This window comes from Pseudarthrobacter sulfonivorans, from assembly GCF_031454915.1.
In the GTDB taxonomy this organism is placed as follows: Bacteria; Actinomycetota; Actinomycetes; order Actinomycetales; family Micrococcaceae; genus Arthrobacter; species Arthrobacter sulfonivorans_C.
The window spans coordinates 1-114,190 of the sequence record NZ_JAVDRS010000005.1 but is presented as its reverse complement, the minus strand read 5'-3'; the positions used below and the strand labels follow the sequence as shown (position 1 = coordinate 114,190).

General features: G+C 64.7%; 110 protein-coding genes and 1 riboswitch (1 of these 111 cut by a window edge). Of the genes, 38 read left to right on the top strand and 72 right to left on the bottom strand.

Features of this window, described 5'->3' with window-relative positions; all coding sequences use genetic code 11:
- From rpoZ to pyrR, 10 genes are all read right to left on the bottom strand, one after another.
- Positions 1-222 carry the 5' portion of a DNA-directed RNA polymerase subunit omega gene (rpoZ, locus tag J2808_RS12940; RefSeq protein ID WP_111907679.1) on the bottom strand. Its footprint begins 39 nt before the window's first position, so the window shows 222 of its 261 coding nt (coding positions 1-222); its start codon is at positions 220-222; its stop codon lies beyond the left edge, outside the window.
- 36 nt (positions 223-258) lie between these two features.
- Positions 259-834 (bottom strand): guanylate kinase, encoded by a 576-nt coding sequence (gene gmk / locus J2808_RS12935; protein ID WP_309817049.1) that lies wholly within the window; start codon positions 832-834, stop codon positions 259-261.
- Between the two features lie 45 nt (positions 835-879).
- Positions 880-1,197, bottom strand: coding sequence for an integration host factor, actinobacterial type (mihF, locus tag J2808_RS12930; RefSeq protein WP_309817045.1), 318 nt, complete (start codon positions 1,195-1,197; stop codon positions 880-882).
- 136 nt (positions 1,198-1,333) lie between these two features.
- Entirely contained in the window at positions 1,334-2,206 is an 873-nt protein-coding gene (gene pyrF / locus J2808_RS12925) for an orotidine-5'-phosphate decarboxylase (protein ID WP_309817042.1), read from the bottom strand.
- Positions 2,199-5,537: a carbamoyl-phosphate synthase large subunit gene (gene carB, locus J2808_RS12920; protein WP_309817041.1), complete on the bottom strand. Its 3,339-nt coding sequence runs from the start codon at positions 5,535-5,537 to the stop codon at positions 2,199-2,201. Before carB ends, pyrF begins: the two co-directional genes overlap by 8 nt.
- The gene (carA, locus tag J2808_RS12915) at positions 5,537-6,781 is read right to left on the bottom strand and encodes a glutamine-hydrolyzing carbamoyl-phosphate synthase small subunit (protein WP_397428057.1); all 1,245 of its coding nucleotides are present in this window, start codon (positions 6,779-6,781) and stop codon (positions 5,537-5,539) included. Before carA ends, carB begins: the two co-directional genes overlap by 1 nt.
- A 37-nt stretch (positions 6,782-6,818) precedes the next feature.
- The gene (locus J2808_RS12910; protein ID WP_309817037.1) at positions 6,819-7,349 is read right to left on the bottom strand and encodes a PH-like domain-containing protein; all 531 of its coding nucleotides are present in this window, start codon (positions 7,347-7,349) and stop codon (positions 6,819-6,821) included.
- Positions 7,349-8,701: a dihydroorotase gene (locus J2808_RS12905; protein ID WP_309817035.1), complete on the bottom strand. Its 1,353-nt coding sequence runs from the start codon at positions 8,699-8,701 to the stop codon at positions 7,349-7,351. The genes J2808_RS12910 and J2808_RS12905 overlap by 1 nt, the downstream gene beginning before the upstream one ends.
- The gene (locus tag J2808_RS12900) at positions 8,701-9,756 is read right to left on the bottom strand and encodes an aspartate carbamoyltransferase catalytic subunit (protein ID WP_309817032.1); all 1,056 of its coding nucleotides are present in this window, start codon (positions 9,754-9,756) and stop codon (positions 8,701-8,703) included. The genes J2808_RS12905 and J2808_RS12900 overlap by 1 nt, the downstream gene beginning before the upstream one ends.
- Entirely contained in the window at positions 9,753-10,340 is a 588-nt protein-coding gene (pyrR, locus tag J2808_RS12895) for a bifunctional pyr operon transcriptional regulator/uracil phosphoribosyltransferase PyrR (RefSeq protein WP_191078983.1), read from the bottom strand. The genes J2808_RS12900 and pyrR overlap by 4 nt, the downstream gene beginning before the upstream one ends.
- Positions 10,341-10,439: 99 nt before the next feature.
- Between pyrR and J2808_RS12890 the strand changes: the two genes are divergently transcribed.
- Entirely contained in the window at positions 10,440-11,708 is a 1,269-nt protein-coding gene (locus J2808_RS12890) for a PrsW family intramembrane metalloprotease (protein ID WP_309817027.1), read from the top strand.
- Positions 11,709-11,804: 96 nt separating this feature from the next.
- Here J2808_RS12890 and nusB read toward each other — a convergent pair whose 3' ends face one another.
- The 14 genes from nusB to J2808_RS12820 form a co-directional block, all read right to left on the bottom strand.
- Entirely contained in the window at positions 11,805-12,215 is a 411-nt protein-coding gene (gene nusB / locus J2808_RS12885; RefSeq protein WP_309817025.1) for a transcription antitermination factor NusB, read from the bottom strand.
- Positions 12,215-12,778, bottom strand: a complete 564-nt coding sequence (gene efp / locus J2808_RS12880; RefSeq protein ID WP_056079419.1) for an elongation factor P — start codon at positions 12,776-12,778, stop codon at positions 12,215-12,217. Before efp ends, nusB begins: the two co-directional genes overlap by 1 nt.
- A gap of 153 nt (positions 12,779-12,931) precedes the next feature.
- A complete protein-coding gene (locus J2808_RS12875; RefSeq protein ID WP_309817015.1) occupies positions 12,932-13,450 on the bottom strand; it encodes a tetratricopeptide repeat protein in 519 nt (172 codons plus the stop codon).
- Positions 13,450-14,541, bottom strand: a complete 1,092-nt coding sequence (gene aroB / locus J2808_RS12870; protein ID WP_309817012.1) for a 3-dehydroquinate synthase — start codon at positions 14,539-14,541, stop codon at positions 13,450-13,452. Before aroB ends, J2808_RS12875 begins: the two co-directional genes overlap by 1 nt.
- A complete protein-coding gene (locus tag J2808_RS12865; protein WP_309817009.1) occupies positions 14,538-15,107 on the bottom strand; it encodes a shikimate kinase in 570 nt (189 codons plus the stop codon). Before J2808_RS12865 ends, aroB begins: the two co-directional genes overlap by 4 nt.
- Positions 15,107-16,306, bottom strand: a complete 1,200-nt coding sequence (gene aroC / locus J2808_RS12860; RefSeq protein WP_309817007.1) for a chorismate synthase — start codon at positions 16,304-16,306, stop codon at positions 15,107-15,109. Before aroC ends, J2808_RS12865 begins: the two co-directional genes overlap by 1 nt.
- A 26-nt stretch (positions 16,307-16,332) precedes the next feature.
- On the bottom strand, positions 16,333-17,193 hold the full coding sequence (locus J2808_RS12855) for a shikimate dehydrogenase (RefSeq protein ID WP_309817005.1): 861 nt from the start codon (positions 17,191-17,193) through the stop codon (positions 16,333-16,335).
- Entirely contained in the window at positions 17,190-18,911 is a 1,722-nt protein-coding gene (gene mltG / locus J2808_RS12850; RefSeq protein WP_309817002.1) for an endolytic transglycosylase MltG, read from the bottom strand. Before mltG ends, J2808_RS12855 begins: the two co-directional genes overlap by 4 nt.
- Entirely contained in the window at positions 18,895-19,506 is a 612-nt protein-coding gene (gene ruvX, locus J2808_RS12845) for a Holliday junction resolvase RuvX (protein WP_309816999.1), read from the bottom strand. The genes mltG and ruvX overlap by 17 nt, the downstream gene beginning before the upstream one ends.
- Positions 19,507-19,512: 6 nt before the next feature.
- Complete coding sequence (alaS, locus tag J2808_RS12840; protein WP_309816998.1) at positions 19,513-22,191, bottom strand: alanine--tRNA ligase; 2,679 nt, start codon at positions 22,189-22,191, stop codon at positions 19,513-19,515.
- Between the two features lie 115 nt (positions 22,192-22,306).
- Complete coding sequence (locus J2808_RS12835; RefSeq protein WP_309816995.1) at positions 22,307-22,552, bottom strand: DUF6167 family protein; 246 nt, start codon at positions 22,550-22,552, stop codon at positions 22,307-22,309.
- An 18-nt stretch (positions 22,553-22,570) separates the two neighbouring features.
- Complete coding sequence (locus J2808_RS12830) at positions 22,571-22,945, bottom strand: DUF948 domain-containing protein (protein WP_309816993.1); 375 nt, start codon at positions 22,943-22,945, stop codon at positions 22,571-22,573.
- A gap of 145 nt (positions 22,946-23,090) precedes the next feature.
- Positions 23,091-23,717, bottom strand: a complete 627-nt coding sequence (rpsD, locus tag J2808_RS12825) for a 30S ribosomal protein S4 (RefSeq protein WP_190988295.1) — start codon at positions 23,715-23,717, stop codon at positions 23,091-23,093.
- A 222-nt stretch (positions 23,718-23,939) separates the two neighbouring features.
- Positions 23,940-25,355: a replication-associated recombination protein A gene (locus J2808_RS12820; RefSeq protein ID WP_309816986.1), complete on the bottom strand. Its 1,416-nt coding sequence runs from the start codon at positions 25,353-25,355 to the stop codon at positions 23,940-23,942.
- A 58-nt stretch (positions 25,356-25,413) separates the two neighbouring features.
- Here J2808_RS12820 and J2808_RS12815 point away from each other — a divergent pair, with 58 nt between their 5' ends.
- Positions 25,414-26,115, top strand: a complete 702-nt coding sequence (locus J2808_RS12815; RefSeq protein WP_309816981.1) for an acVLRF1 family peptidyl-tRNA hydrolase — start codon at positions 25,414-25,416, stop codon at positions 26,113-26,115.
- A 53-nt stretch (positions 26,116-26,168) separates the two neighbouring features.
- On the opposite strand, the gene J2808_RS12810 is transcribed toward J2808_RS12815, so the two are convergent.
- From J2808_RS12810 to aspS, 3 genes are all read right to left on the bottom strand, one after another.
- Positions 26,169-26,966 (bottom strand): dioxygenase family protein, encoded by a 798-nt coding sequence (locus J2808_RS12810; RefSeq protein ID WP_309816979.1) that lies wholly within the window; start codon positions 26,964-26,966, stop codon positions 26,169-26,171.
- Positions 26,967-27,113: 147 nt separating this feature from the next.
- Positions 27,114-27,989, bottom strand: coding sequence for a GNAT family N-acetyltransferase (locus J2808_RS12805; RefSeq protein WP_309816976.1), 876 nt, complete (start codon positions 27,987-27,989; stop codon positions 27,114-27,116).
- Between the two features lie 79 nt (positions 27,990-28,068).
- Complete coding sequence (aspS, locus tag J2808_RS12800; protein WP_309816973.1) at positions 28,069-29,856, bottom strand: aspartate--tRNA ligase; 1,788 nt, start codon at positions 29,854-29,856, stop codon at positions 28,069-28,071.
- Between the two features lie 111 nt (positions 29,857-29,967).
- On the opposite strand from aspS, the gene J2808_RS12795 reads away from it, so the two are divergent.
- Complete coding sequence (locus J2808_RS12795) at positions 29,968-31,248, top strand: APC family permease (protein ID WP_309816971.1); 1,281 nt, start codon at positions 29,968-29,970, stop codon at positions 31,246-31,248.
- Positions 31,249-31,390: 142 nt separating this feature from the next.
- Here J2808_RS12795 and hisS read toward each other — a convergent pair whose 3' ends face one another.
- Complete coding sequence (hisS, locus tag J2808_RS12790; protein ID WP_309816969.1) at positions 31,391-32,761, bottom strand: histidine--tRNA ligase; 1,371 nt, start codon at positions 32,759-32,761, stop codon at positions 31,391-31,393.
- A gap of 233 nt (positions 32,762-32,994) precedes the next feature.
- Between hisS and J2808_RS12785 the strand changes: the two genes are divergently transcribed.
- The 3 genes from J2808_RS12785 to J2808_RS12775 all read left to right on the top strand — a co-directional run bounded on the left by J2808_RS12785 (position 32,995) and on the right by J2808_RS12775 (position 36,345).
- On the top strand, positions 32,995-33,801 hold the full coding sequence (locus J2808_RS12785) for a peptidylprolyl isomerase (protein WP_309816965.1): 807 nt from the start codon (positions 32,995-32,997) through the stop codon (positions 33,799-33,801).
- Between the two features lie 66 nt (positions 33,802-33,867).
- Positions 33,868-35,562: a DUF349 domain-containing protein gene (locus J2808_RS12780; protein ID WP_309816961.1), complete on the top strand. Its 1,695-nt coding sequence runs from the start codon at positions 33,868-33,870 to the stop codon at positions 35,560-35,562.
- A 96-nt stretch (positions 35,563-35,658) separates the two neighbouring features.
- The gene (locus J2808_RS12775) at positions 35,659-36,345 is read left to right on the top strand and encodes a type IV toxin-antitoxin system AbiEi family antitoxin (RefSeq protein WP_309816958.1); all 687 of its coding nucleotides are present in this window, start codon (positions 35,659-35,661) and stop codon (positions 36,343-36,345) included.
- Here the strand turns inward: J2808_RS12775 and J2808_RS12770 are convergent.
- The 9 genes from J2808_RS12770 to pdxT all read right to left on the bottom strand — a co-directional run bounded on the left by J2808_RS12770 (position 36,226) and on the right by pdxT (position 46,126).
- Positions 36,226-38,619, bottom strand: coding sequence for a RelA/SpoT family protein (locus tag J2808_RS12770; RefSeq protein ID WP_309816955.1), 2,394 nt, complete (start codon positions 38,617-38,619; stop codon positions 36,226-36,228). The two genes, J2808_RS12775 and J2808_RS12770, sit on opposite strands and share 120 nt — an antisense overlap.
- 135 nt (positions 38,620-38,754) lie before the next feature.
- Entirely contained in the window at positions 38,755-39,774 is a 1,020-nt protein-coding gene (gene secF, locus J2808_RS12765) for a protein translocase subunit SecF (protein ID WP_309816952.1), read from the bottom strand.
- Entirely contained in the window at positions 39,774-41,531 is a 1,758-nt protein-coding gene (gene secD, locus J2808_RS12760; RefSeq protein ID WP_309816949.1) for a protein translocase subunit SecD, read from the bottom strand. Before secD ends, secF begins: the two co-directional genes overlap by 1 nt.
- Before the next feature lie 114 nt (positions 41,532-41,645).
- Entirely contained in the window at positions 41,646-42,044 is a 399-nt protein-coding gene (yajC, locus tag J2808_RS12755) for a preprotein translocase subunit YajC (RefSeq protein ID WP_309816947.1), read from the bottom strand.
- A gap of 182 nt (positions 42,045-42,226) precedes the next feature.
- The gene (gene ruvB, locus J2808_RS12750) at positions 42,227-43,315 is read right to left on the bottom strand and encodes a Holliday junction branch migration DNA helicase RuvB (protein ID WP_309816944.1); all 1,089 of its coding nucleotides are present in this window, start codon (positions 43,313-43,315) and stop codon (positions 42,227-42,229) included.
- On the bottom strand, positions 43,308-43,952 hold the full coding sequence (gene ruvA / locus J2808_RS12745; protein WP_309816941.1) for a Holliday junction branch migration protein RuvA: 645 nt from the start codon (positions 43,950-43,952) through the stop codon (positions 43,308-43,310). Before ruvA ends, ruvB begins: the two co-directional genes overlap by 8 nt.
- Positions 43,953-44,042: 90 nt before the next feature.
- A complete protein-coding gene (gene ruvC / locus J2808_RS12740; protein ID WP_309816939.1) occupies positions 44,043-44,621 on the bottom strand; it encodes a crossover junction endodeoxyribonuclease RuvC in 579 nt (192 codons plus the stop codon).
- A 35-nt stretch (positions 44,622-44,656) separates the two neighbouring features.
- Positions 44,657-45,412, bottom strand: a complete 756-nt coding sequence (locus J2808_RS12735) for a YebC/PmpR family DNA-binding transcriptional regulator (RefSeq protein ID WP_275214209.1) — start codon at positions 45,410-45,412, stop codon at positions 44,657-44,659.
- Between the two features lie 3 nt (positions 45,413-45,415).
- Positions 45,416-46,126 (bottom strand): pyridoxal 5'-phosphate synthase glutaminase subunit PdxT, encoded by a 711-nt coding sequence (gene pdxT, locus J2808_RS12730; RefSeq protein WP_309816934.1) that lies wholly within the window; start codon positions 46,124-46,126, stop codon positions 45,416-45,418.
- Positions 46,127-46,218: 92 nt separating this feature from the next.
- Between pdxT and J2808_RS12725 the strand changes: the two genes are divergently transcribed.
- Positions 46,219-47,511 carry a MurT ligase domain-containing protein gene (locus tag J2808_RS12725; protein WP_309816931.1) on the top strand — a complete coding sequence of 431 codons (1,293 nt, stop codon included), beginning with the start codon at positions 46,219-46,221 and terminating at the stop codon, positions 47,509-47,511.
- The gene (locus J2808_RS12720) at positions 47,508-48,263 is read left to right on the top strand and encodes a type 1 glutamine amidotransferase (protein ID WP_309816929.1); all 756 of its coding nucleotides are present in this window, start codon (positions 47,508-47,510) and stop codon (positions 48,261-48,263) included. Before J2808_RS12725 ends, J2808_RS12720 begins: the two co-directional genes overlap by 4 nt.
- Before the next feature lie 43 nt (positions 48,264-48,306).
- On the opposite strand, the gene J2808_RS12715 is transcribed toward J2808_RS12720, so the two are convergent.
- Entirely contained in the window at positions 48,307-49,569 is a 1,263-nt protein-coding gene (locus J2808_RS12715; RefSeq protein WP_309816927.1) for a CapA family protein, read from the bottom strand.
- 83 nt (positions 49,570-49,652) lie between these two features.
- On the opposite strand from J2808_RS12715, the gene J2808_RS12710 reads away from it, so the two are divergent.
- Entirely contained in the window at positions 49,653-51,665 is a 2,013-nt protein-coding gene (locus J2808_RS12710) for a M3 family metallopeptidase (RefSeq protein WP_309816925.1), read from the top strand.
- A gap of 134 nt (positions 51,666-51,799) precedes the next feature.
- Here the strand turns inward: J2808_RS12710 and pdxS are convergent, their stop codons facing one another.
- From pdxS to J2808_RS12680, 6 genes are all read right to left on the bottom strand, one after another.
- The gene (pdxS, locus tag J2808_RS12705) at positions 51,800-52,726 is read right to left on the bottom strand and encodes a pyridoxal 5'-phosphate synthase lyase subunit PdxS (protein WP_309816919.1); all 927 of its coding nucleotides are present in this window, start codon (positions 52,724-52,726) and stop codon (positions 51,800-51,802) included.
- Positions 52,727-52,858: 132 nt separating this feature from the next.
- Positions 52,859-53,482, bottom strand: a complete 624-nt coding sequence (gene pgsA, locus J2808_RS12700; RefSeq protein ID WP_309816917.1) for a phosphatidylinositol phosphate synthase — start codon at positions 53,480-53,482, stop codon at positions 52,859-52,861.
- Entirely contained in the window at positions 53,472-54,059 is a 588-nt protein-coding gene (locus J2808_RS12695) for an HIT family protein (protein WP_309816915.1), read from the bottom strand. Before J2808_RS12695 ends, pgsA begins: the two co-directional genes overlap by 11 nt.
- A gap of 20 nt (positions 54,060-54,079) precedes the next feature.
- Positions 54,080-56,089 carry a threonine--tRNA ligase gene (gene thrS / locus J2808_RS12690; RefSeq protein WP_309816914.1) on the bottom strand — a complete coding sequence of 670 codons (2,010 nt, stop codon included), beginning with the start codon at positions 56,087-56,089 and terminating at the stop codon, positions 54,080-54,082.
- A gap of 145 nt (positions 56,090-56,234) precedes the next feature.
- On the bottom strand, positions 56,235-59,723 hold the full coding sequence (locus J2808_RS12685; protein WP_309816911.1) for a DNA polymerase III subunit alpha: 3,489 nt from the start codon (positions 59,721-59,723) through the stop codon (positions 56,235-56,237).
- Positions 59,720-60,040 (bottom strand): DUF6504 family protein, encoded by a 321-nt coding sequence (locus J2808_RS12680; RefSeq protein WP_309816910.1) that lies wholly within the window; start codon positions 60,038-60,040, stop codon positions 59,720-59,722. The genes J2808_RS12685 and J2808_RS12680 overlap by 4 nt, the downstream gene beginning before the upstream one ends.
- Positions 60,041-60,204: 164 nt before the next feature.
- Between J2808_RS12680 and J2808_RS12675 the strand changes: the two genes are divergently transcribed.
- Positions 60,205-60,594: a hypothetical protein gene (locus J2808_RS12675; RefSeq protein ID WP_309816907.1), complete on the top strand. Its 390-nt coding sequence runs from the start codon at positions 60,205-60,207 to the stop codon at positions 60,592-60,594.
- A gap of 2 nt (positions 60,595-60,596) precedes the next feature.
- Here J2808_RS12675 and J2808_RS12670 read toward each other — a convergent pair whose 3' ends face one another.
- Positions 60,597-60,917 (bottom strand): chorismate mutase, encoded by a 321-nt coding sequence (locus tag J2808_RS12670; protein WP_309816905.1) that lies wholly within the window; start codon positions 60,915-60,917, stop codon positions 60,597-60,599.
- Between the two features lie 19 nt (positions 60,918-60,936).
- Here J2808_RS12670 and J2808_RS12665 point away from each other — a divergent pair, with 19 nt between their 5' ends.
- Complete coding sequence (locus J2808_RS12665) at positions 60,937-61,359, top strand: VOC family protein (RefSeq protein ID WP_309816902.1); 423 nt, start codon at positions 60,937-60,939, stop codon at positions 61,357-61,359.
- 36 nt (positions 61,360-61,395) lie between these two features.
- On the opposite strand, the gene J2808_RS12660 is transcribed toward J2808_RS12665, so the two are convergent.
- Positions 61,396-62,145 (bottom strand): SOS response-associated peptidase, encoded by a 750-nt coding sequence (locus J2808_RS12660; RefSeq protein ID WP_309816900.1) that lies wholly within the window; start codon positions 62,143-62,145, stop codon positions 61,396-61,398.
- Positions 62,146-62,263: 118 nt separating this feature from the next.
- On the opposite strand from J2808_RS12660, the gene J2808_RS12655 reads away from it, so the two are divergent.
- From J2808_RS12655 to J2808_RS12645, 3 genes are all read left to right on the top strand, one after another.
- Entirely contained in the window at positions 62,264-62,521 is a 258-nt protein-coding gene (locus J2808_RS12655) for a mycoredoxin (protein ID WP_309816899.1), read from the top strand.
- A gap of 84 nt (positions 62,522-62,605) precedes the next feature.
- Positions 62,606-63,691: an S-(hydroxymethyl)mycothiol dehydrogenase gene (locus tag J2808_RS12650; RefSeq protein WP_309816897.1), complete on the top strand. Its 1,086-nt coding sequence runs from the start codon at positions 62,606-62,608 to the stop codon at positions 63,689-63,691.
- Positions 63,688-64,350 carry an MBL fold metallo-hydrolase gene (locus J2808_RS12645; RefSeq protein WP_309816895.1) on the top strand — a complete coding sequence of 221 codons (663 nt, stop codon included), beginning with the start codon at positions 63,688-63,690 and terminating at the stop codon, positions 64,348-64,350. The genes J2808_RS12650 and J2808_RS12645 overlap by 4 nt, the downstream gene beginning before the upstream one ends.
- 19 nt (positions 64,351-64,369) lie before the next feature.
- Here the strand turns inward: J2808_RS12645 and J2808_RS12640 are convergent, their stop codons facing one another.
- Complete coding sequence (locus J2808_RS12640; protein ID WP_309817631.1) at positions 64,370-65,128, bottom strand: lipoate--protein ligase family protein; 759 nt, start codon at positions 65,126-65,128, stop codon at positions 64,370-64,372.
- 16 nt (positions 65,129-65,144) lie between these two features.
- On the opposite strand from J2808_RS12640, the gene J2808_RS12635 reads away from it, so the two are divergent.
- The 3 genes from J2808_RS12635 (at position 65,145) to J2808_RS12625 (ending at position 68,073) form a co-directional block, all read left to right on the top strand.
- Positions 65,145-65,534 carry a DUF2177 family protein gene (locus J2808_RS12635; RefSeq protein WP_309816892.1) on the top strand — a complete coding sequence of 130 codons (390 nt, stop codon included), beginning with the start codon at positions 65,145-65,147 and terminating at the stop codon, positions 65,532-65,534.
- Positions 65,535-65,651: 117 nt separating this feature from the next.
- Positions 65,652-66,356 carry an endonuclease/exonuclease/phosphatase family protein gene (locus J2808_RS12630; protein WP_309817628.1) on the top strand — a complete coding sequence of 235 codons (705 nt, stop codon included), beginning with the start codon at positions 65,652-65,654 and terminating at the stop codon, positions 66,354-66,356.
- Between the two features lie 10 nt (positions 66,357-66,366).
- Positions 66,367-68,073, top strand: a complete 1,707-nt coding sequence (locus J2808_RS12625) for a SulP family inorganic anion transporter (protein WP_309816889.1) — start codon at positions 66,367-66,369, stop codon at positions 68,071-68,073.
- Between the two features lie 51 nt (positions 68,074-68,124).
- Here J2808_RS12625 and J2808_RS12620 read toward each other — a convergent pair whose 3' ends face one another.
- Complete coding sequence (locus tag J2808_RS12620) at positions 68,125-68,928, bottom strand: thioesterase family protein (RefSeq protein ID WP_309816885.1); 804 nt, start codon at positions 68,926-68,928, stop codon at positions 68,125-68,127.
- Positions 68,929-69,090: 162 nt separating this feature from the next.
- Here J2808_RS12620 and J2808_RS12615 point away from each other — a divergent pair, with 162 nt between their 5' ends.
- Positions 69,091-69,768, top strand: a complete 678-nt coding sequence (locus tag J2808_RS12615; protein WP_309816882.1) for an endonuclease/exonuclease/phosphatase family protein — start codon at positions 69,091-69,093, stop codon at positions 69,766-69,768.
- A 3-nt stretch (positions 69,769-69,771) separates the two neighbouring features.
- Here J2808_RS12615 and J2808_RS12610 read toward each other — a convergent pair whose 3' ends face one another.
- The 5 genes from J2808_RS12610 to J2808_RS12590 all read right to left on the bottom strand — a co-directional run bounded on the left by J2808_RS12610 (position 69,772) and on the right by J2808_RS12590 (position 72,200).
- Positions 69,772-70,347 carry an NUDIX hydrolase gene (locus J2808_RS12610; protein ID WP_309816879.1) on the bottom strand — a complete coding sequence of 192 codons (576 nt, stop codon included), beginning with the start codon at positions 70,345-70,347 and terminating at the stop codon, positions 69,772-69,774.
- Between the two features lie 54 nt (positions 70,348-70,401).
- A complete protein-coding gene (locus tag J2808_RS12605) occupies positions 70,402-70,602 on the bottom strand; it encodes a DUF1918 domain-containing protein (protein WP_309816875.1) in 201 nt (66 codons plus the stop codon).
- 53 nt (positions 70,603-70,655) lie between these two features.
- Positions 70,656-71,096: a DUF1810 domain-containing protein gene (locus J2808_RS12600; RefSeq protein ID WP_309816873.1), complete on the bottom strand. Its 441-nt coding sequence runs from the start codon at positions 71,094-71,096 to the stop codon at positions 70,656-70,658.
- Between the two features lie 204 nt (positions 71,097-71,300).
- Complete coding sequence (locus J2808_RS12595; protein ID WP_397428049.1) at positions 71,301-71,828, bottom strand: DNA alkylation repair protein; 528 nt, start codon at positions 71,826-71,828, stop codon at positions 71,301-71,303.
- 9 nt (positions 71,829-71,837) lie between these two features.
- Complete coding sequence (locus J2808_RS12590; protein ID WP_309816866.1) at positions 71,838-72,200, bottom strand: TraR/DksA family transcriptional regulator; 363 nt, start codon at positions 72,198-72,200, stop codon at positions 71,838-71,840.
- A gap of 191 nt (positions 72,201-72,391) precedes the next feature.
- Here J2808_RS12590 and J2808_RS12585 point away from each other — a divergent pair, with 191 nt between their 5' ends.
- Positions 72,392-72,778, top strand: a complete 387-nt coding sequence (locus J2808_RS12585) for a cupin domain-containing protein (RefSeq protein WP_309816864.1) — start codon at positions 72,392-72,394, stop codon at positions 72,776-72,778.
- A 530-nt stretch (positions 72,779-73,308) separates the two neighbouring features.
- Positions 73,309-73,478, top strand: a riboswitch (cyclic di-AMP (ydaO/yuaA leader).
- Between the two features lie 3 nt (positions 73,479-73,481).
- Positions 73,482-74,315: a LysM domain-containing protein gene (locus J2808_RS12580; RefSeq protein ID WP_309816858.1), complete on the top strand. Its 834-nt coding sequence runs from the start codon at positions 73,482-73,484 to the stop codon at positions 74,313-74,315.
- 66 nt (positions 74,316-74,381) lie between these two features.
- Here the strand turns inward: J2808_RS12580 and J2808_RS12575 are convergent, their stop codons facing one another.
- Positions 74,382-75,353 (bottom strand): dienelactone hydrolase family protein, encoded by a 972-nt coding sequence (locus J2808_RS12575; protein ID WP_309816855.1) that lies wholly within the window; start codon positions 75,351-75,353, stop codon positions 74,382-74,384.
- 79 nt (positions 75,354-75,432) lie between these two features.
- Positions 75,433-76,326 (bottom strand): ribonuclease Z, encoded by an 894-nt coding sequence (locus J2808_RS12570; protein ID WP_309816852.1) that lies wholly within the window; start codon positions 76,324-76,326, stop codon positions 75,433-75,435.
- A 130-nt stretch (positions 76,327-76,456) separates the two neighbouring features.
- On the opposite strand from J2808_RS12570, the gene J2808_RS12565 reads away from it, so the two are divergent.
- Positions 76,457-77,662, top strand: a complete 1,206-nt coding sequence (locus J2808_RS12565; protein WP_309816849.1) for a globin domain-containing protein — start codon at positions 76,457-76,459, stop codon at positions 77,660-77,662.
- Between the two features lie 17 nt (positions 77,663-77,679).
- On the opposite strand, the gene ribA is transcribed toward J2808_RS12565, so the two are convergent.
- The gene (ribA, locus tag J2808_RS12560; RefSeq protein WP_309816847.1) at positions 77,680-79,554 is read right to left on the bottom strand and encodes a GTP cyclohydrolase II RibA; all 1,875 of its coding nucleotides are present in this window, start codon (positions 79,552-79,554) and stop codon (positions 77,680-77,682) included.
- Positions 79,555-79,683: 129 nt separating this feature from the next.
- On the opposite strand from ribA, the gene J2808_RS12555 reads away from it, so the two are divergent.
- Positions 79,684-80,181, top strand: a complete 498-nt coding sequence (locus tag J2808_RS12555; RefSeq protein WP_309816844.1) for a MarR family winged helix-turn-helix transcriptional regulator — start codon at positions 79,684-79,686, stop codon at positions 80,179-80,181.
- A gap of 87 nt (positions 80,182-80,268) precedes the next feature.
- Positions 80,269-81,027 (top strand): SDR family NAD(P)-dependent oxidoreductase, encoded by a 759-nt coding sequence (locus tag J2808_RS12550; protein WP_309816840.1) that lies wholly within the window; start codon positions 80,269-80,271, stop codon positions 81,025-81,027.
- Positions 81,028-81,042: 15 nt separating this feature from the next.
- Here the strand turns inward: J2808_RS12550 and ppk2 are convergent, their stop codons facing one another.
- Positions 81,043-81,978, bottom strand: coding sequence for a polyphosphate kinase 2 (gene ppk2, locus J2808_RS12545; protein WP_309816838.1), 936 nt, complete (start codon positions 81,976-81,978; stop codon positions 81,043-81,045).
- A 291-nt stretch (positions 81,979-82,269) separates the two neighbouring features.
- Between ppk2 and J2808_RS12540 the strand changes: the two genes are divergently transcribed.
- The gene (locus J2808_RS12540) at positions 82,270-83,166 is read left to right on the top strand and encodes an SDR family NAD(P)-dependent oxidoreductase (RefSeq protein ID WP_309816835.1); all 897 of its coding nucleotides are present in this window, start codon (positions 82,270-82,272) and stop codon (positions 83,164-83,166) included.
- A gap of 14 nt (positions 83,167-83,180) precedes the next feature.
- Here J2808_RS12540 and J2808_RS12535 read toward each other — a convergent pair whose 3' ends face one another.
- A complete protein-coding gene (locus J2808_RS12535; RefSeq protein ID WP_309816832.1) occupies positions 83,181-83,915 on the bottom strand; it encodes an NUDIX hydrolase in 735 nt (244 codons plus the stop codon).
- Between the two features lie 103 nt (positions 83,916-84,018).
- On the opposite strand from J2808_RS12535, the gene J2808_RS12530 reads away from it, so the two are divergent.
- The gene (locus J2808_RS12530; RefSeq protein WP_309816829.1) at positions 84,019-85,068 is read left to right on the top strand and encodes an SPFH domain-containing protein; all 1,050 of its coding nucleotides are present in this window, start codon (positions 84,019-84,021) and stop codon (positions 85,066-85,068) included.
- Positions 85,069-85,077: 9 nt separating this feature from the next.
- Positions 85,078-85,977, top strand: a complete 900-nt coding sequence (locus tag J2808_RS12525; RefSeq protein ID WP_309816825.1) for a diacylglycerol kinase catalytic domain-containing protein — start codon at positions 85,078-85,080, stop codon at positions 85,975-85,977.
- Between the two features lie 13 nt (positions 85,978-85,990).
- Here J2808_RS12525 and J2808_RS12520 read toward each other — a convergent pair whose 3' ends face one another.
- Together J2808_RS12520 and J2808_RS12515 are read right to left on the bottom strand one after the other, a co-directional pair.
- On the bottom strand, positions 85,991-87,211 hold the full coding sequence (locus J2808_RS12520) for a wax ester/triacylglycerol synthase domain-containing protein (RefSeq protein ID WP_309816822.1): 1,221 nt from the start codon (positions 87,209-87,211) through the stop codon (positions 85,991-85,993).
- Positions 87,212-87,380: 169 nt separating this feature from the next.
- The gene (locus J2808_RS12515; RefSeq protein ID WP_309816819.1) at positions 87,381-87,923 is read right to left on the bottom strand and encodes a flavodoxin domain-containing protein; all 543 of its coding nucleotides are present in this window, start codon (positions 87,921-87,923) and stop codon (positions 87,381-87,383) included.
- A 374-nt stretch (positions 87,924-88,297) separates the two neighbouring features.
- On the opposite strand from J2808_RS12515, the gene J2808_RS12510 reads away from it, so the two are divergent.
- The gene (locus J2808_RS12510) at positions 88,298-89,512 is read left to right on the top strand and encodes an aminotransferase class I/II-fold pyridoxal phosphate-dependent enzyme (protein WP_309816816.1); all 1,215 of its coding nucleotides are present in this window, start codon (positions 88,298-88,300) and stop codon (positions 89,510-89,512) included.
- A gap of 105 nt (positions 89,513-89,617) precedes the next feature.
- Entirely contained in the window at positions 89,618-89,869 is a 252-nt protein-coding gene (locus J2808_RS12505; protein ID WP_309816813.1) for a hypothetical protein, read from the top strand.
- Between the two features lie 51 nt (positions 89,870-89,920).
- On the opposite strand, the gene J2808_RS12500 is transcribed toward J2808_RS12505, so the two are convergent.
- Positions 89,921-90,331: a hypothetical protein gene (locus J2808_RS12500; RefSeq protein ID WP_309816810.1), complete on the bottom strand. Its 411-nt coding sequence runs from the start codon at positions 90,329-90,331 to the stop codon at positions 89,921-89,923.
- A 341-nt stretch (positions 90,332-90,672) separates the two neighbouring features.
- Here J2808_RS12500 and J2808_RS12495 point away from each other — a divergent pair, with 341 nt between their 5' ends.
- Together J2808_RS12495 and J2808_RS12490 are read left to right on the top strand one after the other, a co-directional pair.
- A complete protein-coding gene (locus J2808_RS12495) occupies positions 90,673-91,746 on the top strand; it encodes a DNA polymerase IV (RefSeq protein WP_463675846.1) in 1,074 nt (357 codons plus the stop codon).
- 68 nt (positions 91,747-91,814) lie between these two features.
- The gene (locus J2808_RS12490; protein ID WP_309816807.1) at positions 91,815-93,617 is read left to right on the top strand and encodes a glycoside hydrolase family 15 protein; all 1,803 of its coding nucleotides are present in this window, start codon (positions 91,815-91,817) and stop codon (positions 93,615-93,617) included.
- Between the two features lie 119 nt (positions 93,618-93,736).
- On the opposite strand, the gene J2808_RS12485 is transcribed toward J2808_RS12490, so the two are convergent.
- A complete protein-coding gene (locus tag J2808_RS12485) occupies positions 93,737-94,276 on the bottom strand; it encodes a hypothetical protein (RefSeq protein WP_309816804.1) in 540 nt (179 codons plus the stop codon).
- Positions 94,277-94,722: 446 nt separating this feature from the next.
- Between J2808_RS12485 and J2808_RS12480 the strand changes: the two genes are divergently transcribed.
- Together J2808_RS12480 and J2808_RS12475 are read left to right on the top strand one after the other, a co-directional pair.
- Positions 94,723-95,286 (top strand): hypothetical protein, encoded by a 564-nt coding sequence (locus tag J2808_RS12480; RefSeq protein ID WP_309816801.1) that lies wholly within the window; start codon positions 94,723-94,725, stop codon positions 95,284-95,286.
- A gap of 100 nt (positions 95,287-95,386) precedes the next feature.
- Positions 95,387-95,800 carry a hypothetical protein gene (locus tag J2808_RS12475; protein ID WP_309816798.1) on the top strand — a complete coding sequence of 138 codons (414 nt, stop codon included), beginning with the start codon at positions 95,387-95,389 and terminating at the stop codon, positions 95,798-95,800.
- A gap of 37 nt (positions 95,801-95,837) precedes the next feature.
- Here J2808_RS12475 and J2808_RS12470 read toward each other — a convergent pair whose 3' ends face one another.
- Both J2808_RS12470 and J2808_RS12465 read right to left on the bottom strand, forming a co-directional pair.
- Positions 95,838-96,515, bottom strand: coding sequence for a response regulator transcription factor (locus J2808_RS12470; protein WP_309816794.1), 678 nt, complete (start codon positions 96,513-96,515; stop codon positions 95,838-95,840).
- Positions 96,512-97,807, bottom strand: a complete 1,296-nt coding sequence (locus tag J2808_RS12465) for a sensor histidine kinase (RefSeq protein WP_309816792.1) — start codon at positions 97,805-97,807, stop codon at positions 96,512-96,514. Before J2808_RS12465 ends, J2808_RS12470 begins: the two co-directional genes overlap by 4 nt.
- 870 nt (positions 97,808-98,677) lie before the next feature.
- On the opposite strand from J2808_RS12465, the gene J2808_RS12460 reads away from it, so the two are divergent.
- Positions 98,678-99,103, top strand: coding sequence for a VOC family protein (locus J2808_RS12460; protein ID WP_309816790.1), 426 nt, complete (start codon positions 98,678-98,680; stop codon positions 99,101-99,103).
- A gap of 162 nt (positions 99,104-99,265) precedes the next feature.
- Here J2808_RS12460 and J2808_RS12455 read toward each other — a convergent pair whose 3' ends face one another.
- Positions 99,266-100,903, bottom strand: coding sequence for a helix-turn-helix transcriptional regulator (locus tag J2808_RS12455; protein WP_309816788.1), 1,638 nt, complete (start codon positions 100,901-100,903; stop codon positions 99,266-99,268).
- A 187-nt stretch (positions 100,904-101,090) separates the two neighbouring features.
- Here J2808_RS12455 and J2808_RS12450 point away from each other — a divergent pair, with 187 nt between their 5' ends.
- Positions 101,091-101,885, top strand: a complete 795-nt coding sequence (locus tag J2808_RS12450) for a class I SAM-dependent methyltransferase (RefSeq protein ID WP_309816786.1) — start codon at positions 101,091-101,093, stop codon at positions 101,883-101,885.
- A 339-nt stretch (positions 101,886-102,224) separates the two neighbouring features.
- On the opposite strand, the gene nrdF is transcribed toward J2808_RS12450, so the two are convergent.
- The 4 genes from nrdF to nrdH form a co-directional block, all read right to left on the bottom strand.
- Positions 102,225-103,199, bottom strand: a complete 975-nt coding sequence (gene nrdF, locus J2808_RS12445; RefSeq protein WP_264354130.1) for a class 1b ribonucleoside-diphosphate reductase subunit beta — start codon at positions 103,197-103,199, stop codon at positions 102,225-102,227.
- 93 nt (positions 103,200-103,292) lie between these two features.
- Positions 103,293-105,413, bottom strand: a complete 2,121-nt coding sequence (gene nrdE / locus J2808_RS12440) for a class 1b ribonucleoside-diphosphate reductase subunit alpha (protein ID WP_309817625.1) — start codon at positions 105,411-105,413, stop codon at positions 103,293-103,295.
- A 62-nt stretch (positions 105,414-105,475) separates the two neighbouring features.
- Positions 105,476-105,949 (bottom strand): class Ib ribonucleoside-diphosphate reductase assembly flavoprotein NrdI, encoded by a 474-nt coding sequence (gene nrdI, locus J2808_RS12435; RefSeq protein ID WP_309816779.1) that lies wholly within the window; start codon positions 105,947-105,949, stop codon positions 105,476-105,478.
- A gap of 55 nt (positions 105,950-106,004) precedes the next feature.
- Positions 106,005-106,250: a glutaredoxin-like protein NrdH gene (gene nrdH, locus J2808_RS12430; protein ID WP_309816776.1), complete on the bottom strand. Its 246-nt coding sequence runs from the start codon at positions 106,248-106,250 to the stop codon at positions 106,005-106,007.
- Positions 106,251-106,820: 570 nt separating this feature from the next.
- On the opposite strand from nrdH, the gene J2808_RS12425 reads away from it, so the two are divergent.
- Positions 106,821-108,290 carry an HNH endonuclease signature motif containing protein gene (locus J2808_RS12425; protein WP_309816773.1) on the top strand — a complete coding sequence of 490 codons (1,470 nt, stop codon included), beginning with the start codon at positions 106,821-106,823 and terminating at the stop codon, positions 108,288-108,290.
- Positions 108,291-108,315: 25 nt separating this feature from the next.
- Here the strand turns inward: J2808_RS12425 and J2808_RS12420 are convergent, their stop codons facing one another.
- The 3 genes from J2808_RS12420 to J2808_RS12410 are packed head-to-tail and all read right to left on the bottom strand — an operon-like array spanning position 108,316 to position 111,790.
- Entirely contained in the window at positions 108,316-109,686 is a 1,371-nt protein-coding gene (locus J2808_RS12420; RefSeq protein ID WP_309816770.1) for a class I SAM-dependent methyltransferase, read from the bottom strand.
- Positions 109,683-110,414 carry a DUF1365 domain-containing protein gene (locus J2808_RS12415; protein WP_309816767.1) on the bottom strand — a complete coding sequence of 244 codons (732 nt, stop codon included), beginning with the start codon at positions 110,412-110,414 and terminating at the stop codon, positions 109,683-109,685. Before J2808_RS12415 ends, J2808_RS12420 begins: the two co-directional genes overlap by 4 nt.
- Positions 110,411-111,790, bottom strand: a complete 1,380-nt coding sequence (locus J2808_RS12410) for an NAD(P)/FAD-dependent oxidoreductase (protein WP_309816763.1) — start codon at positions 111,788-111,790, stop codon at positions 110,411-110,413. Before J2808_RS12410 ends, J2808_RS12415 begins: the two co-directional genes overlap by 4 nt.
- 179 nt (positions 111,791-111,969) lie before the next feature.
- On the opposite strand from J2808_RS12410, the gene J2808_RS12405 reads away from it, so the two are divergent.
- The 3 genes from J2808_RS12405 to J2808_RS12395 form a co-directional block, all read left to right on the top strand.
- Complete coding sequence (locus J2808_RS12405) at positions 111,970-112,887, top strand: LysR family transcriptional regulator (RefSeq protein ID WP_309816759.1); 918 nt, start codon at positions 111,970-111,972, stop codon at positions 112,885-112,887.
- A gap of 45 nt (positions 112,888-112,932) precedes the next feature.
- Positions 112,933-113,439 (top strand): DUF2004 domain-containing protein, encoded by a 507-nt coding sequence (locus J2808_RS12400; protein WP_309816756.1) that lies wholly within the window; start codon positions 112,933-112,935, stop codon positions 113,437-113,439.
- Between the two features lie 59 nt (positions 113,440-113,498).
- Positions 113,499-114,190 (top strand): DUF4386 family protein (locus J2808_RS12395; protein WP_309816753.1); only part of this gene is annotated, 692 nt, incomplete at its 3' end.

Sequence of the window (114,190 nt, the reverse complement as noted above, 5' to 3'; positions counted from 1 at the left end):
TTCGTTGATCTCGCGCAGGGCGATGGACAGCGACTTCTCGTTCAGCTTGGTGTCGACCAGGGGGCCAACGTATTCGAACAGGCCCTCGTGCAGCTGGGCGTAGTAAGCGTTGATCTGACGTGCACGCTTGGCACCGAAGATCACCAGACCGTACTTGGAATCAGCTGCCTCAAGCAGTGAGTCGATCGGCGGGTTGATGATGCCTTCAAGGTTCGTGGACACGAATTCTCCAAATTCTAACGGGCTGACTGTTACCAGCTACTGGTGCGGGTGCGGGGTCAGCCCCATGAGTGAAACAAGCTCGTCCGCTGCCCGGCGAATGTCATCGTTAATGACGGTGTAGTCAAACTCCGGTTCAGCGGCAAGTTCCAGTTTAGCGGTTTCCAGGCGTCGCTGCTGCTCGTCGGCACTTTCCGTGCCGCGGCCCACAAGCCGGCGCACCATTTCGTCCCAGGAAGGCGGTGCCAGGAAGACGAACTGGGCGTCCGGAACGGCCGCCTTGACCTGCCGGGCACCCTGCAGGTCAATTTCCAGCAGCACGGACTTTCCATCCGCGATGGCCTGGTTGACGGTGCTCTTAAGCGTGCCGTAGGTGTTCTGGCCGTGGACGACCGCCCACTCCAGGAGCTCGCCGTCCGCCACCAGGGATTCGAACTCTTCCTTGGACTTGAAGAAGTAGTGGACCCCATCCTGCTCACCGGGGCGCGGCGCACGCGTGGTTGCCGATACGGAAAGCCAGACTTCGGGGTAGTTATCCCGAATGTAAGTGGACACGGTGCCTTTGCCAACAGCCGTCGGACCTGCGAGGACTGTCAGTCCCGGTTTCTTGCTCACGTATTCCTTTGCGGCGGTGTATGGATCGGCGAAGCGTTGTTCGCCCTACTTCTCGTCTATAAAATCTACCAGCGCCTGGCGCTGGTGGATGCCCAGGCCGCGGACCCGCCGGGACGCCGCGATTCCCAGCTGTTCCATAATCGCCGCTGCCCTGACTTTGCCTATGCCGGGCAGGGCCTCCAACAGCTCGGCCACGCGCATCCGCGCCAGGGCGTCGTCCTCGGCGGCCGAGCTGATGATGTCCGCGGCGGAGGTCTCACCGTTCTTGAGCCGTTCCTTCGCCGCTGCCCTGGCTGCCCGGGCGGCAGCAGCCTTGTGCAGGGCATCAGCGCGTTCTGACGCGGATAAGGGTCGCAGGCTCATGGAGGACACCCCCGGGAATTTTCAGCTGCGTCCATGGCGGCCGCCATTGGACTTGTCCTGAAACTACCCTTTGGTGCCCCGCGAATCAATGGACCACGGCAATAAGCGCGAAGGCCTGAAACCGCCCAACCGCAGGTCAGCCCTCGCGAAGTCCGTCCAGCGTCCGCTGGGCCGCCGCCTGGATGCCCTGGATACCGGGACCGGCAGCCAGGATGTCCCGGCTCGATGTTCCCAGCACCTGCGGGTACGCCGAGCCGAACGTCCGCCGAAGATCGGCAGGTGTTGCCCCCTGCGCACCCAGCCCGGGGGCCAGGATGGGGCCGCGGACGGCCTCCAGGTCCAGCTGCAGGTCAGTCAGCGCCGAGCCCACGGTGGCTCCGACCACGAGTCCCACCGAGCCCATGGGGCCTTGGTACCGGCCGTTCTCTGCCGCGGCTGCTTCGGTGATCCGACGCGCCACTGAATCGGTGCCGCCAACGTGCTGGACAGACGCCCCCTCCGGGTTTGAGGTCAGGGCGAGGACAAAAACGCCCCGTCCGTACTCCGCCGCAAGATCCAGGGCCGGGCGGAGCGACTCAAAGCCGAGGTAAGGGCTGAGTGTCACCGAGTCGGCGGCCAGCGGTGAACTGTCCCGCAGCCAGGCGTCCGCGTAGGCGGCCATGGTGGAGCCGATATCGCCGCGCTTGGCGTCAGCGATGGTGAGCACCGACTCGTCCCGGGCCTCGGCAAGGAGCTCCTCAAGGACGGCCATCCCCGCCGAGCCGTGGCGCTCGTAAAGCGCCACCTGGGGCTTCACCGCGGCAGCGAGCGAACCCACGGCCTCCAGGACTGTCAGCGAAAAGCGCCTCAGCCCGGCAGCGTCGTCGTCCAGTCCCCAGCTCTTCAGCAGCGCGGGGTGCGGGTCAATGCCTACACAGAGCGGGCCGCGGGCAGCCATGGCCGCCCCCAGCCGGGAGCCGAAGGACTCCCGGCCGGCGGGGCTTGACAGTGTGGAGCCGGACTCAGGCATGCTGCGGTGCTGCGTTGTGGGCTGCTGCGGCATCCGCGGCCTGGGACGCCATCAGTGCGGCCGCGTGCTCCTGCAGGCTGGTCACTGACCACTCGTAGGTGCGCATCGCTTCGATGGCCTGCACGGCGGCGTTGAACTCCGCCACCGTGGTGATGCAGGGGATGCCGATGGACGTTGCGGCGGCCCGCAGGGCGTAGCCGTCGCTGCGGGCCTCGCCGCCGGAGGGCGTGTTGAAGACCATGTCGATCTCGCCGGCAATAACCAGGTCCGCGATGGTGCCTTCGCCCTCGGCGCTGCTGCCTTCGGCTACCTTTCGGACCGTGCTGGCCTGGATGCCGTTGCGGCGCAGGACATCGGCGGTGCCACCGGTGGAGACAATTTCGAAGCCGAGGTCCGAGAGGCGCTTGACGGCCATGATGATGGCGCGCTTGTCGCGGTTGGCCACGGAGACGAAAATCTTGCCTTCGGTGGGCAGGGCGTTGTTGGCCGCTGCCTGGCTCTTGGCGAAGGCGGTGTCGAAGTGCTTGTCGATGCCCATGACTTCACCGGTGGAACGCATTTCCGGACCGAGCAGCGAGTCCACCACCTTGCCCTCCGGCGTGCGGAAGCGGCTGAACGGCAGCACGGCTTCCTTGACAGAGACCGGCGCGTCGAGCGGCAGCGTGGAGCCGTCGCCGGTCTCCGGCAGCATCTTGTACGCGGTGCGCAGCTGGTTGATGGTGACGCCGGTGCCGATCAGGGCCGCGGCCTTGGCCATCTGCACGCCGGTGGCCTTGGAGACGAACGGCACGGTGCGGGAGGCCCTCGGGTTCGCTTCCAGGACGTAGAGCACGTCCGAGGCCAGCGCGAACTGGATGTTGATCAGGCCACGGACGCCCACACCCTCGGCGATGGCGCGGGTTGCGGTGCGGACACGTTCAATCACGTTGTTGCCCAGCGTGATCGGGGGCAGCACGCAGGCTGAGTCACCGGAGTGGATGCCGGCCTCCTCGATGTGCTCCATGATGCCGCCGAGGTACATGTCCGTGCCGTCGAAGAGTGCGTCGACGTCGATTTCGACGGCGTCCTCGAGGAACCGGTCGATCAGCACCGGGTGGTCCGGGGTGATTTCGGTGGCGTTGGCGATGTAGCGGGAGAGGTTGGGCTCGTCGTAGACGATTTCCATGCCGCGGCCGCCGAGGACGTAGGACGGGCGGACCAGGACCGGGTAGCCGATTTCGTCGGCGATCTTCTTGGCGTCGTCGAAGGACACGGCGGTGCCGTTCTTCGGGGCGATCAGCCCGGCGTTGTCCAGCACGCGGGAGAATTCGCCGCGGTGCTCGGCGAGGTCGATCGCTTCCGGGGAGGTGCCCAGGATGGGCACGCCGGCGTCGGCCAGCTGCTGCGCAAGCTTGAGCGGCGTCTGGCCGCCCAGCTGCACAAACACGCCCATGACGCCGCCGGTGCGCTCTTCGGCGGCGATGACCTCCAGGACGTCTTCGAGCGTCAGCGGCTCGAAATACAGGCGGGTGGAGACGTCGTAGTCCGTTGAGACGGTTTCCGGGTTGCAGTTGACCATCACGGTCTCGTAGCCGGCCTTGCGCAGCGCCATGGAGGCGTGCACGCAGGAGTAGTCGAACTCGATGCCCTGGCCGATGCGGTTGGGCCCGGAGCCCAGGATCAGGATGGACGGCTTGGAGTGCAGCGCAATCTCGTCCTCCTCGTCGTAGGACGAGTAGTGGTACGGGGTGTAGGCGGCGAACTCGGCGGCGCAGGTGTCCACGGTCTTGTAGACCGGGCGGATGCCGAGGGCCTGGCGGACACCGCGGACCACGGCTTCGGAGTTGTGCGTCAGGGCACCGATCTGTTCGTCCGAGAAGCCATGGCGCTTGGCGCGCTGGAGCATCTCGACGTTCAGGGAGCCGGCCTTGCGGATTTCATGCGAGATTTCGTTGAGCAACTGGAGCTGGTCCAGGTACCAGGGGTCGATCTTGGTGGCTTCGAAGAGCTGTTCCACGGTGGCGCCGCCGAGCAGGGCACGCTGGACCTGGTGCAGGCGTTCCGTGGTGGGCCGCTTGGCCTTTTCGATCAGCTCCGGGACTTCCCATTCGGGGACGGAGCTGAAGTCCAGCTGCGAGCCCTTCTGCTCCAGGGAGCGGAGGGCCTTCTGCAGGGCTTCGGTGAAGTTGCGGCCCATGGCCATCGCTTCGCCGACGGACTTCATGGTGGTGGTCAGGGTGTCGTCTGCCGCCGGGAACTTCTCGAAGGCGAACCGCGGGACCTTGACCACCACGTAGTCGAGGGTGGGCTCGAAGGACGCGGGGGTCTTCTGCGTGATGTCGTTCGGGATCTCATCCAGGGTGTAGCCGAGGGAGAGCTTGGTGGCGATCTTGGCTATCGCAAACCCGGTGGCCTTCGAGGCCAGTGCGGAGGAGCGGGAGACGCGGGGGTTCATCTCGATGACCACAACACGGCCGGTATCGGGCTCCACGGCGAACTGGATATTGCAGCCACCGGTGTCCACGCCCACTTCACGGATGACGGCGATGGAGATGTCACGCAGCCGCTGGTACTCGCGGTCGGTGAGGGTCAGCGCGGGGGCCACGGTGATGGAGTCGCCGGTGTGGACGCCTACGGGGTCGAAGTTCTCGATGGAGCAGACAACCACCACGTTGTCGTTCTTGTCCCGCATCATCTCAAGCTCGTACTCCTTCCAGCCGAGGATGCTCTCTTCGAGCAGCACCTCGGACGTGGGGCTGTACTGCAGGCCCTGGCCGACGATCCGGCGGAGGTCACTTTCGTCGTAGGCCAGGCCGGAGCCCAGCCCGCCCATGGTGAAGGAGGGGCGGACCACCATCGGGTAGCCCAGGTCCTCGGCCGCCTTGAGTGCTTCGTCAATGGTGTGGATGATGTGGCTGCGGGCCGATTCGGCGCCGCAGCGTTCCACCACGCCCTTGAACTTTTCGCGGTCCTCGCCGAGCTCGATCGCGGCAATGTTGGCGCCGATGAGCTCCACGTTGTACTTTTCCAGCACACCGTTCTTGTCCAGGGCGATGGCGGTGTTCAGCGCGGTCTGGCCACCGAGGGTGGGCAGGACGGCGTCCGGCCGTTCCTTGGCGATGATCTTTTCCACTACCTCGGGGGTGATGGGTTCGATGTAGGTGGCATCGGCGAACTCGGGGTCCGTCATGATGGTGGCCGGGTTGGAGTTCACCAGGATGACCCGGAGGCCTTCCTCCTTGAGGACACGCAGTGCCTGGGTGCCGGAGTAGTCGAACTCAGCGGCCTGGCCGATGACGATCGGGCCGGAACCAATGACGAGGACGCTCTTGAGATCTGTACGTTTCGGCATTACTTCTTGTCCTCAGTCTTGGAATCGGTGGTGTTCTCTGCGCCATTCTTGGTGTCCGCCATCAAGCCGATGAAGCGGTCAAACAGGTAGGCGGCGTCGTGCGGGCCGGCGGCAGCTTCCGGGTGGTACTGGACCGAGAAAGCCGGGATGTCCAGGCACGCGAGGCCCTCGACGACGTCGTCGTTCAGGCTGATGTGGCTGACCTCAACACGGCCGTAGCGCTCTTCGGGTGCCTGGGTGGCGCCGTCGAGCGGGGCGTCAACGGCGAAGCCGTGGTTCTGCGAGGTGATCTCCACTTTGCCGGTGCGGCGGTCCAGCACGGGCTGGTTGATGCCGCGGTGGCCGTAGCGGAGCTTGTAGGTGCCGAAACCGAGCGCACGGCCCAGGATTTGGTTGCCGAAGCAGATGCCGAAGTAGGGCAGTTTCTGGTCCAGGACGGAGCGCAGCAGTTTGACTTGGGTGTCGGCGGTGGCGGGGTCGCCCGGGCCGTTTGACATAAAGAAGCCGTCCGGGTTGACGGCGTTGACGTCCTCGAGTGTGGCAGTGGCGGGGAGGACATGGACCCGGACGCCGCGCTCGGCGAAGCGGACGGGGGTCATGGCCTTGATGCCGAGGTCGATCGCGGCAATGCTGAAGGCGGGCTCGCCGTCCCAGCCGTGGTCCTTGGGCTCAACCACGTAGGCCTTGTCCACGCTGACTTCCTCGGCCAGGCGGGCGCCCTCCATCGGAGCGCTGGCCAGGACCGCGTCCACGAGCTCCTTATCCGAGGCCCGGGCGGCGTCACCGGAGAAGATGCCGGCGCGCATGGTCTTGTGTTCGCGCAAGTGGCGGGTGATGGCACGGGTGTCCACGCCCTGGATGCCTACGATCCCCTGTGCGATGAGTTCTTCGTCCAGGGACCGTTCGGAGCGCCAGTTGGACGGCCGCCGGGCGGCGTCACGGACGATGTAGCCGGCCACCCAGATGCGGCGGGACTCGGCGTCGTCACTGTTGACGCCGGTGTTCCCGATGTGCGGCGCGGTCTGCACCACCAGCTGGCGGGCGTAGGAGGGGTCGGTGATGGTTTCCTGGTAGCCGGTCATGCCGGTGGCGAACACTGCCTCGCCCAGGGCGGTGCCCTGAGCGCCGTAGCTGGTGCCGCGGAACATGCGGCCGTCTTCCAGGACGAACACCGCCGGCGTGGGAACCGTGGTGGAAATGGCTGCTGGTGCCGCAGTCTCTGCTTGGGCTTCGGTTTTTGTCACTTCTGCTTCTGACACTTCGTTGGAGTCTGTCACTGTCTTACTTTCCACTCTGGGGATCCTGGGAATGTTCTTGGGGGGCTGCGGCGATCAATTGCTGAAGGGAGTTATAGAGGGCTTCTTTGTCGGCGGCCCTGCGGGTCCGGAAGCCGGTGTCCAGGATGTGGGTTCCGAGGTCCCAGGTCATCACAAGGAGGCCTTCCTTTTCCACGAACTTGCCGGCCATTCCGCTCTCCTGCCGGACGGCGGTCAGGCTTGCGGCCGGGATGTAGACGGCCGGTGCGCCGGAGCGGTCCAGGAGGACGCCATGGGAATAGACGCTGAGCACGGCGTTGGTCCGGATGCCAAGGCTGTGCACGGCGATCCGGTCCAGCCAGTCACCGGCGGTGGTGGAGGCAACGTACTGGCCGTCAGCTTCGGCGCTCGGCATGCCGGGTTCTGCCGGCACGGCGGGCAAGGGATCGACGTCGGCCTGCCGCCTGAGGCGGTTCCGCCATCCGATCCCGATCATGACGAGCACGACGGCGATGATCGCCAGGGTGCTGACCAGGGTGAGCATTTGGGTGTCCATCAGGAGGCGCCTGCCGCGGCAGCCGCCGATTCCCGGTACGGCGTGTTGAGCTTGCCGTCCAGGACCGTGGGGTGGCCCTTGTAGAAGGTGGCCACCACCTTGCCCGGCAGCTCCAGGCCGGCAAACGGCGAGTTGCGGCCCATGGTTGCCATCTTGGCGGGATCAACGGTCCAGCGGGCGGCCGGATCAACCAGGATGACGTTGGCGGGCTCGCCGGCCTCCAGCGGACGCCCCTGGTCCCCCAGCCGGCCGATCTGTGCGGCCGCGGTGGAGGTCACCCGGGCGAAGTCGGCCCAGGTCATCAGGCCGGTCTCGATCATGGTGTGCTGAACCACGGACAGGGCGGTTTCCAGTCCGGTCATGCCCATCGCTGCCTGCGCCCACTCGCATTCCTTGTGCTCGCTGGGGTGCGGGGCGTGGTCCGTGCCCACCACATCGATGGTGCCATCGGCCAGGCCGGCGCGCAGGGCCTGCACATCGGCGTCCGTGCGCAGGGGCGGGTTGACCTTGTAGACCGGGTTGTAGCTGCGGACCAGGTCATCGGTCAGCAGGAGGTGGTGCGGAGTGACCTCGGCCGTGACGTTGATGCCGCGTTCCTTGGCCCAGCGGATGATCTCCACCGAACCGGCCGTGGAGACGTGGCAGACGTGCAGGCGGGAGTCGACGTGCTGCGCGAGCAGCACGTCCCGCGCGATGATGCTTTCCTCGGCCACCGCGGGCCAGCCGGTGAGTCCCAGGACCGCGGAGACGGCGCCCTCGTTCATCTGTGCCCCGGCGGTGAGGCGGGGTTCCTGCGCGTGCTGGGCCACCACGCCGTCGAACGCCTTGACGTACTCCAGCGCGCGGCGCATCAGGACGGGATCGTGGACGCAGATTCCGTCGTCGGAGAACATCCGCACCCGGGCGCGGGAATCGGCCATGGCGCCGAGTTCGGCGAGCTGCTCCCCCGCGAGACCCACGGTGACGGCACCGACGGGGCGGACGTCCACCCAGCCGGCCGCGCGGCCCAGGCTGTGGACCTGTTCCACCACACCGGCCGTGTCTGCCACCGGGTTGCTGTTGGCCATGGCGTGGACGGCAGTGAAACCGCCCAGGGCCGCGGCGCGCGTTCCGGTCTCGACAGTTTCGGCGTCTTCGCGGCCGGGTTCGCGCAGATGGGTGTGCACGTCCACCATTCCGGGCAGGGCCACCAGGCCGGCGGCTTCGATGACGGTGGCCCCCTCAGCGTCAGCATGAGTGGCCGCGCCGGCGCCCCGGGCGGCGATGACGCCGTCGCGGATAAGCAGGTCCTCGGCGTCGCCGCCCAGGATGGCCGCACCGCGGATCAGGTACGTTCCGTTGTTGTCTGCCATTAGTTGCTCTCCTCTGTGGAACGGGCTGCGGTGGTGGCGGCTCCATTGGTGCGGGCTGAGTTGGTGGCTGCGCCCGCGGTGGCGGCTGGTTCGCGGGTGTCCCCGGAGAGCAGCAGATACAGGGCGGCCATGCGTACCGAGACGCCGTTGCGCACCTGCGCGAGCACGGTGGAACGGGGCGAATCGGCGGCGGCCGCGGAAATTTCCAGGCCCCGGTTCATGGGGCCGGGGTGCATGATGATGGTGTCCTTCAGCCCGAGGCTGTCCAGTGCCCGGAGCCGGTTGTCGTCGAAGCCCCAGCGGCGGGAGTATTCACGGGTGGAGGGGAAGAACGAGGCATTCATCCGCTCGCCCTGCACACGCAGCATCATCACCGCGTCCACCCCCTGCTCGAGGGTTTCGTCCATGTTGTAGCTGACCTTGCACGGCCAGTGCTCGACGCCGATGGGCAGCAGAGTGGGCGGCGCCACGAGGGTCACCTCTGCGCCGAGCGTGCGGAGCAGCCACACATTCGAGCGCGCAACGCGGGAATGCAGGACGTCTCCGGCGATGGCTACGCGCATGCCCTTGAGGTCCGCACCGATGGACCCGTTGCCGGACAGCTTCGCCCAGTGGCGGCGCATGGTGAAGGCGTCAAGGAGCGCCTGCGTAGGGTGTTCGTGGGTGCCGTCGCCGGCGTTGATCACGGCGGCGTCGATCCAGTCGGTCGCGGCGAGCCGGTGGGGTGCGCCGGAGGCCCAGTGACGGATCACGACGGCGTCAGCGCCCATCGCGGCGAGTGTTTGGGCAGTGTCCTTGAGGGATTCGCCCTTGGAGACGGAGGAGCCCTTAGCGGCGAAGTTGATGACGTCCGCGGACAGGCGTTTGGCGGCCGCTTCGAACGAGATCCGCGTGCGGGTGGAATCCTCGAAGAAGAGGTTTACCACGGTGCGCCCGCGCAGGGCAGGGAGTTTCTTGACCTCGCGGTCCCCCACGGCCGCCATCTCTTCGGCGGTGTCGAGGATGCGGATGGCGTTGGTCAGGCTGAGGTCTTCAGTGGAGAGGAGGTGTTTCACGCGCCGCCCTCGATGACCACTTCGTTGACCTTCGCGCCGTCGGCGGCGGTGTCAGTTTCCTCGAGCCGGACCCGCACCTTCTCGGCGGATGAGGTGGGAAGGTTCTTCCCCACATGGTCGGCCCGGATGGGAAGTTCGCGGTGGCCGCGGTCGATCAGCACGGCAAGCCTGACGATCCGGGGACGGCCCAGGTCGATGATGGCGTCAAGGGCGGCCCGGATGGTGCGCCCGGAGTACAGGACGTCATCAATGAGCACCACAACCTTGTTATCGATTCCCGTGCGCGGGAGTTGGGTGGGGTACGGCGGCCTGGTGGGCTGATGCGAGAGGTCGTCGCGGAACATGGTGACGTCCAGTTGACCGACGATTGCGGTGGCATCCACGGTGGGGTCCGCTGCTGCAATCTTGTGTGCCAGGCGAAGTGCCAGCGGATAGCCGCGGCGCGGGATGCCCAGCAGGACCAGGTCCTTGGAGCCTTTGTTGGCCTCGAGGATCTCATGGGCGATACGAGTGAGGGCCCGGTCAATATCGGCCTGGTTGAGGACAACCCTAGCTGGAACCGGTGCGCTTGTGACAGAAGTCAACGCTCGTCTCCCCTTTCCCCGCCTCACAGGACGGAATTAAAAAAGGATCATGTGCGGTTCAAAATTACCACATCGGCGCCGGGCACTAGGCTTTCGTGTATGTCCACCAACCCTTATCAGCGGGGTCCCGGCCAGCCTGGCGGGCCCGCCGGACCCCAGGACCCCTTTCCCGGTCAGGCCAACCCCACCTGGATGGGCAGGGTCGAGCCGGAGTACTACCGGCCCGCGCCGGGAACCTACGCCGCCCCGCTGCCCGCATTGGGGCCTTCGCAGCCCGGCCCGGACCGTGCAGGCATGCGGTCCGCCGGCCTGCTGGCCCTGACGATAGGCGGCGCCGCCCTGGCTTTTTTGAGCCTGTTGCTGGTGGTGCCATTTCTGGTGGCAAGCACCGGCGTAGGTGGATTCATCGTGGGCTTTGTGGTCTCGCTGATTCCGCTGTCAGCCGTGCTGCTGACCGTCCATGCGATCGACCGCTGGGAACCGGAGCCCAAACGGCTCCTCTTTTTCGCGTTTACCTGGGGCGCCGCAGTGTCGGTGGCCGTCACACTCCTGATCCAGCCGTTCTTCGCCCTGACGTTCCAATTCAGTGACGCCGCTGACCTGCAGACTTACATGGCCACCGTCCAGGCACCCATTGTGGAGGAGTTCGCCAAGTCATTGGGCCTGCTGCTGCTCCTGCTGCTGGCGCGGAAACACTTCGACGGCCCGGTGGACGGTGTGGTGTTCGCGTTCACCATTGCCGGCGGCTTCGCGTTTACCGAAAATATTCTCTACTTCGGCCGCGCCATTGCCGGGTCCGCCAGCCCGGCGTCCGACCTTGCCCAGGTATTTCTGCTCCGCGGCGTGATGTCCCCGTTTGCGCATGCCATTTTTACGGGCACCACCGGCCTCATCATGGGTTTCGCCGCCCGGCGGTGGCACTCGGGGGCTTCCGTTGTCGCCTTCTTCATCGGGCTGGTCCCTGCGATGGTGCTTCACAACCGGTGGAACAGCATGGGTGCGGGTTTCCTGGCCGAGTACGTCCTCATCCAGGTGCCGATCTTTGTGCTGGCCGTGCTGGGGATCATCCTGCTCCGGGTCGCGGAAAACCGGCTCACGCGCCAACGGCTCATGGAGTATTCGGCTGCCGGCTGGTTCAGTCCCGCCGAGGTGGAACTGCTGGCAACGCCGCGTGGCAGGCGCACGGCCTTGCACTGGGCTGCCGGCTACCACCGCCGGCCGCAGATGAAGGCCTTCCTGCACACCGCCACCCAGCTCGCCTTTATCCGGCAGCGGATCCTCAGCGGCCGTGACGTCCGGCTTCATCAGGCCGAGGAACAGCAGCAGCTGCAGCGGATCCTGGCGCTGCGTGCCGCCGTCGCGGGCTGACCCAGGCTCACTCCACACGCAGAAAGGACCAGCGCCCACCGTGTGGTGGTCACTGGTCCCTTCTCTGGCGTGTCATTGGACCTGCTGATGCGCGAGTCAGGCGAGCAGCGAGGGCTTCAGCTGCTGCAGTCGTCCCAGGAGTCCGTTGATGAACGACGGCGACTCATCAGTTGAGAGCGTTTTGGCCAGTGCCACCGCCTCACTGACGGCGACGCCATCGGGGACGTCATCGTTGTAGAGCAGCTCCCAGGTGCCGATCCGCAGGATGATGCGGTCCACTGAAGGCATGCGCTCCAGGGTCCAACCCTGGGAATAGGTCTCCAGGAATTCATCGATGGCGGTCTGCTGCGAAACAACACCTTCGACGATTTCGAGGGTGTACGGGTTCACGATCTGGTCGGTTATTTCCCGCCTGGCCCGAAGCACGTCAAAAGCCGAAACTGAGCGTTGCTCTGCTTCGAAAAGTACATCAAGCGCCCGGTTCCGGGCCTTACCGCGTGCGCTCACTACTCGCTGACCCGGCCGAGGTAGCTGCCGTCGCGGGTGTCAACCTTGACCTTGGTGTTGTTCTCAACGAACAGCGGTACCTGGATTTCGTAGCCGGTTTCCAGGGTTGCAGGCTTGGTGCCGGCCGAGGAGCGGTCGCCCTGCAGGCCGGGTTCTGTGTAGGTGATCTCCAGGACCACGCTGGGCGGGAGTTCGATGTACAGCGGGTTGCCTTCGTGGATGGCGATGTTGACCATCTGGTTTTCCAGCATGAAGTTGGTGGCGTCGCCCACAGTTGCACCGGAGACGGTGATCTGGTCGTAGTCGGAGGTGTCCATAAACACGAAGTCGGCACCGTCCTGGTACAGGTACTGGTAGTCGCGGCGGTCAACCGTGGCGGTCTCGATCTTGAGGCCGGCGTTGAACGTCTTGTCAACAACCTTGCCGGACATAACGTTCCGCATCTTGGTCCGGACAAATGCGCCACCCTTGCCGGGCTTGACGTGTTGGAATTCGATGATGTTCCAGAGCTGGCCCTCGAGCTTCAGGACCGTGCCGTTCTTGATGTCGTTAGTGGTTGCCACTGGTTTCCTTTGGTGTCGTCAGTCTGGTGAGTTCTCAGACGTTCTATGCCGGCCAGCCAGGCCGAATGGCCCGCCAGCGCGTGTTTGTCAAAAATCCAAGAACTATTCTACCGGTAAAACAGGAACGGCTTGCGTCCCGTGGCGGATCGCTGCTCAGCAGGCAAGGTCCAGGACGTCCCGGGCCCGCTGGAGAGCCACTGTGGACGAGTAGATCTGGGCGGCGTCGGCAGACTGGGCCACGCGGAGATCCAGGGCCCGGGCAAAGGCCTCCACCGCTGCGGCAATGTGGCCGGCCGTGTACTGGACCTTTCCCATGTACTGCAGGACGAGGGCTTCACGGTCGGTTCCGTGGACTTCCGCGAGCAACTGCCTGAACAGCTCCAGTGCGCGGTCGGGACGGTGTGATACCCGCAGCACCTCGGCCTCGAAAGCCCTCAGCCGGAAGGATTCGGGGTCCCTGAACCGCGCTTCCGCCAGCTGTTCGGCGGCCTCGGCGGCATGTCCTTCCACGATCAGGACAAAGATGCTGTCTGCGGGGTCGGTGGACTGTGCAAGGGCAGCCCGGCAGGCGTCGTCGTTGACAATCTCGGGCAGCAGGGACACCGGATTGATCCGGACACCCGGGAAGCCGGCCTCGGGCCAGTCGCTGGTGCCTGCCACGTCGCCCTGCATCAGGAGGCGATTTCCTGGTAGGCGGCAAAGAGCAGCGACGTGTCCGGAACATCGAGGATGCCCGGCTTGGCAATGCCGTCGAGGACCACAAAGCGGAGCAGGTCTCCGCGTGACTTCTTGTCCCTGCGCATGCCGTCCAGCAGGCCCTGCCAGCGGTCCTTCCGGTACGTGACCGGGAGCCCCAGGGTCTCGAGGATGCTGCGGTGGCGGTCGGCGTCGGCGTCGCTGAGGCGGCCTACACTGCGGGCGAGTTCAGCTGCAAACATCATGCCGACAGATACGGCCGCACCGTGCCGCCAGGAGTAGCGCTCCACCAGCTCAATGGCGTGGCCCAGTGTGTGGCCGTAGTTCAGGATCTCGCGCAGCCCGGATTCCTTGAGGTCTTCCGAGACCACTTTCGCTTTGACAGCGATGGCGCGCTCGATGAGCTCCCGCAGGACGTCCGACCCGGGATCTGTGGCGGCTGCGGTGTCCTTTTCCACGAGCTCCAGGATGGCCGGGTCCGCGATGAAGCCGCACTTGATGACTTCGGCCATGCCGGAAATGATCTCGTTACGGGGCAAGGTGTTCAGGGTGTCCAGGTCCACCAGCACTCCGGCCGGCGGGTGGAAGGAGCCCACTAGGTTCTTGCCTTCTGCCGTGTTGATGCCGGTCTTTCCGCCCACCGAAGCGTCCACCATGCCCAGCAGGCTGGTGGGCATGTGGATGACCTTCACGCCACGGAGCCATGTGGCTGCCACAAAGCCGGCGAGGTCGGTGACGGCGCCACCGCCTACTGCCACAATGGCGTCAGAGCGGGTGAAGTCGTTCTGGCCCAGTACCTGCCAGCAGAAGGCGGCGACCTGGACGTGCTTGCCCTCTTCGGCATCCGGGATTTCCGCAGTCAGCGAGGTAAACCCGGCGGCCGCCAGTTCGTCACGGACGGTATCGCCGGTGAGGCGCAATGCCCGGGGGTGGATGACCAGCACCCGGCGGACCCGTTCGCCCAGCAGGGCGGGAAGGTCACCCAGCAGGCCACGGCCCACGACGACGTCGTAATTCTGTCCCGCGGATTCACCGGTGACCTTGATGACTGTTGAATCGACGCTCAATTTTCAACTTCCTGTTTGGCGGCTGCGTACTCACGCAGCGCAAGTTCAAGCCGGTGTCCGAGCTCGGTGATCGAGCCGTGGCGGACGTCCATGACCAGGTCGGCCAGCCTTTCGTAAACGGGTTTTCTGGTGGCGAAGAGGGCGGACCAGCGGGCCATGGCATCGCCGGCCAGCAGCGGCCGGCCAGAGTTCCGGGCGATCCGCGATGCAACGGTTTCCGCATCGCATTCCAGGTACACCACGGTGCAACGGCTCAGGATCTGCTGCGTTCCGGAGTCCAGCACGGCGCCGCCGCCCAGGGAAATGATGCTGGGAGTGACTTCCGCATGCTCTACCGCGCCGGCAACGGTCCGGGCTTCGATCTCCCGGAAGGCATGCTCACCGCGCCCGGCAAAGATGGACGGGATGCTCCCATGCGCCTCCACGATCAGGCCGTCCGTATCGACATACGGGACGTCCAGGCGCTTGGCCAGCTCGTGCGCAATGGCGGACTTGCCCACTGCCATTGGCCCGATCAGGACGATGGGCCGGTTACCCGGCACACCGGTTTTGCTGCCCCGGGGCACTACTGGCCGATCGAGTCCAGGGATGCCGGAATGTTGTCCAGGTAACCCTTGATATTGCGTGCGGTCTCCGCCACGGAGTCGCCGCCAAACTTTTCAGTGACGGCTTCAGCGAGGACCAGCGCCACCATCGCCTCGGCAACAACGCCTGCGGCCGGCACGGCACAGACGTCGGAACGCTGGTGGTGGGCCTTGGCAGGCTCCCCCGTGCTGACGTCGACAGTGCGCAGGGCACGGGGCACCGTAGCGATCGGCTTCATGGCGGCACGGACGCGCAGGACATCTCCGATGCTCATGCCGCCTTCGATGCCACCTGCACGGTTGGACGTCCGGATGATCTTGCCGTCGGAGTCCTTGACGATCTCGTCGTGGGCCGCCGAGCCACGGCGGGCAGCCGTCAGGAACCCGTCGCCAACTTCCACGCCCTTGATTGCCTGGATGCCCATCAGGGCGGCCGCGAGACGTGAATCAAGCCGGCGGTCCCAGTGGACGTAGCTTCCCAGTCCCGGCGGCAGGCCGTAGGCGAGGACTTCCACCACGCCACCCAGGGTTTCGCCTTCCTTGTGTGCGGCGTCAACCTCGGCCACCATGGCGTCGGAGGTCTCCCGGTCAAAGCAGCGCAACGGATCTGCGTCGAGGGCGATCACGTTTGCCGGAACAGGCAGCGGACGGCCTTCGGGAACGGTCACGCTGGCGATGGAAACTGTATGGCTGACCAGCTCGATCCCCAGTTGCTTGAGGAACTGGGACGCCACGGTACCCATGGCCACGCGGGTTGCGGTTTCCCGGGCGCTGGCGCGTTCCAGGACCGGACGCGCTTCGTCGAAACCATACTTCTGCATACCGGTGAAGTCTGCGTGGCCCGGGCGGGGCCGGGTCAGCGGTGCGTTGCGGGCCTGATCGGCGAGGACCTCGGGATCCACGGGGTCAGCAGCCATGATCTGCTCCCACTTGGGCCATTCGGTGTTTGCCACCTGGACGGCCACCGGGCCGCCCTGGGTGAGCCCGTGGCGGACACCGCCGAGAATGGTGACCACGTCCTGCTCAAACTTCATCCGCGCGCCCCGGCCATAGCCCAGGCGGCGGCGCGCCAGCGAATCGGCGATCTGCCCGCTGGTGATTTCAACACCGGCAGGGACGCCTTCAATAATTCCCATCAGAGCCGGACCATGGGATTCACCGGCTGTCAACCAACGCAACATAATTTCCATCCTGCCATGTCTGGCCGTTAGATCGCCCGTCGGGGAAGGCCTACTGCGTCACACATCACATCTATGACAGCCGCATTAACCTCTTCACCGCGGCCGGTGAACAGACGCACTTGTTCCACTGCCTGGTACAGCAGCATTTCCAGTCCGGGCACCACGGCACCGCCGCCGGACTGCCACACCGTGGCTATCTGGCTGGGCCAGGGATCGTAGGCCACGTCGAGCAGGACGCCAGGGGTTCCGGTTCCCAGTCCGGCGATTTCGGCAGCCAGGCTGTCCGCTGCGCGCGGCGGGAGCGTGGAAATCACGACGTCGGCACTTGCCGTAGGAGTGGCGGCTTCGGTCATGGGCCGGACGTCGATGGCAAGGCCCAGGCCTGCGGCGGCAGCCCGTGCTTCGGCGGCCCGGGACGTGTCCCGGACGAACACCTGCGCATGGGTGGTGCCCAGATCCTTGAGCGCGGCAACGGCGGCCGCTGCCGTTCCGCCGCCGCCCAGGACGACGGCTGACGGGCTGGCCACTACCCCGGCGTTGAGGACCGCGTTGACGATCCCCGCGACATCGGTGTTGTAGCCGATCCGCCGGACGGAGCCACCGCCTTCTTCAAAGGCGACAGTGTTGACAACGCCAAGGGTGCTGGCCACACCGCGGACTTCGTCCACTTCGTCGACCATGCCGGTTTTCAGCGGCATGGTCACTGAGAGTCCACGCCACCCCTCCTGGTTCCGTACCCGCTGCATAAAGGCCGGCAATGCCTGCTCTGTCAGGTCCACAGCCGTGTATTCGATGTCCACGCCCAGCTTGCCGTAAGCCGCGAGGTGCAGTGCAGGTGACTTGGAGTGGCTGATCGGATGGCCCAGGACAGCAGCCCGCGGGCTCATGCGCAGCGGCCCACGTTTGCCTCGCACCACGTGTTGTACTGCTCCACGTACGTGTTGTGCTCTGCGAGGGTCTTGGAGAACTTGGTCTCCTTGGTGTCCAGGTTGATGGTGACCCAGTACAGGTAATCATTCGACTTCGGCTTGGCGGCGGCATCGATAGCAGTCTTGCCGGGCGAGCCGATGGGGCCGGGCGGCAGGCCCGGGTTGGCGTACGTGTTGTAGACGTTGGACTTATCCTGGCGCTCCTCCTCGGTGAAGTTGAAGCTCCTGGTCCCCAGGCCGTAGGTCACGGCCGAATCAACCTGCAGGAAGCCGGAGGTCTGGTCATTGGGCTTGAGCCGGTTGTAGATTGCTCCGGCAACGTCGCCGTACTCGGCCTGGCCGCCTTCAGCCTGCACAATGCTGGCCACAATGACGGCCTGGTACTGCTTCGTGGGATCGGTGATCCCCTGCGCTACAAGTTCGTCCTTGGTGGTCTTGACAAGGCTCTGGAGGATTTCTTTCGCCGGGGTACCGAGGGGGAACCGGTACTCCCCCGGGTGCAGGAAGCCCTCAAGGTTCTTGGCCTTGGCGGGCAGCCCGAACTGCTGCGGGGAGTCGCTGAATTCCTTCAGTTGCTGAACTGTTATTCCCGATCCTTCGGAAATCGCCTGCAGTGATTCATCGATCCGCAGGCCTGCGCTCAGGGCGAAGTAAATGACCTTGGCCTTGTCCTGGCCGAGCAGCACGTCGACAGCGTCGGAGTTCTTCATTTCCAGCTTGAAGGTATAGTCCCCCGGCGAGAGAGTTCCGCCTGAAGCGGTGAATGCCTGGAGGAACGTGTCCGCATTAGCAACCACTTTCCCCGTCTCCAGCTTGACGGCCAAGGAGCGTGTGCCTTCACCCGGCTGGACGGAAACCTGGACTTCGCCGGTGCCCGGACCGGGATAGTCACTCGCCTTGTCGCTTCCCAACAGGGGCTTCAGGAACTGCGCGCCCACGGCCACGGCGGCCACGAACACCACCAAGGTCAGGAAGAGTGCCAGGAGACGGCGCCGGCGCCGTACCTTCTTCGAGGGCTTGGTCACTACCGTACTCCCGGCTGCTCCGGCGAACAGGCCGGCGTCGGGGTGGGCGTCATGGCTGTCGCCGGGGTGCTGCCCGAGGTGCCCTGGCTCTTCGTAGTGGTGAGCATCGTAGTGCTGGTCTTCGTAGTGAGGGTCCTGATACTCGTGACCGTCGGCAGCATGGGCGTAGCCGGTGGGGTGCCCCTCGAAGGGCTCGGCATCCTGGCCGTCAACGGCCTGGCCGGCGTGGAACTCCTGAACAGGGTCAGCGTGGCCGTCCGGAACGGGGTCCGCGTAAAAGTGCTGCCCGGTGGGCGCCGTTTCCTGGATGGACGGCGGGGTGTCCGGCAGCGTGGGCATTGCCGGCTGGAGTGCCTGGACAGACTCTGGCACAGATTCGGCAGCCGTACCGGGGTGGTGCTCCGGCGTCACCGGGATGACTGGCTCGCGCTCCGGCGCCAATGGCGCAACGTGCTCCGGTGAGGGAGCGGTGAAAGTTTCAGGCTCCTGCGCTGGTGCCGGCAGGTCCTGACCGGTTTCGTAGGCCTGCTCCGGAACCGCATTGGAGTCTTCGGTGTGCTTCTCCAACGCGCGGAGCTCTTTTCGGGTAAGCGGCCTGGTGCCACCATTGCTGGTGGCGCCTGAGGCGTCGTCGTTATTGGACGGGCTCACTGTAGCCTTCCGTGTTCTGGGATCGGGACGTGCCTCCGGAGGCGGAACTGCCAGCCTGGGCTGACTCGCCTGATCCGGTAGGCTGCGGACGGGGCGGCGCGCTCACGCGGCTCCCAACGTCCGTTCCCCTGGCTTTTTGCATGTCGATGGCGTGCTGGAGAATACCTGCCGCTGCAACCTGATCCACCACTTTACGGTGATTCCGGCTGCTCATGCCAGCTTCGTGCAGGTTACGGTGGGCCGTGACGCTGCTGAGGCGCTCGTCAACGAGGTTAACGGGAACATCGAGGCCACGGCCGGCCAGCTCCGCCACCAGCAGCTCCGCGTAGTCCGTCGCCATCCGGGCAGAGGCGTGTTCCTCACCCTTCATGGTGCGTGGCAGTCCTACGAAGACCTGCACTGCGCCGAGCTCCTGCGCGAGTGAGGCGATCACCCGCACGTCGGAATTCTTCTTCACGTTCCGGTCGAGGGTCTTGTACGGCGTGGCCAGGATCGCATCCCGGTCGCAGATGGCCAATCCCACTCGGACGGTGCCCACATCTACCCCCAGTTTGATGCCCTGGGGGTAGTGCACGGCTGCATCGGGTTCTGTCATGTGGGACTAGCGCCGGGAAATGGCGTCCACGACGGCGGCAAGCGCCGGGGCGACCTTGGCAGCATCCGTGCCGCCACCCTGTGCGACGTCATCCTTGCCGCCACCGCCGCCGCCGAGGATTCCGGCCGCGAGCCGCACCAGGGCACCGGCTTTCACGCCGGCTTCCCTGGCGGCCTCATTGGTGGCCACCAGGATCATTGGACGGTCGTTGCTGACTCCGGCCACTGCCACGGTGGAGGCTTCCGACCCGAGCCGGTTGCGCAGGTCAAGGGCAAGGTTGCGGACGTCGTCCGCCCCACCGATCTGGCCGGCGTCGTGCGCGATGACGCGGATGCCGGCGGCGTCCTGGGCGGTGCCCACGAGGTTGGCTGCCGCAGCTGTGAGCTGTTCCTTGCGGAGGCGGTCCAGTTCCTTCTCCGTGGCCTTGAGCTTGTTCAGCGTGCTGGCGATCCTGTCGGCGAGCTGGCCGGACGGTACTTTGAGCATTTCAGTCAGTTCGGTCACCAGGGCGCGCTCGGCCGCGAGATGCCGGAAGGCGTCCATACCCACGAAGGCTTCGACGCGGCGGTTGCCTGAGCCCACCGACTGCTCGCCCAGCAGCGACAGGCTGCCGATCAGGGAGGTGTTGGCAACGTGCGTGCCGCCGCACAGTTCACGCGACCACGCACCGTCGATCTCCACAACACGGACTTCGCTGCCGTAGTTTTCGCCAAACAGCGCCATGGCGCCCAGGGCCTTGGCCTCGGCCAGCCCCATGACCTTGGTGTCTACCCGGAAGTTGTTGCGGATGGCGAGGTTGGACACTTCTTCGATTTCCGAGCGTGTGGCGGTACTCAGCCCCTCGCCCCAGGCGAAGTCGAAGCGCAGGTAGCCGGCCTTGTTGTAGGAACCGCGCTGGGTGGCCTGCGGGCCGAGGATCTGGTGCAGCGCGGCGTGCACGATGTGCGTGCCGGTGTGCGCCTGCTCCGCGGCATGGCGGCGTTCACGGTCGACGGCGGCGCGCACCAGGGCGTCGGAGGAGATCTCGCCTTCGCGGACGATCGCCTTGTGCACGCTCAGGCCCTTGACAGGGCGCTGGACGTCCAGGACCTCGACGACGAAGCCGTCACCGGTGATGAGGCCGGTGTCAGCGGACTGGCCACCGGCCTCGGCGTAGAACGGGGTCTCATTGAGGACGAGCTCAATTTCGTCTCCGGTAGCGGCGTGGGCGACCCGCTGGCCGCTGCTGAGGATACCGCGGACGCGGGCATCGCCGTCGAGCTCTTCATAGCCGGTGAAGACGGTCTCGCCTTCACCCAGCATTTCCTGGTAGGCGCTGAGGTCGGCGTGGCCGCCTTTCTTGCCCTTGGCATCTGCCTGGGCGCGCTGGCGCTGTTCAAGCATGAGCGCGCGGAATCCGGCCTCGTCCACCTTAAGCCCGGCTTCCTCAGCCATTTCGAGGGTGAGGTCGATCGGGAAGCCGTAGGTGTCGTGCAGGGCGAACGCGTCGGCACCGGACAGCGGTGCGCCGGCGGCCTTGGACACCGTCACGGCGTCCTCAAGGCGGGCGGTGCCCGAGGCGATGGTGCGCAGGAAGGCGCGCTCTTCGGCGTAGGCGATCCGGCTGATGCGGTCGAAGTCCGTCTCCACAACCGGGTAGACGCCCTTCATGGCATCGCGTGAGGCCGGCAGCAGGTCCGGCAGGCAGGCTTTTTCGACGCCGAGCAGGCGCATCGAGCGCACGGCGCGGCGGATGAGGCGGCGCAGGACGTAGCCGCGGCCCTCATTCGACGGCGTGACGCCGTCGGCGATCAGCATCAGTGCGGAGCGGATGTGGTCGCCCACAACGCGCATCCGGACGTCATCGGTGTGGTGGGGATCGTCCGCGGTTTCAGCGGAGGTGTACTCCCGGCCTGACAGCTCGGCTGCCTTGTCGATCACGGGACGGACCTGGTCGGTCTCGTACATGTTCTCGACGCCCTGCAGGATCATGGCGAGGCGTTCCATGCCCAGGCCGGTGTCGATGTTCTTCTTGGGCAGTTCGCCCACGATATCGAAGTCGTCCTTGGAGCGGACATTGTCGATCTGGTACTGCATAAAGACGAGGTTCCAGATTTCGACATAGCGGTTCTCGTCCGCGAGCGGGCCGCCTTCAACGCCGTAGGCGGGGCCGCGGTCGTAGTAAATTTCCGAGCAGGGCCCTGCGGGTCCAGGCTGGCCGGTGTGCCAGTAGTTGTCCGCCTTGCCCATGCGCTGGATCCGCTCGGACGGGACACCGGTATTCTTCAGCCACAGGTCACGGGCTTCGTCGTCGTCCTGGTAAACGGTGACCCACAGCAGCTCCGGCGGCAGGCCGTAGCCGCCGTCGTCCACGCTCTTGGTGAGCAGTTCCCAGGCGTACTTGATCGCGTCTTCCTTGAAGTAATCGCCGAAGGAGAAGTTGCCGCACATCTGGAAGAACGTGCCGTGGCGGGCGGTCTTGCCCACTTCCTCGATGTCGCCGGTGCGGATGCATTTCTGGATGCTCGTGGCGCGGGAGTACGGGGCTTCTTCGCGGGCAGTCAGGTACGGAATGAACGGAACCATTCCGGCAACGGTGAACAGCAAGGAGGGGTCGCTGGAGACCAGCGAGGCGGAGGGAACCGCGGTGTGGCCTTTGCTGACAAAAAAGTCCACCCAGCGCTTTGTGATCTCCTGCGACTTCATGAGCTGTTTACATACCCTTCTTGGATCACGCGTTTCAGGTGCGTGACGGTTTGATTCAGACGGCAGTTCCGGCAAGCGGATCTGCTGGTTTAATTCTCGCGCGTTTCCCGTGCACTTAGCGCCGGGCTGCGACCTGCGATGGCGCGGCCGGGGATTCGACGCCGAGGGCGGTGCGGAGGTCCGCCTCCCGCTCGTGCATTCCGGACCGGACAGCGTCCGCGAAGTCGTAGAGGCCGTCGGCCAGCCGGCCCACTGCCCTGTTCAGGCCCTCGGGCCCCAGGTTCGATTGGGCTTCGGTGACCTTTCGGAACGCGATGACTCCGATCGCGACGCCGATTCCCATCCAGACAAGTCGTTTCATGTTCTGTTCTTCCGTCGCTTAGCGGCTGCGGCGGCCGGCCGCGGGCTTTTTGCGGTTGGCGAGGGCGGTTCGCACGCCGTAGCTGAAGGCTGCCACCTTGATCAGCGGTGAGCCCACCGTCGCCGCAACGAGGGAGGACAACGCAGAGAGGTTCGCCGAAGCATCAGAAACGTTGGAGGCGATGCCGTCCACTTTCTTCAGCTGCTGGTTGGTGGTGGAGACCGTGGCGGTGACCTCGTCCATCAGGGGCGTGGCGCCGTCGCTGATGGATCGGATGGACGTCCGTATTTCTTCCAGGACGCTGCCCAGCTTCAGGATCGGTACGGCCAGCAGCAGCACCAGGACCGCAAACACCCCGGCCGCGATCAGGCCGGCAATATCGCCACCAGACATAGACGTTCATCTCCTTGAAACTGACGTGGATCTTTTCCCACCGCGCACGCTGCCTAAATGCGTTCCGCAGATGTCCCCCAAGTACCTTACATACAAAGAAGCCCGTGGCGCTTGCCACGGGCTTCTTTGTATACGCTGCTGGGATTTAGCGTGCGTAGAATTCGACGACGAGCTGCTCTTCGCAGGTTACGGGAACCTCGGATCGCTTCGGGCGACGGACCAGGCGTGCCTGCAGGGCGTCAAGCTTGACGTCCAGGTAGGCCGGAACCTGGGGCAGGACGTCGCGGTGCGCGCCGGCTGCTGCAACCTGGAGCGGAACCATGGTTTCGCTGCGGCTGTGGACGTGGACCAGCTGGCCCTCGCCGACGCGGAAGGACGGGCGGTCAACGCGGATGCCGTCAACCATGATGTGGCGGTGCACAACCAGCTGGCGGGCCTGGGCGATGGTGCGGGCGAAGCCGGCACGCAGCACGAGGGCGTCGAGACGCATTTCGAGCAGTTCGATCAGGTTTTCACCGGTCAGGCCCTTGGTGCGGCGTGCTTCTTCGAAGGCACGGGTCATCTGGGCTTCGCGGATGCCGTACTGGGCGCGCAGACGCTGCTTTTCGCGCAGACGTACGGCGTAGTCGGAGTCCTGCTTCTTGCGGGCACGGCCATGCTCACCGGGGCCGTACGGGCGGCGCTCCATGTACTTGGCGGCCTTGGGGGTCAGAGCAATGCCGAGTGCACGCGAGAGGCGTGCTGTACGGCGAGCACGAGTGTTGTTAGCCACTTGTGTCCTTCCAATATCTGCGGTGTGTCAGTGTTACTGGCCTCCACGATGGAGAGCATCGGCCAACCGCTGCCTTTTGCTACTGGGCACAGGACTACCCCAAACTGAACAGAGAAAATACTGAAGGTTGGGGAGTTTGCGTCCGCGCCTTGCCAGACAACGAACCATCTTAGCAGGATTGCCCTGCAATCCCCCATTCGCCCCCGCCAGGTACTGCGCGGCTCAGGTGCCGCGGATGATCTTCCGCAGGCGCTCCAGGCGCACGGCAATGTCCCGCTCCGCGCCGTTGGCCGTGGGCTCGTAGTAGTCCCGGCCCACCAGATCGTCCGGCGGGTACTGCTGGCTGGCTACCGAATGCGGAGCGTCGTGGGCGTATTTGTACCCCTTGCCGTGGCCGAGTTGCTTCGAACCCGGGTAGTGCGAATCGCGCAGGTGCGCCGGAATCCCGTTGCCCAGGCCTGCCCTGACGTCCGCGATGGCCTTGTTGATGCCCATGTACGCGGCATTCGACTTCGGCGCGGTGGCGAGGTGCACCACCGCCTCGGCCAGCACGATCCGGCCTTCCGGCATCCCGATCAGCTGCACGGCTTGGGCTGCGGCGACTGCCGTCTGCAACGCGGTGGGGTCGGCCATGCCCACGTCCTCTGCGGCGGAAATCACAATGCGCCGGGCAATGAAGCGGGGGTCCTCCCCCGCCTCGAGCATCCTGGCGAGGTAGTGCAGGGCGGCGTCCACGTCGGAGCCGCGGACTGACTTGATGAAGGCGCTGGCTACGTCGTAGTGCTGGTCACCGGCCCGGTCGTAGCGCACGGCGGCCACGTCCAAAGCACGTTCTGTGTGTTTGAGCTCAACGTTGACCGGCGAGTCGGTATCGGCGTCGTCGGCGTCACCGAATGCCACGCCCGCGGCGGCTTCCAAGGCGGTAAGGGCACGCCGGGCGTCACCGCCGGACAGCCTGACGAGGTGGCCCAACGCCTCGGCGCTGAGCTCCACCTTTCCGTTCAGGCCCCGCTCGTCCGTCACTGCGCGCTGCAAAAGCCCTTCGATGTCCGCGTCCGTCAGCGGTTTCAACGTCAGCAGGAGCGACCGGGACAGCAGCGGCGAGACCACTGAAAAGGACGGGTTCTCCGTGGTAGCCGCCACGAGCACCACCCAGCGGTTCTCCACCCCGGGCAGCAGCGCATCCTGCTGCGCCTTGTTGAACCGGTGGATCTCGTCCAGGAACAGCACGGTGGTGGTCTTATAGAGGTCCCGTGCCGTCAGCGCATCGTCCATTACGCGCCGCACGTCCTTGACACCCGCGGTGATCGCGGACAGTTCCACGAACTTCCGCCCTTTCCCCTTGGCGATCACGTGGGCGAGCGTGGTCTTGCCGGTCCCTGGGGGTCCCCAGAGAATCAGCGAGGCGGGGCCGGCGGGGCCCACGGCGTCGGTGCCTGCCGCGAGTTGCCGCAGCGGTGAGCCCTGGCCCAACAGGTGTTGCTGGCCCACCACGTCATCCAGGGTTCGCGGCCGCATCCTGACTGCCAGCGGGCTGCGGGGCTGGGTGTTCCTGCCGGTCGCCGAACCCCCGGCTGACGGCGTTTCGTCACTGCCGTCGTCGTCATTGCCGGGCCCTTGGCCGAAGAGATCATCCACATAGATAGGCTACTCATAGTTCGGCGCCACAAATCCGTATGTTCACAAGGGACCAGCCATGACCGCACGCAACACCGACGGCGTTAGCCGTACGGGATCAGTCCGTGCGGCGTCCGGCCGCGCAGGATCCGTTCGGACCGCTTTCGTTCCTGCGTCCCGGCTCGCCGGGTGGGCAGAGCGCTTCGGCGCCGCGCACGGCGGCTTCCGGCTCAGCGACGACGACGACGGCGTGCGGCTTGCAGCAGCCGACGGCACCATCGCCCTGCTCCAGGCTCCGTGGCCAACTGACGGGCGCCCGGGACGCGGCGCCGATCCGTTGGAGCGCCTGGCATCCGTGGCCGCCCAGCCCCGGACTGTGGGGCTGGTGCTGGTGCGGCGCGGTGGCTTTGCGGTGGCCGTGGCGAAAGAAGGCAGCGTGCTGGCGTCCAAGACCGGGTCCGCGTACGTACAGTCCCGGTCCGCCGTCGGCGGCCAGTCGCAGCAACGGTTCGCCCGCCGCCGAGCCAACCAGGCCGATGAGCTGGTGGAAAAGGTGGCGGCCCACGCAGCAGCAATCTTCCGCGGCCACCTGATCGAGTACCTTGCCCCCGGCGGCGACCGGACCCTTGCGGGCCTGGTCATGGACAATCCCGCCATGAGGCCCTACGCCTCGGCCGCCCGGCTGGCTTTCCTGGATGTGGCAGACCCCAACAGCACTGTTATGAAGAAAGCCGCCGGGGATGTCTGCGCCGTGCGGATCCAGGTTGCCGACGCCCCATAACTGGCGCACGGAACAGCGCCTTTGGACGTGGTCCGCAGGTCAGGACCTGGTTCTTAGGTCAGGGTCCAGGAGCGCTTCGACAATCCGTACCAGAACCCTTCGATTGCAGTCTTCGCATGCAGTTCGCCGGAGCCATAGGCCGCGCCGAGCGCCACGTACAGCGGCGCCCAGTGCTCGCTGCGCGGGTGCGCCTGCCGGGCGGCCGGGGCTTTGTTCAGGAAATCCAGGATGGCATCGACATCGCCGCGCGCCATGGCTTCTTCCGCCCAGTGGTCAAACTCGCTCGAGGCCGCCGGCGGAGCGCTGTCCGGGCCGCCTGCCGGGTTGAACCAGCGCAGATTGTGCGTCGTGAACCCTGAACCGACAATGAGGGTGCCGCGTTCGCGCAGCGGTGCCAGCGTCATGCCGAGGTTGAACAGGCCCTGCGGATCGAGCGTGGGCATGGACATCTGGACGACCGGCACATCGGCGTCCGGGAACATCTCCTTGAGCGGCACGTAGGCGCCGTGGTCGAGTCCCCGGCTCTCGTCGCGCTCGACGTGGTGGCCGTGGACGGCCACCAGGCGCTCCACTTCGGTGGCGAGCCCCGGAGCCTGCGGTGCGTCGTAGGTGACGTCATAGTACTTCTGCGCGAAGCCGCCAAAGTCATAAACAAGGCCCGGATCCCGCTGGGTGGCACTGAGCGTGACCGGTGCGTTTTCCCAGTGCGCGGACACCATCAGGATGTCCTTGGGCTTCGTGAACGTGCCCGACCAGTCGTGCAGCTGCCGGGTCCAGGTGGCGTCGTCGGCAAGCGGCGGCGCACCGTGGCTGAGAAAGAGAACCGGGGGCAGGCCAAGTGTTTGAGTCATGGATTCATCCTAGCCGCTTTTTATTGAAGCTTCAACTATAGACTCCCTTCCTCTTCCAACGCGGGGTCACTTTTCGCCAGATATCGGAGATTTATAGGGCGAAAAGTGACCCCTCGTTACCTCAGACCGGGGCGGCGGCTGGACCTCTCAGCAGCCTGTCAGGTGCCGCTTCGGCCGGTCCTGCCGGTAGAGGTAGCGGCCGGCTTCGCTGAATCCCGCGGCGGCGTAGAGCTGCTGGGCTCCGGAGTTCGCGGCGGTGACCAGCAGCCAGTATCCGGCCAGCTGGCGGGCTGCGCCCTCGTTCAGAAGAGCCTGCAGGATCCCGCGGGCATGGCCGCGGCGCCGGGCATCCGGCCTGGTGGCCATGCAGTACAGCCCGCCCCAGCCGCCTGCCGCCCCGCCTGGAGCAGCTGACGTGTGGACAGGAACGGCGGGCTTCTCGGCAGGAAGGGCGAGCCGCCCGACGGCGGCGGGAACGCCGTCGTCGGACCGCACCAACGCAAATACCGACGGGCAGCCGGTCAGAATGCCGCGGGCGGCGGCAAGCTCGGCGGGGCCGCCGCGGCCGTCCACCTGCCACCACAGTTCCAGCCACTCGGGCGACGGTTCGGTGGAAAGTTCGACGCCGGATTCCGGTGCGTGAGATTCTGGCACGAGCGGATGTGGCACGGCACTGTCCGCGCTCGCTGGTTTTGCCCCGGCGTTATGCCACATCACCAGGGTTTCGGATTGCCGGGTGAAACCGCCCGCGTCCAGGACGGAATGCAGTCCGGCGGTGCGGGGATCATCGAACAGCTGGAAAATCAGCGGTAGCCGGCGGTCCCGGTACCAAAGCCTCGCCTCCCGGAGCGCCGCGTACTGTGCGTGTGGATCGCTTCCCGGCTCGCGCGGCCAGACCGAGTTGGCGCGCTGCGTCACGCCCTCCGCCGCACGCAGCACCCAGCCGTTGGACTCGGAGCGGTCCGGTGCAGGCCAGGCGGCGTCCATCAGCGATTCAAGGTCCCGCAGAGCAGGAGCTGTCATGTCATTCTTCCGATGCGAAAGGCCCCCGGTTTGGACTGGTCCAGTCCAAACCGGGGGCCCCGCCGGTGCTCTGCCTGAATTACTCGGCCTTTTTGGGCTCTTCGGCTTTAGCCTGCGGCTTGAAGTCCACGCCGGCTTCCTTGCGCTGCTGCGCCGTGATGGGCGCCGGAGCCTGGGTCAGCGGGTCATAGCCGTTGCCGGTCTTCGGGAACGCGATAACGTCGCGGATGGACTCAACGCCGGCCAGGAGTGCCACAACACGGTCCCAGCCGAAGGCGATGCCGCCGTGGGGCGGGGCACCGAACTTGAAGCCTTCAAGCAGGAACCCGAACTTTGTCTGGGCGTCTGCCCGGTCCAGGCCCATCAGTTCGAACACGCGTTCCTGGACGTCGCGCTCATGGATACGGATGGAGCCGCCACCGATTTCGTTGCCGTTGCAGACGATGTCATAGGCATAGGACAGGGCCGATTCAGGATCCTTGTCGAACGAGTCCATGAACTCCGGCTTGGGCGAAGTGAAGGCGTGGTGGACAGCCGTCCAGGAGCCGGCACCAACGGCCACATCACCGGAGGCAACTGCAGCGGCGGCGGGCTCGAACATCGGCGCGTCCACCACCCAGCAGAAGGCCCAGGCGCTGGGGTCGATCAGGCCTGTGCGGTGGCCGATCTCCACCCGGGCGGCACCGAGGAGAGCACGGGCCGCAGACTTCTCACCGGCGGCGAAGAAGATGCAGTCGCCGGGCTTGGCGCCCACGGCGTCGGCCAGGCCGGCACGCTCGGTGTCGGTCAGGTTCTTGGCAACCGGACCTGCCAGTTCTCCGTCTTCCTTGAAGAGGACGTAGGCCAGGCCCTTGTGGCCCCGCTGCTTGGCAAACTCCTGCCAGCCGTCCAGGGTGCGGCGGGGCTGGGAAGCACCGCCGGGCATCACTACAGCACCGACATACGGAGCCTTGAAGACGCCGAAGTTGGTGTCTTTGAAGAATTCGGTGAGCTCGGTCAGCTCCACGCCGAAGCGGAGGTCGGGCTTGTCCGAACCGTACCGTGCCATCGCGTCCGCGTAGGTGATGCGCTGGATGGGGGTGGGGATCTCGACGTCGATCAGCTTCCACAGTGCCTTGACGATGTTTTCGCCGAGGGCGATGATGTCGTCCTGGTCCACGAAGCTGGCTTCGATGTCCAGCTGGGTGAATTCCGGCTGGCGGTCGGCGCGGAAGTCCTCATCGCGGTAGCAGCGCGCGATCTGGTAGTACTTCTCGAAGCCACCCACCTGCAGGAGCTGCTTGAAAAGCTGCGGGGACTGCGGCAGTGCGTACCAGGAACCCGGGGCCAGGCGTGCGGGGACCACGAAGTCACGGGCGCCTTCCGGCGTCGAACGCGTCAGCGTGGGTGTCTCGATCTCGACGAAGCCGTCCTGGTGAAGCAATTCGCGGGCAATCCTGTTGGCTTCGGAGCGCAGCCGGAGGTTGCGGGCGGGGCCGGGGCGGCGCAGGTCCAGGTAGCGGTGCTTCAGGCGGGCTTCCTCCCCCACCTCGACGTGCTCGTCGATCTGGAACGGCAGCGGGTCGGCGGTGTTCAGGATGACCACCTTGTCCGCCATGACCTCGATGGTGCCGGTGGCCAGGGCGGGGTTCTCGTTGCCCTCGGGACGCTGGGAGACGGTGCCGGTCACCTGCAGGACGTACTCGTTGCGCAGACCGTGGAAGACCTCTTCTTCACGGACCACAACCTGGGCCACGCCGGATGCATCGCGGAGATCCACGAATGCAACACCACCGTGATCGCGACGGCGGCCAACCCAGCCAGCCAGGGTTACGGTTTGTCCAATGTGCTCGGAGCGAAGGGATCCGAGGTCATGTGTGCGCAGCACAGCACACCTTTCTGAAAGAGACAGCAGGGAAAACTCAAGACTAAAGATGCATAGGATCATTCCGGGAACAATCCCGTCTGAGTTTACCCGCTGGAAAGGCCCTGCTCCCCCATGAACCCGCACCGGCAGCTTCAGCGGAGGCTTGGCGTGTTTGACGCCACTTCAATCGGACTCGGCTCAATGCTTGGCGCCGGCGTCTTTGTGGTCTTCGCTCCGGCAGCAGGCCTGGCCGGAAACTTCCTGGTCCTGGCCGTTCTGCTTGCAGGCGCTGTGGCCTACTGTAACGCCGTGGCGTCGGCCGAATTGGCGGCGCGTTATCCAGCCAGCGGCGGTACGTATGTGTATGGCCGGGAGCGGCTGGGTGAATGGCCCGGATTCCTGGCGGGCTGGGGGTTTGTCAGCGGCAAGACTGCGTCCTGTGCCGCCATGGCCCTCACCTTCGGCCATTACGTCGCCTCGGACTACGCCGTGCCGGTTGCCGTTGCAGCCGTAGTGGCGCTGACCGCGGTCAATCTCTTCGGCATCACACGCACGGCCCTGCTCACCCGGATCCTGCTGTGCGTGGTGCTTGCCACCCTGGTGTTCGTGGCCGTGGCCGCCATCATCGGGCCGCATCCGTCCGGCACAGCGGCTGGCGGCAGCACACTCCCCGGCACTGCCCCAGGCGCTGGCAGCGCCGTCGCGGGTGGCATCGGTGGCGTTCTGCCCGCCGCCGGGCTGATGTTCTTCGCGTTTGCCGGCTACGCGCGAATCGCCACCCTCGGCGAGGAGGTCAAGGACCCAGCCAGGACTATTCCCCGCGCCATCCTGGCAGCGCTGGGCGCCGCCTTTGCCATCTATCTGGGACTGGCACTGCTGCTGCAAAGCCACTTGCCGGACGGCCAGCTGGCGGCCAGCACGGTTCCGCTGCTCGACGCCGTCGTCAATTCACAACTTGCCGCCGGTGCGCCGCTGGTTCAGGCCGGTGCGGCGGCGGCGTGCCTTGGAGCACTGCTGGCGCTCATCACCGGCGTGGGCAGGACTGCGTTGGCCATGGCCCGGGAGCGGGACCTGCCCGCACCGCTGGCCCGGGTGGGCGGCAGCCACACGGTGCCGTTCGTGGCGGAACTGGCGGTGGCCGCCGTCGTGATCCTGCTGCTCCTGACCACCGAGGTGATGACCGTGGTGGGCTTCTCCAGCTTCGGCGTGCTGATCTATTACGCCGTCACCAATGCTGCAGCGTACACACTGGATGAACACCCGTACCATGCGCCGAGGTGGTTGAACGTGGCCGGGTTGATCAGCTGCCTGCTGCTGGCGTTCACGCTGCCGCCCACCTCGGTGCTGGGGATGGCCGCGGTCCTGGCTTTGGGTGTGGCAGGACGCTGGGTGGTGCTCCGCCTTCGCCGCTAGCACCGCGGCCGGCCATGCGGTCCACCGTCGAGGGGCACTTTGGGCCCGCAGACCAGCGAAAGAGACCTGGACTGCGGCGGGTCCGTGTCGAAGTACCCCGCGAAGGCCACCTCCGGACCCTGTCGCCGCAGGCCTGAGCCGGTCAGGCCGGCAGGGCTGCCGCCGTTTTGACCTGAACGTGGAGATCCTCCGACGGCGGTGTCCACAGTTCGGGATCGGCCGCGGCCTGGTCTCCGGACCTGATGTCCTTGACCTGGTGATTGCCGTCGTCGTCGGTGAACCAGACGAACGGGATGCCGCGGCGGTCCGCGAACTTGATCTGCTTGCCAAATTTCTCTGCCTTGGCCGCCACTTCGGTGGCGATGCCGCGGCTGCGGAGCTGGGCAGCGACATCCTGCGCGGCACCCCAGCTGTCATCGTTGGTCAGCGCAACCAGCACCGCGGTGGGCACGGACCGGGAAGCCTTGGCCAGGTCCTGGCTGAGGATGCGGGACACCAGGCGGGTGACGCCGATGGACAGCCCGACGCCGGGGAACTTGCGGTTGCCCTTCGATGCCAGGGCATCGTAGCGGCCACCTGAGCAGATGGAGCCGAGCTGCTCGTGGCCCACCAGGACGGTCTCCACGACGGTGCCTGTGTAGTAGTCCAGGCCGCGGGCGATGCTGAGATCGGCCACCACCTTCCCCGGCGCACGCTGTACGGCGGCCTCGATGACCTGCTCCAGTTCGTTCAGGCCCTCCTCGAGCAGGTCATTGGACACGCCGAGGGCTCGGACCTGGTTCACAAAGGAGGTGTCTGCGGTGCGGATTCCGGCCAGCTTCAGCGCCAGCTGCGCCTGCTCGTCGGTTGCCCCGAGCTCGGTCTTCAGCAGTTCCGCGACCTTGACGGGGCCGATCTTTTCCAGCTTGTCGATGCTGCGGAGCACGCCGGCGGTATCGTCCAGGCCAATGCCGCGGTAGAAGCCCTCGGCGAGTTTGCGGTTGTTGATGCGGAGGCGGAAGTCCGGAATGGGAAGGGCGCTCAGCGCCTCGGCAATGACCAGGGCAATCTCCACGTCATAGCGGAAGGGCAGCTCGCCGTCTCCCACCACATCGATGTCGGCCTGCGTGAATTCCCTGGCCCGGCCTTCCTGCGGGCGTTCGCCTCGCCAGACTTTCTGGATCTGGTAGCGCCGGAAGGGGAACGCGAGGTAGCCGGCGTTCTCCACTACATAGCGGGCAAAGGGCACTGTGAGGTCGAAGTGCAGAGCGAGGGCATGCGGATCGGACTTTCCCGCTTTGGCTGCATCTGATGAGTCAGCCTCGTCATCCTGGAGCCTGCTGAGGCCGTAGACCTCCTTGTCGATCTCACCTTTGCGAAGCAGCTGGCCAACAGTTTCCACGGCGCGCGTCTCGATGGACGCGAAACCGTGCAGCTCAAAAACCTTGCGCAGGGTGTCCAGCACATGCAGCTCCACCAGCCGCTCCTCGGGAAGCCACTCGGGGAATCCGGACAGGGAGGCGGTGCGTGCCATGGTGGATGTTCTCCTCTTGATGAAGGGCGCCTGGGACTTTGCCCGGCATTCCGCCCGAAACGGGCCAGGAACGGCGGCTGTCCAGCAACTCATGCATAAACTATGTGCGGCAGTCAGTTTATGCGCCTTCCGCCTGCATCTCTAATACGCGGCTGTGTGCGTGGAGGGCTGCAAGCAGACAACTGCGCCCGGAGCCTTGACGTCCGGCCGCAGACCGACATAGAGGAGGACCCTTGGCGGCCAGTTCACGCAGTGCCCGCGAAGCCAAACGGCGCATCCAGCAGATGGAGGCAAAACGCGGGCTGCGGCGGGACCAGGAGGCGCGGCGCAAGCGCGACAACCTCATCGCCGCCGGTGCCGGCACCGCCGCTGTGGTGCTCGCCGTCATTCTCCAGCTCACGGCTTTCTCGGGCAACCCCACGGAAGACGAATTCGCGGCGGCCGAGGCAGGCCTGACCACTCCCTCTGCCTCCCCCACGGCTTCGGGGCAGCCCACCAACGCGGCCAACATCCCGTCACCTGACACAGCCGCCGGGAAGGTGTTCACCGGAAAGCTGGCCCTTAACCGGGGCGCGCTCGGCGTCGAACTTGACGGAACCAAAGCACCTCAGGCAGCTGCAGTGTTCAAATCCCTCAGCGACGAAGGTTACTTCACCAGCAAGACCTGCCACCGGCTGACCACCAGCGAAAGCTTCGGCGTGCTGCAGTGCGGATCAGCCGACGGCAAGGGCAGCGGAAATCCCGACTACACGTGGGGCCCGCTGGAAAACGTCCCGGCTGACAATCTCTACCCGGCAGGCACCATCGCAGTGGCGAGGACCGGAAACAACGCCTACGGGAACGGCACGCAGTTCTTTATTGTCTACAAGGACACGATGATTCCGGCAGACACCGCCGGCGGCTATACGGTGGTGGGCAAGGTGACATCCGGGCTGGATGTAGTGTCCGGAATCGCTGCGGCAGGTATTACTCCGGGCAGCAGCGACACGGACGGCACGCCCGTCGAACCAGTCACGATAGACTCGTTCTCTCTGAAGTAGGAAGCCCGGCCTTACGGCTGCGGTGCGGTATGTGAGTATTTTCCTCCAAGCGAAAGACTTTTAGCGGTGACAGACAGTCAGAAATCCGACGAAACAGCAGCAGACCTGACCAACGCAACGGCCCCCGAGGCTGAGCAGGCAGTAGCTGACGAGGCAGTAGCCGAGCAGGCAGTGGCCGATGAGGCTGCGGTGGAAGCGCCCCCGGCCGACGAGGTAACGGTTGAAGCGGCCGCGACCGATGAGGCAGTGGTTGAGGCGGCGGACCAGGCCACGGTTGAAACCACCGCGGCTCCCGAAGCGGTTGCGCAGGACGAAGCAGCTGCGGAGGCCGCCGAGGCCGAGGAAACAGTGGCTGCCGAGGCAACAGCCGAAGAGGCGGCGGCTTCACAGCCCACGGCTCCGGCCCCTGCTCCGCGTCCGGCACCGTCCCCGGCAGCCTTCGCCGCCCGGCCCAAGCCGGCAGCGGCTGCGCCGGCCGCAGCACCCGCACCCGTCGCCTCCGCGACGTCACTGGCGGAAGCTGCCCGCTGGGGCCGCGTTGAAGGTGACGGCCACGTGTTCCTGACGATCGACGGCGAAGAGCACCCGGTGGGCCAGTACCCCGGCGTCAGCAATGACGAGGCACTTGGTTATTTCGCGCGGAAGTATGACGACATTGTGGCGCAGGTCCTGCTCCTGGAGCAGCGCGTCAGCTCCAAGGCTCCGAGCACCGACATGCAGAAGACCGTGACCCACCTGCGCGAGCAGCTGGCAGAGCGGAACATGGTGGGAGACCTCCGGTCTGCAGAAGCACGCCTGGACGCCGTTTCCGGCCAGATCACGGAGCTGGAGAAGGCAGAGAAGGCGGAGCACGACGCCGTTCGCGCCGCCGAACTGGCAGCCCGCGAGGCAATTGTGTCCGAAGCCGAGGAAATCTCGGGCCAGGATCCCGCCCAGATCCAGTGGAAGACTTCCAGCGCGCGGATGAACGAACTCTTCGAAAGCTGGAAGACGGCCCAGAAGAGCGGCGTCCGGCTTGGCCGCAGCAACGAGGATGCCCTGTGGAAGCGGTTCCGTGCCGCGCGGACCGTTTTTGACCGCCACCGCCGTGCGTACTTCTCCCAGCTGGACAGCACCAATTCGGCTGCGAAGTCGGCCAAGGAGAAGCTCATCGCCGAGGCCGAGGCACTGTCCTCGTCCACCGACTGGGGCTTCGCCGCCGGCGAGTACCGCCGCCTGATGGACGAGTGGAAGGCTTCCCCGCGCGCCAGCCGCAAGGACGATGACGCCCTCTGGGCACGTTTCCGGGCGGCCCAGGATGTGTTCTTCACGTCCCGGCAGGCGGCCAATGAGGAGATCGACCAGGAATACGCAGCCAACCTCACGGTGAAGGAAGCCCTCCTGGTCGAGGCCAACACCATCCTGCCGGTCAAGGACCTGGCCGCCGCCAAAAAGGCGCTCCAGTCAGTCCGCGACCGCTGGGAAGAAGCCGGCAAGGTTCCGCGCGCCGACATGGGACGGATCGAGGCCGGCCTCCGCAAGGTGGAGGACGCAGTCCGCCACGCCGAAGAGGAAAACTGGCAGCGCTCCAACCCCGAGACCAAGGCCCGCACCAACAGCGCTCTGTCGCAGCTGGAAGCAGCCATTGCCGGCCTGCAGGACGATCTCACCAAGGCGGAGAAGGCCGGCGACCAGCGCAAGATCAAGGCCGCAAGGGAAGCCCTCGAGGCGAGGCAGGCCTGGCTTGACCAGATCCAGCGCTCGGCCAGCGAGCTTTCGTAGACGCACCAGCGAACGGCCGCACAGGCCCGGTTCCGGTTATCCACATAACCGGAACCGGGCCTGTGTGTTTAAGGACCCACGCGGCAGGATGGGTGGATGGCCACCCCGTCACCGCCCCACCACCCGGAGTTGTACTCACCAGGGCAAATGTTCACGTGGCCGGAGCTGCAGACGTTGGCGGCGGACGGAGTCCTGTCGCGGTTCCATCAGCACGGCTTTACGCTCCCGGACGTTCGGGTGTCGGCCCAGCTCCGGGCCAGGGCGGCAGCCAACGCGGTCCCGGCAGCTGTCCGGCAGCGGGTGGTAGCCGGCAGGATGACCGCGGCCTGGATCTACGGCTGCGCTGACGAGCCGGACCGGCTGGCGTTGCTGGTGGATGCGAAACGGCGGATTTCGAGTCTCCGCAGCACCCGGGGCTGCACGCTCCATGAAGTCAGGCTCGGCCCCTTCGACGTGGTCAGCATGGGTGGGCTGATGGTCTCGAGCCCGCTCCGGACTGCCGTCGATATTGCCCTGCACGTGGACGCCCACCGCGCGCTGCCTGCGCTGGCGGGACTGCTGGCCCGCCCCGAAAAGGACGTACGGCTCCGCCTGCTTGTCCTGGCCATCGAAGCTACACCCAGGGTCCCGCACAAACGGGCAGCCCTGGAAAAGCTTGCGCTGCTAGCTCCGGCGCTTGTTGCCGGTGGTCCGGTAGACGTCGAACACACCGTCGATGCGTCGGACGGCGCTGAGGACGTGGCTGAGGTACTTGGGGTCGCCCATCTCGAAGGCAAACCGTGAGATGGCAACCCGGTCGCTGGAGGTATTGACGCTGGCGGCCAGGATATTGACGTGGTTCTCCGACAGGACCCGGGTCACGTCCGAAAGCAGGGACTTCCGGTCCAGCGCCTCAACCTGGATCTCCACCAGGAAAACACTCGACTGGGTGGGGGCCCAGTCAACATCCACGATCCTGTCAGGCTGGTCCTTAAGGTCCGAAATGTTGGTGCAGTCCGTGCGGTGCACTGAGACACCGGAACCGCGGGTGACGAATCCGAGAATCGGGTCCGGCGGAACGGGAGTGCAACAGCGGGCGAGCTTCACCCAGACATCGCCGACGCCCCGCACCACCACGCCGGAGTCCGAGAACTTGGTCTTGGCCACCTGCGTCGGGATGCTGACTTCAGTGATGTCGTCGTCGGTGCTCTCGTTGCCGCCCAGGCTTTCGACGAGTTTTTCCATGACCGACTGCGCTGAGGTGTGTCCATCGCCAACACCCGCGTAGAGGCCTGAGATGTCCACGTACTTGAAGTCGGCAGCCACCGCCGCCAGGGCCTCGTGCGTCATCAGGCGCTGCAGGGGCAGGTTCTGCTTCCGCATGGCCCGGGTCAGGAGTTCCTTGCCGCGGTCGATTGCCTCTTCGCGGCGTTCCTTGCTGAACCATTGACGGATCTTGTTCCGTGCGCGGGCGCTCTTGACGAAGTGCTGCCAGTCCTGGCTGGGTCCGGCACCCTCGGCCTTGGACGTAAAGATCTCCACCCAGTCGCCGTGGTTCAGCTCGCTGTTCAACGGAACCAGCTTGCCGTTGACCCTGGCCCCGATGGTGCGGTGCCCCACCTCGGTGTGGACCGCGTACGCAAAGTCCACAGGGGTTGATCCGGCGGGCAGTGCCATGACTTCGCCCTTGGGGGTGAAGACGAACACTTCACGGGCGTTGATCTCGAACCGCAGGGAGTCCAGGAACTCGCCCGGATCAGAGGTTTCCTGCTGCCAGTCCACCAGGGACCGCAGCCAGCCCATGTCGCCGTCGCGGGGGCTGCCGGGGCCAACGGCCGTGCGGTTGGGCTGGTCCTTGTATTTCCAGTGCGCGGCCACGCCATACTCGGCCCGGCGGTGCATTTCGTGCGTGCGGATCTGGATCTCCACAGGCTTCCCGCCCGGGCCGATCACCGTGGTGTGCAGTGACTGGTACATATTGAACTTTGGCATGGCAATGTAATCTTTGAACCGCCCGGGCAGTGGGTTCCACCGCGAATGCATGGTGCCCAGCGCCGCGTAGCAGTCCCGCACCGAATCGACCAGCACGCGGACGCCCATGAGGTCGTTGATGTCGTCGAAATCCTTGTCCCGGACCACCATTTTCTGGTAGATCGAGTAATAGTGTTTCGGCCGGCCAGTAATGGTGGCCTTGATCCGGGCGGCACGGAGATCCTCGGTAATCTGGTCCCGGATGACGCCCAGGCTCTTCTCGCGCTCCGGAGTGCGGTCCCCCACCATCCGGACGATCTCTTCGTAGACCTTCGGGTAGAGGGCAGCGAAGGACAGATCCTCGAGCTCCCACTTGATGGTGTTCATGCCGAGGCGGTGGGCCAGGGGTGCAAAGATTTCCAGCGTCTCGCGCGCTTTTCGGGCCGACGACTCTGCGGACACAAAACGCCAGGTCCGGGCGTTGTGCAGCCTGTCGGCGAGCTTGATCATCAGGACCCGGATGTCCTTGGCCATGGCCACAACCATTTTGCGGACGGTCTCGGACTGGGCAGCCTCACCAAAGCTGACCTTGTCCAGCTTGGTGACCCCGTCCACCAGCATGGCTACCTCGGGCCCGAAGTCCCTTTTGAGGTCAGCCAGGGTGTACGGCGTGTCCTCAACCGTGTCATGGAGCAAGGCAGCGGCAAGGGTGGTTCCGCTCAGGCCAAGCTCGGCAAGGATGGTGGCCACAGCAACAGGGTGGGTGATGTACGGATCGCCGCTCTTGCGCTTCTGCCCGCGGTGGCTGTTCTCAGCAACGTCAAACGCGCGCTGGATCAGATCAAAATCTTCTTTGGGGTTGTTCGCCCGGACGGTACGCAGCAGCGGCTCAAGGATCGGGGAATACGTGGTGGCGCCGCGGCCCGTTAGCCGCGCCAGCCTGGAACGCGTGCGTTCGCGACGGCCGGGAAATGTGGGCCGGGCACCGGAATTGTCGACGGGAACCCCCGGAACGGGGCGTGCGGAAGCGGTCAGCCCGGCCTGAACTCCGTGGCCGGGATCCTCATCCCCGCCTGCCATTGGCACCGATGCCGAACGTTCTTCCAATGAAGCACCCCTCACGACCTGTTTAATTACCCAGTCTATTCCTCCGCCAGTTCACTTCTGTAACCGGCGCTTAAATGCGTACGGGCCGGGTGGCGTGGATTTCCATCGCCGCCCGGCCCGCAGGGGTTCCTGCCGTCAGGCCTCCGCGGGTGCTGCCGGTTCTTCCGTCCGGGCAGCAGCCTCGGACCTGCGGTGCTCAACGCGCTTGGCCTGCTTCACCAGGTCGGGTTCGCTCTGGCGCAGCCATGCGTACATGGGTGCCGCCACAAAGATCGTGGCCGCCGTACCAATGAGGATGCCCACGAACAGGGCAAGCGACAGGTCGCGGAGCGTGCCTGCCCCGAGGAGGCCGGCTCCGATGAACAGGATGGCGCCGACCGGAAGGATGGCCACCATCATGGTGTTGATGGAACGGACCAGGGTCTGGTTCACCGCGAGGTTGACTTCTTCTGCGAAAGTCCGGCGCGTGGAGGCATCCAGATCTGCGGTGTTTTCGCGGATCTTGTCGAAGACCACCACGGTGTCATAGAGCGAATAGCTGAGCACCGTCAGGAACCCGATGATCGCTGACGGCGTCACCTCAAAGTCGCTGAGGGCGTACACGCCGGCGGTGATGAACATGGTCACCAGCATTGCGGTCAAAGCGGATACTGACATTTTCCAGGTGCGGAAGTACAGCGCCATCAGCACGGCAGCCAGTGCCACAAAGACGATCAAACCGATCAGCGCCTGCTTGGTGACATCCGCACCCCAGGTGGGTCCGATGAAGGTCGATGTCACCTCGTTGTCGGTGACACCGTAGGCCGTGGTGAGGCCTTCCTTGATCCTGAGCGTCTCATCGTCAGTGAGCTTGTCCGTTTGGATCCGCATGGTGGTACCGGCGACGTTCGCAACGCGCGGCACGCTGCCGGCCACCACGTCCTCGACCACCTTTTCACCGAGGGCAGAGTCGGTGTCCTGCACGTTGGAGACGGTGAACTCGGAACCTCCCCGGAATTCAATGCCGAGGTTGAATCCGCCTTTGACCAGGGGGATCAGGATGGACAGGGCCACCGCCACAATGGCGATGAGGAACCATATCTTTTTGGCCCCCACAAAGTTGTAGGACCGCTTGCCCGTGTAGAGCTCGTTACCGAAAGTGGCAAACGTGGACATTACTTGTTCTCCTTGGCTGCGCTCTTGGAGGAGCCTGTGAGCTGCTCCTGCTGTTCCGCGAGGCGGCGTTCCGCGATGGTCATGCGGCGTTCAGCTTCGCCGGCGGCACCGGTGTTCTTGGCCCGGACCACGCCAGGCTTGGCTTCCGGCGTACGCAGGCGGCCTGCGCCCCGGTACAGCGGAACGGCACCCAGTCGCTTGGGGTCGAGGCCGGAGAGCGGGTGGCCTTCCCCGAAGAACTTGGTGCGCGCCAGAAGCTGCAGTGTCGGGTGGGTGAACATAAAGACCACGATGAGGTCTGCGATGGCTGTCAGGCCCAGGGTAAACGCGAACCCGCGGACGTTGCCAACGGCCACGAAGTAGAGCACCAGCGCGGCAAGCAGGTTGACAGCCTTGGACGCCAGCACGGTCCGCTTGGCACGCTTCCACCCGTTCTCCACGGCGGAGACCAGGCCGCGGCCCTCGCGGAGTTCATCGCGGATACGTTCGAAGTACACAATGAACGAGTCGGCGGTCTGGCCGATGGCCACGATGAGGCCGGCCACGCCGGCAAGGGACAGCCGGTAGTTTTCCGTCCAGCCCAGGATGGCTATGGCCAGGTACGTCAGGGAACCGGCCACCACCAGGGAGGCAATGGTGACAAAGCCCAGGGCGCGGTACTGGAAAAGGGAGTAGACCACCACGAGGAGCAAGCCGATGATACCGGCGAGGAGGCCCATGCGCAGCTGTTCGCCACCGAGCGTTGCGGAGATCTGCTGGTCGCTCTGGATTTCGAAGCTGATGGGCAACGCGCCGAAGCGGAGCTGGTCCGAGAGTACCTTGGCCGTTTGTTCGGTGAAACCACCGGTGATCTGGGGACGTCCGTCGGTGATGACTGCCAGTGACCGTGGCGCGGAAATGACCTGGTCGTCGAGCACGATGGCGAACTGCGCCTTCGGATCGGTGCCGGTCTCGCCGCCGGCGGCCACGTAGAACTGATTCAGGCGTTCGGTGACCTCTTTGAATTTGGCGGTGCCTTCGTCGTCGAACTGGATGTTGACGGCCCAGTCGTTGGTGACGGCGCCCTGGGCACCCTGCTGGAGCTGGAAGGAGGACGTGACAATGTTGCTGCCCTTAACCTCCACGGGGCCAAGGATGTACTTGATGGCGGGCGTGGTCTCAGTAGCCGGCTCGCAGGTGACCAGGGGCTTCGTGGGATCGGAAGCCTCAGGGCTTTCAGGTCCCGGGTTGTTGCAGTCGAGGGTTTCAAACTTCCGGTACACCTCGGCGGTGATCCAGTTGATATCGCTGCCGTTGGCCGGTTTGGCCGTCGGCTTCGGAAGTTGGTCCTCGGGCGTCAGCGCTTCGGTTGGAACAGCTGCGCCGTCTCCGTTGAGCAGGACCGGGCGGAAGTTCATGTCCGCCGAAGCCTGGATAAGGTCGCGGGTTTCCTTGGTGGGTGTACCGGGAAGGCTGACCACCACGTTGCGTCCGGACTGCGTGCTGATCTCCGCTTCGGCAACACCGGAGCCGTCAACGCGCTGGCGGATGATGGCCACCGCCTGGTTGAGCTGCTCTTCGTTAATGTCCGAACCGCCCTCAACCTTGGGCGCCAGGATCATCTGGGTGCCACCTTCAAGGTCCAGTGCCAGCTTGGGTGCCCAGCTGGCCTGGCCGGCAAGGGTGCCGCCGGCCAATACGGCAGTCAGCACGGCGAGGATTACGCCGAGCCACACCAGTACCCGGAGGCCTGAGTTATTGGGGCCAGTTCGTGCCATTGTCGATCTTTCTCTTATTACGGAGGAACCGCCGATGCGAGCCTGTTGCTCCCACCGGCGGTGGTCCGCAGCCGTAGAGGTGTTGTGAAGCCTGGTGCCGGGAGGCAGCGGGGGCTAGCTGTCCTTTTTGCCCTCGTCATTGAGGCGCTTCAGGGTCTCGTCCGGGGTTTCGGCGGTTGCGGCCGGGGTGCCCAGGTCCTGGGCAGTCAGTGAAGACGCATCGTCGGGGACAACCGCAGGCTCGTCCTCAGCAGCAACAACGGCAGGTTCCACGATCTTCGTGACTGCCTGGCGGTGGACTGTGGCGAGGTTTCCGGGAGAAAGTTCCAGGACAACCTTGTTTTCGGCGTCGTCCATGGAGACGATCCGGCCGAAGAGGCCAAAGCTCGTCATGACCTCAACACCGGGAGCGAACTGGGACTGCAGCGTGGCCTGCTGCTCCTTGGTCTTCTTGTTGCGGCGGAACATCATGAAGATAAAGATGCCGAGCATTGCGAACAAGACGATGTTCATGGGATCCACAGGGAAGTTCCGATCTGTACTGGCGTATCTGGTGTGTGGCAGCGTCCGCTTCGTTCCGCCATGCAGATGGTCGTACTGGCCGGCAACGGCCCCTCGGGGCCGCCGGCGGGAACAAAGACCCAAACGTGCCGGGTGTCATACCCAGTCTAAAGGGAAAAGCTGACAGGACGGGCCTATTGGCTGTTCGGCGCCCAGTCCGCCGTGGCTTCACTGCTGTCAGAGTCGGATTCGAACAGATCCAGGGGCTCCTGCCCGAAGACCCCGGACGGAACCGCGTAGCCAAGGTGGGTCCAGGCCGGAGCCATGGCAATGCGGCCCCGCGGCGTCCGGCCCAGAAGGCCTTCGCGGACAAGGAACGGCTCGGCCACGGTTTCCACAGTCTCGGTTTCCTCCCCCACGGCAATGGCCAAGGTGGACAGTCCGACGGGTCCGCCGCCAAATTTTGTAATGAGGGCTTCGAGGACGGCACGGTCAAGCCGGTCCAGGCCCCGCTTGTCCACTTCATACATGTCCAAAGCAGCAGAGGCTGCCCGCGCGTCAATCTGCTCTATCCCATGGACCAGCGCCCAGTCCCGGACCCGGCGGAGGAGCCGGTTGGCGATGCGCGGCGTACCACGGGAACGGCCGGCAATTTCACTGAAGCCGGCGGAGTTGACTTTCAGGTCCAGCAGGCCGGCGGAGCGACGCAGGACCAGTTCGAGTTCGGCCACACTGTAGAACTCCAGGTGCCCCGTGAACCCGAACCTGTCCCGCAGCGGACCGGGCAGCAGTCCGGCCCGGGTGGTGGCTCCCACCAGGGTGAACGGGGGCAGTTCCAACGGAATGGCCGTGGCACCGGCACCCTTGCCCACCACAATGTCCACACGGAAATCCTCCATGGCCATGTAGAGCATTTCCTCGGCCGGCCGGGACATGCGGTGGATTTCGTCCAGGAACAGGACCTCCCCTTCCGAGAGGGAGGACAGGATTGCGGCGAGGTCACCGGCGTGCTGGATGGCCGGGCCGCTGCTGATCCGCAGGGGCGCGTTCATTTCGGAGGCCACAATCATGGCGAGGGTGGTCTTGCCCAGCCCGGGCGGTCCGGAAAAAAGCACGTGGTCCGCACTTCGCCCGCGCATCCGGGACGCCTGCAGCACGAGTGAGAGCTGCTTGCGGACCCGGTGCTGGCCCACGAAGTCGTCAAGGTTCTTGGGCCGGAGGGCTGCTTCAATGACCCGCTCCTCCGGCTCCTCCCCTGCCGCTACTACGGAGGGCTCAGCCACGGCTGCCTACGCGGTTACCGGCCCGCGCGCCGTCCTGGCCCAGCCAGCGGAGCGTGGTCCGCAGGATTTCGGCCACATTCCCACGGAAAGAAACCTCGGGATCGTCCGCGAGGGCTTTGTCGATGCTGGCCGTGGCGTCCTTTTCTGACCAGCCAAGGCTGGTCATGGCTGCCACTACCTGCGGCTTCCAGGCAGCTTCCGCCGGGGTGGCAGGAGTGGCAGCACCGGCGGTGCCGTGCGGCACCAGCTTGCCGGCGAGTTCCAGCACAATCCGGCCAGCCACCTTGGGGCCGATGCCGGGCACCTTGGTGAACGTTTTGCTGTCTCCGGTGTGGGCTGCAACGCGGATGGCCTCGGGCTCGTGGACGGCGAGGACGGCGAGGGCAAGCCGCGGCCCCACGCCGCTGACACTGAGCAGGACATCGAAGACTTCCCGCTCGTCGTCGGAGGCAAACCCAAAGAGTGTCAGTGAGTCCTCACGCACGATCAGCGAGGTGAAGAGTTTGCCTTCTTCGCCGGTGCGCAGGCCGCTGAGGGTCTGCGGCGTGGCGTTGACGCTCATTCCCGCACCGTTGAGGTCGATCACGGCCGTGGAAAGGCCAACGTGCGCTACGGTTCCGCGAAGGAAACTGATCAAAGCCGGGCTCCTGGTGTACTGCCGGGCTCTATGGGGGAAGGACCGGCTATCCGAACATATCTACGAATACCCTAGCAAGCGCCGCGGACATCAGCGTGCGCGGCGCGCCTTCGCCTCGGCATCGGCCCACGCCCGCTGGGCCGGAGTCAGCGAGAGGCTGCCCGGACCGGTAGTGGCCACTGCGGCACCGCTGCCAGCCCGCCAGGCATGAGTGATGGCCAGGGCCAGGGCGTCCGCGGCGTCCGCCGGGCGGGGCGGCGCATCCAGCCGGAGGATCTTGGTGACGAGCTTGGTCACTGCGTCCTTGTTGGAGGTGCCGCTGCCCGTGACGGCCGCCTTCACTTCCGACGGCGTGTGCAGCGCCACCGGGATCCCGCGCCGGGCCGCGGCGGCAATGACCACGCCGGAGGCCTGCGCGACGCCCATCACCGTGCTGACGTTCAGCTGCGAGAAGACGCGTTCGACGGCGAGCACCTGGGGCTCGTAACGGTCCAGCCATTCGTCGATGGCCAGGGCGATAACCAGCAGGCGCTGGTCCAGGGTTTCGTCCGGGGATGTGCCCACCACACCGACGGCCACCATCGTGGCGCGCCTGTTGCGCTCGACGTCCACCACACCGATGCCGCAGCGGGTGAGGCCCGGGTCAACGCCGAGTACGCGCAGTGTCACGCTCGAACATCCGCCCTAGGCCGCAAAGCGGTGGTTCACTCAGATTCCAGGGCGGCCTGGACTTCGTCGCTGAGGTCGGCGTTGCTGTAGACGTTCTGGACGTCGTCGAGCTCTTCCAGTGCGTCAACAAGCTTCATGAACTTCTTGGCGGCTTCCAGGTCGAGGGGCACCACCATCGAGGGAACGAACTCGGCCTCATCGGTGTCGTACTCGATTCCGGCTTCTGTGAGGGCGTCGCGGACTGCCTGGAGATCGGTGGGTTCCGAGTGGATTTCGAACGTATCGCCGTTGTCCTTGACTTCCTCAGCACCGGCGTCGAGGACTGCCATCAGGACGTCGTCCTCCGTCAGTTCCTTCTTCGGCAGGGAGACGACGCCCTTGCGGCTGAAGAGATAGCTGACCGAGCCGGGATCGGCGATGGTGCCGCCGTTGCGGGAGATGGCCAGGCGGACTTCGGAGGCCGCACGGTTCTTGTTGTCGGTCAGGCACTCAATGAGCAGTGCGGAGCCCTGCGGGCCGCGGCATTCGTACATGATCTCGGTGTAGTCAACCACTTCACCGGTCAGCCCGGCGCCACGCTTGATGGCGCGGTCAATGTTGTCGGCGGGAACCGAGGTCTTCTTGGCCTTGGTGACGGCGAGTTCGAGGCCTGGGTTGCCCTGGAGGTCCGGTCCGCCCATGCGGGCGGCAACTTCGATGTTCTTGATCAGCTTGGCGAACGATTTGGCGCGGCGGCTATCGAGGATGGCCTTCTTGTGCTTGGTTGTTGCCCATTTGGAGTGGCCTGACATGCTTTACGCGTCTCCTCTGATCATGCGGATAAAAAGTTCATGTACGCGTTTCTCCCCAGTCACTTCCGGGTGGAAGGAGGTGGCCAGCAGGTGGCCGGAACGCACTGCAACAATTCTAGCCGTCCCGGGCAGGGCCACCGCGTGGGACGCGTGTTCAGGATCGGCCGGTTCCACTTGGGCGAGAACCTCCACGCCCGCGCCAACGCGCTCCACCCACGGGCCGCGGATGAACACCGCATGAACCGGGGCCACCCCGGATTCCGTGGCGCTGAAGTCCAGCCTCTTGAAGTCCAGGTCGGTTTCGAACGATTCGCGCTGCCGTCCGAAAGCATTACGCCGCACCGTAATGTCCAGGCCGCCGAAGGTCTGCTGCGGGTTGCCGGCAAGGTCAGTGGCCGGATCGGCGATGTCATTGGCCAGGAGGATCATGCCGGCGCAGGAACCGTAGACCGGCAGTTCGTCGCGGATGCGGTCCTTCAAAGGTTCCGCCAGCTCAAAAGCGCGGGCCAGCTTGTCGATGGCCGTGGATTCGCCGCCAGGAATGATGAGTCCGTCGAGCCCGTCCAGTTCTTTGGGCCTGCGGATTCCGACGCCGGCCGCTCCGGCCGCCTCGACGGCCCGGAGGTGTTCACGGAAGTCTCCCTGGAGCGCCAGGACGCCGATCCGCAGGCCGGCGCCCACGCGTGTGGAAGCGGCCGAAAGGGGGTTTGTCATCCATTCAGCATAATGTGCCCTCAGGCTGCCACCGTGCGGGCGGTCCCTCCACGGGCAGGGTTCTATGCCGTTACTGGGATATATTACAGAGCATGCTTTACATCAGTGTTCCGCTCGGCAAGCTGGTCCGCCGGGTGTCCCGGCTTAGGGGTGGCGGGTCCGCCCTGCCCGGGCTGGTGGTCGAAAAAATCGACCCCGGCTTTATGCAGCGGACGCTCGCCACGCTCCCCCACGGCGTGGCGGTGGTGAGCGGAACCAACGGCAAAACCACCACCACAAAGATGGTGGTGGAACTCCTGGAAAGCCAGGGTCTGAAGGTGTTCACCAACCGCACCGGCAGCAACTTCACCCGCGGCGTGGCGGCCGCCCTGCTCGGCGAGGTGGACTGGCGCGGCCGGCTGAAAGCCGACGTCGCCGTCCTGGAGCTGGACGAAGCCCACGCCGTGCACTTCGTGAACCGCGTCCCACCCCGCTACAGCCTCCTGCTCAACGTCCTGCGGGACCAGCTGGACCGCTTCGGTGAAATCGACAAGACGGCCCAACTCCTGCAGCACATCGCGGCCAAAACCACCGGAACGGTGGTCCTCAACCGGGAGGACCCGCGGGTGGCACGGATCGCGGACACTCTCACCGGCCAGGACGTCCAGTATTTCGGCCTCGACGATTCCCTCCTCAGCACATTCCCCAACGACGACGACATGCGGGCTGCGCCCGGCAGCCCGGTTCCCTCGGCGCTCCCCCAGAAGCCGCGTGCCGACGTCGTACTCCGCAAAGTGGGGCCGGACACCGCAGATTTTGAGTACGACGGCGTCACTGTCACCACCGCGATGAGGCTACGCGGCGTCTACAACATCTTTAATGCCGCGGCGGCGCTGGTACTGGCCCGCAGCATCTGCGGCGGCGGGGCCGCGACTGCCGACCACGCCACGCTGCTGACCGCGCTGTCACAGGTGGAGCCGGCCTTCGGCCGCGGCGAAAGCCTCACGGTGGACGGGCAGCCCCTTGACCTGGTGCTGGTCAAGAACCCCAGCGGTTTCCGGTTGGGGTTGAAGTCCTTCCCGGCGGGCGGCTACGCCACCATGATCGCGATCAACGACAATTATGCCGACGGCCGGGACATGTCCTGGCTTTGGGACGTGGAGTTCGACTCGCTCCGCGACGGCGGCGTGGACCAGCTGACCGGGTCCCGGGCGTACGACATGGCGCTGCGGCTGCAGTATGACGAGGTCCGGATCGGCGCAGTCCAGACGGACATTGCGCCTGCGCTGGCAGCCTTCATCCGTGAGGGCAAGGGTAAGCCGAAGCGGATCTTCTGTACATACACAGCCATGCTGGCCATCCGCCGCGAGCTGTCCAAAATCACCGAAGTGGAGGTGGTCTCATGACTTCCGGGGCAACTGGCTCAGAGCATTCGGCTTCCAAGGGCACCATCCGCGTCCTGCAGCTGTATCCGCGCGACATGAACATTTACGGTGACTGGGGCAACGCCCTGGTCCTGAAGCAGCGGATCAGCTGGCACGGCTATACGCCGGAGCTGCTTGAGTACAACGTCGGCGATGAATTTCCCGCCGAGGTTGACCTGATCGTGGGCGGCGGCGGGCAGGACAGCGGCCAGCTGGTCATCCAGGATGATTTGCACTCACGGGCCGGTGTCCTCGCCGGGCTGGCCGAGGACGGCGCGCCCATGCTGGTGATCTGTGGGCTCTACCAACTGTTCGGACGCTTCTTCAAGACCCGCCTGGGTACGGTCATTCCGGGGATCGGCGTCCTGGACGTCGAAACCCACGGCACGGACGAACGCCTGATCGGCAACGTCAAAGTATCCACCCCGGAATTCGGCGAGGTCCTGGGCTACGAGAACCACAGCGGGCAGACCACGCTGGGCGCCGGCGTCCGGCCGTTGGGAACCACGCCGAAAGGTACCGGCAACAACAGCAGCGACGGCCACGAAGGCGCGCGCTACAACAATGTGGTGGCGAGTTACCTCCACGGTTCGCTGTTGCCCAAAAACCCCGCCATTGCCGACTTCCTCATTGGAACCGCCGCCGAACGGAAGTTCGGGGCTTTTGTCCAGGGCACCCCCGACGACCACTATGCGGTGCTGGCCCGCGAACACGCCGCCAGGCGTCCGCGGTGAGCTGACGCGCTTCCTGTCAGCGTGCCCTCGGCACTGAGGTACCTCAGGGTTCCTTGGTGATCAGCAGTTCGTGCGCGCCGGCAGCGGCTGCGCCCATCGACTCCACCACGGTGGTGGTCCGCAGCCTGGTATCGGCGTCGGCTTTGGCTGTTGCGCAGATGCCCTGGGGCGCGTCCGATGCGACCGAACACCAGCGGTACGGATCGCTGACGATGACTGAAGGAGCCCAGGCAAGGTCTGATGCCTTCCATTTGCCGGCCGCGTCCTGGCTGAACTGGGCGCGGACCAGCAGGCCCTCGTTGTTCACGACGTACCAGGGTGACAGTTCGGTCACGCCGTTGCCCAGTCCGTAGACGATCCACGTGCCCTTGTATTTTTCGATCGGCAGCACCGAGTGGGTGTGGTGGCCGTAGATCATCGTGAACTGGCCGCTGTCCACCAGGGCGTGGGCCACTTTTTTCTGCTGGGCATTCGCTTCGGTGGCGTACTCGTCGCCCGCGTGCATGGCGCCCAGGACGATGTCAGCGCCGAGTGCCCGGGCTTTGACGGCCTTGGCGATCATGGTGGGGGCGTCAAGCATGTCCACCTGCCAGGCGTATTCCGGGTGTTGGTCATTGAGGCCGTAGGTCCCCTGGATGATGGCAACTTTCGCAGCGTCTGTCTGCAGAATCAGGATGCCCTGCGACTCGGTCTTGGTGCGGTAGGAACCGGTGTGCTTAAGACCTGCAGCGTCCAGTGCGTCCAGGGTCCGCAGCAGTCCGTCGGTGTTCCGGTCGATGGTGTGGTTGCTGGCGGTGGTGCAGGCCTGATAGCCCACCGCCTTCGTGGCTGTGATGATCTGCGGCGGGACGTTGAAAGACGGGTAGGCGGCGAACGGACCGTCGGGCACGGCCACGGGTGTTTCCTGATGGCAGATGGCCAGGTCGCTGGCCCGGATGTACCTGCGCTGGCCTTCGAGGAGCGGGGTGAAGTCCAGCCCGGGTTTGCCTGCCGCGGCGGCGTCGTCGCGGGCCTGCTGCCAGAGCTGGGCGTGGACCAGCATGTCGCCGGTCATCAGCACGGACGTGCAGCGAAGCGTGGGGCAGGCAGGTCCGGCGCCCGGGGTGGGAGTTGGAGTTGGAGTCGGTGACACTGACGGTCTTTGCTGCGCCTCGGCGGTTCCCCCGGTGGAATTTCCTGCGGTTCCGGCCCGGACATTGCCATTCTGTTCCGCGACCAGGCCGCAGGCAGCGAGCAGCACGGCCACTGTGACGGCCGAGAGGGCCGCCCCGATTCTGGCCGCAGCGCTGCCATGTTTGTTCCCCATATGCGCCATTGTAGGTTTGGCGGCCGCCAAAAACCGGGAGGCCGCGCATTGAGATGCATGCACCGGTATGAAAGGTTTGCGTGATGACGAATCCCCTCCTCAGCACCAGTGCCCTGCCCTATGGACTGCCGCCATTTGCCCAGCTCGGACCAACCGAATACTCCGAGGCAGTGAACGCTGGCCTTGCGGAACATCTGGCCGAGATCCAGGCGATCGTGGACAACCCGGCGGGTGCAACCTTTGAGAACACCGCGGTGGCCATGGAGAGGGCCGGCCAACTTCTCCACCGGGCTGCGGCCTCCTTCTTCACGCTTGTCTCGGCCGACGCAAGTGACGGGATCCGTGACCTGGAGACCGAACTTTCGCCCCGGTTCTCCGCCCACCAGGACGATGTCTACCTTAACCGTGCCCTGTTTGACCGGTTCGCCGCGATTGACGTCTCTGGACTTGATCCTGAGTCTGTCCGGCTCGTGGAGGAGTACCTGAAGGAGTTCCGCCAGTCCGGGATCCAGCTCGACAGCCCTGGGCAGGACCGGCTTAAGGAGATCAATGCCGAACTGTCAAAACTCGGCACGGAGTTTGGACAGCGGGTCAAGGAGGGCATGAAATCGGCGGCATTGCTGCTGGAACGCGCAGATGAATTGCGTGGCTTGCCAGCGGACGATGTGGCCAGCGCCGCTGAGGCGGCCCGCGCCGCAGGCCACGAGGGCAAATTCCTGCTGACGCTGATCCAGCCCAGCAACCAGCCCGCCATGGCTGCCCTGGCAAACCGGGACGTCCGCCGTCGGCTGTTTGAAGCCTCCATCGGCCGGGGCAGCGACGGCGGAAGCCTGGACGTCATGGACCTGGTCAGATCCATGGCTGGACTGCGCGCTGAAAAGGCTGTGCTTCTGGGCTTCGCCAACTATGCCGAACTTGTGGTGGACCACCAGACAGCCCCTGATTTTGGGTCAGTCCAGTCCATGCTGAACAGGGTTGCCCCCGCTGCCGTACGTAATGCGGATGCCGAGGCGGCGGCTCTGGCCGAGATTGCCGGGCATCCGCTTGAGGCTTGGGACTGGGCCTTCTACTCAGCCAAGGTGCGCCGGGAGAAGTTCGCCGTCGACGAGCAGGCGCTCCGTCCCTATTTTGAGCTGGACCGCGTCCTCCGGGACGGCGTCTTCTTTGCTGCCACTTCCCTCTTCAGCATCACCTTCCACGAACGCAGTGACCTCACCGGTTACCACCCCGATGTCCGCGTATGGGAAGTCCGGGACCGGGACGGAACCGGGCTCGGACTGTTCCTCGGCGACTACTACACCCGCGAATCCAAGCGGGGCGGGGCGTGGATGAACTCGCTGGTTGACCAGTCGGACCTGCTGGGCGGCCAGCCTGTGGTGATCAACAACCTCAACATTTCGAAGCCGCCGGCGGGTGAGCCCACCCTCCTGACGCTGGATGAGCTGCGAACCGTGTTCCACGAGTTCGGACATGCACTCCACGGCTTGTTTTCCAACGTGACGTATCCGCGTTTCTCCGGCACAGCGGTCCCCCGGGACTTCGTGGAATACCCGTCGCAGGTCAACGAAATGTGGATCCTCTGGCCGGAGGTGCTGGCCAACTATGCCCGGCACCACACCACAGGCGAGCCGCTCCCCCAGGACGTGGTGGACAGGCTCAATGACTCGCGCCTTTGGGGCGAAGGCTTCGCGACCACCGAGTATCTTGGTGCCGCGCTGCTGGACCTGGCCTGGCATGTGCTGGACGAAACCGGCATGCCGGACGACGTTCTGGCCTTCGAAGCCAAGTCACTGGCCGCAGCGGGAGTGGCCCACGCCCTGATTCCACCGCGTTACCGCACCGGATATTTCCAGCACATCTTTGCAGGCGACGGCTATGCCGCCGGCTACTACTCGTACATCTGGAGCGAAGTCCTGGACGCAGAAACCGTTGACTGGTTCACCGAGAACGGAGGCCTGAACCGGACCAACGGGGAACGGTTCCGCACGGAGCTGCTGGCCCGCGGGAACAGCCGCGACCCGCTGGACTCCTTCCGCGCACTCCGCGGACGCGACGCAACGCTGGAGCCCCTGCTAAAGCGCCGCGGCCTCGACTAACCCTCATCGATTGCTCCGTAACCGCCGTTTTGAAGCCCCAAAAGGGCGTTTACGGAGCAATCGATGGGAAGAACGACGGCGGGTGGCCACCTTCGAAAAGGTGACCACCCGCCGTCGTACTGCTTTTGGCGCTTCTACCAGCCGCGTTCGGCCAGGCGGTGCGGCTGCGGGATGTCGTCCACATTGATGCCCACCATGGCTTCGCCCAGGCCGCGGGAGGCCTTGGCGATGACGTCGGGGTCATCGAAGAACGTGGTGGCCTTGACCACGGCAGCGGCGCGCTGGGCCGGGTTGCCGGACTTGAAGATGCCCGAACCGACGAACACGCCGTCGGCGCCGAGCTGCATCATCATGGCGGCGTCGGCCGGGGTGGCGATGCCGCCCGCGGTGAACAGCACCACCGGAAGCTTGCCGGCCGCGGCAACTTCCTTGACCAGGTCGTACGGGGCCTGCAGTTCCTTGGCCGCGACGTACAGCTCATCCTCGGGCAGAGCCGCAAGCTTGGCGATCTCAGCGCGGATCTGGCGCATGTGCCCGGTCGCGTTGGAAACATCGCCCGTGCCGGCCTCGCCCTTGGAACGGATCATGGCCGCGCCCTCGTTGATGCGGCGCAGCGCCTCACCGAGGTTCGTGGCGCCACAGACGAAGGGAACCTTGAAGTTCCACTTGTCGATGTGGTGGACGTAGTCGGCCGGGGTCAGGACCTCGGACTCGTCAATGTAGTCCACGCCCAAGGACTGCAGGACCTGGGCCTCGACGAAGTGGCCGATCCGGGCCTTGGCCATGACCGGCACAGACACGGCTTCGATGATCTTGTCGATCATGTCCGGATCGGACATCCGGGACACGCCGCCCTGGGCACGGATATCGGCCGGAACGCGTTCCAGCGCCATCACTGCAACGGCACCGGCGTCTTCGGCGATGCGGGCCTGTTCAACGTTGACGACGTCCATGATGACGCCGCCCTTGAGCATCTCAGCCATGCCCCGCTTGACGCGGTTGCTGCCCGTGACGCTGTTCGCGGACGAACCGGCTTCGCTGCTTACATCAGGTGTAGACACAAAAACCCCTATGGGTAGATAGATGATCTTCGCCGGACGTGAGGGCGGCACAAAGCCGAGGAGTACACGCACCGGGTTGCCGGATCCATTGACCGGGCAGTGACAATACTAGTACCCCGGTGGGCGGCGGGCTTAATCCGTAGCCGCGGACTCCGCAAGCGCCTGGCGGTGGACGGTCGCGATGCGCTGGCAAATCGTGATGAGGCTTGCCAGTGCCAGCAGTCCAAGCGTCACCAGCAGAACCACCGGGGGCAGCCCCAACCCGGTGAATCCGGTGACCACCAGGACCGAAACCAGTCTCTCAGCGCGCTCGGCGATGCCTACATTTGCGGTGAAGCCGAGGGACTCGGCCTTGGACCGCGCGTACGAGACCACCATTCCCAAAACGAGGCAGAGCATGGCCGCGACGGCGATCGCGTAGTTCGCACCACCGGTAAAGAACCAGATGGCCACGCCCGCAAACAAGGCGCCGTCGGCGATCCGGTCCAGCGTGGAATCCAGGAAATTGCCCCACCGGCCGCCGGTGTCCCGCATCCGGGCCATGATGCCATCGAGCACATCCGAGAAGATGAACGCGGTAATGAACAGGGTGCCCCACCAGAGCTGGCCGAGGGGGTAGAAGACCAGGGCCCCCACCACCACACCGGCGGTGCCGATGACCGTCACCGCGTCAGGGGAAACACCGATTTTCAGGAGCCAGCGGGCAAGCGGGGTGAACAGCGCGGTGAAGAAGCCGCGCGCGTGCCTATTCAGCATCCGTCTCCCCGGGCCAGGCCTCGGCAACCAGTTGGCGGACCTCGTCGAGGGTCTGCGTGATGGCTTTGGTCTGGGCAATGATCGGGAAGAAGTTCCCGTCGCCGCCCCACCGCGGAACAATGTGCTGGTGCAGGTGGGCCGCGATGCCGGCACCACCCACGACGCCTTGGTTCATTCCCAGGTTAAAGCCGCCCGGGTTGGACACTTTGCGCAGGACCCGCATGGCTGTCTGGCTGATCTCGGCAAACTCCGCGGTCTCCTCCACGGTGAGGTCCGTGTAGTCCGGGACATGCCGGTAGGGGCACACCAGGAGATGGCCCGGGTTGTAGGGAAACAGGTTGAGGACCACGTAGCAGGTCTTCCCCCGGTGGACGATGAGGGCTTCCTCATCAGTCCGTCCCGGGCCCACACAGAAAGGGCAGTCGTTTTCGTTCTTGAACTGGTGCTGGCCACCCTTGATGTAGGCCAGCCGGTGGGGAGTCCACAGGCGCTGGAATGCGTCCGGTACGCCCGCGAGATCAAAGTCATCGGTCACGCCGGCATCGCCTGGATATCCTGCGCCTGTGTTCTCCTGCACCGTGTTCTGTTCCGTTTCCGCTAGCTGGTCCGGTTACGGACGGCTTCCGTGATCCGCTTGACGGCCTCGGCCACGGGCACGCCGTTGTCCTGGCTGCCGTCACGGAAGCGGAAGGACACCGCTCCGGCTTCGGCGTCGTCGCCGCCGGCGATCAGGACAAACGGGATCTTGTCCTTGCTGGCGGTGCGGATCTTCTTGGGGAACCTGTCCGACGACGTATCCACCTCGGCGCGGATGCCCGCCGCCTTGAGCTGGTCAACGACGTCGAACATGTACTCGTTGAAGGTTTCGGCCACCGGGATGCCAACCACCTGGACAGGGGAAAGCCACGCCGGGAAGGCGCCTGCGTAGTGCTCGGTGAGCACGCCCATGAACCGCTCGATGGAACCGAAGAGCGCGCGGTGGATCATCACGGGCCGCTGGCGGGTGCCGTCGGCTGCCTGGAATTCCAGTTCGAAGCGTTCGGGGAGGTTGAAGTCCAGCTGGATGGTGGACATCTGCCAGGTGCGGCCGAGGGCGTCCTTCGCCTGGACGGAGATCTTCGGGCCGTAGAAGGCTGCTCCGCCCGGATCCCCGACCAGTTCCAGGCCGGATTCCTCGGCCACTTCGGCGAGGGTCCGGGTGGCCTCTTCCCAGGCGGCGTCCTCGCCGACGTACTTCTCCGGGTCCTTGGTGGAGAGCTCCAGATAGAAGTCGTTCAGGCCATAATCCTTCAGCAGTTCAAGGACGAACGTCAGGGTCTTGGTCAGTTCGTCCTTCATCTGCTCGCGGGTGCAGTAGATGTGGGCGTCGTCCTGTGTCATGCCACGGACGCGGGTCAGGCCGTGCACCACTCCGGACTTCTCGTACCGGTAGACGGAGCCGAATTCGAAGAGCCGCAGCGGCAGTTCACGGTAGGACCGTCCCCGCGAGCGGAAGATCAGGTTGTGCATGGGGCAGTTCATCGGCTTGAGGTAGTAGTCCTGGGCAGGCTTGCGGACTGTACCGTCTGCGTTGAGTTCCTCATCCACGCGCATGGGCGGGAACATGCCTTCCTTGTACCAGTCCAGGTGTCCCGAGACTTCGTACAGGTGGCCCTTGGTGATGTGCGGGGTGTAGACGAACTCGTAGCCGGCATCGACGTGGCGCTGCCGTGAGTAGTCCTCCATCTCCTTGCGGATGATGCCGCCCTTGGGGTGGAACACCGGCAGGCCGGAGCCCAGTTCGTCCGGGAAGGAGAAGAGGTCAAGTTCGACGCCAAGCTTGCGGTGGTCGCGCCGCTCAGCTTCGGCAATGCGTTCCTGGTAGGCCTTCAGCGCGTCCTTGGTGGGCCAGGCGGTGCCATAAATGCGCTGCAGCTGCTGGTTCTTCTGGTTGCCCAGCCAGTACGCGGAGGACGACCGGGTGAGGGCGAACGCGTTGGAGATGAGCTTGGTGTTCGGCAGGTGCGGGCCGCGGCAGAGGTCGCACCAGACGGTGGTTCCTTCCTTGCGCTCCACGTTGTCGTAGATGGTGATGTCGCCGGCGCCGACCTCGACGTTGACGCCTTCGCCTGCTTCGGCGGCTTCATTCTTCTTGCCCAGCAGTTCGAGCTTGTAAGGCTCGTTTTTCATGGCCTCGCGGGCTTCATCCTCGCTGACCACGCGTCGGACGAACTTCTGGTTCTGGTTGATGATCTTGAGCATCATCTTCTCGAGGGTCTTGAGGTCCTCGGGGGTGAACGGCTCGGCGACGTCGAAGTCGAAGTAAAAACCGTCGGTGATGTACGGGCCGATGCCCAGCTTGGCCTCGGGGCGCAGCTGCTGCACGGCCTGGGCCATCACGTGGGCGGTGGAATGGCGGAGCACGTTCAGGCCGTCCGGGGAATCGATGGTGACACCCTCGATCTCGGCGCCCTCAGGCAGCTCCTGGTCCAGGTCCTTCAGCTCGCCATTAACGCGGGCCACAACAACTTCGCGGCGCTCAAAGAAGAGTTCCGCACCGGTTGTCCCGGTAGTCACCTTGGTCTCTTCGCCATCGACGATGAGGGTGATCTGCTGGGCATCTGACACGGGTGTCTCCTATTCAAAGTTTTAGGCTTCATAGCTTGCGGCATACGGGGACCACAGCCAGCCACCGTCAATGCTATCGGTTCCGCCAGAGGCCGACCAACGGGACCCGCGGGGCGCGGCGGCTGTTGGGACGCCGCGATGCGGCTCAGCCGCCCATTCCGGTGATGGCCAGGCTTCGGCTGATTCCGTCGAGGGGATGCGGCACATCGGTATGCTCCACCTGATTCGTCGGGAACGGCAGGGTATCCACCCGGCTCAGGTCCCAGGCCATGCTGGCGCTCAGGCTGATCCCACGTGGACCAGTACGCCGGGTGGTGCCGCGGATGAGCAGCAGCCTGGTCCCGAACAGGAGCAGCCCTGCCTGTTCCTGGGCTTCATGGAAGAAGACGGAGTCGATGCAGCCGGTGCCGTCATCGATGCTGATGAACACCACGCGGCGCCCGCCACGCATGGGCGGGGTCTGGGTGGCAATGCGAACCCCGGCCACCAGCACCTCTGTGCCGTTTCGCAGGCCCAGCAGCTTGTCAGCCGTGGTGACACCCAGCCTGTTCAGCATGGGCCGGTGGCTGTCCATCAGATGTCCGCTGACATCAATTGCCATCAGATCAAGTTCAGCCCGGACGTTTTCCACCAGGGTCGGCGCGGGAAGCCCGGGCTTGACGTTGCGAAGCTCAACATCCCCGAGCGGTAAGGACAATTGCCCTTCCATCACATCAGCACCTTTCCGGGTACCCCTGGCAGTTTGGAGCTGGTTCAGGTGCTGGACGAGGTCTGCGCGGTTTGCGTTGCCGCCCGACTCCCGGTGAAGGGAATCAAAGGCACCCAATTGCGCCAGCCTCTTGATGCTCGGCTTGCTGAGCCTTGACCGTGCCCTGAGGTCAGCAAGGGAGTCGTAGGGCTGGCCGGCGACAATCCGTTTGAGCTCGGCCCCGGAGAGGCCGTAAATCCCGTTGAGGCTCAGCCGGATCCCCAGCTTCCCAGCGTCCGGCCCCTCCGTCACCCGTTCCACCCGGTATTCGGCCTGGCTGCGGTTGATATCCAGGGGCAGGATGGGGATGCCCAGCCTGCGGGCCTCGGCCACTAGCAGCCGCTTGGGATACATGCCGGGATCGTGTTCCCACAGCCCGGCCAGGAACGCCTCGGGATGGTGGGCTTTGAGCCAGGCGGACTGGTAGGTGGGAACGGCAAAGGCCGCACCGTGGGCTTTACAGAAACCAAAGCTGCCAAAGGCTTTCAGGGTCCCCCATACCTTGTCCACCACCTCCGGGGAATACCCTTTGGTCCTGGCCTCCTTGCGGAAGAACTCCTCCACTTTCAGTTCGGGGACCTCATTTCCCAGAGCCCGACGGAACTCATCCGCCCGCGCCAACCCGCAGCCGGTCATCACGTCAAAGGTTTTCAGGATCTGCTCGTGGAAGACGGTAACGCCGTGGGTTTCCTGCAGCACGGGTTTCAGGTCAGGGTGCGGATATACTTCCGGCGCGAAGCCGTGCCGGTGTTCCAGGAAGGGCCGCACCATGTCAGATTTCATGGGTCCCGGCCGGAACAGTGAAATGTCGATGATGAGGTCGTTGAACTCACGCGGGGCCATTTTGCCGATCAGCTCACGCTGGCCAGGTGACTCGATCTGGAAACAGCCCAGGGTATGGGTGCTGCGGATCAGTTCGAAGGTCGGCTCATCATCCAGCGGCACGGCATTGAGATCGATGTGGCCGTTCTCCGCAATGTAGTCCGGCCCGGTTCCCTCAGGGCCGGCTGGGTGGGCGCCGGCGGCAACCACTTCTGCTTTGGACGGATGGATCCGGATGACTTCCCGGACGGCAAACGCCATGGCACTCTGCATCCTCACCCCCAGGACATCAAGTTTCAGCATGCCCATGGGATCCATGTCGTGTTTGTCGAACTGGCTCATGGGCAGCCCCAGCCCGCTGGGTTGGACAGGGGTCCGGTCAAGGAGCGTGGCATCGCCCAGGATTACTCCGCAGGGATGCATGGAAATATGGCGGGGCAGCCGGTCCAGCCTCTCGGTGAGGTCCACCAGCAGATCAAGCTGTTGATTTTCGGCGAAGCCCCGCTCCTCCACCCGGCCCGCGAACTCCCGCAGTTCGGGTTTTTCAACCAGGGCTTCACGGAATTTCCGGGCAGAAAAACGCCACAGCTGCTTGGCGATCTCTCCAACGTCGCCATCGTCCATGCCCAAAGCCATTCCGGCATCCCGGACAGCGCCACGGGCACGGTACCCGTTCTGCATGCTCATCAGCGTGACCCGCTCGGCACCAAACCGGTCAAAGATCCTTCGGTACACATTGTGCCGCTCGGCGCTTTCGACGTCGATGTCGATGTCCGGCAGCGTTGCCCGGTCCTGGGACAGGAAACGTTCAAAGATCAGATCGTGCTGCAGGGGGTCCACCTGGCTGACATCGATCAGGTAGTTGACCAGGCTGGAGGCCCCCGAACCGCGGGCAGCCGCCCTGACCCCCATGTCAAGGATCATGCGGGACACTTCAGCCACGGTCAGGAAGTACGAGGAGAATCCCAGGTTCCGGATGATCCCCAGCTCATGCTCCAGCCGCGAGCGCATTTCCTTGCCGGCTGAGCCGGATATTCCCGGGAACCGCCTGCTGATCCCTGCTTCGCAGCGTTGGACCAGTTCAAGGTGTGGGTCCTGGCTGATGCCAATGACCGATGCCTCCGGGACCACCGGCTGTTTCCAACCCATGTCAGTCTCCGGGTCAATCCGGCAGAAGTCCGCGAGCGCCTCAGTCTGCGCCATCAGCTGCTTCAGGTCAGCTGTGCCATACCCCGCGGCGCGGATGATTTCCTTGCCCAGCAGCAGCATCTGCCCTGCTGATTTGAGCCAGCCCTGCCCGTTGGGCTGGAGCAGTGGTTCGGCGGCCAGTTCCGGCAGTGACTTCAGGGTCCGGGCGGAGTCGAGGACGTCCGCCGTGGCGGCACCGTCCTCGGCGCAATAGCGGACAGCATTGGTGAGCACGGCCGGGACATGGTGTTCTTCCGCGAGTTTGAGCATCCGCACTGCATGGGCGGTGCTCAGGGGCGCCCCGGGGGAAGTGAGCTGGGAAACTACTTCCGCCACCAGGGTTCCTGCGGGCATGGCTTCCAGCCATCGCTTGAAAAGGGTTCGTGGCCGCAGGTAGCGCCGGCCACCCATGGCTCGGCCGACGTCCGAATCCGGGCCGATCAGAACTGTCAGGACCGGCTTGAGCGTCTTGGGGTCAAGCGTCCGTGAGGCAAGTTCGGCACGTGTGACAGCCACGGGCACCACTCCCCCGGCCTTTCCGGTGGTGCGGACGTGGGCGTCGGATACCAGCCGGCACAGGGCACGGTAGCCCGCCCCGTTGTTGTGCCCCCTGGCAAGTACCACCACCCGGCCTGCAAGCTGCGTGCGGTGATCGCCGTCGTCGTCGAAGACCGCAAGGTCCACGCCAACGATGGGGTCGATTCCGGCAGCCATGCAGGCTTTGAGGTGTTTGACGGTGCCGTACAGTCCGTCCCGGTCCGTGCAGGCAAGGGCAGTTGCGCCGTCAGTGGCCGCAACCTGGGCCAGTTCGTCGGGCCAGGAGACTCCGTAGTGCGCGCTGAAGGCGGTGGAAACGTGGAGGTGGGTAAAGCTCATGCTGTTTTGTGGTGGAGTGCGTCATGGATGCGAAGCAACCGCCAGCGGCCACTGCCGAGGTGCCTGCTGAGGTCCAGGGTGAGCGGCTCCCCGGCCTCTGTTGGGTCCGCCAGGACCTGGACGCGCCAGATCTCATGGTCGACCAGTCCCGGTCCGCTGCCCAGCGGTGCACGGCGTTCCTCGGCCCACCACTGCCGGCGTTCGTACCACCGGACCGGCTCGGCGCACACCGTGTAGTGCTGCCCGGCCCACTGGAGTTTCAGCGGCTGGCCGGCAGCGGTGCAGACGACGTCCACGGACTCGCTGAACATACCCATGGGCGCCCTCCGGAACTGAACTGAGCCGATGCAAGATGCTGACGCAAGATGCTGCTGGAAAAAATTATTCGAATACATGTTCGAATCACTCCAGTCTACGACGGTGCCCCGGCAAAACCTAGACAGGGGTGGACGGACAGCCAACAGGGGGGCAGGATTGTGGCATGAGCTCCCAAAACGCACTCCTCAAGCACGTAAGCATCAAGGCCGAGGAAGAAACCCTCGTTGCGACCTTCGATATCGACGGCAACATACCGGGAGCGGGTGCGTACGTAGTCGGGCTCGTGGCGGCCAGCCCTGATTACTCATCACAAAGACGGCTGGGCATCGAGTTCATGAACGGGGAGGCAATCGCCTTCTACTCGTTCAGCCACGATCAGAGCGCCGAAGAAAACTATGATCTTGGCGGCGTGACGCATTCCGGAAACACCATTACGGGGAATTTTCCCCTTGCCGCCGTCCACGGCCTGGGCAAGGGGCACGTCATGTCAGCCTTCAGCGAGGCTGACGGCCGGGAATTCCAGTCCGGCGTCGCCGTTGAGGAAGCACTCTAGCTTCAGCTGCTTTCTTTGTGGACCTTCATCTCGAGTTCGATGAAGCCCGAGATCATGGCGCGGTACGTGGATTCCACGATGTCCGGATCAATGTCCTTCTTTTCCGCGGCTTCGCGGACGTGCTCAATCACGCGTTCCACCCGGCCCGGGGCGCGGACTTCAGCGTCGTCCCCCTTCAGGGTTCCGGCAATGCGGATCAGGCGTTCACGCCGCGCTATGAGCGTGACAATCTGATCGTCAACCTCGTCGACCGCAATTCGAACGGCAGCGAGCTGTTCCTTGTCGGCCAAAGCATCCCGGTCGTTTCCTTGAATAGTTGCCATCTTCTGACAGTATCGAAGCATGCAGCCCAGAGTCGACTTCATCTCACTAGGCGTTCGTAGTGTTGACGCCTCCCGCCGGTTCTACGCGGAAGGCCTTGGCTGGCCTGTCCACCGCGAAATGCCCGGCGAGGTGGTGTTCATCCAGGTCAACCACGGACTGATCCTGTCCCTGTGGGACGCCGGGCAGATGCACGCCGAAGCGGGGGTAGGCGCCCCCGGCCCGGTCCCGTGCATCACGCTCAGCCACAATCTGGCCAGCCCGGAAGAGGTGGACCAGATGATGGCCGACGCCCGGTCAGCCGGCGCGGAGATCGTTGCCGAGCCCGTCACCCAGCCCTGGGGCGGGTACAGCGGGTATTTCGCTGATCCCGACGGCTTCCGCTGGGAGGTTGCGTACAACCCCACCTGGGCAGTGGACGACGACGGCAAGGTCACCGTCTAGAGGCCCGGCGCCTTAAGTACTACGTCAAGCGGCACGTCAGAACAGGGCCTCCACCGGCCGGATGAGTTCCGGCGAATTGTTGCGCACGTTTCCCACTTCCGTGCCAACGGAATCCACGTGCCAGTCAGCCGCGACTTCCTTCACATGGGCTCGGACGAGGTCCACGAGGAAGGCGGCGTCATCGATCTGCGGGTCCAGCCACGACGCCATGGTTGCGCGGTCCATCGGCAGCGGCACCCGGTCATGCAGGTCCGTGAGCTTGCCGAAAATGGTGGACTCCGCCCCGGGCGGCGGGGTGTCTGCGGTCAGGATGGACGTGGACAGCATCCAGCGGCCAGGATCGCCGTCGGCCTTGGACGGGTCCTTCCACCACTCATACAGGCCTGCGAACACCAGTCCGCCGCCTTTCCCGGGATGCACGTAGTACGGCTGCTTGGCCTTCCCGGTCCCCTGCTTCCATTCGTAATAGCCGTCAGCCGGCACAGCGCAGCGCCGTGACTTGATGGCCTTGCGGAACGCCGGCTTCTCCAGCACGGTCTCGCTGCGGGCGTTGATCATCTTGGGGCCGATGCCCGGATCCTTGGCCCAGGAGGGCACCAGGCCCCACCGTGCAACATGCAACTGCCGGACGGTGTCATTTTCAATGAGCCGTTCCAGGACAATCGGAACATCGTCCGTGGGTGCCACGTTCCACGACGGCGGAAGGTGTACTTCCTCTTCCAACTGGGCGTCAAAATCGGCCAGCAGGTCACCCACGGCCCGGGCCATCACATAGCGTCCACACATGGCTCCAGCATGCCATTACCGTTATGCAGTGTCATCCGCCGGCCCGGGCGCTGGGAATAGCCGGCCCCGGGTTACCGTTGAAGTGATCGAACCCCCTCAACGATTTCAGGAGAGCTCCGTGGACTTTACCCCCGAGAACGGCACCATCACCATGTTTTCCACCACCTGGTGCGGCTACTGCAACCGGCTGAAGAAGCAGCTGGACGCCCAGGGCATCGGCTACACGGAAATCAACATCGAAGAGGTAGAGGGAACGGCTGCACTCGTAGAGCAGCTCAACGGCGGCAACCAGACCGTCCCAACCGTGCTCTTCCCGGACGGCACCGCCGCCACCAACCCCTCAGTTGCCGAGGTAAAGAGCCGTCTCGCAGCCTGAGACCCGCAGCTCATGTGGTAGACAGAACGGGACCAACATCCGTGTTGGTCCCGTTCTTGTCTATCTGCATTGAGGGAGCCTTCCGTGGTCCATAAAGTCAAAGGTGTCGTTGCCCGCTCCAAGGGCGCCCCGGTCACCCTGGAGACCATCCTGGTCCCGGAACCGGGTCCGGGCGAGGCCCTGGTTGACATCCTCACCAGCGGCGTCTGCCACACCGACCTGCACTACAAACTGGGCGGCATCAGTGATGACTTCCCGTTCCTCCTCGGCCACGAGGCCACCGGTGTGGTCAGCGCTGTGGGCCCTGACGTCACCAACGTTGTCCCGGGCGACCGCGTGGTCCTGAACTGGCGGGCAGTCTGCGGCAACTGCCGCGCCTGCAACCGTGGCCAGGCGCAGTACTGCTTCAACACCCACAACGCTACCCAGAAGATGACCCTTGAGGACGGCACGGAACTCTCTGCCGCGCTCGGCATCGGCGCGTTCATCGAGAAGACCCTCGTAGCCGCCGGCCAGTGCACCAAGGTGGATCCCGACGCCGATGCTGCCGCCATCGGACTCCTCGGCTGCGGCGTCATGGCCGGCCTGGGCGCCGCCATCAACACTGGCGGGGTCAAGCGCGGCGATTCCGTTGCTGTCATCGGCTGCGGTGGTGTGGGGGTGGCCGCCATTGCCGGCGCCGCGCTCGCCGGTGCAACCACCATCATCGCCGTCGACATTGACGTGAAAAAGCTGGAGCGCGCCAAGGAACTCGGCGCTACCCACACCGTGGACTCCTCCGCAACTGACCCGGTGGAGAAAATCCGGGAACTCACCGGCGGGTTCGGCGCTGACGTGGTGATTGACGCCGTCGGCCGTCCCGAAACCTACAAGCAGGCGTTCTACGCCCGCGACCTCGCCGGCACCGTGGTACTGGTGGGCGTCCCGACCCCGGACATGACCCTGGAGTTGCCCCTCCTGGATGTCTTCGGCCGCGGCGGATCCCTGAAGTCCTCCTGGTACGGCGACTGCCTGCCCTCCCGGGACTTCCCCATGCTGATCAGCCTCTACAAGCAGGGCAAGCTGGACCTGGATGCGTTTGTGACCGAGCGGATCACCATCGACCAGGTGGAGGAAGCGTTCGAGAAGATGCACTCCGGTTCGGTGCTGCGTTCGGTGGTGGAGCTGTGACCGCGGCTCCCAACGGCGGCCCGCTCCGGATCGAGCGTCTGGTCACGTCCGGAACGTTTTCGCTCGACGGCGGCACCTGGGACGTGGACAACAACGTCTGGCTCGTGGGCAACGACGCCGAATGCGTGGTGATTGATCCTGCACACGACGCCAAGGCCGTTGCCGCGGCGGTGGCCGGCCGGAAGCTCAAGGCCATCCTTTTGACGCATGGGCACGATGACCACATCCGTTCGGTGGCAGACTTCTGGGACCTGGTCCAGGCTCCCATCCACCTCCACGAGGCGGACTGGATGCTCTGGAAGAGCGTCTACCCGGACGTGGAACCGGACGTCCGCATCAAGCACGGTGACGTGATCGAGGTAGCGGGGGCCAGCCTGACCGCCCTGCACACGCCGGGGCACTCACCGGGCTCGGTATCCTTCCACCTGGCTGACGGGCCCGACGGCGAGGGCACTGTGTTCAGCGGCGACACCCTGTTCCAGGGCGGGCCCGGAGCCACAGGCAGGTCCTACAGCGACTTCCCCACCATCATCGAGTCGATCAGGACGTGGCTGCTGCCGCTCCCGGCCGGCACGGTAGTCCGGACCGGACACGGCGACACCACCACCATCGGAGCCGAAGCCCCGCACCTGGATGAGTGGATCGCCCGCGGCCACTAGGCCCACCAGCCGAAGCGGGCTACGCTTCCCTGCCGTACACGCTGCTGAAGTCGGCGTGGCGGAGGGCGGCGTGGCCCGCATAAGCGGCCACAACCGCATCCTGGACGGCCTGCACCGTCAGCCCCGGCACGAGGTCGTTGGCTGCCCCGGCGGTGGCCGGGTCCCAGTCCAGGCCCAGTGCCGCATAGCTGTCTGTCAGGACGCTACGGATGGGTGCGGAGTTCTCCACCACAATCACGGAACTGAACAGCCAGCCGCCGCTCACCACGCGCTGCGCCGTGCCGATCAGCTTGACCAGGTGCGTCTGGTCAGCCGGGTGGGCGCCGTGGACGCTGAACTCACCCGGGCAGTACTCGCCGGGGATCTCGCCGACGGCGGCCTGAACACCGACGTTCCGCAGGGCCTGCGCCAGCAGCTCACCGAAGAAACTGAACCGGCTCTTGGAGCCGGCAATCGCATCCGCGTCGGGCATGATGTGGTCCACCACCAGGGTGCCTTCATGGTAGGCGGCGGCGCGGCCGCCGGCCTTCCGCACCAGCGGTTCGAATCCGTGATCCCGGCATGCCTGGGCGGCCAGTTCGAAGCCGGGCAGGCGGGTATCCCGCTGGCCGAACGCAACGGTGGGGGCGGGGCGGTACAGCCGGAGCGTGGGGCCGAGCCTGCCGGACTTCGCCTGGGCCAGCAGTTCGAGGCCGAATTCCAGGTCCCGTGCGGCGCCCAGCGAGTGGTCCTGCCGGACCACGGTGAGCATCCGAAGTCCCGCCTCGACGTCGTGCATATTGCTAAGCTCCCTTATGGTCATATTGCAATTCCTTGTTGTCGCCGCCGCGTTTGCGGTCATCGACGCCATCTGGCTCAAGCTGATGAACCCGTTCTACCGCAGCCACATCGGTGACCTGCTCGCTGACAAGCCACACTTAGGTTACGCCGTGGTTTTCTATGTCATGTACATCGCCGGGATTCTGTTCTTCGCGCTGCGGCCGGCGCTCGACGGCGGCAGCTGGCTGACCGCCGTCGGTTACGGGGCCGCCCTGGGAGCCTTTGCGTACGCGACCTATGACCTCACCAACGCCGCCACGCTTAAGACGTGGCCGCTGCAGCTGATTATGGTTGACATCCTCTGGGGCGCCGCGCTCACCGGGCTTTCCACGCTCGCAGGATGGCTGGTGTTCCGTTCCACCTGACGCCCTGGCACAAAGAGACCTTAAACGAACGGACTGTTACGTCCCGTCCCCCGCCGGGTGGCTACACTCAGGAACTGGCTGCACCCCCGACACTCCCTTTGGAGAGGCAATCCACTGATAAAAGTCATTAGCTACAACCTTCGCAAGCACAAGGCCAGCGGGGAGCTGGTCGCTTTGGCCCAGGACTTCGGCGTCGATGCGCTGTGCCTGCAAGAATGCGACACCACTGACCTGCCGGACACGCTGGGTCAGCTGCAGTTGGCCGATTCGACCAAGGGAAACCGGCTGGGGCTGGCCATCTACTACCGGCCTGACCGCTTCACCTCGCACGGGACCCAGACTTTTGCGCTCAAGAAGTCGTTGCACGACATGGTCCTGGCGCCCGCGCACGAGCGGCTCATCGGCACACGCGTGCGGGACAACGAGACCGATCACGAACTTGTCATTGGCTCGTTCCACGCCGCGCCGCTGACGGCCACCAACTCGCTGCGGCGCAACCAGATCAACGCGGCACACAAGGAACTGCTGGGGATGGGGACGGGCCTGATGACCCTGATGGTGGGTGACTTCAACTATCCGTTCTTCACGAAGAACCTCACTGAACACATGAAGGATTCGGGCTACGAACTCTCCCTCAGCAACCGCAGGACGTACACGCGGTACAAAATGTTCAAGGGCCACTTCGACTTCGCCACGTCCCTGGGCCTGAACATCGAGAACGTGGAAACGCTGCCCCGCGGCGCTTCGGACCATCTGCCCATCCTGGTGACCGCCGAATACGGCCAGGACTCAACCCCCGTGCAGGAGCCCCCGGCTTCCTGACGGTATCTTTTTGGAGGCACGCGTGCGGCACGGCTGGATCAGCAAGGCACTACCGGTCGTTGGCGTGGTGCGTGGCTACAAACGGTCCTGGCTGAAACCGGACCTGGTGGCCGGGGCCGCCCTGAGTGCGGCCCTGGTGCCGGCCGGGATGGCGTACGCCGAGGCCAGCGGGCTCCCTGCCGTGAACGGGCTGTACGCCTCGGTGATACCGATGATCTTCTACGCGCTGTTCGGCCCGTCCCGGGTTGTCATTGTGGGGCCGGATTCGGCATTGGCGCCCATGATCGCAGCCGCCATCCTTCCGCTGGCCGGGCAGGATCCGGAGAAGTCGGTGGCCATGGCCGGGGTGCTGGCCATCCTGATCGGCCTGTTCCTGATCGCCGGCAGGGTCTTCAAGCTCGGTTTTGTGACGGGATTGCTGTCCCGGCCCATTCGCGTCGGATACCTGAACGGCATCGCGCTGGCGGTCACCGTCAGCCAGCTTCCGCGGCTGCTGGGGATAGACGTCTCCGCCGATGGCCTCTTTGAGCGCCTCACGTCCCTGGCGGATGCCATCCTTGGCGGGGGTATCAATCCCGTCGCGCTTGCTGTGGGAGCAGGGAGCCTTGCCGTCATTGTTGCCGGGCGCTTTCTTCCGTGGAAGGTGCCCAGCGTGCTGTTTGCCGTGGCGGGGTCCATCGCCGTTGTGGCCGCACTCGGCCTGGCCGGGCAGCTGCCCATAGTCGGGGCACTGCCGCAGGGGCTCCCGGCCCCTGCCCTGGGCGGCATCGGCATGGAAGATGTCCTGTCGCTCGTGGGCCCTGCAGCAGGCATCGCGCTGATCGCTTTCGCGGACACCTCCACCTTGTCCAAGAGCCTGGCAGCGCGCCGCGGGGTGAGGGTCAACGGCAACGAGGAAATGGGGGCATTGGGTGTCGCCAACGTGGCAACCGGCGTGCTGGGCGGCTTTCCGGTATGCGGCAGTTCCTCACGCACACCCATAGTGCTCGACGCCGGGGCGAAAACGCAGCTCAGCGGTGTGGTGGCGGCCTTGCTCGTGGTTTTGTTTATGGTTGCCGCGCCGGGGCTGACGGCGTTCCTGCCAACCGCCACCCTCGCCGCCGTAGTAATCGTGGCGGCGTCGTCGCTGGTAGACGTCAGGACCCTGGTGCGCCTCGTCAGGATGAGCCGGACGGAGGCCCTCCTGCTGGTGGTCACCTTCCTCGGCGTCGCCTTTGTTGGAGTGCTGCCAGGAATTGCCCTGGCCATTGGACTGTCCCTCCTGGCCTTTGTCCAGCGCGCCTGGGATCCGTACCGCACCGAGCTGGCCAGCCTGGCAGACGTTCCAGGCTTCCACGACCTGGACCGGCATCCCGAGGGGCGGCGGGTACAGGGCCTGGTGATTGCCCGCTTCGATGCACCGCTCTTCTTTGCCAACGGGGAAGTCTTCGCCGAGCACATCCGCAGCCTGGTGGAGGGCGCCCCATCGCCGGTGAAGTGCGTCATCGTGGCGGCCGAGCCGATCACGGGCCTGGATACAACGGCACTGGACGAGCTGGTCCAGCTCGACGACGAACTGGCACAGGACGGCATCAGCATGGTCTTCGCGGAAATGAAAGGACCGGTCAAGGACCGCCTGATCCGGTTCGGAGCGGGCGCACGCTTCGACGCCGACCATTTCTTTCCCACACTGGACAAGGCGGTTGACAGCTACAAGCGAGACGCCGGCGTCGAATAGTCACCGAGGTCGACTATTCACGGGAGGCGAGCAGTTCCGGGCAGCCACCCGTCAGGTCTGGCGGAGCGTCAGGATCTGTTCAGCGCGGCCGAAAGGCCCCTGGAGATCATGGAGGACGGTGGACGTAAGGCCGATACCGTCGGTGCCGAAGGAGACGGCGTTGTCCAGGCCAAGCCATTCGCCCCCGGGCCTGCGGTACATGTGGATCTGCAGGTCCAGATTCGGAAAGGCATAGCTGCCCTCCCCCGGGGTGACCCTGGCCGCAATCCCGTTGGCTGTGTCCACGAGGCCCATCAGGCGGGCGAAGTCACCGCTGTCTGCTTTATCCGTCAAGGGGTGCTCAGAGCGCAGCCAGACCGTCCCGGCACCATGCCGGTGCCCCTCGGCAACGCGCATCTCCAGGGAACGGATGTACCCGCCTGGCCAGATCGCGGCGCCGTCGAACGGTTTGCAGTCATCCGGCGCCGGAATGGGCGCATCCTCGACGGCGGCCACCGCGGCGGTGTCACTGGTGATCATCCGCCAAGCCGTGGCACGGATGGCCACGCGGCCGTTGGCCACGAGTTCTGCCTGCAGCAGCTCAATAGTCCGGCCGGGGCGGAGGATGGTGCTTTCGATGCTGAACTCACCACCGGGAATCAGGCCAAGGATCTCGTAGCTCAGGCGGGCCATCCGCATGTCCGTGCGGGGCTCGTGCCGCTCCAGGCAGTCAGCCATCAGTCCCGCGGCCGGCGCCATATGCTGTTCGTGCTCGTTCCAGGCGCCTTGTGCGTGGATTGTGGAGCGGAAGTGGCCGGCACCCAGAGACTGGTAGTAGAAGGGACCCTCGGCAAGTTCAGGCAGTTCCTTGGTCAACGTTGGCCCTTTCTGATGTTCTGGGTGAATGATGATTAACTCTATCTGGTGCCGCGGACCAGGAGTGACGAGGGCAACAAAATGTTGGCGCCTGCGGGACCCTCCCGGACTAGACTCTGAAATTGGTCCTGTCCGCGGCCCTCAAAGAGAGGTGTTCCACGAATGCGCGTCATCAGTTACAACCTTCGGAAGCACAAGGCGAGCGGCGAACTCCTCGCCCTCGCAAAGAATTTTGGCGTCGACGCGCTGTGCCTGCAGGAAGTGGACTCGGGCGACCTGCCAGACACGCTGGGCCCGTTGCACCTCGCGGACACCACCAAAGGCAATCGGCTGGGACTGGCCATCTATTACCGCTCCAGCCGGTTCACCGCCGTGGACACGCAGTCCTTCGCGTTGAAGAAATCTGTCCATGACAGGGTGCTGGCGCCGGCCCATGAACGGCTCATCGGAACACGCGTCCTAGACAATGAGACCCAGCACGAGCTGGTGATCGGCTCGTTCCATGCGGCACCGCTGACGGCGTCCAACTCGCTGCGAAGGAAGCAGATCCATGCGGCGCACGCGGAGCTGCTGAGCATGGGCAGCGGCCTGATGACGCTGATGGTGGGCGACTTCAACTACCCGTTTTTCACCAAGGGGCTGGATGCCCACATGAAGAACTCGGGCTACGCCCTGTCGCTGAGCAACCGCCGGACCTACACCCGGTACAAGGTATTCAAGGGGCATTTCGACTTCGCCACGTCCCTGGGCCTGGACATCGCCAGCGTTGAAACCCTCCCGCGGGGCAAGTCCGACCATCTGCCCATCCTGGTCAACGCGGAGTACGGCAAGGACTACTGACGCCTACTCTTGCTGATGGCGCGCGTCTTGCTGAGTGCCCGCGCCTGGATACTCCGCGCCACGATACTCCAGGAGGCGTGGCCGCAGATTCGGCCAGGCTTTGGCGAAGCCGGGGTGCAGCTCCTTCCGTTCCACATCGTCCAGCGGTACCCACTGAAGTTCGAGGCTTTCCGGATCGCTGATCACCGGCTCGAACGGTGCCGTCACCAGGACCACAACGGTGGTGTAGGTCCAGTAGCCGACGTCCAGCACCGAAGTGTAGAGCACGTCCACACCGTCCGCCGGCACCGCCGCCTCCTCGTGCGCTTCGCGGAGCGCACCCGTGACGGCGTCCTCGCCCTGATGCAGGGCCCCACCGGGCAGACCCCAGGTTCCTCCGTTGTGGCTCCACAGAGCCCGGTGCTGGAGCAGAATCCCCTTGCCGGGATCGTACGCCAGGACGCCCGCCGCACCGAACCTGCCCCAGAACTTGCCTCGGTCACCCTCCACCCATGCATCACCGGGGTTCCGCGGACCAGCCAAGGCAGGGGGAACCCGGGAACTGGCATCAGGGGACGTGGCAGTCAGGGAATGATCCATGCCCCAAGTCTGACAGGTGCGCGCCCATCCCCAGGCGCCACACGACGTCCCGTGTCAGCCGGCCTGGCCTGCCTGCCCGCGTTCGACGGCGAAATCACCGCCGGGGTACATCACCGTTTCGTGTCCGTCATCGAACCGGACCAGGTACGGCGGATGGCCTTCCTGGCCCCGGACTTCCACGATCACCCCGTGCCGGTCGGACGATCCCACCGTCCTCCCCCGGACGATGATCCTGTCCCCTTGCGCTGCCTCCATGGCAATCACCTCCAAGCCCCAGAGTACGACTGACGGGGACCCGCCAACAGGGGTCAATCCCTGCCCGCCGCGAGGAGCGCGTCCGTGGCGGCATCCGGTTCACCGTCGAAGAACTGCGCCAGCACCGTCTTGAAAACAGTCTCGCCGGGCGCAGCACGCAGGAAGAGCGTCATGGAGGAGTGCAGTTTCCTGGCGTCCATCCTGCCGAGGATGTCGACGGCGGACCCGCCGGAGTGGGTGGCGATGGCCAGGCTGCATTCGAGCAGCCGAGGCCCCAGGACGTCATGCTTGAGGTATGCCTGCGCTTCAGCCAGCGAACTGATGGCGTATTTGACGGACGTGGGGCTGCTGCCAAGGCCGGCGATCTGCGGAAAAATGAACCACATCCAGTGGCTGCTCTTCTTGCCGAGCTGCAGCTCCGACACTGCCTGCTGGTAGGTCCCGCCGCTGTCCTGGGCTTCAACAAAGCGTTCCAGGTTGTAGGGGTGGCCCATGTGCTCCTCCTTGTCTTAGCTGTGCGTGGTCTCCGGGATATTTGGTATTGATTGTGTTCAGCCTTGGGTGGTGGATCCTGTCCTGCGACGGACGCAACCCCCAAGAGTCGTGAAGCCTCAGCCTAACCGGACGTGAACCCTGTGCAGGGACGTTTCTCGATGACAGCGGGACGTCGCCTCCACCGGGTGGCTGTGTGCGGTCTCCTAGGCGGACCGGGCAGTGATCTCAGCGGCGAGGGTTGCAGCGTGGCGGATCCACTCGTCAGGATCCAGGTGCCAGCGCGCGATCACCACGCCTGCGCGTTGGCGGTCAGCACCATCCAGCGCCGCCAGAAGGGGAACTACAACGTCGGCGATCAGCGAGTCCACCAGGGCGGCAGCATGCGCCGACCGGATGAAGCCCTCCAGCCTGGTCAGGTCGGAGTGGCGCAGCAGTGCCACCCGGGACTGCAGCAGCACCACGGCAGCGAGGCGGCGTTCATAGACCGGCCGCCGGCCTGGGCCCGGCTGGCCCCAGAGTTGTGAGGCCAGTGCCGTCACCTCATCGTGGGCAAGGCCCTTGAACTTCCTGCAGGCATCACGGATGGTGCCCCTCACGGCTCCCACTGATGCGCCGTAGGAAGACAGAGCCCCGCCCACGCGTGACTCCACTTCCTCTGCCCGGTACCAGGTGCCTTCATTTTGCAAGGTGGTGTCGATGAAACCGGCTGCATCCTGTACTGCTTGATTCACTGGCGCCACCTACCGCCCCTGGCGCCCGGCCGCTGCGTGCTCGATGCAGTACGGCGTCCACGGCCGGGCCTCCAGCCGGCCCTCCGCGATCGGCTGGCCACAGACCATGCACACGCCGTATGTGCCGTCGGCGAGTCTCTGCAGGGCAGCTTCAACCTCTCTAAGTCCGGTACTGCTCTGGTTCAGCAGCGCCGACGCCTGGGACAGCTCGAAGGCAATGGTTGCGCCCTCAGGGTCGTGTTCGTCATCCACGTTGGAGTCCTGGCGGGCAGCATTGGCCGAGGAGATGTCAGCCCGCAGCGCAGGCAGCAGGGCCAGTTTCCGGCCCCGCTCTTCCTCGAGCAGGATCCGGAACCGTTCAAAATCAGCCATGGGGCAAGCCTAGCGCCGGCACGTCCGCCATCTTTGCTCCATGGCGGGGACAACTGTCCACGCGGACACAAATTAGGTATCGACAAGCGCCGCCGGGCGGAGCATGCTGGCATTCGTAAGCGCCGCAGATGCCGTCTGGCAGCCAGGGACAGACAGCTGGCAATCACACTTTCGGAGAAAGTCGGCAAGCCATGCCTACAAACGTCGTCACCCAGATGGCCGTAAAATCCCACGATGCTCCCGACGAGAAGCGCCGTCCGGACAAAACCGAAGTGGACATCGTCAACCTTGGCGATTTCACCGTTGGACGGTTCACGTTCCAGCCCGGCTGGCGCTGGTCCGACTGCATCAAGCCGGTGGTGCACACCGATTCGTGCCAGAACAACCACGTGGGCTACTGCGTTTCCGGGGCGCTCGCGGTAGAAACCACGGACGGCAACCGGATCAATATCAGCGCCGGGGATTCCTACACCATTCCGCCGGGCCACGACGCCTGGGTTGAGGGCAGCCAGGCGTTCGTCGGCATCGAATTCCTCAGCGCCGCGGAGTTCGCCAAGCCGACAGGCGGCACTGCCTAGCAGCGGCGCCCCCTTCTGGCCGGAGGCGTAAGCAGGGATTCGGGCCGCAGCCTTGGCTGCGGCCTCCCTTGTTGGTGCCGCCGGTCTGACATGACGGCGCCGCGATCGACCTGATCCGAACATCCCAACCCTGGTGACCTCCTCCGCCTGCCCGCCTCCCCTTGCCTGGCCTTTTCAACGTCCTGCCACTACGGATGGCCACCCGGCGCAGCTTCGTCAGCGGTGTGCGCCGGCACGGATGATAACGAAGTGGCGACGGCCACAGCCAGTACTGGCGGTGGCCGGATAGCGTCATTTTTTGGGCAATCAGGGACAAAGTTGCTGAGCGGACCTGGCATATAAGGATTCCGGGCCCTGACCTGCACCGTCGTAGCCGCTGCAGCAGGAATCGGCATGCACACAAAGGTGTCTTTAGGCCCTACATTCCGTTATCGGAATGTGACATTGGGCGAAAACAGCCGCTATGGTCGTTCGGTGCCCTGGTTCAAAGCCAGGACATTCCCGTCAGTATGCCGAGCCCTGCCGCTGACCCGGGACCCCAGCGCAATTCAACTGGCAGGGACGGGGGAACCACGTTTCCACGGCTTCATCAGAAGCCTTGGGGTTAAGTCGTAACGTCCCGTCCTGCACGGCGGCGTACGGCCGGGTGTCTCCGACCCGAACCCGACAGCTCACCCCGCAGGCATGGGAGAGGCGATCAACCATGTCCAAGAATTACACTTCCGCACGCCATCGTGCAGCCACCACCACCACCACGTCCCGCGCACTGAACATCGCTCGGCCAGCCCTTGTAGTCGCTGCCGCTTCCGGCCTGTTTTTCGGCTTCAGCGCCCCGGCCCAGGCCGGCGTCCACGCACCTGACAACTCCGGAACGGCCAACGTTCAGGCAAAGGCAAGCGCACCGGCAGCAGCCGCGGCCCCGGCCGCGGCCAAGGTCCACACCGTCGTCTCCGGCGACACACTGGGCCAGATCTCCGCCACCTATGGCGCAGCCCTCAACGATGTCCTGGCCGCCAACGGGCTGTCACTGACGTCGATCATCTACCCAGGCAACCAGATTCAGATCCCCGGCGCCGGCCAGGCAGCACCGGCTCCGGCAGCCCAGGCTCCCGCAGCCCAGGCAGCACCGGCTCCTGCTCCGGCAGCCAAGGTTGCCGCTGCCCCGGCCGCTCCCACCAACACCGGCATCAAGCTGGCGTCAACCTCGGTGCCTGTCCAGGCCAAGTCCGGCGCAGCCGGCTCGGCAATCCTGGCTTCCGCCTACTCGCAGGTCGGAGTGCAGCAGGACTGCACCGCCATGGTGGAGAAGGCACTCCGCTCCGTCGGCAAGAGCGTGGGCGACCTGGCACCCGGCCAGTTCTTCCAGTACGGAAGCGTTACTGGCACCCCCGCCCCGGGTGATCTGGTGATCACCGCCGGACACGTCGGCGTCTTCGCCGGAAACGGAAAAGTTGTCAGTGGCGGCGTGGACGGCTTCAAGACCGAGGTCCACTCCCTCACCTGGCTCCAGGGCGCTTCCTTCGTCCGCGTAGCGTGACCCCAGCCCGTTGGACGGCGGCGCGCGGCACCCAGCCCCGCGCCGTCGTCGGCCGCTGTTGCGTACTTAAACGTGCTGCTCAAACCAGGACAATGTGTCATTCCACGCAGCAGTCGCCTGGGTCTCGTTATAGCGTTCCCCAGTGTCATTGTGAAAGGCGTGGTCAACGCCCGGATAGACGGTGAGCTGATGCGTCACAGTAGTGGCGTCCAGGGCATCGCGAAGGGCCTGTAACGCGCCGGTGATCCGCTGGTCGCGTTCGGCGTACACTCCGAATACCGCGGCCTTGATGGCTGAAACCTTGTTCAGTTCCGGGGCCGGACCGTAGAACGCCGCCGTGGCTTTCAGGCCCGGCAGCTGAGTTGCCGCCTGCCAGGTGATGCCGCCGCCGAAGCAGTACCCATTCATGGCGATGCGTCCGGAGTCCACGAAGTCCTGGGCTTTCAGGTAATCAAAGGCTGCTGCGAAATCGCCAACATGCCTCGCTGCGCCGGCGCCGGTAAGCGCACCCGATACGGCGTCGGAATCCAGGCTGGCCGTTCCCCCTTCCCTGCTCAACAGGTCAAGGGCCAGCGCCGCGTACCCGGCCTTGGCAAACCGGCGCGCCACGTCCAGGATGTGCGGGGTCAGCCCGCGGTTCTCGTGGCAGACCAGCACCGCGGGGCCTGCCGCACCAGACTCCGGCCGGGCGAGGTAACCGCTGATGTCGGTTCCGCCGGCAGCGAGCCGGACTGTCGCCGTCGTCAGCCCTGCAGCGCCCTCCGGAACGGACAGTGGGCTTTTCGCCCCCGGTACCGGTCCCGCGGAAGTGGTGGCGGCGCCCGTGGTCGAAGCTGTGGGCGTGGGCATCGGGTCTGTGCCGCGTGGCACCTCCTCGGGCGTGCAGCCCACCAGCAGCATGGCGGCCGATGCCGCAGCCATGCTGCCCATAATGAAGGCGACCCGGCGGGTGAACGTTCGATGCGTTATGGCCCCGGCACGGTAATCGTCGAAGAATTCCTCGATCAGGTACCGTTCAAACTTGCCAAGCTGGACCATGGTTGGCCTCCTCGCGTGAGGCTAATATCCTGCTCCGAAGCCGGACGTCCTGCAAGGGCACACAGCATTTCCGGGACCGCTAGGGCAACCGCCGCCGTTTCGGGAAGGCAATCCGGTCAAGGTCGTGGGCTGCGATGACTGTCGTGCTGCGAGCGCGGCCCCGCGCCTGGTCCTCAAGCCCGGTGACGTCGTCGCCATGCCGCGACGAGAAGTGTGTCAGGATCAGCGTGCCGACGGCGGCGCTGGCCGCCAACTCCCCGGCCTGCCCGGCGGTGAGGTGGCAGTATTGTTTGGCGAGTTGGCCGTCGTCGTTACTGAAGGTTGACTCCGCCGCCAGGAGATCCACCCGGTCCGCCAGTTCCTCGGCACCCGCGCAAGGGGCCGTGTCCATCACGAACGCAAAGCTCTGTCCCCTGCGGGGAACGCTCACATCGTCCAGGCGGACACCGCCCAAAACTCCTCTGCGCTGCAGGAGCCCCACGTCGGCGCCGTGGATCCCGGCCGCGGCGAGCTTGTCCGGCAGGAGACTGTGGCCATCGGGTTCACCCAACCTGTAGCCGTACGTTTCGATGCGGTGCTTCAGGGGCTGGACCTGCAGGCCCGGAGCTATCGTTCCGGCGCCACCATGCGGGTACAACCTAAGGTCAATTCCGGGCGTGCTGACGGACACCAGGGCGCGGACCACGTCCTCCCCCGAGGCCGGGTAGTGCAGGTGGACTGGATGGCCTACCCCGTCCAGGGCCATCCGGGACAGCACGCCCGGCAATCCGTAGCAATGATCACCGTGCACGTGGGTAAGGCAGATGCGCGTGATCTGAGTGGAAGGCACCCCGGCGTAAATCATCTGGCGCTGCGTTCCCTCCCCGGGATCAAAGAGCAGGCCCTCACCATCCCACCGCAGCACATAGCCATTGTGGTTACGGGTCCGCGTGGGGACCTGGGAGGCTGTGCCGAGGGCAATGAACTCACGCATGGAACCGAGTGTCCCACTGCACGTTGGCTACATCCATAAGTCCCTTCTCCATGTTCGGCCGGACTGCTACATTGTCACCGCCAAGCCGGTTCACTGCTGGGTTCAGCCGGTCACCACGGAAGGACGCATCATGCTCTCTGACACTTCCCGCCCCGTTATCCAGGCAACGCTGCCTGTGGTGGCTGAACACATTGAGGAGATTGCCACACGGTTCTACAGACATATGTTCGAGGCGAGGCCGGACCTGCTTGATGGCCTGTTCAACCGGGGAAACCAGGCTGACGGCCGCCAGCAACAGGCGCTGGCCGGATCCATTGCCGCCTTCGCCACTTACCTCATCGAAAAACCGGATCAGCTGCCCGATCACCTGTTGTCCAGGGTCGCGCATAAGCACGTCTCGCTGGGCCTGAGTCCGGACCAGTACCAGACCGTCCACGACCACCTGATGTGGGCCATCGTGGACGTACTGGGAGAGGCTGTCACGCCCGAGGTCGCTGCGGCCTGGGACGAGGTCTACTGGCTGATGGCGAACCTGCTGATCAACAAGGAACGCGGTCTCTACGGCGCGGTGCACCTCTCACCGGAGACCATCTGGCGGACGTGGCGGGTGGCGCAGCGCATCCAGGAAACGGCGGACGTGATCACTTTTGTGGTGGAACGGATTGACGAACGGGACGTGAAGCCGTCCCTGCCCGGACAGTACGTAACCATCAAGATGCCCATGAAGGACGGCGTGCACCAGCCGCGGCAGTACAGCCTGACCCGCGCCGATGAGGGGCAGCACCGGCATTTCGCGGTCAAGAGGGTCCATGGGCTTCCCACCCCCGACGGCGAGATGTCCAACCTGCTGCACCAGGACGTCAGGGCCGGGGACGAAGTGGTGCTCTCCGCACCGTTCGGCGATGTGGTGCTGGAGTACACCGACCGGCCGGTGGTCTTGGCCAGCGCAGGCATCGGCATCACCCCCATGGCCGGGATGCTCTCGCACCTGGTGAAGGCCGGGTCGCAGCGCCAGGTGGTGCTCCTGCATGCCGACGACAGCCCGGATGCGTTTCCACTTCGCCGGCAGGTCACCGAGGATATCGGCCGGCTGGCTGATGGATCCCTGCACACTTGGTTCATTAACGCTGCCGGGGACCAGCCATCCGGTTCCACATTTTCGGGCTTCATGGACGTCAACGCCGTGGAACTGCCGATGGATGCCGAATACTACCTCTGCGGCCCCCTGCCGTTCCTGCAGGCAGTAAGGAGCGACCTCATCGCCAACGGGGTCCCGGCCAAAGACATCCAGTACGAAGTGTTCGGCCCGGATCTCTGGCTGGCCGACTTCCAGTAGTTCCGATGCGGAGCCGGCTAGAACTGCTCGGTCGGAATGGTAAATCCGAAGTCCAGGAGTCCGCGGCCGGCCTGTTCCAGGATGGGGTCCATGGTCAGTGAGGCATGGTTGAGCAGCACGTTAACGTCGCGCTGGATCCGCTGGAGCGGGTGCGCCAGCCGGTGAACGCTGCCACCGGAGCCGGTCAGGACGAGGCGGACTGCCTCGGCCGAGGCCTGGCCGCTGAGGCCAAGGGAGAGCCGGTACTGGGCGCGCTCCTCGTCGGAGAACGCAACTGCCTGGCGCCCGAAGGCAGCGGACACCACGCGGACCGCTTCCTCCCAGTGCAGCCGCGCGGTGGCAACCTGGCCATAGGCCTGGGTGAACCTGGCCCGGGCCAGCGGCGAATCAGCCTGGCGCTTCTCCACCGTCTGCTTGACCTTGCGCACCATCATCAGGTTCCGGAACTCCTCCAGGGCGTGCTCTGCTGCACCCAGGGCGGCCGCCGGCGCAACCATGTTCAGGAACGTGGCCATGGGGATGTGGATGGTGGGATCCGGATGAATGTGGCTGCCCGGGTTGTCAGCGGCGGCCAGCAGGTTCCACTCCAGGGCGCGGTGGGCGGGGACAAAGAGGTTCTCTGCCCGGAGGTCATTGCTTCCGGTCCCCCGCAGGCCGGCAGTGTGCCACACGTCCAGCAACTCAAGATCCTTGATGGGAACCAGGCATTGCATCCGGACAGTGCCATGCTGCACGGCCAGCAGCGCCCAGTCCGCATGCATCACGCCGGAGGCAAAGCTCCAGCGGCCGGAGATGGAGAATCCGCCGGGCACCTTCTCCGCTGAACCTGGAGGGGCGCCGGTTGCGGCAGCCAAGGGGGACGGCCCGTTGGCGAAAACTTCGTCCTGTGCTTCCTGCGGCCACCGTGCCAGCATCCACACGTGTTCTACGAGGTGACCAACACTCCAGGCCGTGGAGACACAGCCCTGGGCAAGGCTCCGAACCACCTGCACGTAGGTTTCGAGGCCCATCCCGAAGCCACCTACGGCCTTCGGGGCGAGCATCTGGAAGACTCCGGCAGCCTTCAATTCGGCGATGGTTTTTTCGGGGATGCGCCGGAGCTGTTCGGTCTCCCCGGCACGCTCCCGCAGCCGGGGAATGAGGGCATCCACCCGCGCCAGGAGCTCGTCATGGGTAGGAACGGCTGCGGCCAGCGCAGGAGTATCTTTCGCGGGAAGGTCTTCGGCCGGGAGCTCGATGGTGTGCGCTGTATGGTTCCGCTTCGCTGCCAGGTAGCGGAGGTTGGCTTCGGAGAGGTGCACTCCCGTGGGGACCTGCTCGGTCACATCAACGCCGAGGGCTGACAGTTGCCCCACCTTGTCCGGGTTGTTGGTGAGAAGGCGGATCCGGCCGGCACCGAGCGCGCCAAGCATCTGGGCGGCGGCACTGTAATCCCGCTCGTCCTCGCCGCGGCCCAGCGCCACGTTGGCTTCGTAGGTGTCCAGGCCCGTGTCCTGCAGGGCATACGCGTCGAGCTTGGAGTACAGGCCGATGCCACGACCCTCCTGGCGGAGGTACAGCAGGAAACCGCCGACGGCGGCAATCTCCTCCACGGCCTCGCGCAGCTGGGGACCGCAGTCGCAGCGCTCGCTGCCGAAGACGTCGCCGGTGAGGCATTCGCTGTGCAGCCGGACCAGCGGGGCGGCACCTTCCGGCCCCTGGTCCAGGAGGGTCTGCTCCCAATGGCCGAGCCCCAGCAGCAGGTGTTCCTTGCCATCGGCCAGGCCGTGGAAGGTCATCACCTCGGCGGTGGCCGCGAAGCCATCCGGGAAGCGCAGCGGGACCGTGACCTGGCTGCGCACCGTTGCAGGTTGTTCATATGGCCGTGCGACGGTCTCGGTCATTACGGTCATCTGAGCTCCTCAGGAAAGTCCGGCAGTACTTGAATGTTGAAGTAAACAGTACGGGCGATTGGTTCACGACGCAAGTGATTATTCAGACACAAAACTTCACTCATGAAGTAAATGGCGTAGAATTGGCGAATGGAAAATCCCGTTGGGCCCCGCTGGCTGGACAGCGATGAACGCGAGGTCTGGCTAACCCTCGTGGGCGTGATGATGAAGCTGCCCAGCGCGCTGGACGCCCAGTTGCAGCGGGATGCCGGACTGAGCCATTTTGAGTACATGGTCCTGGCGGGCCTGTCTGAAGCGCCGGAACGGACGCGCCGGATGAGTGACCTGGCGGGCTTCACGGAGTCGGGCCTCCCGCGGCTGTCCCAGGTGGTGGGCCGGCTGGAGAAGCGCGGCTGGGTGAGCCGCTGCACGGATCCTTCCGATAGGCGCATTACGCTGGCCACCCTCACCGACGAGGGGCTGGAGAAGGTCGTCGAGTCCGCCCCGGGTCATGTGGAGGCCGTCCGGAACCTCGTGTTTGATCCCCTTACCAAGGCACAGTCCCGGCAGTTGGGCACCATCGGCAAGCGCATCATGGGCGCCGTTGACCCGGAGGACCGGTGTCTGCGGAGCAGCGGCCTGACCTGAGTCGCCTGGAAGCGGTAGCGTGAAGCCCAACCCTCGCGGGTGAGCCGCCGCGGACCTTCTGCGGTGCAGATCGGAGGGGAACTCAACATGGCACAGTTCACGGGCAAGGTGGCACTGGTCACCGGCGGCGGCTCCGGCATTGGCGAAGCAGTCTGCAAGGATCTCGCCACCAGGCGCGCCAGCGTCGTCGTCACCGACATCAACCTGGAGGCTGCGCAGCGCGTGGCGGATGAGATTGTCGACGCCGGCGGGACGGCTTCGGCGGTACGTCAGGACACTGCCAGGAAAGAGGACTCCGAGATGGTGGTCCGCCACGCCGTCGATACTTACGGCGCCCTTCATCTGGCCGTCAACAACGCCGGCATCGGAGGCAAGCAGGCCCCCGCCGCTGAAACCGATCTGGAGGAGTGGGACAAGGTCATCGGCATCAACCTTAACGGCGTGCTCTACGGGATGCGTTACCAGATCCCGCAGATGCTGGAGGCCGGCGGCGGGAATTGCGCCATCGTGAACATGGCATCAGTGCACGGCACTGTGGCCGCCCCGGGCAACGGCGCCTACACGGCGGCCAAGCACGGCGTAGTAGGGATCACCAAAAACGCCGCCGTGGAGTACGGGGCGCAGGGCCTGCGTATCAACGCTGTTGGCCCGGGCTACATCCGGACGCCGCTCCTTGAAAGCAGCCTCAGTCCCGAAGTCCTCTCGGCGATCGAGGCCAAACACGCCCTCGGCCGGCTCGGCACCGCCGAGGAAGTGGCCCATCTCGTCAGCTTCCTCCTGTCGGAGGAAGCATCCTTCATCACCGGCGGCTACTACCTTGTCGATGGCGGCTACACGGTCGTCTGATGACTCCGGCAGGGTTCAGTCGCCCACGGCGTCACGGCCGCGGCGCACAATGAGCGGATCGGGTTTCTGAAGCACTGATGTGTCCTTATCGTCGTAGTCGAACTGATTGAGGAAGAAGCGCATGGCGTTGATCCGGCCGCGCTTCTTGTCGTTGGACTTGATGGTCATCCAGGGCGCGTGGTCTGTGTCCGTGCGCAGGAACGTCTCCTCCTTTGCCCGCGTGTATTCCTCCCACCGGTCCAGCGAAGCCAGGTCCACCGGCGAGAGCTTCCAGCGGCGCACAGGGTCAATCTGGCGGATCGCGAAGCGCGTGCGCTGCTCGTGCCTGGTCACGGAAAACCAGAACTTGGTCAGGTGGATTCCCGAGTCCACCAGCATCTTCTCGAACAAGGGGGCCTGGCCCATGAAGGTGGAGTAGTCCTGGTCAGTGCAGAAACCCATGACCCGTTCCACGTTTGCCCTGTTGTACCAGGAGCGGTCGAACAACACGATCTCGCCTGCCGTGGGCAGGTGCTGGATGTATCGCTGGAAATACCACTGGCCCTGTTCTCGGTCCGATGGTTTGCTCAGCGCCACGGTCCGGGCTGACCTGGGATCCAGATGCTCGGTGAAGCGCTTGATGGTCCCGCCTTTCCCTGCGGCATCGCGGCCCTCGAAAACCACCACGTTCTTGAGGCCGTGGTCCTGGCCCCAGTACTGGAATTTCAACAGTTCCACCTGCAGCCGATATTTCTCCAGTTCGTATTCCTCGCGTGACATCCGTTCCTCGTAGGGGTAGTCCTCGCGCCAGGTCTCCACGGCCGAACCACCGGGATCGATCAACTCCGGGTCCTCGCCTTGTCCGCCGCGCACCGTGTACCCCAGCTGCACCAGCCGATCTATGGCCTCACGCAGGTTATCCCTGACCCACCACTGATCTGCCGGCCTCCAGGCGTCCCCGTCCAGTACCACGAACCCTCCTCCCGCCCATATCCGGATAGTCTCACGAACACGAAGGCTGGAAAAGTGCCTGATTGTGTAGCAGCCTCCAGCCGTGATCAGCCGTAAAATATAACTAGACCGGCGGCGGCAGAGCCGGTGGTTGTTCCCCCCAACAACCCGCAACGGCTCACCCCCCAGCCCGTCGCCGGTCCCACACCCCGGCCCGGAGCTGGCATTGGCGCGCCCGCGGCGCCAACGCGAGGCGTTGGTCCACGGCGCAAGAGCGTATCCCGGGCATGGCAGGCGTCAGGAGGCGAGGTGATGGCGTCGATGGATGGCACTCTTGCCCTGGTGACAGGAGCCGGGGGTGGTCTGGGATCAGCTGTGGCAGCCGGCCTCGCGCGCGAAGGCGCCAAGGTGGTGGTGGTGGGGCGTTCCACAGCACGGGCGGAAACAGCGATGAAAAGTATCCGCGGGCAAGTGCCCGGAGCCGTGCTGGAGCCACTTGTTTGTGATGTCTCAGTCCAGTCCTCGATCCGGACGGCAACGGCTGACTTCCTGTCCCGCCATGACAGGCTCGATGTGCTCATCAACGCCGCGGGTGTATTCCGCAAGGAGCGCCAAGTGACCCCGGACGGGCTCGAACTGACCTTCGCCACCAACGTGATGGCCTACTTTCTGCTGACCAATCTGCTGCTCGGCGCGCTGACGCACGCGGCCGCACCCGGAGTGGCATACGAAGGACCTCCAGGCCACCCTGCCCAGGCGCCGCGAACGTCGCGGATCGTCAATGTCGCCTCCAGATACGGCAACGCAAAGCTCAACTTCGATGACCTCCAAACGGCGAAGGGCAAGTACAGCTACCTTCGGTCTACTCCGCCCACAATGCTCGCCCGCGTTCTCCTCACGCAGGAGTTCGCTGAGCGCCTGCGCGGTTCAGGGGTAGTGGCCAATGCCGTTCATCCGGGACTGATCAGGAACACGTCCCTGCTGCAGGACGTCGGGGGCCCCTTCCGCTGGATCACCAACGCTTTTGGTGCACCGGCCGAAAGAGCTGCGGACACACCGCTGTGGCTCGCCACGTCACGCGAAACCGCGGCGGTTTCCGGAAAGCTGTGGGCGAAGCGGCAGGAGCTCCCGACGCCGGGCATGGGCTCGGACCCCGAAGCCCGCCACCGCCTGTGGAACACGTGCGTGCAACTGGCAGACCTGCCGTAACCTAACGCGCGGAGTCAGGCCCGAGACCGCATGAGCGGCGGGTTGAGAACGGCTCTTGTTGGTTGACCCGCAGCCGGGCGGGCTGCCGCGGCCAGCCGGAAAAGTGCGGCGGGCCGCCCGGTATCGCCCGCCGTCATCCGCCCGGTGTCCTCCAGGAAGTCAGGCGTTCCTGTTGCCTTGCGGTGAAAATTCCGGGGGTCCAGGTGTGTACCCCAGACCGCCTCATACACTGCACGGAGCTGCGCGACGGTGAACTCATCGCCGCAAAAGGCCGCCCCCAACGGCGAGTATTCGAGTTTTGACTTCGCCCGCTCCACAGCGTCCGCGATGATCCGCTCATGGTCGAAGGCCAGCTGCAATGCGCCATCAAGGACCTGGCCAACGGGATACCAGGCCGCGTGCTCGGCGTCGCTCCCTGCCGAGAGGACAGGAAAGTCGGGCGCGAGCAGCAAATGGGCAACCGTGAGGACGTCCCCGCGCGGGTCGCGTCCTTTGGGACCATAGCTGCCCAATTGCTCCATATAGCCCGGGAGATTCCCGACGCCGGTCTCTTCCGCAAGTTCCCGGCTCGCCGCCTCAAGCAATTCCTCCCCAGCCAGGACGAAACCTCCGGGGAGGGCGAGCTGTCCGCGGAAGGGATCGATAAGGCGCGTTATCAGCAGGACGTTGAGCACGCCGTCGCGCACGGTGAGGGCGACGACGTCGACAGTCACGGGGAAGCGCGCGGGCGGCGAAGGGGTTGCGGGCATGAAGCCATATTAGGTAATTATCGTCACCTTGACAATAAGTAGTCCTGAACCCTATCGTGTTGTTATCGTCAAAGTGACGAAAAGAAAGACTGAGGAGAATCCCATGGCCAGCATTAAGCGCTACCCCTGGATCAGCCACTTCCTGGGCAGCCCCACCGGCTACGTCGTGCACCTGCAAAAAGGCCAGGTCAAGCACCAGGGTGTGGGCCAGGCCTTCTGGTTCCGGCCTGCGAACTCCGTCCTCAGCGAGGTTCCTGTGGATGACCAGGAACTGCCCACGCTCTTCCACGCGATCACCCGGGACCACCAGGATGTGAGCGTCCAGGCCAACGTGACCTACCGCTTTATTGATCCTGTGTCAGTGTCCAGCCGGCTCGACTTCGGCCTCCAGCCTGCAGGCTCAGCGCCGGCCACGGGACGCGAGCAGGTGGCCACCATCATCGGCCAGCTGTGCCAGAGCCACGCGATCGACCAGATCGCCACCACCACGCTCGCCGAGGCGCTTGAACGCGGCGTAAGCCAACTCCGCACCGTCCTGACCGATGCGCTCCGCACCGACACCCGGCTCCTGTCCACGGGCATCGAGATCCTTGGTGTGCAGGTCCTGGCCGTCCGGCCGGAATCCGACGTCGAACGGGCCCTGCAGACGCCAGTCCGCGAAAAGCTCCAGTCCGAAGCGGACCGCGCGGTGTACGAGCGCCGGGCCGTCGCCGTCGAGCGCGAACGGACCATCTCGGAGAACGAGATGGCGAGCCAGATCGAACTGGCCACCCGGCGCGAACACCTGGTTACCCAGGAGGGCGCCAACGCACGGCGCCAGGCCGAAGAAAAGGCCGCTGCAGGACTCATCGAGGCGCGGGCCTCGGCCGAACGCCAGGACATCACCACCTCCGCCGAAGCAAACCAGATCCGGCTGGTGGGAGAGGCCGCAGCAGCACGCGAAGCTGCCACCATGGAGGTCTACCGGGACATGGAGCAGGCCACGCTGCTTGCGCTGGCCCTGCGTGAGGCCGCCGGGTCGCTCCCCAACATCGGCAACCTCACCATCACTCCGGACCTCCTCAGCGGGGCACTCGCTGGCCTGTTCCGGGAGCCGGCGGGCGCTGGTGTTCCGGCTGCTGCAGCCAGCACCGCCGGCCGCATCGAAAAATAGGATCCCACCGTGGCAAATCCCCGCCTCGTCTTTGTCCACCGGCGCACCGAGCTCCAGGAATTACTGGACCGGCATGCCACCCGGGGCCAGGCCGAATTCTTCCTCCGCACGCGGGGCCGCAGCATGCAGGATGTCCAGGAGCGCCATGACAGGCTCACGGTGGCCCTGGCTTCCCTTCGGGCCGCGGTTCCTGCCGAATGGCGGCACGCCGAAGTGGAACGCACGGACCTCAGCCGCTTCCTGCTCACCCCGGAGGACGTCATCGCCGTGGTTGGCCAGGACGGGCTCGTGGCCAACGCGGCGAAATATCTCAACGGCCAGCCCGTCATAGGGATCGATCCTGAGCCCGGCGTGAACCCGGGCATCCTGGTGCGGCACACGCCCAAAGCTGCGGCAAAGCTCCTGCAGGCCGCGTCCCTGGCCGGGCCTGTGAAAGGGCTGCGCTGTCAGGAACTCACCACGGTGACCGCGCGGCTCGACGACGGCCAGGAACTGTCAGGACTCAACGAGATTTTCATCGGACATGCCTCACACCAGTCCGCCCGGTACCAGCTCAGGGCACCGGGGGGCCACACGGAGCGCCAGTCCTCCTCCGGCGTGATCGTCTCCACCGGCACGGGCGCCACGGGCTGGTGCGCATCGATCGCCCTCGAACGCGGCGGACGCCCGCTGCCGGCGCCAACGGATTCCCGGCTCGCATGGTTCGTCCGTGAAGCCTGGCCCTCCCCCATTACCGGAGCCGCCCTGACCGAGGGCGTCCTGGCGGCGGGCGAATCGCTCCGCGTCACCGTTGCCTCCGACCAGCTGGTGGTGTTCGGCGACGGAATGGAAGATGACCGCCTCACCGCGTCCTGGGGCCAGGAAATCGCAGTGCAGTTGGGCGAAAGGCCGCTGCGCCTCGTGGTGTAATTGCGTCGGGCCCTCACGCGCCCAGCTGCGCCAGCCCCTCGGCCACAGCGCCCGCGAAGAGCGCTCCGGGCACGTTGTCCGCGTCGAAATGGATGCCGCAGTGGAGCCGGCCGGCGTATGAGACAGCCGCGACGCCCAGCCGGACGTTGGCGGCAAGCACGGCAACCGGCCAGATCGCGGCGACCGGTGCACCTGCGAGGTGAAAAGTGCCGACCGGGCCTGGCACGTTGGTGACGAATCCTGCGACGAGATGCTGCCTTCGAGCCATATGATCCATGATTCGTGCGCCGACCGGGCCGCGCATGAACTCGAGTGTTCCCTGCTCCCTCGCCCGCACTTTCTCCCTCCGCGTCTGTTCCGCGATGAGCCGGACGCGTTCGTCGGGTCCGGCCTCGCCGAGCGGCAGCCGCACGAGCATGACCCCGACTTGGTTCGCCGATTTCCCGCGGCGCTGCAGCGCGACCGGCACTGAGACGGGTAGCCGGGCGGGGATCCGCTCGCCGGCGGCAGACAGCACCGCGCGGTAGCCCAACGCCACTGCAGCGAGCAGGGCGTCATTGACGGTGGCACCGGCCGGCCGGACATGCGTCTCGAGCGCAAGAAGGTCGGCATCCAGGAACACCACCCCGCGATGAGGACTACGCTCACCAAGCAGCACCGTGGGACCCACCTCACGGCCGCTCAGGGTCAGCCGGATGCGGTTCAGACCGAATCCGAGCCGCCCAAGGACATGCCGCAGGTCGCGTCGCCGTGCCTGCCCCGGCACCCGGACACCCGGCACGTGCGCCGACAATCCGGGTGATTCCACGGGGTCGAAGAGCCGCTGTACGATCGCTGTCGCCGCCATCCCGTCGGCGACAGCATGGTGGATGCGCAGCACCAACCCGATCCCTCCCACGGCCGCACCCGGCACCACCAGAATCTCCCAGAGTGGGCGGTCCAGTCCCAGCGTCGCGCTCATCAGCTCCCCGCACGTCTGCTCGAAGCCAGTGAGCCCATCGACGGTCTCGATGACACGGATGTGGTGCTCCAGGTCGGGCGGCGTCTCGATCCAAAGGTGCCGGCGGCCTGAGGCAACAGCCATCTTCCGGAGCTGTGGCAACGTTGCGATCCGCTCGCGAAGGGAAGCGCGCAGGGCGGTCAGGTCAGGCCTGCCATCGGGACCGACAAACCCGCCCGCGCTCAGCAGCACGGCGATGAGGAACACGTTGACCTGACCCGCGTGGTCAAGCACCAGGTTCGCCTCGTCGACCGCGGCGAGCCGGTGTGTCGCCGGGCGCAGGCAGGAAGGGTAGCAGCAGGTCCAGGCAGCGTGAGGGGTCCAAAGCATAGGGTCGGGTGCCTCCGTTTCCTATATTCGGGCCCTGCCGGGCGGTGGCACGCAGTGCGGCCGGGACGGGAAGCTAGGGCGTGATGTTCCCTGAAGACGTGGAAGAGGGTTTGGCGAGTTCGGCTGTAATTTCATCCGTCCAGGCGTCGACAGCCGCCCAGTTCCGCAGGTCGCCGAACCGGCCACCGGTAAGCCGGAACAAGACCCTCAGTAGTGCCGGCATCTGATCGGACTGGTAGACGCCGGAGAAGATCGTGTCGCCCCGAAGCGGGATTTCCTGCGGCAGAAATCCCCTGAGGCGTTTCTGCTGCAGTTCCGCAGCGCGCTTGCGAAACGGCTTTGGCAAGGCGTCGACCATCCCTACGCTGAAGGCCCAGCTGGGTCGTTTAGCCAGCTCGGGTGCAAGGCGGGTCAAGAACTGCGCGGCCGTGGGCAGCCAGGACTGGTTGTGGATGGCACTGCCGACTATGACAGCTTCGTATCCGGAGACAGACCCGACCTCCTCCACGGAGCGGCAATCGACCGGGCCCAGCGCAACCGCCATGCGGGAGGCCATATGTTGAGCCATCTCCCGGGTGGAACCACGCTCGCTTGCATAGGCAACCAGAACAGTCATCGCCAAGTCTCCTTCCCATCTCAGTTTCATGGAAGCTGAGCCGGTTCGAACGTGCCAAAAGTCCCGACGCGGGTAGCCGTGCACATACTAAACAGGTACCCACCACTCGTGTTCCTGCGCGGGCTTCCTCATAGTGTGGATCACGGGGTCGGCGGTGAGTGGTGCGGGCCGAGACCGCGCGCACCGCCCCCAGCCACCGTCGGCCCCCTTTGATTGCCCAAACGCCATGGGCCACGACGTGGCATAGCCCTCCCTGTGGCCCTTTACTTCACCACCTACTGGGTTGAAAATGGGTCCCACCACAGCCTCCACTGGCTCAGCAGCGCGCTGCCATCCGGCTGCCCCACCCGGCTGCCCTACACAGGAGCGTGGACATGAACGATCCGACAGCCACAGCCAAGTCCACCTCGGCCGTATCCAATCGCGCCGCACAGCTGGCATCGATCCCCTCTTTCCAGCGGGTTGACGCCTACCTCAGGGACTCCAGTTCGCGCCGAAAGAGCCGGACGGGGGGCTGTGATTTCACGTTCGGCAACCCGCACCAGATGCCACCCGACCGCTACGTCAATACGCTGCGGGACGCTCTCACGCCGCAGAACGATCAGTGGTTCGCCTACCAGACCAACGGCGAGGCGGCCCGGGAGGCTGCCGCGGAATCCCTTCAGCACCTGCTTGACGTACCCTTCCGGCCGGAGGACATCTACCTCACCACCGGTGGCTTCGCCGCCATCGCCCTGGCGCTAAAGACTGTGGCCGATCCGGGCGACGAAGTTATTTACAGCCTGCCGCCCTGGTTCCTGTACGAGCCGCTGATCCTCGAAGCCGGGCTTGTGCCCGTGAAGGTGAAAATTGACACGACGACGTTCGACCTTGATCTCGACGCGATCGAGGGCGCCATTACGGAGCGCACCAGGGTTCTCATCGTCAATTCACCCCACAATCCCACAGGGAGGATTTATCCCCCAGAACTCCTCCTCCGGCTGGCAGAACTGCTGGAGGCGGCCTCGGCGAGGATTGGACGCCGGATTTACCTGGTCTCGGACGAGGCTTACAACCGGATTGTGTTTGACGGCCTGCGCTTCCACAGCCCGGTGGAGTACTACCCACACACCTTGTTGGCCTACTCCTACGGCAAGACCCATCTCTCCCCGGGCCAGCGGGTGGGCTATTTGGCCCTGCCGCCGGCCATGCCCCACCGGGACGAGATGGAACCGGCCATCACCGGCCTGCAAGTGGCCATGGGCTGGGTGTATCCGAACGCCCTGCTGCAGCACGCGCTTCCCGAGCTGGAGCAGTTCTCCATTGACGTCGGCCAGCTGCAGCGCAGACGGGATCGCCTCATCGATATGCTCGGCGGCATGGGCTACCGCGTCTGGCGTCCGGAGGGGACCTTTTACCTCTATGTTCCCTCCCCGATTCCGGACGATCTGGCGTTTACCGAGTCACTCGCCCGTCGGGACGTCTTCGTATTTCCCGGCGTCCTCTTCGAGACGCCTGGCTTTTTCCGGATCTCCCTGACCGCCAACGACGACATGATCGAGCGCAGCCTGCCGTCATTCGAAGCGGCGATGAAGGAAAGCCGTCCATAATTCCTCGCATGAGCATCGTCAGGCCGTGTATAACACGCAGCGCGGCGAAAAACGTGACCGGAAATATTAGTAAGTCCTGCTTACGGTTCGGATCTAGACTTGATCATGGAGACGATCCCAGCGGTTTTTCTCGTTATCGGGGTGGCCTTCGCATGGCTGGGCATCACGGTATTCGTCATCATGCGGTTCCGGCGCCGCAGGAGTGGGTCCACGCTCGTAGGTTCGGCTGCGCCTCCCTCTGACCACGCGGGCAAGCGTCGCGGCCGGACACAGCGCCGCGTACGTGCGGTCGCCGGCAACAGCACCGGGACGTCGACGCGACGGCTGAGCCTGAAAGTCAGGAAGGTCCGCCGGTAAGCCCGTCGGGTTGACTCCCGGCAAGCGCCACCGCCCGGCGGGGCGCCCAAATCAATCTTTGGTGTGGGCAATCACCCCTCCGATGAGGCCGGCCAGGGCCGCCGGCAGGGCGATGAGACCGGCGATCTGTGGAGTCAGAGACGGGGGCGTCATGATCATCGTCGCTAGGCCAACCAGCACTGCCGGAGAAGCCACGCAGATCGTCACCCACAGCGGGTTTCCCCGGACCTGCGACCAGATGGCTGCTGCAAGCGACGTGGCGGAACCGATGAGCATGAACAGCCGGCCCATGCGCACCCGCTCAATGAACTCCGGGCCTGGCACATACACGAAGAACGCCGTCCGTTCCAGGGCAATGCCTGTCACGACGACGGAGACGAAGACCAATGCCGCCCAGGGCAATGATCTTCCCCTCCACCACGGGCGGACGACATAGCGTTCGTTGCCGTTTTGCGAACTCATCACAAAGCGAGCCTAGCGGCCTCAGCTTCACGCAGCACCCAGGGCATCTCCTACTCGTTGGCTGGTTCCCAGCGGCTGTTCGGCCGGCACAGCAGGCCGGCAACCCGCGGCGGATCACGGGGCCCTTGCACTGCTAGTGGCGGCCGGATCGGCCGTCGTTCATGCTGAGATCGTCGTTGGGTGTGGCCCGTGAACATCGCGATGTCACGTACTTGCCCACCGCAGCCTTGAAGGCTCCGATGCTCTCGTAGTTGTTCTACTCCCACGAACTGTGCAGGCCCAGCACCCACGCTCGGTGGTGAGCCGATGCTTGCCAGTGATGAATAGGGCAGACTGGTGGCGTGAGCGGAATCCGGTGGGTGCTGCACGTCGATCTCGACCAGTTCATCGCGGCGGTCGAAGTGCTCCGGCGGCCGGAGCTTGCGGGCAAACCCATCATTGTCGGCGGCCGGGGCGACCCCACGGAACGGGCGGTAGTGTCGACCGCATCCTACGAAGCCAGGGCGTTCGGCGTGGGTTCCGGAATGCCCTTACGCATTGCGGCCAGGAAAGTGCCTGACGCTGTGATCCTGCCTGTCGACCAGGAGGCTTACCTCGCGGCGTCTGAAACTGTGATGGCTACGCTGCGGGCGCAGCCCGGCGCCACGGTGCAGGTGCTGGGTTGGGATGAGGCCTTTGTCGGCATTGAGACAGAGAATCCGGAAGCCTATGCCCGGCAGGTGCAGGCTGATGTCCTGGAGCGAACGCAGCTGCATTGCAGCGTGGGCATAGGCGACACCTTGGTCCGGGCCAAGGTCGCCACCGGGTTCGGCAAGCCGGCCGGCGTCTTCCGCCTCACGGCCGGGAACTGGCTCGAGGTCATGGGCGGCCGGCCCACCAGGGAACTGTGGGGCGTCGGACCCAAAGTGTCGGGCCGGCTGGCCAAACTCGGCATCAACACAGTGGCCGAGCTCGCTGCGTCCGATCCCCAAGACCTGGTCCCGGAGTTCGGCCCCAGGATGGGTCCCTGGTACGCGGAGCTCGGACGCGGGGACGGCGCGAGCGTTGTGGACGACACCGCATGGGTTGCGCGCGGGCATAGCCGGGAGACCACCTTCCAGCGGGACCTGACCGAGCCCGCCCAGGTGGACGACGCCGTCAGGGAGCTGACAGCGCACGTCCTTGAGGATGTTGTGGCCGAAGGCAGGCCCGTTATTGGGCTGACCCTCAAGGTTCGGTACGCGCCGTTCCTCACCAAGACCCATGCGAGGAAGATTCCCGAAACATTTGACCGGAACGAAATCCTCGCGCGAGCCCTGGACCTTGCAGCCGGAATTGAAGCGGGCCGTCCCATCCGGCTCCTGGGCCTGCGGGCCGAAATGGCCATGCCTGACGATGCCCGGAAGGGACATACACCAACCCGCGGCGGTTGGTGACGGCATCCTCCCTCTTTTGGTTGGGAACGCCGGTGCGGCACACCGTTGCTTGTGGTTGAGTTGGGCTCATGGCCTCACGGATCGAGGATTATGGTTTTGTTTCGGACCTTCGCACCGGAGCCCTGATTTCACGCGAGGGCAGCATCGATTGGCTCTGTGTGCCACGTTTCGACTCTGAGTCCGTTTTCGGAGCGTTGGTTGGAACGAAAGATCATGGTCGTTGGCAACTGGCACCCACACTTGACGATTCCTCGATGTCCCGTCCAGCGAAAGCAGACCGGTGGTACAGGCCCTCCACGTTCATATTGGAGACGCACTGGACAACTGGAAGCGGAGAAGTTCTGGTGACGGACTTTATGCCGATCGGTGGACGGGGCAGTTCTCTGATCCGCAGGGTTCAAGGGGTCGCTGGGCAGGTCCTGATGCGCCAGGAACTGGAACTGCGGTTCGGCTACGGAAAGATCCTGCCCTGGGTGCGTCGGATTTACGACGACGACGGAGAGGCGCTGCTCGCTGTCGCCGGACCGCAGGCCGTGATGTTGAGGGCGGATGCCCTACCCCACGCCGCTTCGGATTATTCGCACGTGGGCGAGTTCATGGTTGAAGCCGGCCAGACCGTCGACATGCAGCTGCATGCATTTTCATCCCACAGTGTTCCTCCGCCGGCAATTGACGTAGGGGTGGCGCTGCAAGCGACGAGCAATTACTGGACATACTGGTCGAGCAACTACCTTCGCCCGGGAAACTACGACGCGGAAGTAGAACGATCACTGCTGGTCCTGCGTGCACTGACCCATGAGGGGACCGGGGGAATTGTGGCCGCCCCCACTACCTCGCTGCCGGAACAGTTCGGCGGCGAACGCAACTGGGACTACCGCTATTGCTGGCTCCGTGATGCCGCCCTGACACTGGAAGCGATGATGACCCATGGCTTCCAGCAGGAGGCGCTGCTCTGGAGGAACTGGCTGCTCCGGGCCGTTGCCGGTGACCCCCACGATCTGCAGATCATGTATGGAGTGGCCGGTGAGCGTGAACTGCCGGAGCGGGTCCTGGATCATTTGCCGGGTTACGAAGGCTCGGCCCCTGTGCGCGTTGGCAATGGTGCTGTCACTCAATACCAAGGTGACGTCATCGGTGAAGTCATGGTGGCGCTGGCAAAGCTGCGCAACCATGGCGTGCATGAGGACCACTTCTCCTGGCCCCTCCAGCGGAACATGCTTCTCTTCGTAGAGAACAACATCAACCGCAAGGATCACGGCATCTGGGAAATGCGGGGCGAGAAACGGGACTTCACGCATTCCCGCGTCATGATGTGGGCCGCCATGGATTGCGGGGTCCGGGCTGTGCAGGAACACGGACTCGACGGCCCGGCGGGGCGGTGGGCGGAGATCAGGGATGGGCTCCGTACAGAGATCCTGGAGCGGGGTTTCAACAGCGAAATCAACTCCTTTACCCAGACCTACGGACGCACCGAGGTGGACGCATCCCTGCTGGTTCTGCCCCAGGTGGGCTTCCTGGCTTACGACGACGAGAGAATTCTCGGCACGGTATCCCGGTTGGAACGCGACCTGCTCGATGGGGCTGGCCTGCTGATGCGCTACCGTACCGAAGTCTGCCTGGACGGTCTTGAACCCGGGGAACACCCGTTCCTCGCATGCTCATTCTGGCTCGTAGGGCAGTACGCCCGGACAGGCAGGGTGGCCGAAGCACAGATGCTCATGGACAGGCTAGTCGGCTTCGGCAATGACCTGGGGCTGTTCAGCGAGGAATACGACACATCCGGCAAACGCATGGCGGGAAACTATCCGCAAGCGTTCTCCCACTTGGCCCTGATCAGGGCCGCCGACGCGCTGAACCGGTACGGCCAGTGACGCCGCTGCGCTGCCAGCCGTGTGGGAGTGGCTGGAACGGACCTCCCCACAGGTCCGTTCCAAGCTGCGATCCAATGCAAGACAGCTGGCCGGGATCTACCTTCTCGTCACCCGGCCGTTTAGCGATGGATGTGTGCAGTGTCGCTGTATACCCATTTCGACCAGGCAGACCAGTGGCCGTTCTTGAACACACGGTATGCCACCCTCTGGTAAACCTCCTCGGTCTTGTCCCCGGGACGGAAGTCCGTCCGTTTCAACGGCTTAACCTCCCTGAAGTTCAACGTTCCGCCATGGTTGTTGAAACGCTTGCTGAAATATGATGTCCCCAGGTAGTCGTCCTTGTCCGGCCACTGATCTCGTTCCCACCGTTCCTGCTTGACCTGGACCAACCCATGTGACGGGTAAACCACTTTGCCCTCGTAAGCCACTAGTTTCGTGCCGTGGACAATCCCTACGACGCGGGGCTTTTCAGCCTTGATGTGGCCAAGGACAAACAGGGACGATGGCTGGACTGATGCCGCCGGCGCCACGGAATCCGTAGCCTGCGCTGGGACCGCGAGCGCCGCGGAACCCGCGGCGAGGCTCAGAGAAATGGCAGAGATCAGAGCGGCCTTCGACCGCAAACCCCGGTGCGTCTTTGTTGCTTTGGTGATGGACACAGTCTTGCTCCTAAACAGTGATGTGAATGGTTTGTTTGCGCAGCCGCCCACCACGTTTGGGTGCAGCAGCCATTGTCTTTTATCTGCGTGTTGCCCTGTTTGTTGGGCTTCACCACCGGTAATCCTTCGTCTCTCGGAACCGGCACTTCCAGTCTGCGACTGCGCAACCCTCCGCACTTCCGTGCTACCACTGCTAGTTCGCACTATCTGCCGGCAGGCCACCCCCTGGGCTGATCGGTCGTGAGACCACCGTGATTCGACAACGACAGTGCCTTCGTCACAACCCGTGCTAGCACTGAAGCGCCCTGCCTCTGCGCGAAAGCACCATGGACGTACTGGATCTGAACTGAATCAGAACCCGAAGGCCAGCAAGGACTTCCCGCCACTCCGACGGGCGCCACTCTGGCTCACACCAATATCAATCCTCACAAGTCAGGAAAATTCAGATGTCACAAGATCACCAGTCCACTGCAGAAGCAAAGTCCCGCCCCGGACGCAGGGCTGCAATGGCGGCGGCCGCGCTCACCCTGGGAATGGGAGCGGTCTCGCTCGCGACAGTCCCAGCGGCGCAGGCTGCCCCCGCGGCCGCCTCGACGCAGGCAGGGATTGTGCACGCAACAGCCGTGCAGGCTTCGGCCGGCCCCTGCACCGTCAAAGCGCTGAAGCCGTACTTCAGCGGCAGGTTCACCCTTTCGGGGAAAAAGATTGTCATCTACCCCATTAGGGTCACGTGCACCAGAGGCAACGTCAATGTGCACCTCCAGCAAAAGTTGATGGAGGCAGATACCGGTCCCGACGAGACCCAAAGGAACTGGTTCACGCCCGCAGGCAGCCCGCTGCACTTCTCAACACCTGGTACTAAAACCATTTACACCGAGTACCGGCTGTCCAACCTGGATTGGATCGGGGCCGAAGAGGTCTACCACAATGTCAAGTTCCGGGTATCGAGCAACGGCGTCTTCTCAACCTGGCACGGCGTGGAGAGCCCCGAACTCTCCATTTCCGCCTGACGGGGATGAGGGGCGCCCGGCGGCGCCCCTCATCGTCCTTTATCCGCCGCGGAGAGCTTTCTCGTCAGGCCATCCCTCCGCAATCCCAAGGAGTACGTCGATGTTGTCCGCACCCGAATCAGTGATCATGATCCACCAGGCACATTGCTCGGGTGCGGAAGACCTCACGCAACTCCTGGATCGTCTCTGGACCCAAACACAGCTGCAGGCTGCGGCGGAAATGGACAGGAACGTCCAGAGGCATCCGCAGCACATGCTGGCCCGGATAGCTATGGCCAATCACGGGAATTCCCACGCCCTCGAACGCATCAGGGCCAGCGTGGCACGGACCATGGATGGCACCGGCGGCACGCACTACATCGTGGCCGCCCTGCACCTGGCCTATCTGGCGCTAGCCTTCCCGCAGACCCTGTCCGCCACGCAGCGGGCGCTCCTCCTGGCCCCGTTGGAGGCAGCCGAAATGGCCGGCCAGGCCACCGAGGGCGCTTCAGCAGACGCGGTGATGGCTGCCTGACCACGCGCTTTCCTGCCAGGAACCGCGGCAACGGCGATCAGTCCGAAACCCGGCCTTGCCCGACTCCCCGCAGGTAGGTGAGGACGGCGAGCACACGCCTGTGGTCCTCCGGCTCCGGTCGCAATTCGAGCTTGAGGAAAATGCTCCGAATGTGGGCCTCCACCGTACGCTCCCCCAGGAAGAGCGACTTTCCTATCGCTTGGTTGGTTCTCCCTTCGGCCATGAGCTCAAGGACGTTCCTTTCCCGGCTCGTCAGGTCGTCGCCCCGATCATGACCTCTATGTGGACGGGCCACCAGCCGGGTGACAAGCTCCGGATCGATGGCAGTGCCCCCCGCAGAAACCCGATGCAGGGCGTCTATGAATTCGTCAACATCGGAAACGCGCTCTTTGAGCAGGTAGCCCAGGCCCTTGGCGCCATTCTTGAGCAGGGACATCGCGTTTTCCGTTTCGACGTACTGGGACAGCAGGAGAACGCCTGTCCCGGGGTGCCTGCTCTTGATGGTTTCGGCCGCTTGGATCCCCTCGATGGTGTAAGTAGGGGGCATCCGGATGTCCACCACGGCCACGTCGGCCCCATGTTTCTCAATCAATTCCAGCAGCTCTGCGCCATCGGCGGCCTCCCCCACGACGTCCAGGCCTTCGGACTGCAACAGGGCGGACAATCCCCGGCGCAGCAATGCCGAGTCGTCAGCGATGGCAACACGCAATCTCATGGCAGGTCACGCTCCGGGTCAGTGGAGAAGGGAAGGATGGCACGTATCGTCGTGCCGCTGCCTTCGGGACTGTCGATCAACAACGTGCCACCCAGTGCCGCTGCCCGGTCGGTGATCCCCAGCAACCCGCCGTCGGGTCCCGGCCTGGCGCCACCAATTCCGTTATCCGTGATCTCCATTCGCACCTCTTTTTCGTTTCCGTCGATGCAGATTCGCACCCAGCCTGCCTGGGCATACTTCGTCGCGTTGGTGACGGCTTCCGCGCAGATGAAGTAGGCAGCCAGCTCCACGTGGGCCGGAATCCCCTTGTGTGTCCCAAGATCCAGCTCCAGTGGCAGCGATGACCGCTCCGCCAGCGCGGCGAGCGAGCCCGCCAAGCCGCGCTCCCGCAGCGAGGGAGGATACACACCCCTCGCCAATTCGCGCAGTTCGTCAAGTGCATCGGAAAGCTCGGCGCTGGCCTGCCCTACCAGGCTGTGTACTTCCTGGGGATCCGTCGCCCGTTTGGCCCGCGCCAGCTCCATCGACACCGCAACCAGGCGTTGCTGAGCTCCGTCGTGAAGGTCCCGTTCGAGCTGACGACGACGGGAGTCCCCCGCCGTGACGATTCGCTCCCTGGAGCGTCGGACTTCAATCAGCTGCTCCCGGAGCTGTTGTTCCATCTTCTGGTTTTCCAATGCCAGGGAGGTTGCGCTTCTCACAGCGGCAAGCAACTGCGGCTGGTCTTGGAGGGCTTCGTCGAACACCAAGGCCCCGACTGGTGTTCCGTGGCGCTCCAGGACCATGGACGCGCGTCGTGTGGAGCCGTCTGGCAACGCCTGGGGAACTCCGCTGCTGTCGACAAAGGACGCCTGATCAGGGAGCCAATGAAGCAGCGTAAGCGTAGGGTCATGGACGGAGCGCCGGAGAGCCCCGATAAGCCGGTCGCTCACCGGCGCTGAGCCGACTTCGACCATAAGGTCACCGAGGGCCCCGCGTGCGAACCTGTACCGCCACAGACCAAACAGGACCGCCAGGGGGACTATCGCCGTCGCGGGATATTGCCAGAGCAGAGCTTCGGACGTAAGTGTTCCGGACAGTTCAATGACTGCAAGGGACACCCATACGGTGGCCGCTGTCTTGATGATTACGGCCAGCCATAGCGGCAGGAATGCCGACCGATACGCCTTTGTACCTGCCTGCCAGCGGGTAATGAGGACGGCTACGATCGCGACTCCCACGGAGATCTGAAATGTGCGGACTGCATTCCCGGCGGCGGCCGTCAGGGCCGGGCTGTCCCAGAGAAGCAGCAAATTGCGGGAGACAGACTCCCCTACCGTGACATGTAAGCGTGGATCGAAGAATGCCCAGCCTGCTAAGGGGGCCAACAGCCAGGAGGTGTAAAAGAACGCTACGGCAGTTTTTTCAGCTCGACTGCGCAACCTTCCTGATGGAAAGCTGAGCGCCAATTGCAGTAAAGGCGGCTGATACATGAGCGTAAGAGTCACCCCGAGCGTAAACAGCAACGGATCGCCGGAACGGCGTATGCCGGACGCCAGCCAAAGCCAACCCGCCACAACCAACAACAGCCCTGGATTCCGGGACGGCCGGCTCCGCCAAGCCGTCACACCAGCCAGCACGAAGGCCAAGCCCACGCCCACGAAAAGTGTCAGTTCAAGGACAGTAAACGGAATCCGGTTCGGATTCTCCCCCCACCGGAGCACCCCTTGGGCGTTCAGGCCCAAAGTCCGGGCAGGGTCCTGTAGGGCTGTGGGGGACCAATCGACGCAGACCAGGACCAGGACCAGGAAGGCCGTCGTCATGCCGATAACGGAAGCGAGTTGTCGCGGAGTCATGTGCACTTCCGTCCCAAGCTGATACCAGGGCCGGCTGTCCCCCGCAGCCAGGTGAGTCACTGCCACGAGCACGGACAGCGATCCCCTGGGTCATTGTCGGAACGCCCTCTGCTGGCCAGAGAGCGGAAGGCCCCTCGACTTGACCCACAACATCCTTCAGACTCGGAGCCGTTCCTCCGTTGTAGCACCGCGCACCGGCCGGAGCAATACACGCACCTCAGGGAGCTTCCTGCTTGAAGAGTCTTCCTCACGTCATTTATCCGCCGTAGAGGCCGCCCTAGGCTTCGTCTTGGGCCATGGAGAAACGAACACTTGGAGGTTTTGCTCATGTCGCGAATCATGCGGTTCGACCACGTCGGTGTCACCGTTCAGGACCTCGACCAGGTAACGGCGTTCTTCGTTGGACTCGGGCTCGAGATTGAGGGCCGGACGTTCGTGGAGGGCGATTTTATCGACACGGTCATAGCGATCCCGGATTCCCGTACGGAGATCGTGATGTTGCGTATGCCTGACGGCGGTACAGGGGTGGAGCTGTCCAGCTTCGTCCGTCCCGAACCCGAGCCGGGATCGCCCGCCGCCATGGTCAACGAACTCGGCCTGCGCAGCTTGTCCTTCGAGGTCGACGACCTTGAGGCGCATGGCCGATGCCACCGACCAGCCCGTAGCCCTCCTCGGCCAAACGATCGATACAGTACGAGAATGTCTGGCGCATGGGCTACGTACGCGGTCCGGAAGGAATCCTCGTGGCCTTAGCTGAGAGGATCGGCTGACGCGGCCACCCCGTAACGTGCAAAGTGCAGCAGTCATGGGCGGTGTTGTGTCAACGCTAAATGGCGCGTGACCTTTTCAGGAGTTTGAGGTGAGTCGGTTGCAATTGATGGCGGCACGGGTAGTTAGCTCCGCCATGAAGGCCGTTCATTTATTGAACCTTCCGTTGGCATAGGCCTGGGCCTCCGCGCGGCTCTCAAGCCCCAACGCGGCCAGGATGCAACCGACGTGGTGCTCCACGGTCCGCTTGCTGATGAAGAGGCGCGCCGCAATCCGGGCGTTGGAGTATCCCTCTCCGACGAGCTGCAGCACCTCGGATTCGCGTGCCGTGAGTGGTCCTCCCAGCCGGACAACGTTGCGGGAGGAATGGCCGAACCGCCGGAGCTGCTGTGCGGCAGCGTCCACATCATAGGCGGCGCCGAGCCGCTGGAACTCTTTCATTGCTTCCTGTACTTCCGACACGGCGAGCTCCGGTTCTCCGGGGGCCAGCGCCCGGGCCAGTGCAAGCCGTGCGCGGGCCTGTTCCAGCGGCAGGGCGGCCGCCCCGTACAATTCGACCGCGGCTTCCAGACGCGGCCGCGCGGCTGCATCGCCCGCTGTCCACGCCACGATTCCGACTGTGTACTCGGCCAGGGCTGCGTATTGAGCCAACCCCACGGTGGAGGCCATGCCCTGGAGTCTCCGGCTGAGAGTGGCTGCCTCGTTGGGGCGTCCCGCCGCCAGTTCAACCTCGGCCAACAGTGCCATTTCAGGAGCAAGGAGCACTGAGCCGGTCATAACTGCCAGGTGGCGACGCAGGATGCCCGACGCGACATCGGGTTCGCCGTTGATCAGGGATAGCCGGGCCCTGGGACGAACAGCGGCGATATCGCCCGGCAAGTCCCTTAGCAGGGCGGCCGCTTCTTCCATCCGGCCCTGCCGCAACCGAAGGTCGCCCAGGCGTGCCACTGCTGCGGAGCGCAGTGCGCGAAAACTGCCGTTGTAGCCATTGATCGCCGAGATCAAGCGGTCCTCGGCCTCAGCCCAGCGGCCTGCTGCCGTGAGGATCCCGCCGTAATGCGTGCCGCAGATGGCAGGCACCCACGCTGCACGGGAGCGGTTGTGGAAGTCTTCAGCGACTTCCATCCACTGCTGTGCTCGTTGCACGTCGAGGGTCAACTCGGAACACAGGAGCATTTTGCAATAGATTTCGCCCTCGGCCTGATAATCCTGGACTTCGCCAGCCATGGCCCCGGCAGCCGCCTCGTCGACAAGCCGCATGCCATCGGTTATGCGGCCACCGAGGACTAGTGACAGGCCCTCATAGCTGCGAGCACACAATTCGAGATCAGGGTCGGACAAACGCAGGCCCAGTTCTCGGGCGGCCGCCGCGTGTTCATGCATGCGGGCTGGATCATGCGTAATGAGGCATTCCGCCAGATGAACCCAGCCTGTCTCCACGCACCCGCCAGCTTCGGCGACCAGGCTCAGGGCCCTTGCCAGCCACCCGTCCGCGGCCGCGGTGTTCGCATAGACAGCGGCGTAGAGAAAACTCAATTCCCGCGACGCAATAAGGGCAGGGAGACGTACCTGGCCCTGCCTGCGGTACATCACGAACGCCGTTTCATAGAGTCGGATAGCGGAGTTGAAGTCCCCATCCCATTCAACCGCCCTGGCTAACGCATACGCGGCCTCGGGTCCTGCATGGGCCTCGAAGGCGAGGGTTAACAGCGAACGGGCGCGAAGCCGATCCCCGGCGTCGAAAGCCAGACGGCCCTCATGAAGCAGCTCCTCTGCGGAAGCCATTCCTGATTTTACTGCTCACGCGCCTGCCTCACCAAGGGTCCGGCACCGTTAGGAACGCGACCTGCCCTCTTACCGCCCGCGGGACCGGAAATAGGTGCAGACACGGATGTGGAGTCATCCGTGTCGAGGGATTCTTTGACTATGCAGGTTCGCAACCCAGCGACGACCATTTCGGAAGGTGAGATCGGTGTCAACATCTGAGGCATTTCAGCTCGATCTTGCGGCAGCTGAGGCATATGAAAAACGGTTTGTACCGGCGATGTTTGCAGAGTGGGCCGAGGTGATGGTGGCGGAAGCCGGCGTCAGGCCAGGTCAGCGGATTCTCGACGTGGCCTGTGGAACGGGCATTGTTGCTCGCCGCGCCGCCGAAATTGCCGGCGCCTCTTCCGTAACCGGGGTGGACATCAATGAGGCCATGCTTACGATCGCCGCCCGCGTGCAGCCTGGCATCACCTGGCTGCCGGGCGATGCCGCTGCCCTGCCATTCCCCGACGCGGAGTTCGACTCCGTACTGTGTCAGATGGCGTTGATGTTCTTCCCCGATCCGCTGGCGGCTGTGAGGGAAATGCGCAGGGTCGCCTCCGACGGCGGAACGATCTCGGTTGTAGTTCCCGCGCAGCTGAAGGATCAGCCGGCCTATGGACCTTTCGTGGATTTGGTAGGCAGGCATGCCGGAGCAGAGGCCATGTCCCTCCTGGATGCCTACTGGGCCTGCGGGGATTCCGAACGAATGCTTCGCCTCTTCAATGAAGCCGAGCTCACGATCAAGAGCCTCCGTACCCACATCGGAACGGCCCGCTATGCGTCAGCGGACGAATTTGTGGCCGTCGAAGTGGAAAGCACGCCGCTGATGGATCGGGTTTCGCAGAAGCAGTATGCCCGCGTGCGTGAAGGCGCCACCGAGGTCCTTCGTCCCTTCACGGACCAACACGGAGCCGTGGCAGTGCCCCTGCACGGTCTCCTGATTGTGGCCCGGAGATAGGGCGACCCGTCAGTCGCTACCCCCGGACATCGAGATCTCAGGCTCGAGTCCAAAACAGCTTCCTCACCGCACCCCGCGACGCCATCCTCCCCCGTTGATGTCGGGCCGGAACCTGGCCTAAACCAAGATAGACATGGCAACAGGTCGCCCAAAAAAGGAATTTATTCATGAAGCGTTCGCCCAGTCCCCGGCCTGCACGCTCAACGACCCCGCAGGCCTCTGCATGCGGGGTCGTTACAGGTTTGTTCAGTTCGAGGTTTCGACAAGCTCAACCACCATACGGAGGAGAGATGGTGGCCAGGTACCGTGAAACCTCACAGACACGAGGAGGCGCTGCGGCTAGAAATCCCAGTCGTCATCTTCAGTGTTGACAGCCTTGCCAATGACGTACGACGAGCCGGACCCGGAGAAGAAGTCATGGTTCTCGTCGGCGTTCGGTGACAGCGCCGATAGGATCGCCGGGTTCACGTCGGTGACGGAGGCCGGGAACATGGCCTCGTAGCCGAGGTTCATCAGGGCCTTGTTGGCGTTGTAGTGCAGGAACTTCTTGACGTCCTCGGCCAGGCCCACGGAGTCGTAGAGGTCGTGCGTGTACTGGACTTCGTTCTCGTACAGTTCGAAGAGCAGCTCGAACGTGTAGTCCTTGATCTCCTGCTTGCGTTCTTCGGAGAGACCCTCGAGGCCCTTCTGGAACTTGTAGCCGATGTAGTAGCCGTGCACGGCCTCATCGCGGATGATCAGGCGGATCAGGTCGGCCGTGTTCGTCAGCTTGGCCCGTGAGGACCAGTACATGGGCAGGTAGAAGCCGGAGTAGAACAGGAAGCTCTCCAGCAGCGTCGAGGCCACCTTGCGCTTCAGGGGGTCATCGCCCTGGTAGTAGTCCATGACAATCTGCGCCTTCTTCTGAAGGTTCGCGTTCTCGGTGGACCAGCGGAATGCCTCGTCGATCTCCTTCGTGGAGGCCAGCGTGGAGAAGATGGAGGAGTAGCTCTTGGCGTGCACGGACTCCATGAAGGCGATGTTCGTGTACACAGCTTCTTCATGCGGGGTGATCGCATCCGGGATCAGGGAAACGGCGCCGACAGTGCCCTGGATGGTGTCCAACAGGGTCAGGCCCGTGAACACGCGCATGGTGAGCTGCTGCTCGTCCGGGGTCAGCGTGGCCCACGACTGGACGTCGTTGGACAGCGGGATCTTCTCCGGCAGCCAGAAGTTGTTGACGAGGCGGTTCCAGACGTCTACATCCTTGTCGTCCTGGATGCGGTTCCAGTTGATCGCCTCGACGTGGCTAAGCAGCTTGACCTTCTCGGTCATGTCATCCCCTAAAAGTTGGGTTGGTTCTTTGAAGTTAAGCGTACGACGGCGGGCGGGCGCCCGCCGTCGTACTCTCACCGATTTAGTTGAAGATTAAAGCATGCAACTGACGCAGCCGTCCACCTCTGTCCCTTCCAGCGCGAGCTGGCGGAGACGGATGTAGTAGATGGTCTTGATGCCCTTCTTCCAGGCGTAGATCTGGGCCTTGTTGATGTCACGCGTGGTGGCGGTGTCCTTGAAAAACAGCGTCAGGGACAAGCCCTGGTCCACGTGCTGGGTAGCGGCGGCGTAGGTGTCGATGACCTTCTCGTAGCCGATCTCGTACGCGTCCTGGTAGTACTCCAGGTTGTCGTTGGTCAGGTACGGCGCCGGGTAGTACACGCGGCCCAGCTTGCCTTCCTTGCGGATCTCAATCTTGGACGCCACCGGGTGGATCGAGGAGGTGGAGTTGTTGATGTAGGAGATCGAGCCGGTGGGCGGCACAGCCTGCAGGTTCTGGTTGTAGATGCCGTGCTTCATGACCGAAGCCTTCAGCTCGCGCCAGTCATCCTGGGTGGGGATGTGGATGTTCTTGAACAGCTCCGCAACCTTTTCGGTCTGCGGCACCCACTCCTGCTCCGTGTACTTGTCGAAGAACTCGCCGGAGGCGTACTTGGACTTCTCGAAGCCGCCGAAGGTCTGGCCGGTCTGGATGGACAGCAGGTTGGAGGCACGGATCGCGTGGAACACTACCGAATAGAAGTAGATGTTGGTGAAGTCCAGGCCCTCTTCCGAACCGTAGTGGACCCGCTCGCGGGCCAGGTAGCCGTGCAGGTTCATCTGGCCCAGGCCGATGGCGTGGGACTGGTCGTTGCCGCGGGCGATGGACGGCACCGAAGTGATGTTGGACATATCCGAGACGGCCGAGAGGGACCGGATGGCCGTCTCGATGGTCAGACCGAAGTCCGGGCTGTCCATCGCCTTGGCGATGTTCAGTGAACCCAGGTTGCAGGAGATGTCCTTGCCGGTCTGGTCGTAGGACAGGTCATCGTGGTACGTCGTGGGCTGCGAAACCTGGAGGATCTCAGAGCACAGGTTGGACATGATGATCTTGCCGTCAATCGGGTTTTCCCGGTTCACGGTGTCCTCGAACATGATGTACGGGTAGCCGGATTCGAACTGGATCTCGGCGAGGGTCTGGAAGAACTCGCGCGCCTTGATCTTAGTCTTCTTGATCCGGGAATCGTCCACCATCTCGTAGTACTTCTCGGTGACCGAGACGTCGGAGAACGGCATGCCGTAGACCTTTTCGACGTCGTACGGGGAGAACAGGTACATGTCCTCATCCTTCTTGGCCAGCTCGAACGTGATGTCCGGGATGACAACGCCCAGCGAGAGGGTCTTGATGCGGATCTTCTCATCCGCGTTCTCGCGCTTGGTGTCCAGGAAGCGGTAGATGTCCGGGTGGTGCGCGTGCAGGTACACGGCACCGGCACCCTGGCGGGCACCAAGTTGGTTGGCGTAGGAGAAGCTGTCCTCGAGGAGCTTCATCACGGGGATGACGCCGGAGGACTGGTTCTCGATCTGCTTGATGGGTGCGCCCACTTCGCGGATGTTGGTCAGCGCGAACGCCACACCGCCGCCGCGCTTGGACAGCTGCAGGGCAGAGTTGATGGACCGGCCGATCGATTCCATGTTGTCTTCGATGCGGAGCAGGAAGCAGGAGACCAGCTCGCCGCGCTGCTTCTTGCCGGCGTTCAGGAACGTGGGGGTGGCCGGCTGGAAGCGGCCTTCGATGATCTCGTCCACCATCTGCAGCGCGAGCTTCTCGTCGCCGCGGGCCAGGTGCAGGGCAACCATGCAGACGCGGTCCTCGTAGCGCTCCAGGAAACGCTTGCCGTCAAATGTCTTCAGCGTGTAGGACGTGTAGAACTTGAACGCGCCCAGGAAGGTCTCGAAGCGGAACTTCTTCTTGTACGCGCGGTTGTAGAGCTCGCGGATGAAGTTCATCGTGTACTGGTCGAGCGTCTCACGCTCGTAGTAGTCGTTCTTGACCAGGTACTCGAGCTTCTCTTCCAGGTCATGGAAGAAGACGGTGTTGTTGTTAACGTGCTGCAGGAAGTACTGGTGGGCAGCCTCGCGGTCAGCCCCGAACTGGATCTCGCCGTTCGGACCGTACAGGTTCAGCATGGCGTTGAGCTCGTGATAGCCCAGCCCCTTGTAGGCGGCGGGCATTTCAGGCTTTTCGACGGCGGCGCCGTGCTTGTCAGCGCGGGTGCCCTTGCCGTCGGCCCTGGTTACTTCTGTGTCTGCGACAGTCGTGTCCAAAACGTGTCCAATCCATTGTTTACGCGGGCCACGTCTTCTGGCGTGCCCATAAGTTCAAATCTGTATAGCCGGGGTACGTGGCATTTCGCCGCGATAATGTCCGCGGCCATGCAGTAGTTGTCCCCGAAGTTTGTGTTGCCCGCACCGATGACCCCGCGGATCAGCTGCCTGTTCTGCGGGTTGTTCAGGAAGCGGATGACCTGCTTGGGTACCGAGCCCTCTCCCCCGGTGCCACCGTAGGTGGGCACCACCAGCACGAACGGCCGGGTAGCGAGAAGGGGTGCGTCCTTTGCATGGAGCGGGATCCGTCCCAGCTCCCGTCCCAGCTTCGCTACGAAGCGGCTGGTGTTCTCGGAGGTGGAGGAAAAGTAGATGAGCTGACTCTGCGTGGTGACAGGCGTTACCTGGGCCACTTGGGCCCCGGCCACTGCCAGTGCTGCCACGGGAGTCACCTCATGTGTGGGTTCGAAGATTGCCGGCTGGCGGAAGGTGGTGGCCTCAGGCCACGGAGGAAACGGCAGACAGTGCCAGTTCCTCGATCTTGTCCGGACGGAAGCCTGACCAGTGGTCCTGGTCCGTGACCACAACAGGTGCCTGCATGTAGCCCAGCGCCTTCAGGCGCTCGAGCGCATCGGCGTCCTGTGAGATGTCAACGCTCTCGTAAGCGATGCCTTTTTTGTCCAGCGCTCGGTACGTTGCGTTGCACTGCACACACGCAGGTTTTGTGTAAACCGTAACGGTCATTGTCCCTGTCCCCTTTATCGAAATCTTCGCTCGTCTTTGTCCCGCCCAAGCTGTACGTCGATACTACATGTAGTGCAGACGGCTCTTCGGAACCCCAAGATGATGTATTACAAGTATGTCATTTTATGCACTTTTAATCCACAGGCAGGGTCGCTCAAAATGTCCGGATTCCAGCGTTTTTTGCGGACGAAATCCACACCCTGTGGAGTACTTAGCCACAATTAACGCCCTGCGTGTCGCCTGGTGGACGGCGTGTCGCGCCTTGTGGCCAAGGTCCGGGAATGCGTCCCCCCGCCACTAGATGTAGTGGCCTCCGGCTAGAGAATGAGAGCAACGGCATACGGATGCTGTGGCTCTGTTCACCCCATCGCCACCAGGTTGTCCCGGATCTCCCGGCGCAGGACTGGGCGAGACATTGAAGCCGCCCGGACGTGTACTGGAGGAGGCAAGGTCCTGGCAGCGTGCATTGCAGGAGATCGGCGGCATTGCCTACTGAACACCTGCACGTCGCAAGCGGGTCTCCAACTGCGGTCTCGCTTGAATGTCATACCCCCTTGTCATGATGGGCACATGAGAAACCCGGCAGTGGCAAAGGCATATGCGGACATCACCGCAGCCGTTGCTGTGCTCGCCGGCGTGGTCAACGAATCCGGTCCCCGTGGACTTTCTCCGGAAGGCGATCCGTTGTGGGGATTGTCGGAGGATTGCCTGGATATTCTGACCGGGGCTGCGGGAGCGGATGCGCAGATGGCTGGTTTGAAAGCCCAGGCTGCGAAGAAGTACGCGGACACCGCCCAGGCCATGGCTGCTCCGGACGCTTCGGTACAGGCCCAGGAGATGGCAGTCAGGGCCGAGGTTGGATGTGCCCTGCCTATCGGTGACCGGGCAGCGGGTTCGTTCCTGGGGGTTTCCCACGCCCTGACCAGTACATTGCCGTTGACTTTGGCCGCCCTGCAGTCCGGGACCATCTCCTGGCAGCACGCCCGGGTCATGGCCGACGAAGCCGCCACCCTTGACCGGGCCGGTGCCGCCACGCTGGAGGCCCACTTCCTGGACCCGGACACGCCGGGCTCTGCCAGTGAGTGTCCCGCCGGGGAAATGCCGGCATCCCGGTTCCGCCACAGGGCCCGTACCTGGCGCGAACGCCATCACACCGAAAGCATCGAAAAGCGCCATGCGAAAGGTGTCCTGGACCGTCGCGTCGAGTACGCGCCGGACCAGGACGGGATGGCTTGGCTTTCGGCCTACCTCCCGGCGGACCAGGCGGTCGCAATCTGGAACCGGACCACCGCCATTGCCCGGGGTTTGCAGGGCCCGGCCGAGTCCCGGACCCTCACCCAGCTCCGGGCCGACGTATTCGCCGCCGCACTCCTTGGCAGCGGAAACCAGGGCAGCAACGGGAGCGCGGAAGGAAGCGATCCCGGGCAGGTTCCGCCGCCGCGGGCCGAAGTCCTGGTGACGGTCCCGGTGTTCTCCCTGCTCGGCGCCACCGATGAGCCAGCGATGCTGGACGGCTACGGCCCCATCCCGGCATCGATGGCCCGGGACCTCGTGGCGAACGGGGCCGACTCGTTCTACCGGGTACTGATTGACCCTCGGGACGGGGCTCCCCTGGAGATCGGGCGGTCCAGTTACCGGCTGAGCAAGGCCATGCGGCAGTGGTTGCGGCTGCGGGACGGCAAGTGTCCCTTCCCGGGCTGCAGCAACAACTCACTGTACAACGAGGCCGACCACATCCTCGCCTGGGCCAAGGGCGGCACCACCGGTGTCTCGAACCTGGGACAGCCATGCCCCAAACACCACAAACTCCGGCACAACGGAGGCTGGCAACCCACACCAGCCACCAAAACCGAACCACCAGGCTGGATTTCCCCCTCGGGCAGGCGATACACAAGCGAACACCAGGACTGGGAACCACCACAGTGGCCCACCCGACTCAAACCGCAGGAAGGTCTCCCGGACGGCTACCCGGACCTTGTCCACATCGGACTTTCGCTTGGGGAAGAGGGCTTGGAGAGGCTCCTCCACGCCCGGGCTTGAGACGGGCAGCCGGGTGGGGCCCTTCCTACAGCTGTGCCTCCCGGCGGTCCAGCACAATCTGTTGCACATCCAGGTAGCCGGACTGGAAACCGGCCCGGGAGTAGCTCAGGTAGAACAGCCACATCCGCTGGAACACGGCGTCGAAGCCCAGCTCCCCCACCTCCTGCGAGCGCGCAACGAACCGCTCCTCCCAGAGGCGCAGCGTTGCCGCGTAGTGGTCACCCATGCCCATCCGCTCCCGGACCCGGAGTGTGGTGTGCTGCTGGGTCACGCTTTCAATGGCCCGAACGGACGGCAGGAACCCGCCCGGGAAGATGTACTTGTGCACCCAGGTGTACGCGTTGCGCGTGGCCAGCATGCGGCCGTGCGGCATGGTGATGGCCTGGATGGCCACCTTCCCGCCCGGGGCCAGCACTCGGTCGATGGTCTGGAAATAGATGGGCCAGTACTCATAGCCAACCGCCTCGATCATTTCGACGGACACAACGGCGTCGAATTCGCCTTCAACGGCCCGGTAGTCCTGGAGCGCCACGGTCACCTGGTCTGCGTAGCCGGCGGCCGCAATCCGTTCCTGCGCCAGCGCCCTCTGCTCGCTGGAGAGCGTCACGCTGTAGACGGTGGCACCGCGGGCTGCTGCCCGGAGGGCCAGCTCACCCCAGCCAGTGCCGATCTCCAGCAGCCGGGTCCCGTTTCCGACGCCGGCCTTGTCCAGCAGCCTGTCGATCTTCGCCTGCTGTGCCTCCGCCAGAGCGTCCCAGGGCACCGATTCCAGCGCGCCGTCGCTCCGCGGGAAAAGCGCCGAGGAGTAGCTCATGGTGGTGTCCAGGAAGTTGGAGAAGAGCTCGTTGGAGAGGTCGTAGTGCCGCGAGATGTTGCTGCGCGTGTTGTGCTCTTCGTTCCGTTCCTGCCGCGGCGTCCGCGGCAGGTACAGGGTCCGCAGTTTCTGCAGCGGTGTGGGGATCAGCGTGTCCACGGACGCGGCAAAGACCTCCAACACCCCGGCCAGGTCCGATGCTTCCCAGTCCCCTGCCATGAATGACTCGCCCAGCCCGATGAGGCCGTTGTCACCGATCCGCACTTCGAACGATGCCGGCCTCACCATGGTCATGACCGGCGCGTCCAGGCCGCCGGTGCCCAGCACGGAGCCGTCCGGGTAGGCAACGCGCAGGGGCAGCCGGCGTACGGCCGCCTTGAAGAGCAGGCCTGCGGCCTTGCCCGCCACGAGCGCTTTGGTGCCCGACGGCGCGTGGGCAACACCGGGCCAGACGTCCGGATCGATGGTAGCCGGCGACGCCGGTACCCCGGCAGCGTTGTTACCTGCCAGCGGGTGCCGGGCGGACTTCGCGGCGGGAACCTGCGCGGTGGCGGCCGTTCCGTTCTCGTCGGTCATTGTCATTGAACTGCCTCCTGTGAGGGGTGGTGTGGTTTTTTGACGACGGGCAGGCGCCTGGCCCAGAGTTTAACGCCCTGAAAACGGATCAAGGCGGATACCAGCAGCGGCGCGGCCGGGACAGCGATGGCGGCTGCGAGGATGTTCCTGATGGTGGCCGGGCGCCGGTCCCCGTCCATGGTGGCGACGAAGGGCCGGTGCCCTTCCCGCTCCAGGACGATGGAGACGGACAGCCGTTCCTCCGGGGGCGGCACCTTCATCCGGTACTGCCCGTCAACATCGTTGAAAGGTGAAACGTAAAAGGCCTTGGGCACACTGGCCCGGCCGGCAGCATCTGTTTCCAGGAGGTAGCAGTGGCGTTCGCCGTAGGTGTTGTGGACCTCGGCGATGACGCACTGCAGCATCCCGGACTCCCGGTAGCACCAGAAGAGGCTGAGCGGGTTGAACACATGGCCGAAAACCCTGGCGCTGGCCAGCATCCGGATGGGCCCGCCGTCGGGCTCTATCCCCTGCGTCTGCAGGAACCGTTCCACGTTGCTGCGGAGAGAGCCGGCTGGGTCGCCCAGGTGGTCGGCGGCACTGAAGACCGCCAGCGGACGCAGCAGCTGTGGCAGGCGCGGCAGCCGGTCCACGTCCACAAACCAGCTGTAGCTCCGGTAAGTGAACGAATTCTTCAGTGGGGTCTGCCGCACGTGGGAGATGGACGTGCGGTAGATGGCTGCCGTTGGGCTCATGCTCCCTCCGAGGCCGTCAGGAGCTCGGGTCCGCGTGACTCCACACCAGGCGCATCCCAGGTACGTCCAAGGCTGGCGGCGGCCCGGACGCCGGACAGCGCGCCGTCTTCATGGAAACCCCAGCCGAGGTATGCCCCGGCGTAGGCGATGCGGTTGTCGCTTAGGGCCGCGATTTGCTGCTGTGCCCGCAGGGATTCGGGGGTGTACTGCGGGTGCTCGTACACCATGCGCTCCAGGACCCGATCCTCCCCGATGAGTTCAGACTCCCCCAGGCTCACCAGGTACGGCAGTCCGTCGGCGGGCTGCAGCCGCTGGAGCCGGGTGAGGTCATAGCTGACCAGGACCTTGTCCGGCCGGGCGTCGCAGTCCGGGAGCCGGTAGTTCCAGGACGCGCGGGCGTTCTTTGCGGCAGGCAGGACTGCGGGATCCCGGTGGAAAACGGTCTGGTTGACCGAATACGGCATGGCGGCGAGGGCTTCCGTTTCTGCCTCGGTGGCGTCGGCCAGGAACCCGAGGGCCTGGGCCGGGTGTGTGGCGATGACAACCGCCTCGAAATCCTCGACGCCCTGGTCCGTGTCCACTTCCACGCCGAGGGCGTGGCGCCGTATGGCTGTGACGGGGCTGTTGAGCCGGATGTCCGGCAGCGTTGCGGCGAGCTTCTCCACATACTGTCCTGAACCGCCGGTGACGGTCCGCCACTGTGGGGAGCCTTTGACGCCCAGCATGCCGTGGTGGCCCAGGAAGGTGAAGAGGTACCGCGCCGGATAAGACAGTGCCGTGGTGGGGTCGCACGACCACACCGCGCTCACCACCGGCGTCATGAAATGGGAGGTGAAGTAGGCACTGAAGCGCTCCTTGGCGAGAAATTCGCCGAGGGTCAGCTCCGCACCATCCGCAGGTCCGCCGTCGGGCGCTGTCCCTGCGTCGATCAGCGCCCGCGCCCGGCGGTAGAACCGCATGACCTCCATGAGCATCAGCAGGTAGCGTCCGCGGAGCAGGCTGGACGGCCGGGCGATGATGCCTTTCCCGCCGTCCCGTGCACCGGCGAACTCCAGGCCGCAGCCATCGCAGCGGATGGACATGCTCATTTCAGAATCCTGGGTTTCCACGCCCAGCTCGGCGAACAGCTGCAGCAGGGTGGGATAGGTCCGCTCGTTATGGACAATAAAGCCGGTGTCGATGCCGAACGTGGAGCCGTCCGGCTGCGGGACGCTGTGCGTGTGGGCGTGGCCGCCCAGCCTGCTGTCCGCCTCGAAGAGCGTGACGTGGTCGTGCCGGTTCAGGACGTACGCGGCCGTCAGGCCCGCCACTCCACTGCCCACGACGGCGATGCGCCGCCCTTCCGGCTTTCCGCCCAGGTTCCCTGCCACAGACACTGTCCTGCTCCTCTGCTCAAACTGCGTGTGCACTTGCTCGGTGCAAACTCTCTAGGGGCAGTTCGTCGCCGCGGGGCCGGCGGATGTGTGAGATTCCAGGAATCTTTGTGCCAGAATGAAGCGGATCTTTCAGACCCGCCATACCGCAGGGCTTTTGCGGCTCTGACCGAAGGACAGCCTTGGTAAATCCCGTACATCTGAAGACCCTCCTTGAGGTTACCCGGCTGGGTTCGTTCGCGGCCGCCGCGGCACGCCTGGGCTACACGGCCTCGGCGGTCTCCCAGCAGATGTCCGCCCTGGAGCGGGAGGCCGGCGTGGTCCTCTTCCATCGCTCGGCCCGCAGCGTGGTCCCCACGGAGGCCGCCATAGTGATGACCCGGCACGCCGCCAAAGTCCTGACGGACATCGAGGCGCTGATGGCTGCCGCCGCCAAAACCCACGACGCCACCAGCCAGGAACTCAGGCTGGGCATCTTCCCCAGCCTGGCCACCTATGTCCTGCCGCGCATCCTGAAGAATCCGGCGTGGAAGGACCTTGGCATCGACCTCCGCGTCTCGGTGGCGGAACCGTCGCAGACCATCCAAGGACTGCGCACCGGCGGGGAGCTCGATGTGGCGCTCGTCTTCCAGGTGGGCCAGTCCGGACTTGCCTGGCCGCACACCATCAACCGGCAGTGGATCGGCGACGATAACTTCCGCGTGGTGCTTCCGGCCGGTTGGGGCTTCGGCGCGGAGGCCAAGGTGGCGGCGGACCATCTGTCCGAGCTGCCGTGGATCATGCACCACCCCGGGACCCCCGACGCGGTGGTGATCGAACGGCTGTTTGCCAGCTGCAACCTGCACCCGCGGGTGGTGGCCCACAGCGACGATTTCCACGCCAGCCTGGAAATGGCCGCGGCCGGACTGGGTGCTGCGCTGGTGCCGGAACTGGCGTTGCTGAACCGGCCAGCCGGCGTGGTGGTGCTGGATGTTCCGGAGATCCGCCTGGCGCGGAACGTCTTCGCGCTGCTCATCAACGAGAAGAAGACTGCCCGCGTGCAGCTGTTTGTGGACCTGCTCGCCGAAACGCTGGCGGGCCTGGGAGCTGCAGGCAAATAGTCCCGAACGCTGGAATGCACAGCGCTTGGGGTCTATGTTGAAAGTATGAACAGGGTAGCGAGCCAGCACTTTGGAGAAATCGAGCTCAACCACGGTAGGGACCACAACGTCGCTACCAGACATGAGCTCGGGGGCCAAACTCTGGAACTCGACTTGAACATCAATGCGCATGACCATTTCGACGAAGCGGCCATGCACAAGGTGGACTACCGGCTCCGCTTCCTCCCCGAACTCGTGGACGAGGTCCGGCAGATGATCGCCGACGAACTGGAGCAGGAAGGCACCAGCCCGCAGGAATACCTGCACTTCCACTGCAGCGCCCTCAAGGACGAGCACCTTCAGAAGGTGTTCGGCGTGGAAGAACGCAGCCAGCTCACCAATGACGTCTTCCTCAAGGCCCTCAAGCTCGGCCACGTGGGTATATTCCCAGGCCAGCCCGAGCGCTACTTCGTCCTCGATTTCACGCTCGGCGCCCACTTCACGGACGAGGTGCTGGTGGCATCCGCTGACGAAGACGGCGTAGTGGACGACGAAATCCTCTGGGAGTCCTAAGCTCTACCACCGGAACCGGGGACTTTCAGCCCCTGTGTCCGTTTCGGACGTTTGCGCACTTGGGCCATTTCCTGGGCATGGCGCTGCTGACCGGAGGGCTCTTTGTCCTGTTGCCAGCCCTTATCGGCCGGCCAGGCCTCCTCGCCGTAACCGCCCGATTCGGCGCCCTGTCCGCGGCCATCGCCCTGGCACTGTACGGTGCGCTCCAGGCGGTTGACGGCGTCGCCCTTAAACACGCTGTGGACGCATGGGCCGCCGCACCCGAGGCCGAAAAATCCGCGCGGTTTGCCACTGCGGAGGGCATCCGCTGGCTGGAGTGGGGCATGCGAAGCTACCAGAGCTTCATGCTGGGAACCGCGCTGCTGCTGTTCGGTATCGTGGTGGCCGCCACAAGGCGGGTCAACCGGGTTATCGGCTACCTCATGGGCTTATCCGGAGTCGCTTACCTCGTGCAGCGCTGGATCATCGGGGCGTACGGATTCGCGGCCGCCAACACCTGGCCCACCCTGTTTGGGATCGTGGTGACCGTGGCATGGACCATGTGGCTGCTCGTCAGTGCGCTGCGGATGAAGGTTTCGCCAAGCTCAACCACCGGACAAGCTCAACCACCAGACATTAAAGCGCGACGGCGGGCGGGGCCCCGGGGGGGGCGGCCCGCCGCGGCCGTTGGGGGGAAACCCGGGTCGGCCCTGTGCGTGTACCCGGGTGGGAAAACCCCCCAACCACAGGGGTTAGGTGGGGCGGGCACGCC

Coding starts and splice junctions, on each gene's coding strand:
- mihF (WP_309817045.1), bottom strand. CDS start 1,197: ATGAGCCTGCGACCCTTATCCGCGTCAGAACGCGCTGATGCCCTGCAC.
- pyrF (WP_309817042.1), bottom strand. CDS start 2,206: ATGCCTGAGTCCGGCTCCACACTGTCAAGCCCCGCCGGCCGGGAGTCC.
- carB (WP_309817041.1), bottom strand. CDS start 5,537: ATGCCGAAACGTACAGATCTCAAGAGCGTCCTCGTCATTGGTTCCGGC.
- J2808_RS12910 (WP_309817037.1), bottom strand. CDS start 7,349: ATGGACACCCAAATGCTCACCCTGGTCAGCACCCTGGCGATCATCGCC.
- J2808_RS12905 (WP_309817035.1), bottom strand. CDS start 8,701: ATGGCAGACAACAACGGAACGTACCTGATCCGCGGTGCGGCCATCCTG.
- J2808_RS12890 (WP_309817027.1), top strand. CDS start 10,440: ATGTCCACCAACCCTTATCAGCGGGGTCCCGGCCAGCCTGGCGGGCCC.
- J2808_RS12875 (WP_309817015.1), bottom strand. CDS start 13,450: ATGCAGGGCGACGTGGCAGGCACCAGCGACTGGCCCGAGGCCGGCTTC.
- aroC (WP_309817007.1), bottom strand. CDS start 16,306: ATGTTGCGTTGGTTGACAGCCGGTGAATCCCATGGTCCGGCTCTGATG.
- J2808_RS12855 (WP_309817005.1), bottom strand. CDS start 17,193: ATGAGCCCGCGGGCTGCTGTCCTGGGCCATCCGATCAGCCACTCCAAG.
- ruvX (WP_309816999.1), bottom strand. CDS start 19,506: ATGACAGAACCCGATGCAGCCGTGCACTACCCCCAGGGCATCAAACTG.
- alaS (WP_309816998.1), bottom strand. CDS start 22,191: ATGAAGTCGCAGGAGATCACAAAGCGCTGGGTGGACTTTTTTGTCAGC.
- J2808_RS12835 (WP_309816995.1), bottom strand. CDS start 22,552: ATGAAACGACTTGTCTGGATGGGAATCGGCGTCGCGATCGGAGTCATC.
- J2808_RS12830 (WP_309816993.1), bottom strand. CDS start 22,945: ATGTCTGGTGGCGATATTGCCGGCCTGATCGCGGCCGGGGTGTTTGCG.
- J2808_RS12815 (WP_309816981.1), top strand. CDS start 25,414: ATGACCGCACGCAACACCGACGGCGTTAGCCGTACGGGATCAGTCCGT.
- J2808_RS12810 (WP_309816979.1), bottom strand. CDS start 26,966: ATGACTCAAACACTTGGCCTGCCCCCGGTTCTCTTTCTCAGCCACGGT.
- J2808_RS12805 (WP_309816976.1), bottom strand. CDS start 27,989: ATGACAGCTCCTGCTCTGCGGGACCTTGAATCGCTGATGGACGCCGCC.
- J2808_RS12795 (WP_309816971.1), top strand. CDS start 29,968: ATGAACCCGCACCGGCAGCTTCAGCGGAGGCTTGGCGTGTTTGACGCC.
- hisS (WP_309816969.1), bottom strand. CDS start 32,761: ATGGCACGCACCGCCTCCCTGTCCGGATTCCCCGAGTGGCTTCCCGAG.
- J2808_RS12775 (WP_309816958.1), top strand. CDS start 35,659: ATGGCCACCCCGTCACCGCCCCACCACCCGGAGTTGTACTCACCAGGG.
- secF (WP_309816952.1), bottom strand. CDS start 39,774: ATGTCCACGTTTGCCACTTTCGGTAACGAGCTCTACACGGGCAAGCGG.
- secD (WP_309816949.1), bottom strand. CDS start 41,531: ATGGCACGAACTGGCCCCAATAACTCAGGCCTCCGGGTACTGGTGTGG.
- yajC (WP_309816947.1), bottom strand. CDS start 42,044: ATGAACATCGTCTTGTTCGCAATGCTCGGCATCTTTATCTTCATGATG.
- J2808_RS12735 (WP_275214209.1), bottom strand. CDS start 45,412: ATGTCAGGCCACTCCAAATGGGCAACAACCAAGCACAAGAAGGCCATC.
- pdxT (WP_309816934.1), bottom strand. CDS start 46,126: ATGACAAACCCCCTTTCGGCCGCTTCCACACGCGTGGGCGCCGGCCTG.
- J2808_RS12725 (WP_309816931.1), top strand. CDS start 46,219: ATGCTTTACATCAGTGTTCCGCTCGGCAAGCTGGTCCGCCGGGTGTCC.
- J2808_RS12720 (WP_309816929.1), top strand. CDS start 47,508: ATGACTTCCGGGGCAACTGGCTCAGAGCATTCGGCTTCCAAGGGCACC.
- J2808_RS12715 (WP_309816927.1), bottom strand. CDS start 49,569: ATGGGGAACAAACATGGCAGCGCTGCGGCCAGAATCGGGGCGGCCCTC.
- J2808_RS12710 (WP_309816925.1), top strand. CDS start 49,653: ATGACGAATCCCCTCCTCAGCACCAGTGCCCTGCCCTATGGACTGCCG.
- pgsA (WP_309816917.1), bottom strand. CDS start 53,482: ATGCTGAATAGGCACGCGCGCGGCTTCTTCACCGCGCTGTTCACCCCG.
- J2808_RS12685 (WP_309816911.1), bottom strand. CDS start 59,723: ATGAGCTTTACCCACCTCCACGTTTCCACCGCCTTCAGCGCGCACTAC.
- J2808_RS12680 (WP_309816910.1), bottom strand. CDS start 60,040: ATGGGTATGTTCAGCGAGTCCGTGGACGTCGTCTGCACCGCTGCCGGC.
- J2808_RS12675 (WP_309816907.1), top strand. CDS start 60,205: ATGAGCTCCCAAAACGCACTCCTCAAGCACGTAAGCATCAAGGCCGAG.
- J2808_RS12670 (WP_309816905.1), bottom strand. CDS start 60,917: ATGGCAACTATTCAAGGAAACGACCGGGATGCTTTGGCCGACAAGGAA.
- J2808_RS12665 (WP_309816902.1), top strand. CDS start 60,937: ATGCAGCCCAGAGTCGACTTCATCTCACTAGGCGTTCGTAGTGTTGAC.
- J2808_RS12660 (WP_309816900.1), bottom strand. CDS start 62,145: ATGTGTGGACGCTATGTGATGGCCCGGGCCGTGGGTGACCTGCTGGCC.
- J2808_RS12640 (WP_309817631.1), bottom strand. CDS start 65,128: ATGCACGACGTCGAGGCGGGACTTCGGATGCTCACCGTGGTCCGGCAG.
- J2808_RS12635 (WP_309816892.1), top strand. CDS start 65,145: ATGGTCATATTGCAATTCCTTGTTGTCGCCGCCGCGTTTGCGGTCATC.
- J2808_RS12615 (WP_309816882.1), top strand. CDS start 69,091: ATGCGCGTCATCAGTTACAACCTTCGGAAGCACAAGGCGAGCGGCGAA.
- J2808_RS12610 (WP_309816879.1), bottom strand. CDS start 70,347: ATGGATCATTCCCTGACTGCCACGTCCCCTGATGCCAGTTCCCGGGTT.
- J2808_RS12605 (WP_309816875.1), bottom strand. CDS start 70,602: ATGGAGGCAGCGCAAGGGGACAGGATCATCGTCCGGGGGAGGACGGTG.
- J2808_RS12600 (WP_309816873.1), bottom strand. CDS start 71,096: ATGGGCCACCCCTACAACCTGGAACGCTTTGTTGAAGCCCAGGACAGC.
- J2808_RS12590 (WP_309816866.1), bottom strand. CDS start 72,200: ATGGCTGATTTTGAACGGTTCCGGATCCTGCTCGAGGAAGAGCGGGGC.
- J2808_RS12585 (WP_309816864.1), top strand. CDS start 72,392: ATGCCTACAAACGTCGTCACCCAGATGGCCGTAAAATCCCACGATGCT.
- J2808_RS12580 (WP_309816858.1), top strand. CDS start 73,482: ATGTCCAAGAATTACACTTCCGCACGCCATCGTGCAGCCACCACCACC.
- J2808_RS12575 (WP_309816855.1), bottom strand. CDS start 75,353: ATGGTCCAGCTTGGCAAGTTTGAACGGTACCTGATCGAGGAATTCTTC.
- J2808_RS12570 (WP_309816852.1), bottom strand. CDS start 76,326: ATGCGTGAGTTCATTGCCCTCGGCACAGCCTCCCAGGTCCCCACGCGG.
- J2808_RS12565 (WP_309816849.1), top strand. CDS start 76,457: ATGCTCTCTGACACTTCCCGCCCCGTTATCCAGGCAACGCTGCCTGTG.
- ribA (WP_309816847.1), bottom strand. CDS start 79,554: ATGACCGTAATGACCGAGACCGTCGCACGGCCATATGAACAACCTGCA.
- J2808_RS12555 (WP_309816844.1), top strand. CDS start 79,684: ATGGAAAATCCCGTTGGGCCCCGCTGGCTGGACAGCGATGAACGCGAG.
- J2808_RS12550 (WP_309816840.1), top strand. CDS start 80,269: ATGGCACAGTTCACGGGCAAGGTGGCACTGGTCACCGGCGGCGGCTCC.
- J2808_RS12540 (WP_309816835.1), top strand. CDS start 82,270: ATGGCGTCGATGGATGGCACTCTTGCCCTGGTGACAGGAGCCGGGGGT.
- J2808_RS12535 (WP_309816832.1), bottom strand. CDS start 83,915: ATGCCCGCAACCCCTTCGCCGCCCGCGCGCTTCCCCGTGACTGTCGAC.
- J2808_RS12530 (WP_309816829.1), top strand. CDS start 84,019: ATGGCCAGCATTAAGCGCTACCCCTGGATCAGCCACTTCCTGGGCAGC.
- J2808_RS12515 (WP_309816819.1), bottom strand. CDS start 87,923: ATGACTGTTCTGGTTGCCTATGCAAGCGAGCGTGGTTCCACCCGGGAG.
- J2808_RS12510 (WP_309816816.1), top strand. CDS start 88,298: ATGAACGATCCGACAGCCACAGCCAAGTCCACCTCGGCCGTATCCAAT.
- J2808_RS12505 (WP_309816813.1), top strand. CDS start 89,618: ATGGAGACGATCCCAGCGGTTTTTCTCGTTATCGGGGTGGCCTTCGCA.
- J2808_RS12500 (WP_309816810.1), bottom strand. CDS start 90,331: ATGAGTTCGCAAAACGGCAACGAACGCTATGTCGTCCGCCCGTGGTGG.
- J2808_RS12490 (WP_309816807.1), top strand. CDS start 91,815: ATGGCCTCACGGATCGAGGATTATGGTTTTGTTTCGGACCTTCGCACC.
- J2808_RS12480 (WP_309816801.1), top strand. CDS start 94,723: ATGTCACAAGATCACCAGTCCACTGCAGAAGCAAAGTCCCGCCCCGGA.
- J2808_RS12475 (WP_309816798.1), top strand. CDS start 95,387: ATGTTGTCCGCACCCGAATCAGTGATCATGATCCACCAGGCACATTGC.
- J2808_RS12470 (WP_309816794.1), bottom strand. CDS start 96,515: ATGAGATTGCGTGTTGCCATCGCTGACGACTCGGCATTGCTGCGCCGG.
- J2808_RS12460 (WP_309816790.1), top strand. CDS start 98,678: ATGTCGCGAATCATGCGGTTCGACCACGTCGGTGTCACCGTTCAGGAC.
- J2808_RS12455 (WP_309816788.1), bottom strand. CDS start 100,903: ATGGCTTCCGCAGAGGAGCTGCTTCATGAGGGCCGTCTGGCTTTCGAC.
- nrdF (WP_264354130.1), bottom strand. CDS start 103,199: ATGACCGAGAAGGTCAAGCTGCTTAGCCACGTCGAGGCGATCAACTGG.
- nrdE (WP_309817625.1), bottom strand. CDS start 105,413: ATGCCCGCCGCCTACAAGGGGCTGGGCTATCACGAGCTCAACGCCATG.
- nrdH (WP_309816776.1), bottom strand. CDS start 106,250: ATGACCGTTACGGTTTACACAAAACCTGCGTGTGTGCAGTGCAACGCA.
- J2808_RS12425 (WP_309816773.1), top strand. CDS start 106,821: ATGAGAAACCCGGCAGTGGCAAAGGCATATGCGGACATCACCGCAGCC.
- J2808_RS12420 (WP_309816770.1), bottom strand. CDS start 109,686: ATGACAATGACCGACGAGAACGGAACGGCCGCCACCGCGCAGGTTCCC.
- J2808_RS12415 (WP_309816767.1), bottom strand. CDS start 110,414: ATGAGCCCAACGGCAGCCATCTACCGCACGTCCATCTCCCACGTGCGG.
- J2808_RS12400 (WP_309816756.1), top strand. CDS start 112,933: ATGAACAGGGTAGCGAGCCAGCACTTTGGAGAAATCGAGCTCAACCAC.